The 115343-nt window shown below is 43.2% G+C and carries 107 protein-coding genes and 1 pseudogene (2 of these 108 only partly in view); 75 read left to right on the forward strand and 33 right to left on the reverse strand.

What is annotated here, in order from left to right; all coding sequences use genetic code 11:
* On the reverse strand, positions 1-1084 hold the 5' portion of the coding sequence (locus tag A391_RS0101910) for a LysM peptidoglycan-binding domain-containing protein (RefSeq protein WP_019896943.1). It extends 86 nt beyond the left edge of the window; 1084 of the gene's 1170 nt are visible here — the first part of the coding sequence; its start codon is at positions 1082-1084; its stop codon lies off the left edge, out of view.
* Positions 1085-1267: 183 nt separating this feature from the next.
* Here A391_RS0101910 and def point away from each other — a divergent pair, with 183 nt between their 5' ends.
* From def to htpX, 3 genes are read left to right on the forward strand one after another with little or no spacing between them, the layout of a single operon-like run.
* Positions 1268-1768, forward strand: a complete 501-nt coding sequence (gene def / locus A391_RS0101915; RefSeq protein ID WP_019896944.1) for a peptide deformylase — start codon at positions 1268-1270, stop codon at positions 1766-1768.
* 20 nt (positions 1769-1788) lie between these two features.
* Complete coding sequence (gene fmt / locus A391_RS0101920) at positions 1789-2751, forward strand: methionyl-tRNA formyltransferase (RefSeq protein WP_019896945.1); 963 nt, start codon at positions 1789-1791, stop codon at positions 2749-2751.
* A 57-nt stretch (positions 2752-2808) separates the two neighbouring features.
* Complete coding sequence (gene htpX, locus A391_RS0101925) at positions 2809-3669, forward strand: zinc metalloprotease HtpX (protein ID WP_019896946.1); 861 nt, start codon at positions 2809-2811, stop codon at positions 3667-3669.
* A gap of 120 nt (positions 3670-3789) precedes the next feature.
* Here the strand turns inward: htpX and A391_RS0101935 are convergent, their stop codons facing one another.
* Positions 3790-4485, reverse strand: a complete 696-nt coding sequence (locus A391_RS0101935; protein WP_019896948.1) for a hypothetical protein — start codon at positions 4483-4485, stop codon at positions 3790-3792.
* 155 nt (positions 4486-4640) lie between these two features.
* Positions 4641-5093 carry a hypothetical protein gene (locus A391_RS0101940; RefSeq protein WP_019896949.1) on the reverse strand — a complete coding sequence of 151 codons (453 nt, stop codon included), beginning with the start codon at positions 5091-5093 and terminating at the stop codon, positions 4641-4643.
* 135 nt (positions 5094-5228) lie between these two features.
* On the opposite strand from A391_RS0101940, the gene rsmB reads away from it, so the two are divergent.
* From rsmB to A391_RS0101965, 5 genes are all read left to right on the forward strand, one after another.
* Positions 5229-6533, forward strand: a complete 1305-nt coding sequence (gene rsmB, locus A391_RS0101945) for a 16S rRNA (cytosine(967)-C(5))-methyltransferase RsmB (RefSeq protein ID WP_019896950.1) — start codon at positions 5229-5231, stop codon at positions 6531-6533.
* The gene (locus A391_RS0101950) at positions 6511-7080 is read left to right on the forward strand and encodes a DUF4390 domain-containing protein (RefSeq protein ID WP_019896951.1); all 570 of its coding nucleotides are present in this window, start codon (positions 6511-6513) and stop codon (positions 7078-7080) included. The genes rsmB and A391_RS0101950 overlap by 23 nt, the downstream gene beginning before the upstream one ends.
* Complete coding sequence (locus tag A391_RS0101955; protein WP_019896952.1) at positions 7077-9218, forward strand: sensor histidine kinase; 2142 nt, start codon at positions 7077-7079, stop codon at positions 9216-9218. Before A391_RS0101950 ends, A391_RS0101955 begins: the two co-directional genes overlap by 4 nt.
* 28 nt (positions 9219-9246) lie before the next feature.
* Positions 9247-10563 carry a sigma-54-dependent transcriptional regulator gene (locus A391_RS0101960; protein WP_019896953.1) on the forward strand — a complete coding sequence of 439 codons (1317 nt, stop codon included), beginning with the start codon at positions 9247-9249 and terminating at the stop codon, positions 10561-10563.
* Positions 10564-10691: 128 nt separating this feature from the next.
* Complete coding sequence (locus tag A391_RS0101965) at positions 10692-11318, forward strand: hypothetical protein (protein ID WP_029143926.1); 627 nt, start codon at positions 10692-10694, stop codon at positions 11316-11318.
* Positions 11319-11384: 66 nt separating this feature from the next.
* Here A391_RS0101965 and hemB read toward each other — a convergent pair whose 3' ends face one another.
* The 7 genes from hemB to A391_RS0102000 all read right to left on the reverse strand — a co-directional run bounded on the left by hemB (position 11385) and on the right by A391_RS0102000 (position 18649).
* The gene (gene hemB, locus A391_RS0101970; RefSeq protein WP_019896955.1) at positions 11385-12374 is read right to left on the reverse strand and encodes a porphobilinogen synthase; all 990 of its coding nucleotides are present in this window, start codon (positions 12372-12374) and stop codon (positions 11385-11387) included.
* A gap of 85 nt (positions 12375-12459) precedes the next feature.
* The gene (gene trpC / locus A391_RS0101975) at positions 12460-13248 is read right to left on the reverse strand and encodes an indole-3-glycerol phosphate synthase TrpC (RefSeq protein ID WP_019896956.1); all 789 of its coding nucleotides are present in this window, start codon (positions 13246-13248) and stop codon (positions 12460-12462) included.
* Positions 13249-13336: 88 nt separating this feature from the next.
* Entirely contained in the window at positions 13337-13795 is a 459-nt protein-coding gene (locus tag A391_RS0101980) for a DUF3465 domain-containing protein (RefSeq protein WP_019896957.1), read from the reverse strand.
* Entirely contained in the window at positions 13792-14808 is a 1017-nt protein-coding gene (trpD, locus tag A391_RS0101985) for an anthranilate phosphoribosyltransferase (protein ID WP_019896958.1), read from the reverse strand. The genes A391_RS0101980 and trpD overlap by 4 nt, the downstream gene beginning before the upstream one ends.
* A gap of 4 nt (positions 14809-14812) precedes the next feature.
* Positions 14813-15376 carry an anthranilate synthase component II gene (locus A391_RS0101990; protein WP_019896959.1) on the reverse strand — a complete coding sequence of 188 codons (564 nt, stop codon included), beginning with the start codon at positions 15374-15376 and terminating at the stop codon, positions 14813-14815.
* 179 nt (positions 15377-15555) lie between these two features.
* Positions 15556-16641 (reverse strand): NAD(P)/FAD-dependent oxidoreductase, encoded by a 1086-nt coding sequence (locus A391_RS0101995; RefSeq protein ID WP_019896960.1) that lies wholly within the window; start codon positions 16639-16641, stop codon positions 15556-15558.
* Between the two features lie 22 nt (positions 16642-16663).
* Positions 16664-18649, reverse strand: a complete 1986-nt coding sequence (locus A391_RS0102000; protein ID WP_019896961.1) for a cation:proton antiporter — start codon at positions 18647-18649, stop codon at positions 16664-16666.
* 310 nt (positions 18650-18959) lie between these two features.
* Here A391_RS0102000 and A391_RS0102005 point away from each other — a divergent pair, with 310 nt between their 5' ends.
* The 15 genes from A391_RS0102005 (at position 18960) to tmpT (ending at position 32736) form a co-directional block, all read left to right on the forward strand.
* Positions 18960-19985 carry a KpsF/GutQ family sugar-phosphate isomerase gene (locus A391_RS0102005; protein ID WP_019896962.1) on the forward strand — a complete coding sequence of 342 codons (1026 nt, stop codon included), beginning with the start codon at positions 18960-18962 and terminating at the stop codon, positions 19983-19985.
* Entirely contained in the window at positions 19986-20546 is a 561-nt protein-coding gene (locus tag A391_RS0102010) for a KdsC family phosphatase (RefSeq protein ID WP_019896963.1), read from the forward strand.
* A 68-nt stretch (positions 20547-20614) separates the two neighbouring features.
* Positions 20615-21322, forward strand: coding sequence for an LPS export ABC transporter periplasmic protein LptC (gene lptC, locus A391_RS0102015; RefSeq protein WP_019896964.1), 708 nt, complete (start codon positions 20615-20617; stop codon positions 21320-21322).
* Positions 21323-21332: 10 nt separating this feature from the next.
* The gene (gene lptA / locus A391_RS0102020) at positions 21333-22001 is read left to right on the forward strand and encodes a lipopolysaccharide transport periplasmic protein LptA (protein ID WP_036316921.1); all 669 of its coding nucleotides are present in this window, start codon (positions 21333-21335) and stop codon (positions 21999-22001) included.
* A 37-nt stretch (positions 22002-22038) separates the two neighbouring features.
* Positions 22039-22761, forward strand: a complete 723-nt coding sequence (lptB, locus tag A391_RS0102025; RefSeq protein ID WP_019896966.1) for an LPS export ABC transporter ATP-binding protein — start codon at positions 22039-22041, stop codon at positions 22759-22761.
* Positions 22758-24341 carry an RNA polymerase factor sigma-54 gene (locus A391_RS0102030; protein ID WP_019896967.1) on the forward strand — a complete coding sequence of 528 codons (1584 nt, stop codon included), beginning with the start codon at positions 22758-22760 and terminating at the stop codon, positions 24339-24341. Before lptB ends, A391_RS0102030 begins: the two co-directional genes overlap by 4 nt.
* Positions 24342-24486: 145 nt before the next feature.
* Positions 24487-24813, forward strand: a complete 327-nt coding sequence (gene hpf, locus A391_RS0102035; protein ID WP_019896968.1) for a ribosome hibernation-promoting factor, HPF/YfiA family — start codon at positions 24487-24489, stop codon at positions 24811-24813.
* A 35-nt stretch (positions 24814-24848) separates the two neighbouring features.
* A complete protein-coding gene (gene hprK, locus A391_RS0102040; RefSeq protein WP_019896969.1) occupies positions 24849-25790 on the forward strand; it encodes an HPr(Ser) kinase/phosphatase in 942 nt (313 codons plus the stop codon).
* A gap of 24 nt (positions 25791-25814) precedes the next feature.
* Entirely contained in the window at positions 25815-26666 is an 852-nt protein-coding gene (gene rapZ / locus A391_RS0102045; RefSeq protein ID WP_019896970.1) for an RNase adapter RapZ, read from the forward strand.
* Positions 26667-26703: 37 nt separating this feature from the next.
* Positions 26704-27126 (forward strand): PTS sugar transporter subunit IIA, encoded by a 423-nt coding sequence (locus tag A391_RS0102050; protein WP_019896971.1) that lies wholly within the window; start codon positions 26704-26706, stop codon positions 27124-27126.
* A gap of 30 nt (positions 27127-27156) precedes the next feature.
* Positions 27157-27426 (forward strand): HPr family phosphocarrier protein, encoded by a 270-nt coding sequence (locus A391_RS0102055; RefSeq protein WP_019896972.1) that lies wholly within the window; start codon positions 27157-27159, stop codon positions 27424-27426.
* Positions 27423-29189, forward strand: coding sequence for a phosphoenolpyruvate--protein phosphotransferase (gene ptsP / locus A391_RS0102060; protein ID WP_019896973.1), 1767 nt, complete (start codon positions 27423-27425; stop codon positions 29187-29189). Before A391_RS0102055 ends, ptsP begins: the two co-directional genes overlap by 4 nt.
* A 15-nt stretch (positions 29190-29204) precedes the next feature.
* Positions 29205-29546 (forward strand): DUF4870 domain-containing protein, encoded by a 342-nt coding sequence (locus tag A391_RS0102065; protein WP_019896974.1) that lies wholly within the window; start codon positions 29205-29207, stop codon positions 29544-29546.
* A gap of 36 nt (positions 29547-29582) precedes the next feature.
* Complete coding sequence (locus tag A391_RS0102070; RefSeq protein WP_019896975.1) at positions 29583-31607, forward strand: M3 family metallopeptidase; 2025 nt, start codon at positions 29583-29585, stop codon at positions 31605-31607.
* Between the two features lie 481 nt (positions 31608-32088).
* Positions 32089-32736: a thiopurine S-methyltransferase gene (tmpT, locus tag A391_RS0102080; protein WP_019896977.1), complete on the forward strand. Its 648-nt coding sequence runs from the start codon at positions 32089-32091 to the stop codon at positions 32734-32736.
* Here tmpT and A391_RS0102085 read toward each other — a convergent pair.
* Complete coding sequence (locus A391_RS0102085) at positions 32722-33357, reverse strand: HAD family hydrolase (RefSeq protein WP_019896978.1); 636 nt, start codon at positions 33355-33357, stop codon at positions 32722-32724. The two genes, tmpT and A391_RS0102085, sit on opposite strands and share 15 nt — an antisense overlap.
* Positions 33358-33576: 219 nt before the next feature.
* On the opposite strand from A391_RS0102085, the gene xth reads away from it, so the two are divergent.
* A complete protein-coding gene (gene xth, locus A391_RS0102090; protein ID WP_019896979.1) occupies positions 33577-34347 on the forward strand; it encodes an exodeoxyribonuclease III in 771 nt (256 codons plus the stop codon).
* Here the strand turns inward: xth and A391_RS0102095 are convergent.
* Positions 34334-36913 carry a penicillin-binding protein 1A gene (locus A391_RS0102095; protein WP_019896980.1) on the reverse strand — a complete coding sequence of 860 codons (2580 nt, stop codon included), beginning with the start codon at positions 36911-36913 and terminating at the stop codon, positions 34334-34336. The two genes, xth and A391_RS0102095, sit on opposite strands and share 14 nt — an antisense overlap.
* A gap of 198 nt (positions 36914-37111) precedes the next feature.
* On the opposite strand from A391_RS0102095, the gene A391_RS0102100 reads away from it, so the two are divergent.
* From A391_RS0102100 to A391_RS0102140, 9 genes are all read left to right on the forward strand, one after another.
* Positions 37112-38185 (forward strand): pilus assembly protein PilM, encoded by a 1074-nt coding sequence (locus tag A391_RS0102100; RefSeq protein WP_019896981.1) that lies wholly within the window; start codon positions 37112-37114, stop codon positions 38183-38185.
* The gene (locus tag A391_RS0102105) at positions 38182-38781 is read left to right on the forward strand and encodes a PilN domain-containing protein (RefSeq protein ID WP_019896982.1); all 600 of its coding nucleotides are present in this window, start codon (positions 38182-38184) and stop codon (positions 38779-38781) included. Before A391_RS0102100 ends, A391_RS0102105 begins: the two co-directional genes overlap by 4 nt.
* Positions 38778-39461 (forward strand): type 4a pilus biogenesis protein PilO, encoded by a 684-nt coding sequence (locus tag A391_RS0102110; RefSeq protein ID WP_019896983.1) that lies wholly within the window; start codon positions 38778-38780, stop codon positions 39459-39461. Before A391_RS0102105 ends, A391_RS0102110 begins: the two co-directional genes overlap by 4 nt.
* Positions 39461-40012, forward strand: coding sequence for a pilus assembly protein PilP (locus A391_RS0102115; protein WP_019896984.1), 552 nt, complete (start codon positions 39461-39463; stop codon positions 40010-40012). The genes A391_RS0102110 and A391_RS0102115 overlap by 1 nt, the downstream gene beginning before the upstream one ends.
* A 158-nt stretch (positions 40013-40170) precedes the next feature.
* Positions 40171-42369 carry a type IV pilus secretin PilQ gene (gene pilQ, locus A391_RS0102120; protein WP_019896985.1) on the forward strand — a complete coding sequence of 733 codons (2199 nt, stop codon included), beginning with the start codon at positions 40171-40173 and terminating at the stop codon, positions 42367-42369.
* Positions 42370-42504: 135 nt separating this feature from the next.
* On the forward strand, positions 42505-43041 hold the full coding sequence (locus A391_RS0102125; protein ID WP_019896986.1) for a shikimate kinase: 537 nt from the start codon (positions 42505-42507) through the stop codon (positions 43039-43041).
* 21 nt (positions 43042-43062) lie between these two features.
* Entirely contained in the window at positions 43063-44148 is a 1086-nt protein-coding gene (gene aroB, locus A391_RS0102130) for a 3-dehydroquinate synthase (RefSeq protein ID WP_029143931.1), read from the forward strand.
* 146 nt (positions 44149-44294) lie between these two features.
* Positions 44295-45419, forward strand: coding sequence for a deoxyguanosinetriphosphate triphosphohydrolase (locus A391_RS0102135; protein WP_019896988.1), 1125 nt, complete (start codon positions 44295-44297; stop codon positions 45417-45419).
* 355 nt (positions 45420-45774) lie between these two features.
* Positions 45775-46998 carry a porin gene (locus A391_RS0102140; protein WP_019896989.1) on the forward strand — a complete coding sequence of 408 codons (1224 nt, stop codon included), beginning with the start codon at positions 45775-45777 and terminating at the stop codon, positions 46996-46998.
* Positions 46999-47273: 275 nt separating this feature from the next.
* On the opposite strand, the gene ntrC is transcribed toward A391_RS0102140, so the two are convergent.
* The 4 genes from ntrC to glnA all read right to left on the reverse strand — a co-directional run bounded on the left by ntrC (position 47274) and on the right by glnA (position 52300).
* Positions 47274-48671: a nitrogen regulation protein NR(I) gene (gene ntrC / locus A391_RS0102145; protein ID WP_019896990.1), complete on the reverse strand. Its 1398-nt coding sequence runs from the start codon at positions 48669-48671 to the stop codon at positions 47274-47276.
* Positions 48672-48778: 107 nt separating this feature from the next.
* Positions 48779-49870 carry a nitrogen regulation protein NR(II) gene (glnL, locus tag A391_RS0102150; RefSeq protein WP_019896991.1) on the reverse strand — a complete coding sequence of 364 codons (1092 nt, stop codon included), beginning with the start codon at positions 49868-49870 and terminating at the stop codon, positions 48779-48781.
* 303 nt (positions 49871-50173) lie between these two features.
* Entirely contained in the window at positions 50174-50674 is a 501-nt protein-coding gene (locus tag A391_RS0102155) for a DUF4124 domain-containing protein (protein WP_019896992.1), read from the reverse strand.
* A gap of 216 nt (positions 50675-50890) precedes the next feature.
* Positions 50891-52300, reverse strand: coding sequence for a type I glutamate--ammonia ligase (gene glnA / locus A391_RS0102160; RefSeq protein WP_019896993.1), 1410 nt, complete (start codon positions 52298-52300; stop codon positions 50891-50893).
* 326 nt (positions 52301-52626) lie between these two features.
* On the opposite strand from glnA, the gene A391_RS0102165 reads away from it, so the two are divergent.
* The 4 genes from A391_RS0102165 to A391_RS0102180 are packed head-to-tail and all read left to right on the forward strand — an operon-like array spanning position 52627 to position 55592.
* Positions 52627-53091: a rhodanese-like domain-containing protein gene (locus A391_RS0102165; protein ID WP_019896994.1), complete on the forward strand. Its 465-nt coding sequence runs from the start codon at positions 52627-52629 to the stop codon at positions 53089-53091.
* Positions 53092-53094: 3 nt separating this feature from the next.
* Positions 53095-53976, forward strand: a complete 882-nt coding sequence (gene aroE, locus A391_RS0102170; RefSeq protein ID WP_019896995.1) for a shikimate dehydrogenase — start codon at positions 53095-53097, stop codon at positions 53974-53976.
* Positions 53973-54707, forward strand: a complete 735-nt coding sequence (gene mtgA / locus A391_RS0102175; RefSeq protein WP_019896996.1) for a monofunctional biosynthetic peptidoglycan transglycosylase — start codon at positions 53973-53975, stop codon at positions 54705-54707. Before aroE ends, mtgA begins: the two co-directional genes overlap by 4 nt.
* A 57-nt stretch (positions 54708-54764) precedes the next feature.
* Positions 54765-55592 (forward strand): HDOD domain-containing protein, encoded by an 828-nt coding sequence (locus tag A391_RS0102180; protein ID WP_019896997.1) that lies wholly within the window; start codon positions 54765-54767, stop codon positions 55590-55592.
* 118 nt (positions 55593-55710) lie between these two features.
* On the opposite strand, the gene uvrA is transcribed toward A391_RS0102180, so the two are convergent.
* On the reverse strand, positions 55711-58524 hold the full coding sequence (gene uvrA / locus A391_RS0102185) for an excinuclease ABC subunit UvrA (protein ID WP_019896998.1): 2814 nt from the start codon (positions 58522-58524) through the stop codon (positions 55711-55713).
* Positions 58525-58783: 259 nt separating this feature from the next.
* Here uvrA and A391_RS0102190 point away from each other — a divergent pair, with 259 nt between their 5' ends.
* The 5 genes from A391_RS0102190 to A391_RS0102210 all read left to right on the forward strand — a co-directional run bounded on the left by A391_RS0102190 (position 58784) and on the right by A391_RS0102210 (position 63502).
* Positions 58784-60187: an MFS transporter gene (locus A391_RS0102190; protein WP_019896999.1), complete on the forward strand. Its 1404-nt coding sequence runs from the start codon at positions 58784-58786 to the stop codon at positions 60185-60187.
* A 2-nt stretch (positions 60188-60189) separates the two neighbouring features.
* Complete coding sequence (locus A391_RS0102195) at positions 60190-60687, forward strand: single-stranded DNA-binding protein (RefSeq protein ID WP_019897000.1); 498 nt, start codon at positions 60190-60192, stop codon at positions 60685-60687.
* Positions 60688-60927: 240 nt separating this feature from the next.
* Entirely contained in the window at positions 60928-61395 is a 468-nt protein-coding gene (locus A391_RS0102200) for a DUF2269 family protein (protein ID WP_029143932.1), read from the forward strand.
* The gene (locus A391_RS14095) at positions 61392-62399 is read left to right on the forward strand and encodes a DUF4166 domain-containing protein (protein WP_019897002.1); all 1008 of its coding nucleotides are present in this window, start codon (positions 61392-61394) and stop codon (positions 62397-62399) included. The genes A391_RS0102200 and A391_RS14095 overlap by 4 nt, the downstream gene beginning before the upstream one ends.
* A complete protein-coding gene (locus A391_RS0102210; protein WP_019897003.1) occupies positions 62399-63502 on the forward strand; it encodes a saccharopine dehydrogenase family protein in 1104 nt (367 codons plus the stop codon). Before A391_RS14095 ends, A391_RS0102210 begins: the two co-directional genes overlap by 1 nt.
* 157 nt (positions 63503-63659) lie before the next feature.
* On the opposite strand, the gene katG (A391_RS0102215) is transcribed toward A391_RS0102210, so the two are convergent.
* Complete coding sequence (gene katG / locus A391_RS0102215; protein WP_019897004.1) at positions 63660-65849, reverse strand: catalase/peroxidase HPI; 2190 nt, start codon at positions 65847-65849, stop codon at positions 63660-63662.
* Between the two features lie 153 nt (positions 65850-66002).
* Entirely contained in the window at positions 66003-66611 is a 609-nt protein-coding gene (locus tag A391_RS0102220) for a sigma-70 family RNA polymerase sigma factor (RefSeq protein WP_019897005.1), read from the reverse strand.
* A gap of 638 nt (positions 66612-67249) precedes the next feature.
* On the opposite strand from A391_RS0102220, the gene A391_RS0102225 reads away from it, so the two are divergent.
* From A391_RS0102225 to yegQ, 10 genes are all read left to right on the forward strand, one after another.
* On the forward strand, positions 67250-71005 hold the full coding sequence (locus A391_RS0102225) for an EAL domain-containing protein (RefSeq protein ID WP_232416127.1): 3756 nt from the start codon (positions 67250-67252) through the stop codon (positions 71003-71005).
* A gap of 536 nt (positions 71006-71541) precedes the next feature.
* Positions 71542-72636: a 3-deoxy-7-phosphoheptulonate synthase gene (locus A391_RS0102230; protein WP_019897007.1), complete on the forward strand. Its 1095-nt coding sequence runs from the start codon at positions 71542-71544 to the stop codon at positions 72634-72636.
* A 109-nt stretch (positions 72637-72745) separates the two neighbouring features.
* On the forward strand, positions 72746-73030 hold the full coding sequence (locus tag A391_RS0102235; RefSeq protein ID WP_019897008.1) for an FmdB family zinc ribbon protein: 285 nt from the start codon (positions 72746-72748) through the stop codon (positions 73028-73030).
* Between the two features lie 24 nt (positions 73031-73054).
* A complete protein-coding gene (locus tag A391_RS0102240; protein WP_019897009.1) occupies positions 73055-73681 on the forward strand; it encodes a DUF502 domain-containing protein in 627 nt (208 codons plus the stop codon).
* A 3-nt stretch (positions 73682-73684) separates the two neighbouring features.
* Positions 73685-75472, forward strand: coding sequence for an aspartate--tRNA ligase (gene aspS, locus A391_RS0102245; protein ID WP_019897010.1), 1788 nt, complete (start codon positions 73685-73687; stop codon positions 75470-75472).
* A 191-nt stretch (positions 75473-75663) separates the two neighbouring features.
* Positions 75664-76191 carry an adenine phosphoribosyltransferase gene (locus A391_RS0102250; protein WP_019897011.1) on the forward strand — a complete coding sequence of 176 codons (528 nt, stop codon included), beginning with the start codon at positions 75664-75666 and terminating at the stop codon, positions 76189-76191.
* 117 nt (positions 76192-76308) lie between these two features.
* On the forward strand, positions 76309-76704 hold the full coding sequence (locus A391_RS0102255; protein ID WP_019897012.1) for a VOC family protein: 396 nt from the start codon (positions 76309-76311) through the stop codon (positions 76702-76704).
* Positions 76705-76809: 105 nt separating this feature from the next.
* On the forward strand, positions 76810-77619 hold the full coding sequence (locus A391_RS0102260; RefSeq protein WP_019897013.1) for a quinoprotein dehydrogenase-associated SoxYZ-like carrier: 810 nt from the start codon (positions 76810-76812) through the stop codon (positions 77617-77619).
* A gap of 150 nt (positions 77620-77769) precedes the next feature.
* Positions 77770-78189 carry a secondary thiamine-phosphate synthase enzyme YjbQ gene (locus tag A391_RS0102265; RefSeq protein ID WP_019897014.1) on the forward strand — a complete coding sequence of 140 codons (420 nt, stop codon included), beginning with the start codon at positions 77770-77772 and terminating at the stop codon, positions 78187-78189.
* Positions 78190-78333: 144 nt separating this feature from the next.
* Complete coding sequence (gene yegQ / locus A391_RS0102270; protein ID WP_029143937.1) at positions 78334-79680, forward strand: tRNA 5-hydroxyuridine modification protein YegQ; 1347 nt, start codon at positions 78334-78336, stop codon at positions 79678-79680.
* A gap of 111 nt (positions 79681-79791) precedes the next feature.
* On the opposite strand, the gene pqqA is transcribed toward yegQ, so the two are convergent.
* Entirely contained in the window at positions 79792-79863 is a 72-nt protein-coding gene (pqqA, locus tag A391_RS14665; protein ID WP_135278826.1) for a pyrroloquinoline quinone precursor peptide PqqA, read from the reverse strand.
* Positions 79864-80201: 338 nt separating this feature from the next.
* Between pqqA and A391_RS0102275 the strand changes: the two genes are divergently transcribed.
* The 11 genes from A391_RS0102275 (at position 80202) to A391_RS14100 (ending at position 87545) form a co-directional block, all read left to right on the forward strand.
* Entirely contained in the window at positions 80202-80411 is a 210-nt protein-coding gene (locus tag A391_RS0102275) for a hypothetical protein (protein WP_019897017.1), read from the forward strand.
* A 28-nt stretch (positions 80412-80439) separates the two neighbouring features.
* A complete protein-coding gene (locus tag A391_RS0102280; protein ID WP_019897018.1) occupies positions 80440-80739 on the forward strand; it encodes a hypothetical protein in 300 nt (99 codons plus the stop codon).
* 29 nt (positions 80740-80768) lie between these two features.
* Complete coding sequence (gene rpsD / locus A391_RS0102285; RefSeq protein ID WP_019897019.1) at positions 80769-81386, forward strand: 30S ribosomal protein S4; 618 nt, start codon at positions 80769-80771, stop codon at positions 81384-81386.
* 204 nt (positions 81387-81590) lie between these two features.
* Positions 81591-81776, forward strand: a complete 186-nt coding sequence (locus A391_RS14670) for a hemin uptake protein HemP (protein ID WP_272912508.1) — start codon at positions 81591-81593, stop codon at positions 81774-81776.
* A 7-nt stretch (positions 81777-81783) separates the two neighbouring features.
* Complete coding sequence (locus A391_RS0102295) at positions 81784-82056, forward strand: DUF6686 family protein (protein WP_019897021.1); 273 nt, start codon at positions 81784-81786, stop codon at positions 82054-82056.
* Positions 82057-82202: 146 nt separating this feature from the next.
* A complete protein-coding gene (gene hemP / locus A391_RS14675) occupies positions 82203-82373 on the forward strand; it encodes a hemin uptake protein HemP (RefSeq protein ID WP_019897022.1) in 171 nt (56 codons plus the stop codon).
* A 48-nt stretch (positions 82374-82421) separates the two neighbouring features.
* Complete coding sequence (locus tag A391_RS0102305; RefSeq protein WP_019897023.1) at positions 82422-83255, forward strand: energy transducer TonB; 834 nt, start codon at positions 82422-82424, stop codon at positions 83253-83255.
* Positions 83256-83341: 86 nt separating this feature from the next.
* Positions 83342-84088: a MotA/TolQ/ExbB proton channel family protein gene (locus tag A391_RS0102310; protein WP_036316928.1), complete on the forward strand. Its 747-nt coding sequence runs from the start codon at positions 83342-83344 to the stop codon at positions 84086-84088.
* On the forward strand, positions 84085-84504 hold the full coding sequence (locus tag A391_RS0102315; protein WP_019897025.1) for an ExbD/TolR family protein: 420 nt from the start codon (positions 84085-84087) through the stop codon (positions 84502-84504). The genes A391_RS0102310 and A391_RS0102315 overlap by 4 nt, the downstream gene beginning before the upstream one ends.
* 140 nt (positions 84505-84644) lie before the next feature.
* Positions 84645-86816 (forward strand): TonB-dependent siderophore receptor, encoded by a 2172-nt coding sequence (locus A391_RS0102320; protein ID WP_019897026.1) that lies wholly within the window; start codon positions 84645-84647, stop codon positions 86814-86816.
* A 63-nt stretch (positions 86817-86879) separates the two neighbouring features.
* Positions 86880-87545 (forward strand): DUF4198 domain-containing protein, encoded by a 666-nt coding sequence (locus tag A391_RS14100; protein WP_019897027.1) that lies wholly within the window; start codon positions 86880-86882, stop codon positions 87543-87545.
* Between the two features lie 229 nt (positions 87546-87774).
* Here the strand turns inward: A391_RS14100 and A391_RS0102330 are convergent, their stop codons facing one another.
* From A391_RS0102330 to A391_RS0102350, 5 genes are all read right to left on the reverse strand, one after another.
* Positions 87775-88392 carry a cation transporter gene (locus A391_RS0102330; protein ID WP_019897028.1) on the reverse strand — a complete coding sequence of 206 codons (618 nt, stop codon included), beginning with the start codon at positions 88390-88392 and terminating at the stop codon, positions 87775-87777.
* Positions 88393-88640: 248 nt separating this feature from the next.
* Positions 88641-89864, reverse strand: coding sequence for an ABC transporter permease (locus A391_RS0102335; RefSeq protein WP_019897029.1), 1224 nt, complete (start codon positions 89862-89864; stop codon positions 88641-88643).
* On the reverse strand, positions 89864-90613 hold the full coding sequence (locus A391_RS0102340) for an ABC transporter ATP-binding protein (protein ID WP_036316933.1): 750 nt from the start codon (positions 90611-90613) through the stop codon (positions 89864-89866). The genes A391_RS0102335 and A391_RS0102340 overlap by 1 nt, the downstream gene beginning before the upstream one ends.
* 15 nt (positions 90614-90628) lie before the next feature.
* On the reverse strand, positions 90629-91846 hold the full coding sequence (locus A391_RS0102345; protein WP_019897031.1) for an efflux RND transporter periplasmic adaptor subunit: 1218 nt from the start codon (positions 91844-91846) through the stop codon (positions 90629-90631).
* An 11-nt stretch (positions 91847-91857) separates the two neighbouring features.
* Positions 91858-93324: a TolC family protein gene (locus tag A391_RS0102350; protein WP_019897032.1), complete on the reverse strand. Its 1467-nt coding sequence runs from the start codon at positions 93322-93324 to the stop codon at positions 91858-91860.
* Positions 93325-93827: 503 nt separating this feature from the next.
* On the opposite strand from A391_RS0102350, the gene A391_RS0102355 reads away from it, so the two are divergent.
* From A391_RS0102355 to A391_RS0102370, 4 genes are all read left to right on the forward strand, one after another.
* Positions 93828-96119: a catecholate siderophore receptor Fiu gene (locus A391_RS0102355; protein WP_019897033.1), complete on the forward strand. Its 2292-nt coding sequence runs from the start codon at positions 93828-93830 to the stop codon at positions 96117-96119.
* A gap of 66 nt (positions 96120-96185) precedes the next feature.
* On the forward strand, positions 96186-96863 hold the full coding sequence (locus A391_RS0102360; RefSeq protein ID WP_019897034.1) for a Fe2+-dependent dioxygenase: 678 nt from the start codon (positions 96186-96188) through the stop codon (positions 96861-96863).
* A complete protein-coding gene (locus A391_RS0102365; RefSeq protein ID WP_019897035.1) occupies positions 96863-97948 on the forward strand; it encodes an alpha-hydroxy acid oxidase in 1086 nt (361 codons plus the stop codon). Before A391_RS0102360 ends, A391_RS0102365 begins: the two co-directional genes overlap by 1 nt.
* Positions 97949-98083: 135 nt before the next feature.
* Positions 98084-98866 (forward strand): PepSY-associated TM helix domain-containing protein, encoded by a 783-nt coding sequence (locus A391_RS0102370; protein ID WP_019897036.1) that lies wholly within the window; start codon positions 98084-98086, stop codon positions 98864-98866.
* A gap of 52 nt (positions 98867-98918) precedes the next feature.
* Here the strand turns inward: A391_RS0102370 and A391_RS0102375 are convergent, their stop codons facing one another.
* Positions 98919-99350, reverse strand: coding sequence for a CBS domain-containing protein (locus A391_RS0102375; RefSeq protein ID WP_019897037.1), 432 nt, complete (start codon positions 99348-99350; stop codon positions 98919-98921).
* A 293-nt stretch (positions 99351-99643) separates the two neighbouring features.
* Between A391_RS0102375 and chrA the strand changes: the two genes are divergently transcribed.
* Positions 99644-101002 (forward strand): chromate efflux transporter, encoded by a 1359-nt coding sequence (gene chrA / locus A391_RS0102380; RefSeq protein WP_019897038.1) that lies wholly within the window; start codon positions 99644-99646, stop codon positions 101000-101002.
* 374 nt (positions 101003-101376) lie between these two features.
* Here chrA and A391_RS0102385 read toward each other — a convergent pair whose 3' ends face one another.
* The 4 genes from A391_RS0102385 to A391_RS0102400 form a co-directional block, all read right to left on the reverse strand.
* A complete protein-coding gene (locus A391_RS0102385) occupies positions 101377-101904 on the reverse strand; it encodes a DUF3617 domain-containing protein (RefSeq protein WP_019897039.1) in 528 nt (175 codons plus the stop codon).
* 201 nt (positions 101905-102105) lie between these two features.
* On the reverse strand, positions 102106-104955 hold the full coding sequence (locus A391_RS14255; RefSeq protein WP_019897040.1) for an EAL domain-containing protein: 2850 nt from the start codon (positions 104953-104955) through the stop codon (positions 102106-102108).
* 18 nt (positions 104956-104973) lie between these two features.
* On the reverse strand, positions 104974-106161 hold the full coding sequence (locus tag A391_RS0102395) for a hypothetical protein (protein ID WP_019897041.1): 1188 nt from the start codon (positions 106159-106161) through the stop codon (positions 104974-104976).
* 1 nt (position 106162) lies between these two features.
* Positions 106163-106594, reverse strand: a complete 432-nt coding sequence (locus tag A391_RS0102400) for a hypothetical protein (protein ID WP_019897042.1) — start codon at positions 106592-106594, stop codon at positions 106163-106165.
* A gap of 479 nt (positions 106595-107073) precedes the next feature.
* On the opposite strand from A391_RS0102400, the gene A391_RS0102405 reads away from it, so the two are divergent.
* The 3 genes and pseudogenes from A391_RS0102405 to A391_RS14745 all read left to right on the forward strand — a co-directional run.
* Complete coding sequence (locus A391_RS0102405; protein WP_019897043.1) at positions 107074-107565, forward strand: toll/interleukin-1 receptor domain-containing protein; 492 nt, start codon at positions 107074-107076, stop codon at positions 107563-107565.
* 490 nt (positions 107566-108055) lie between these two features.
* Complete coding sequence (locus tag A391_RS13605; RefSeq protein WP_019897045.1) at positions 108056-108343, forward strand: hypothetical protein; 288 nt, start codon at positions 108056-108058, stop codon at positions 108341-108343.
* A 298-nt stretch (positions 108344-108641) separates the two neighbouring features.
* A pseudogene (locus A391_RS14745) lies at positions 108642-108920 on the forward strand (transposase); the annotation flags it as partial.
* Between the two features lie 275 nt (positions 108921-109195).
* Here the strand turns inward: A391_RS14745 and A391_RS0102420 are convergent.
* The 3 genes from A391_RS0102420 to A391_RS0102430 form a co-directional block, all read right to left on the reverse strand.
* Positions 109196-109774 carry a cytochrome P460 family protein gene (locus tag A391_RS0102420; RefSeq protein WP_019897046.1) on the reverse strand — a complete coding sequence of 193 codons (579 nt, stop codon included), beginning with the start codon at positions 109772-109774 and terminating at the stop codon, positions 109196-109198.
* A 57-nt stretch (positions 109775-109831) separates the two neighbouring features.
* On the reverse strand, positions 109832-110371 hold the full coding sequence (locus tag A391_RS0102425; protein WP_019897047.1) for a carboxymuconolactone decarboxylase family protein: 540 nt from the start codon (positions 110369-110371) through the stop codon (positions 109832-109834).
* Between the two features lie 281 nt (positions 110372-110652).
* On the reverse strand, positions 110653-111006 hold the full coding sequence (locus A391_RS0102430) for a hypothetical protein (protein ID WP_019897048.1): 354 nt from the start codon (positions 111004-111006) through the stop codon (positions 110653-110655).
* Positions 111007-111103: 97 nt separating this feature from the next.
* Between A391_RS0102430 and A391_RS0102435 the strand changes: the two genes are divergently transcribed.
* The 4 genes from A391_RS0102435 to katG (A391_RS0102455) form a co-directional block, all read left to right on the forward strand.
* Positions 111104-111931: an AraC family transcriptional regulator gene (locus A391_RS0102435; RefSeq protein ID WP_019897049.1), complete on the forward strand. Its 828-nt coding sequence runs from the start codon at positions 111104-111106 to the stop codon at positions 111929-111931.
* A gap of 239 nt (positions 111932-112170) precedes the next feature.
* A complete protein-coding gene (locus tag A391_RS0102445) occupies positions 112171-112557 on the forward strand; it encodes a VOC family protein (protein ID WP_019897051.1) in 387 nt (128 codons plus the stop codon).
* 580 nt (positions 112558-113137) lie between these two features.
* Positions 113138-113443 carry a hypothetical protein gene (locus tag A391_RS0102450; RefSeq protein WP_019897052.1) on the forward strand — a complete coding sequence of 102 codons (306 nt, stop codon included), beginning with the start codon at positions 113138-113140 and terminating at the stop codon, positions 113441-113443.
* 279 nt (positions 113444-113722) lie between these two features.
* Positions 113723-115343: the 5' portion of a catalase/peroxidase HPI gene (katG, locus tag A391_RS0102455; RefSeq protein ID WP_019897053.1), read on the forward strand. The gene runs 584 nt beyond the window's last position; only the first 1621 of its 2205 coding nucleotides appear in the window; its start codon is at positions 113723-113725; the stop codon falls past the right edge of the window.

The raw sequence follows: 115343 nt of genomic DNA on the forward strand, positions 1-115343 counted from the left end.
AAACCATCATCAAGCCTACACGTTCATCTGGAAGTTTAATGTAGCCAGGTTCGAGTGCTATTGGTGCACTTTCTTTTTTCTCTTTTTCAAAGTTGACAATAGTTTTGCCATCTTCTCCGCTTGAGACGTCAAAGTTAAGTTCTTTAAGTTTTGGTTTAGCATTTGCCTCGGCCTTAGATGCTTTTTCTTTATCAGCTTTTGTTGGCTCAGGGTCTTTAATGATTCTGCCATAACGGCTGATTGCCAATACGTGCCCGACTTCTACGCCATCTTGTGAGCCACGGTTAATCGATACGATGCTTTCTGGACCAGCCTCAGCTAAGCCACCATAAATTTTAAGTAAACGACCATTAATCTGAGTCTCAGGCGCGCGCGGCGTGAAGTTGGTAATCACTTCGTCGCCGCTTGGTACCAGTCTATCTTTGACGAAAATTTCTTCTTTAGCTTTCACGACTTCTGCCGTGGCTGGTTTTCCAAACTTTTTAACTCTTAGGTCGCCTAAGTAAGTTGCTTCAACGCCTAACACTTCTTTACTATCTGGGTCAATTAACGAGTCACCTGGGCGATAAATGAACCAGTTAAGGTCAGCGTCCTCTTCAATCTCATTAATGTAGACGCGCGTGCCTGTGCTTAACACAACACGATTGTCTGGTCCGGCAATGATTCTTGGCGATTCTGCAAGCTGGTCTTTTTCAATAATCAGTGGTTGACTTAGAAACGGTGTGATGACATTGAGCGGTATAGTGGAAATAGCTGCCTGATCGAGTGGTTCAACAACAACGCCGGGTTCTAATGTGATGGTTTGGCGTAACAGTTTGAGTTGCGGTTGCCCACTGCTTAAATCTAGTACGATGACATCGCCAGGATAAATTAAATGCGGATTTTTAATTTGGCTACGGTTTAATTGCCAAACTTTTGGCCATAACCATGGGTCTTTAAGAAAGCGGGCAGATATCCACCATAAGGTATCGCCTTTGACAACAACATGGCGGTCTGGATGACCTTCTTTTAGTGCAATTACTTGTGCATTTAGATTGAAGCTTAAGCAACAAAACATGAGCAGCGTTATAATATTGCGAAACATATGTTGATGACCTCGGTCAAAAGTGCTTTTAAAGACATGCGATAGTGTGCAAAACGCACTGGGCACACCGTGAATTTACGTTAAATTTATCACGTAATTCATTAAAGAATCAAGCTTTTATAGAAAAAGCTGGTGATTCGAGTTTTTTTGAATTTTTGAACACGAAATATTAAAGAGTTTTTTATGGCAATTTTAGATATCCTTAATTATCCTGATCCGCGTTTACATACGGTGGCTAAGCCGGTTAAAGAGGTGAATGCGACTGTGCGCCGATTAATCGATGACATGGCTGAAACGATGTATGCAGCGCCTGGTATAGGGTTGGCTGCAACACAGGTTAATCAGCATATCCAGTTGCTGTTAGTTGACACGAGTGAAACCAAAGACCAGTTACAAGTGTTTATTAACCCCAAAATACTGGAGCGAGATGGTGAGCAGGTTTATGAAGAGGGCTGCTTGTCGGTGCCTGGCATCTATGAGAGTGTTACCCGTGCGGAAAAAATCTTAGTAGAGGCTTTAGATAAAGATGGTAAGAAATTTACTTTAGAGGCGCATGGTTTGTTAAGCGTGTGTATTCAGCATGAGATGGACCATCTGCTTGGTAAAGTGTTTGTTGAGTACTTGTCTCCGCTGAAACGTAACAGAATTAAAAATAAAATGCTCAAGCAACATCGCGGCAAATAGATAAATCAAAGGTTAATGCATTGAAAATTATTTTTGCGGGAACTCCCGAATTTGCAGTGCCCGCCTTGGCTGCCTTAATTGCGGCAGGGCATGAGGTTGTGATGGTGTTAACACAGCCAGACCGTCCAGCTGGTCGTGGCATGAAGCTCAAGGCCAGTCCCGTTAAGGTGCTTGCAGAGCAGCATCAGTTGTTTGTGTTTCAGCCAGAAACATTAAAGGATGAGGCTGTTCAAGCGAGAATTGCGCAGACGAATGCGGATGTGATGATTGTCGCAGCCTATGGATTAATTATTCCAACGGTTGTGTTGCATATGCCAAAACATGGCTGTTATAACATTCATGCTTCATTGTTGCCGCGTTGGCGCGGTGCTGCACCAATACATCGATCTATATTGGCTGGCGACGCCCAGACTGGCGTGACGATCATGGAGGTTGTGCCTGCGTTAGACGCTGGGGCCATGGTGAGCAAAGGGGTTGTGCCGATTACTGAAAGTGATACAACACAGGGCTTGCATGATGCATTGGCTGCTATCGGAGCTAATTTGATGGTAGAGGCGATGCATGTATTAACCCAAACGGGGCATTTAGACAGTACGCCACAAGATGAGACTTTAGTGACCTATGCACATAAGTTAGAGAAAGCAGAGTCTGCAATTGACTGGCGAAAAAGTGCTGTTGAAATATCAAGACAAGTGCGTGCGTTTAATCCATTTCCTGTGGCACAAAGTGTTTTGCGTGGAGAAGTTTGCCGTATTTGGATGGCAACAGTTGCTCCTGAAGTCATCAGTGATGAGCGTTTACTTGATGCTGCGCCTGGCGAGGTGCTAGGCGTGCATGATGGGATTTTAGTTGCATGCGGCGAAGGTGTGTTGCGCGTTGCTGAGCTTCAGGCGCCTGGCGGTAAACGATTGAGTGCTCAAGCATTTATACAAGGGCATGCCTTAAAAGCTGGGGATCGATTTACCTCTAGTCTAGACGGTTGATTTTTGTAAAATTGTCACCAGTTTATGTAACAAGAGTACATAAATGAGGATGAAAACATGCTTGGAAATTGGTTAAAAACAGCGGTCTTAATGGCAGCTATCGTTGCCTTATTCGGTATGGTAGGTGCCGCCATAGGTGGCGCAGGCGGCATGATGGTTGCGTTGCTGCTTGCGGGTGCCATGAATATCTATGCTTACTGGTTCTCAGATAAGGCTGTATTGAAGATGTATGGGGCGCAAGAGGTGACTGCGGACAATCTGCAGTTCCGAAGTTACTATCAAATGGTGCGTCAGTTAGCAGAAAATGCGCAGTTGCCGATGCCTAAAGTCTATATCATCAACGAATCTCAACCCAATGCTTTTGCTACTGGACGTAATCCAGAAAATGCTGCTGTGGCTGCAACAGCCGGCATCATGCGTATTTTAAGCGAGAGAGAGTTGCGTGGCGTGATGGCACATGAGCTTGCGCATGTGAAGAACCGAGATACTTTAATTTCAACCATCTCAGCAACTGTCGCTGGTGCAATTGCTTCTATCGCCCAGTTCGGCATGTTATTAGGTGGAGGCCGCGATAACAATGGAGAGCGTAGTTTGAATCCAGTCGTAGGAATATTATTGATGCTACTAGCACCATTGGCCGCATCGTTGATTCAGATGGCTATTTCGCGCGCACGTGAGTTTGAGGCAGATAAAGCCGGTGCAGAGATTAGTGGCGACCCAAAAGCACTGGCTAGTGCATTAGAGAAAATTCATCATTATGCACATCAGGTGACAAACAAAACGGCAGAGGCTCACCCAGAAACTGCGCAGATGATGATTATTAATCCATTATCTGGTATCTCATTTGATCGTTTATTTAGTACGCATCCTAGCACTGAAGAGCGAGTGACAAGGCTGATGGGAATGGCAACGCACTAGTAACTAGTTTTATATTTTTCAGTTTTAAATAGGCGGAAGCTTTTGATATCGCCTCTAATTTTAAGTTCTACGGTGTTGTGCTGTTCTGCGGCTTGGTTTTTCATAAAAGGACTAAGTCTATCATCTCAAATAATGGCCCAACAGAATTGCAGATTTAGCTAGCGGGATAACCGTGAATAAAATAATTGAACCTCTTACAAGGTAGCGCCAAGTTATGCTGGGTGTGTTAGTGGAACAGCGCCATACGACAATTGCAGCTCCCAAAAAAATTACCAACACAGCCGAGTAGGCCAATGGTGTAAGAATTAGGTCAGCTACCTTGGTTGGTTCAATAACATGAGTGCGCCTAAGGATTGCTAGTATTTGATAAACAGTGAGAGATGCAACTGCTGGAAGCGCTATATAGAACACCCAAAAAGCTTTCCAAAGTTCAAGTTTTCCAGTTAGTGCTAAATCTAGGATTGTTTCTTTTGAGCACTGCTCTTCAGTAGGGTTAGTCTTAGTCAGTTGGCGATATAAAAGCATAGTGGTAACGCCAAAGATGGCGGACCACGTTGCTACGAACCAAAGTCCCCAAGAGGCTATCAACCATCCAGTTTCTTTTTGAGTGGTTACTGATTCCGCTAAGAGTAAGGAAATCTTCTTAAGTACAACGAAGTCCTGAATGTTGTTGATATCATTCGTGAGATTCGGCAAAGATGTGGGTAACGCTGAAATATAAACAATTTTGAAGATAAGCAGAGATGCAATTGCTGAAACGAAAGCCCAAGCTGACAACGCTATGAGTATTTGAGATGCTCGTTTGGTAGGTGGCAAGTTCAAAGTGGATTGTAGTAGGCTGGACTAGGTGACGCCATAAGTGGTTTAGAATATATCAAGCATAAATTGAATTGTGTGAGGGCGCAAGCCTCGGAATGGTATGGATATGCGCCTCACTTGAGAGTGCGCGAAACGCACTCTCAACGATAGTCTTAGTGCTTATCTTTACCTTTTCCGTGACCATTGCCACGTTTGTGGTCATGATTGTCTCTACCGTGGTCATCATAGTCTCCACGATGATTGTCACTATGACGTTCGCGATAACGCGGTGCGAAGTCGTCGCGATACCAGCCGTCTTGAACGAAGTAAACTTGGCGACCGCAGGCGTTGTATCGGTTGCAGTAACGCTTCCAGTTTTTATAATGGCCTGGTGGAACCCTTAGATACATAGGCTCATAGACTTCTACGTGGCGATGCACAATGATAGGTTCTCTGTAGATTACCCGCGGTTGTGGATATGGATAGTCGCCAATATCAATCTGTCCATAAAATCCTGGTTGTCCTACACTAATTGATACCCCTACGTCAGCTGCAAAGACTGTGCTTGTCGAGGCAAGCATCAATCCAGCAATAAGGATGCGCTTTAAAATGTTAGTTCTGTTCATGAATAACTCCTTGTGAATCGAAATCATACAACGCACTGGCGTGGCTGTAAGATGACAACATCTTAACAGCTTAACCCTAATTGAGTGGATATCAAGTAAAATCAGTGTTTTAGCAATTATGAATAGAAACTAATTTTGTATATTTCTCAACAAATCGCTGCCGATGCTGTTCATCAAGTATTTTCAGGGCGAAATCTCACTACAGCGCTGCCTGCGTCACTGTCTAACTTCCCGAATGCTACGCCGCAACAAAAAGGCGCAGCGGCTGATTTAAGTTACGGTACGTTGCGCTTCTATGGTGAAATAGATGCTTATTTGAGGGCGTTACTTGAGAAGCCGTTAGACGATGAGCGTATTCATGCCTTATTGTTGGTGGCAATTTATCAGTTGACGCATGATAAAGCGGATGCGTTTACGGTAGTCAATCAAGCTGTACATGCGGTTAGTCAGCTAAAGAAACCTCCTGTCAAGACTTGGGCAAAGGGTTTGGTGAATGCAATCTTACGTAACTTTTTACGACAAAAAGAGCAATTAGCTGCCAAGTCGAAGAATAATGAAGTCGCGAGTTATTCCTACCCTCAGTGGTGGATTAGTAAATTGAAAACTCAATATCCAAATGATTGGCAAGGGATGTTAACGGTAGGTAATCAGCATCCACCGATGAGTTTGCGTGTGAATGTACAAAAAATTAGTGCCGTAGATTATTTGCAATTGTTAGTACGCAGTGAAATTGATGCTGTGCAAGTTGGTGCGCAGGCAGTGGTTTTGACTAAACCAATTGCCGTTGAAAAGATACCTGGGTTCACTGATGGAGTCGTGTCTGTGCAAGACTACGGCGCGCAATTAGCTGCGCATTTAATTGATGCTCAAGCTGGAATGCGTGTGTTGGATGCTTGCTGTGCACCAGGTGGTAAGACAGGGCACATTTTAGAGTTAGCTAATGTACAGATGACGGCTTTAGATAGTGATGAGGTGCGTTTGCAACGGGTGCAGGGTAATTTGGCGCGGCTAAATTTAAAGGCGAATCTGTTGGTTGGCGATGCCTCTGCAACTGATTGGTATGATGGGTCGCCTTTTGATAGAATTCTTGCAGATGTGCCGTGTACTGCCTCGGGTATTGTCAGGCGTCACGTTGATATCAAATGGTTAAGGCGAGAGGCTGACATTGCATCTTTTGCCGCTCAACAAGCTAAAATTTTACCAACGTTATGGCAGATGCTGGCAAAGGGTGGTAAATTGCTTTACGTCACGTGCTCTGTTTTTAAAGAAGAAAATCAAGATCAAATTGATCAGTTTTTGCAGAAGCATTCAGATGCAGTCCAGTTACCAATTAATCACATGCTCGATACTACGCACCAAAATATTACCCATATGCAAGGTCAGCTTATTCCTTCTAACTCACATGACGGTTTCTTTTATGCGCTACTGCAAAAAAATTAAGGTCATTTTTTGTGTAGTCGCGTTGGTATTGTTTTCAAGTTCGGTGTTTGCTGAAGGCAGTAGTTTACGTCTTAGAAGTGCAAATCTAACGGTTTATGAAGATGATTATTTGCTGAATGCTGATGCGGAAATCAACTTTGGCTCTGAAATAGAGAAGGCGATTCTTAAAGGGTTCGTGTTTAATTTTTTGATTGAGTTTCAGTTAGTCACACCTAGCAAGTATTGGTTTGATAATGAGGTCGTCACGACCGTGCAGCAAGTGAGCTTAAGTTATCATGCGCTTACACGACAATATATTGTGATGCGTAATGATCAGCAACGTGCCTATGCCACCCTAGATGAGGCCGTTGAAGATTTGTCGATAATTCAGGATATGAAGGTGTTCCAAGAGGTAGATATTGAGAGGGGCGAACGGTATCAAGCAGCTTTGTTAATGCGTTTGGATCAAAAGAAATTACCTAAAGCCCTACAGATAGAAGGAATGACTTCAAGCGAGTGGAAAATTAGTTCGCAACGTTTTGAGTGGACGCCTAATTTATTCAAATGAAATACATTGTATTTACAAGTGCACTACTAGGAGGCTTGCTGCTGTACTTGCTATCAAATGCAAGTGCTAATACTGCGGCATCTGGTGAACACTATACGCTTTTGGTTGCATTAAACATTGCCTTGGCTGTATTGCTGGTCTTGTTGATTGGTGTTCAGCTGTTTAGTTTGTATCGTAATATCCGTCAGCGTGTGATGGGGAGTCGCTTCACGCTTCGTTTGCTTGGCTCGTTTGCACTAATGGCGATTATTCCTGGCTTGATTGTGTATCTAGTGTCTGTTAATTTTTTAACACGATCGATAGAGTCATGGTTTAACGTCAAGGTGGAGTCTGCGTTAGAAGGTGGATTAAATCTTGGCCAGACTGCGCTTGAGATTATGTTAGCTGATGTGAAGGAAAAAGGCGAAAGCATGGCGACGAGCTTGGCATTTCAGCCTGCCAATACCCACTTCTCCATGCTCAACGATTTGCGCGAGAAGAGTGGGGTTCAGGACGCAACGCTTTTTACGCCACAAGGTGGAATTTTGGCGGTATCCAGTGGCGACGCCAGCAGTTTTCTGCCTGACCTGCCGAGTGTGACGCAACTTAGACAGGCGCGCCAGCGAATTTATGGCAACATTGAGCCGATTAACGGTAAAGGTTTGTATTTGCGTGTATTGATTCCTGTCAGTGTGCAGGATATTTCAGGTGAGATGCGTATTTTGCAGTTGCTACAGCCCGTCCCTAAGTCGCTAGCAACAACTGCAGAAGCAGTACAGGACGTGTATCAAGATTATCAGCAGCTGTCATATAGCCGAACGGCATTAAGAGAAGTGTTTGCACTGACGTTGACGTTAGTGATGATGCTGGCTATGTTTACTGCGGTGGCGATTGCGTTTGTGTTGAGCCGCCGATTATCGGCACCGCTTACCGTGCTGGCAGAAGGCACTAAGGCAATTGCTAGTGGGGATTACAGTACAATGTTACCTGCACACGGTAAAGATGAGTTAGGCGTGTTGGTGCAGTCATTTAACAGCATGACACAGCAGTTGGGTGATGCAACGAAAGCGGCTGATAGAAACCGCGCCCGTGTTGAGGCGGCTCGTGGCTATTTAGAAACTATCTTGGCACATTTGTCTTCAGGTGTTTTGGCACTCAATGAGCGGAGTGAGTTACGTACCTTTAATGAAGCTACTGTTAACATACTAGGCGTTTCTCTTGAGAGCTATGTTGGGTTCACGCCGGAAAAAATTATAGAAAAACAGCCTAATCTTTCTAGTTTTTTTCAGACGATTGCAGACAGTATTCAGCAGGAAAATCCACAGAAGAGTACACAAAAGGAAGAGGTGCAAGTGCAGATAGAATTAGCCACTGCGCACGGTAAGAAAATTATTACATTACGTGGAACGCGCCTGCCGGATGGGGGCTATGTTGCTGTGTTTGATGATGCAACTGCGATGGTGCAGGCGCAGCGCGATGCTGCATGGGGTGAGGTGGCGCGACGATTGGCGCATGAAATCAAGAATCCGCTTACGCCCATTCAGTTGTCAGCAGAGCGTATGGCGCATAAATTACATAACAAATTAGAAGAAGCTGATGCTGAAATTCTACAGCGTTCAACTGAAACTATTGTGAATCAAGTGGATGCGCTGAAAAAAATGGTGAATGAGTTTAGTGAGTATGCGCGCTCTCCAACCCCTCATTTGGAAAGTTTAGATCTCAATGCGTTAATTAGAGAGATTGTTTCTTTTTATGATGTACCCAAAATAAATGTTAAGTTAGCACTCACAAACACAGCTTGCCTAATAAAAGGTGATAGCACGATGCTAAGGCAGGTCCTGCATAATCTCATGCAGAATGCGCAGGATGCATTAGCATCGACTTTAATGCCAATGATTCAGATTGCAACCTCTGTTGATGACGGTATGCTGATACTCACTGTACAAGATAATGGTGGCGGCTTCCCCGATGAGATGATGTTGCATGTGTTTGAGCCTTATATGACGACCAAGCCGCACGGTACTGGTTTAGGCTTGGCGATTGTTAAAAAAATCATCGAGGAACATAAGGGGAATATTAAAATTGAAAATGTATTATCCAATGAAGCAAATGGATCGGGTGCTATCATTACAATCAGCATTCCACTGTTACTCAATTAAACAACACACTTATTGATACAAAAATCGTATGGCATCAAAACATATTTTAGTGATTGACGATGAAATAGGAATACGCGAACTGTTGCGTGATATCTTGCAAGATGAAGGTTATCAGGTGCAGTTGGCGGAAAACGCCGCCACTGCGCGTGCTATGCGTTTGCATGAGCGTCCCGATGTGGTGTTGCTCGATATCTGGATGCCTGATTGTGACGGCATTAGTTTGCTGAAAGAGTGGGCGAATAGTGGTTTGTTGACTATGCCGGTGGTGATGATGTCTGGACATGGCACGATTGATACCGCGGTGGAGGCGACCCGTATTGGTGCCTTTGATTTTCTAGAGAAGCCTATTGCGCTACAAAAACTGCTTAAAACAGTGGCTACTGCATTGAAGCATAGCGAGCAACTACCCAAGTCAGAGATGAATTTGATTAGTTTGGGTAAAAGCCCTATTGTTGTTGCCCTAAATGAGCGTTTGGACAAAATTGCTTCTAGCTCGAGTGATGCGCCTAGCCCAGTTTTGTTGATCGGGCCTGTTGGATGTGGGGCTGAATTGTGCGCGCGCTTTTTGCATAATACCAATACGCCATGGCTAGAGTTGGTTGAATATAGTCAGCTTGTGACGGCGCCGCTAGATGTACTAGCCTCTGCCAATGATGGGGTGGTCTATCTACCGGAAATTGCAGAGCTTAATAAAACCGAACAAAAAGGTTTGCTGCTTTTGATTACAAAAGCTGAGAAATATAATGTGCGTGTCATCTGTGGAACTAGCCACAACTTGCAGAAATTACAAGCCGAAGGCCTTTTTGACCATAATCTGTTACAAATTCTATCCGCTGTCTCATTGCGGGTGCCAGCATTAGAAGAGCATAAGGAAGATATTCCTGATTTAGTGGTGACAATTGCTAACTTGCAGTTTGAGCTTGCTAATGTGCCTTACCGTGAGTTTGACATTGCTGCATTAAATGCTTTACGTAATGCTAATTGGCCCGGCGATATCGCACAATTGGATGCTGTGGTGCGTAATCTGATTCAAACCAGTTTGGGTGATAAGATCACTTTAGATGATGTTAACAGGGTGATGCATCAGTTTGATGGTGGGTTGCAACCTGAAACTAAGACGACTGTTGTGGCTACATTGAATGGTGCTAGACATTCAAGTCTAGACATAGAGACTAATCTCAATCAGCCCTTGCGTGAAGCGCGAGATGATTTTGAGCGACTGTATTTTAATTACCATATTAAGTCGGTTGCTGGGAATATGAACAAGCTGGCTGAGGTTTCAGGGCTAGAGCGTACACACTTGTACCGTAAACTTAAGCAACTCGACGTGAAAATCAAAGGGTAAGCTTCTATTTTTAGCATTGCATGCTACGCAAGCAATCGCATGATGATGCTACCTAGTCCTCTAGAATGCATGACACCATTGCGATGGCTTCAATGATGGGGCATGCTTACGATAGCGTTTATAAAATAATGGCAAAAGAAAACTTACAACATATTCGTCAGTTAGTGGCACAGCAGGCCGCGCGCATGATGGCAGAAGATGGCATATCAGATTATGCCTATGCTAAAAAGAAAGCTGGGCGGCAATTAGGTGCATTGGAGAGTAGCAGCCTGCCATCTAATGCCGAGGTGGAGGAAGAGCTTAAGCTTTATAACGCATTGTATTTAAGTGAAGAGCAGCCAGAGAACTTACGTGACTTACGCAAGAATGCGTTATTTACAATGCAGATGTTAGAAAGGTTTAACCCGTATCTCACTGGGCCAGTATTGGATGGTACAGCAGGCTTGCTATCAGAAACCCATATTCATTTATTTGCGGACAGCATAAAAGAAGTTGAGATGTTTCTACTTAACCAGCAGATTCCCTTTGATGTAAACGAGAAATCTTATCGCATTATGAATGATGGTAAGCGTGATAAAAGAGGTGATGGTCGTAAAACCGTGCCTGTGTTTACATTGGAAATGGATACGGGGCTGATTAAGTTGAGTGTATTTGAGGTAGATGATATTCGTGTGCCGACCAAGCGTGCAACAGATGGCAGTAACGCTGATCGGGTAGGTATCGACGAATTAAAGGCTTTGATTGCTGCAAGTTAAGTAAGCGCTCACCTATGTGGCGTTTACTCAACTTGAATGACTGAAATCATTAACTTTTGAGAATTGCTAGTCCTTGAGCCAGCGAGCAACATCCATCGCAAAGTAAGTTAAAATGCCATCAGCCCCCGCGCGTTTAAATGCTAGCAAACTTTCTAGCACGCATGCTTTTTCATCCAGCCAGCCATTTTGGGCTGCTGCTTTTAGCATTGCGTATTCGCCGCTAACTTGGTATGCAAATGTAGGTACGCCAAACTCATCTTTAACACGGCGTACAATATCTAAATATGGCATGCCAGGTTTAACCATCACCATATCTGCACCTTCTGAAATATCCAAAGCAACTTCTTGCATGGCTTCGTCGCTATTAGCAGGGTCCATTTGATAAGTGTATTTATTTCCTTTGCCTAAGTTAGCAGCAGAGCCAACCGCATCACGAAACGGGCCATAAAACGCAGAGGCGTATTTAGCAGAGTAAGCCAGAATTTTGGTATGGATATTTAGCGTGCTTTCTAATGATTCACGAATCTGGCCAATGCGCCCATCCATCATATCGCTAGGCGCAACTACATCCGCACCTGCATTGGCATGAGAGATGGCTTGTTTGACTAAGACTTCAATGGTTTCGTCATTAAGCACGTAGCCTGAGTCATCAATGAGTCCATCTTGTCCGTGCGTCGTGTATGGATCTAAAGCAACATCTGTAATTACTCCCAGTTCAGGGTAGGCTGCTTTCAGTGCAATCACGGTACGTTGTACCAAACCTTCTGGGTTATAGGCTTCTGCTGCATCTAAGCTTTTAAATTGTGCATCAACCACTGGAAATAAGGCGATGGCTGGAATCCCCAATGCGACACATTCGCCAGCTGTTTTAAGTAATACATCAATACTTTGGCGCTTTACGCCTGGCATAGATGCTACTTCTTCAATGCGGTTTTCACCGTCTAACACAAACACTGGATAAATTAAGTCGTTGCTCGTCAGTACATTTTCACGCATCAAGCGGCGTGAAAAATCATCTTTACGCATGCGACGTGGACGAGAATAAGGGTAGCTCATGTTTAAACCTCAGTAAAAAAGTAACTTTGCCATCAGTGTGTTCGGGGCAGCGTTCTTTGTTGTATATGTATTCTAAATAATTGTCTTAAGCGAACACTTTTGCAAGCTCGGCGCCTGGGTCTGGTTGTCGCATAAATGCTTCCCCCACCAAGAAAGTGTGTACATTATTTTTACGCATAAGCGCGACATTTTCTTGGGTGAAAATACCCGATTCAGTGACGACGATTTTTCCTTCTGGAATGCGTGCCAATAGGCCTAGGGTCGTATCTAAAGTGACATCAAACGTACGCAAATTACGGTTGTTGATGCCAAGTAGAGGGGTATTGAGTTGCAACGCAAGGTCTAATTCCTCACCGTTATGGACTTCTACTAAAACCGCCATACCTAAGCTGTGGGCAATTGATTCTAGTTCACGCATTTTGGCTAAATCAATGGCTGCAGCAATCAGTAAAATACAATCAGCACCCATCGCCCGTGCTTCGTAAACTTGATACGGATCTATCATAAAGTCTTTGCGTAGCACTGGTAACTGACATGCGGCACGGGCTTGTTTTAAATACTCTGGTGAACCTTGAAAATACTCTACGTCAGTAAGTACTGACAAGCATGCTGCGCCGCCTTGCTCATAGCTTGTTGCAATCTCGGCTGGTTTAAAATCTGCACGTATCACACCTTTTGATGGGCTGGCTTTTTTGATCTCAGCAATCACTGCAGCTTGTTTGTTCGCAATTTTTGTGCGGATGCTACCAACAAAGTCTCTTACTGCAATGGCAGACGCGGCTTCTGCCTGTACGGCCTCAAATGGTTTTTTGATTTTCGCGGCAGCAACCTCAAGCGTTTTAGTTGCAATGATTTTATTTAGAATATCTGACATATGCTTTCGCTATTACATTAATAAGTGAATTGGTAATAAATGTACTGGTAGTAAATGTATTGGTTTAGGAGCAAAGCTCCTAGCGTCTTTATTGGTATTTCTGGTTGTTGTGCATTACCCATCCGCCTTCATGGTCGCCTTTAGGCGCATGGTGGGTCCAGTGCATCACCCCACCTTTTGGATTATATACATACTCACCATTAAACGAAATTGTATCGCCTACTTGTAAAGGTATCCTTGGTGCTAGGTCTATATTGTGTGCAAATAACAAGGTTTGCTTAGTGTTGATTTTAACTAGAAACTTTTGGTGTTTTGCACCTTTGTTATCATCGGGTAACAGTTTGATGACAACACCAGTGCCAGTGACTTGCACATCGCTTAGTTTTGAGGCAAAAGCTTGTTCAATACTAGCATTGCTGGCCGCAGCTAGGTCTGTATGTTCTGCAATTGGAAGTTGCTGGGTATCGCTGGCGCTTGGCTGATTGCAGCCAAATAAAGTAAATGCTAAGCCAAGTGCGATGAGCCAGTATTTAGCATCAACTCTCATGCGTTTGACGTACTGATGAGCGCCTGTAGTTTTTGCATTGCCTTTCCACTATCTAACATGGCTGCAGCAGTTTTAATGCCATCTGCTAACGTAGATGCGATGCCTGAAACATAAATTGCAGCCCCTGCATTAAGCAATACAATGTCTCTGGCTGGGCCTGTTTTCCCAGCGAGTAAATCTAGAATCATGTCCTTAGATTTTTGCGCATCATTCACTTTAATACTGCTTAGGTCGTGTAAATCTAAGCCAAATTGGGTTGGATTCACTGTGTATTCATGCACTTCACCATTTTTAAGTTCAGCCACATGGGTGTCGCCTGTGAAAGAGATTTCATCCATGCCGTCAGCACCGCATACCACCATCACATGCTCGCTACCCAGTTGCTTGAGCACATGCGCTAATTTAGCGGTTAAGTCTGGTGAAAATACACCCATGACCTGGCGTTTAGCGTTGGCTGGGTTGGTGAGAGGGCCAAGCAAGTTGAACAGCGTACGAATGCCAAGCTCGCGACGTATTGGCGCGGCGTGTTTCATTGCGCTATGGTGATTGGGTGCGAACATAAACCCTAAACCCACTTGATTAACTGAATTTGCCACTTGCTCAGGACTTAAGTTCACGTTAACGCCCAGCGCCTCTAATACATCTGCGCTACCGCAAGTGGATGAGACTGAGCGACCACCATGTTTAGCTACTTTTGCGCCAGCGGCTGCCGCAACAAAGGCACTCACAGTAGAGATGTTAAAGGTTTGTATGCCATCACCGCCTGTGCCACAGGTGTCTACTAGATGATTCGCATCTTGAATATTCACTTTGGTTGAAAGTGCGCGCATGACGCTAGCGGCAGCTGCAATTTCATCTACCGTTTCACCTTTAATCCGTAACGCGACCAATACACCAGCAATCTGTGCTGGCGTCAGTTCGCCAGCCATGACTTGATGCATTAAGCTTTGCATTGTCTCAAAGCTTAAGTGTTCGCCCTTGATTAATAGGTTTAGCGTTTGCGCATAACTCATTGGGTTAAGCTTTCAAGAAGTTATTTAAAAGCGCGTGACCATGTTCGGTAAGAATAGACTCAGGGTGAAACTGTACCCCCTCAACAGCAAGCGTCTTATGGCGAACGCCCATGATTTCGCCATCATCTGTCCATGCTGTAATTTCCAAGCAATCTGGCAAGGTTTCTTTTTCAATGACTAATGAATGGTAGCGTGTAGCCGTGTACGGGTTAGGGAGCCCCTTAAATACACCAATATCTTTATGATTGATGAGCGAGGTTTTGCCATGCATCAATTGCTTGGCATGGATGATGTTGCCACCAAACGCTTGACCAATACTTTGATGGCCTAAGCAAACACCTAGCAAAGGTATCTTGCCTGCAAACTCTTTGATGAGTGGTACGCTAATGCCAGCTTCGTTAGGTGTGCAAGGGCCTGGTGAAATCACAATATGGTCAGGCTTAAGTTCTGCAACCTTGGCTAAATCAATTTCATCATTACGGTAAACCAATACCTCTTCACCAAGCTCACCTAGATATTGCACCAAGTTGTAGGTGAATGAGTCATAGTTGTCGATCATTAGCAGCATGTTCTGTCCTAATTTACTTGCTGGCTTTCCATCCGTGAAAAGCCTTGTATTATCAGCACTATTTTACCAACGCTTAAAATTTACGTATAGGTAAATACGCTAAATTACTGAAAAGATATTATATATACTTGCTTGCTGATTCTACGTCGCCGCACCAATAAGGCTTGGGCATGCTTGAATTAGTAAGCGCAGGCGTAGGGCGTTGCATCTATGCTTGGTTTTTCTTCTGATATGATGGCTGCAATTAACTTCGCACTGGCTGGCGCCATGGTAAGCCCGTATCTAAAATGCCCAGTGTTTAAAAACAGATTTTTGATAGTCGGATGCGCGCCTATGGTTGGAAGGTTCTCAGGGGTGCCTGGACGTAAGCCGCTCCAGTGTTTGATAATGGGCTGGCCTTTTAATTCTGGCATAATGGTTTCAGCTTTTATCCGTAACTCTTCACGCACATCTTCTGTCACCCCGTTATCAAAACCAACATCTTCAAGTGTACTTCCTGCCAACAAATAGCCATCTAAGCGAGGAATCATGTAGAAGCCTTCTCTGTACACCATTTGCTCTAGATTCTTAATGGGCTTGTAAAGCAATATTTGTCCACGCATTGGCTTGATGTTGAGCTTTGCGCTGGTTTCTTTCAGTAAATCGAAACTCCATGCACCAGAGGTGACCACAAATTGATCTGCGCTGAGTTTCTCACCGCTTGTCGTTTGCCACTCATTCAGTTCTTGCATCTCTTCTAGAGGCATAAGTTGAGTATGTTCAAGCATCGTTACATTGTGTTGCTCTAACCATTTACGCATGCCCTGCATCAAGTAAGGTGGGCGTATTTGGCATACGGTAGGCAACCATAGTCCATCTTCGCCGCTTGGTGATTGCACACCAAAAGCGGCAGCTTTTACTGGCTGGAAGCTAAGCTGGTTTTGCTGGCACCATGTTTTAGCCGCCTCGAGGTCAAACTTAGGGAGCAATAAAAAACCTGACTGTGCAAAATCGGATGGAAAGCCTGTTTCGTGTTCTAGTTGCTGAGATAATGAACGGTAAAAGTCAGCGCTGTTGTGCGTTAAGGTATTGACCGCTTCTGAATACAGCCATGGCAGTAATGGAAAAATAATGCCGCCGCCGGCCCAAGAAGACTCACCTGAAGTTTGGCTGGCAATTTGATTTCGCTCAACAATCGTGACGCGATGGCCTTTGTTAATTAACTCCATTGCGGTCATGCAGCCGACAATGCCACCGCCGATAATCATGGTGTGTTGTTTAGACATTTAATCCTCAACTTTTAAAGCTTTATTTGTTAGCGACACGACCCATTAATAATGCATTCTCTGCATTGGTTAAACCTGCTGGCTGTCCTAGTAGTACAACTACATCACCTTCAGCGAGCAAGCTCTCATTAGACATAGGTGCGCCTTTGGCATTGGGGCGGCGGATATTTTTAATGCTGACATCAAAGCTATCCAATTGCATATCGTCTAGGCATCTGCCAATCGCGTATGCACCTGCTGTAATGATGACCGAGTGAAGTCTAACCTCTTGTTTAGTGAGGCCTTCATTTTCTGTGTCTGAGATACCATGAAAGTAGCCCTTAAACATACTGTAACGCTCTTCACGAAACATTCTGATGCGTTTAACCACGCGATTTAATGGTACGCCAAGTAGCATCAGTGCATGCGAAGCTAGCATGAGGCTGCCTTCTAAAATCTCAGGCACTACCTCTGTTGCACCGGCCTGACGTAAGATTTCCATATTAGAGTCATCCACAGTACGAACGATGACTGGTAGTTGCGGGTAGCTTTCCTGTGCAATATGCAAAATCTTCATCGCCGCGCGGTTGTCTGCATAACTAATGATGAGAGCTTTAGCTCTTGCAGCCCCTGCCGCTTCTAGTACGACACGTCTTGCAGCATCACCAAACATCACGTTTTCACCTGCTGCGGCTGCGTCCAACACTCTAGAGGGATCAATGTCTAAGGCTACGTAAGGGATGTTTTCTTCTTTCAAGAAGCGGCCGAGGTATTGACCGCTGCGGCCGTAGCCGCAAATCACTACGTGGTTATGCAAGTGTTTGCTGCCTTCGTCAATTTCTTCAATAATTTGGCCGCTGTTGCGGGTGTAGCTGCGTGCCAAGCGGCGAGCAATGCGGCCATTATACTGAATCAGGAACGGTGCAATTACCATAGAAAGCAATGCCGCAGCCAAGGTGACTTGTAGTGCGGGGCCCTCAATCAGTTTTTGCTCAGCGCCTAACGCTAAAATCACAAAGCCAAACTCACCAGCTTGCGCAAGAATAATACCAGTACGTATCGCCACGCCGATTTCGTATTTAACAAACCGAACCACGGCGGTCACAATCACGGCTTTGAATAAAATGAATCCGAATAGGGTGAGTAGTATTACGCCAATATGATGAATAATTTCTGTAATGTTCAGCAGCATGCCCACGCTAATAAAAAATAGCCCTAACAATATGTCGCGGAATGGTCCGATATCAGACTCCACTTGGTAGCGATATTTAGTTTCAGAAATTAACATGCCAGCAACAAACGCACCTAACGCGTAAGATAGTCCAGCTGTTTTAGTGGCAAAAGCCACTAATAAAGTCACCATTAATACATTCATCACAAATAATTCACGTGAGCGTTGGCTGGCAACCAGATTAAACAAGGGGTTGATCAGCCATTTGCCTACGGTAAACAGGAATAGCAACATGCCAATCGCTTTGAGTGTGGCCAATCCGAGTACATCAAATAGATTGGCGTTTGCGGCGCCAAGTGCTGGAATTAATACCAAAACGGGAACAACAATAATGTCCTGAAATAACAGTACGCCAATACTTAAGCGACCGTGTCTTGAGTTGAGGTCTATGCGCTCAGCGAGAATTTTTGAAACAATTGCGGTGGATGACATGGTCAGTGCGGCACCAATCACAAACGCGGCAGGCCAGCTGACACCTATTAGTTTGGCAATGCACATGGTGAGCGCAAGGGTAATAAACACTTGCGCTCCGCCAAGCCCTAATACTTTTGTCCGCATTGCATAAAGCTGAGGTAGGCTGAATTCTAGGCCGATGCTGAACATCAGGAACACAATACCGAACTCTGCAAATTCACGACTCGCTTCGTCATCTGGAAGCACGCCAAACGTGTGTGGCCCTAGTGCCAGACCCACTAGGAAGTAAGCCAGCATGGCGGGTAGCTGTAGCTTGCGGAAAAGCGCAACAGCAAGCACTGAGCTGATGAGCAGCGTTATAATTAAAGGAAGTGTGCCTGACATATTGTCTTTATTGGGAGCGGATTTTTATTGTTGAATTATTAGGTTGTCTATTGTTTCACAAAGCACATCGAAACGATAAATATCTTAGTCGATTTTACGTAATTTTTTGTAAATATTGTGAGCCAATAGCAAAAACTATGCCTATGGGTAATTATTTTTAGTTATTTTTGGCAATATTCCCATATTAGACATGCTTTAGGCTTTATCACTAAAGCATTCCCTTTTATACTAGTTGCTTAAATCTTTAATTGTTACAAAGTGATTACGTAAATGATTAAAGTGTAGATAAAATTTGAGTGTAGATAAATTTATGGCGCAGTCATCACAGATTAAAACCTCACAATTGTCACGCGAGCTGAAATCGGTAGATCAAACACAAACGCTAGCATTGGCAAAAGAGATTCTGCAACTAGAGTCAAGCGAGATTGATGCATTGGCGCACCGTTTAGATCATCGCTTCAGTGAAGCAGTTTCCCTGATTTTGCAATGCAAAGGGCGTGTAGTCGTCAGCGGTATGGGTAAGTCCGGACATATTGGCGGTAAAATCGCTTCTACACTGGCGAGTACAGGTACGCCGGCTTTTTTTATGCACCCGGCAGAAGCGAGTCATGGTGATTTAGGAATGATTACAGCTGGGGATGTGGTCATTGCGCTTTCCAACTCAGGTGAAAGCGATGAGATTTTAGCCATTATTCCTCCATTAAAGCGCTTGGGTGCGAGCATTATTGGTATTACTGGAAATGATGCGTCAAGCTTGGCAAAAGCGGCAGATGTTCATTTGAGTGCGCATGTGAGTAAAGAAGCTTGCCCGCTTGGATTGGCACCAACTTCAAGTACAACCGTTGCATTAGCCCTCGGCGATGCCTTGGCGCTGTGTGTGTTGGATTTACGTGATTTCACTGCTGAGGATTTTGCGAGGTCTCACCCTGGCGGTAGTTTGGGACGCCGTTTGTTGGTAAGAGTCAGTGATTTAATGCGCACGGGTAGTGATGTACCTCATGTGCCGGCTCAGGCAAGCTTGGCTGAGGCTTTGCTCGAAATGTCACGCAAGGGCTTGGGATTGACTGCGGTGATCGATGCTGAAAATAAGCCGATTGGTATCTTTACCGATGGTGATTTAAGGCGTGCTTTTGAGCAAAATGTAAATGTGATGACTTCTAAGATTCTTGATGTGATGCACCCAAATCCCAGTACGATTCATCAAGATCAGCTTGCGATTTCTGGGGTTGAGGTCATGGAGCAACGTAAGATTAATGGGTTGCTAGTCGTGGATGATGGTGGTTATTTGGTCGGTGCATTGAATATGCATGACCTGTTATTGGCAAAGGTGGTCTAGGTGAGTGTGTTGCAAAATAATGCAGCCCTAACCGAGCGTTTGAAAAACATTCGGTTATTGGTGTTGGATGTCGATGGGGTAATGACTGATGGTGGGCTCACTATTGGTGACGATGGCCAAGAGTATAAAACCTTTCATGCGCATGATGGCTTAGGTATGAAACTATTGAAAGCAACAGGCGTTAACTTGGCTATTATCACTGGGCGTACTTCAGAGGTCGTTAAAAAGCGTGCTGAAAGCACGGGCGTGGCGCATTTTTATCAGGGTGCGGAAGATAAGTTGGCTGCGTTGCAAGATTTAATGAAGTTGAGTGGTTTAGAAGCTACTCAATGTGCCTTTATGGGGGATGATGTTGTAGATTTGCCGCCAATGCTGAAATGTGGCCTAGCGATTGCCGTGCCTGATTCGCCAGATTTGCTACTCAAGCATGCGCATTATGTGACAAAAAAACAAGGTGGCAGAGGGGCTGTGCGTGAAGTGTGTGAGTTGATTATGCAGGCGCAAGGCACTTTTGATGGACAAATGGCACGCTTTTTAACACAAGCTAGTATTTCTAATTAGGTGGAGAGTAGCATCTGCATGGTTAAACAGTTAATGCAATCTAGTCTCAACGGGGTGGGTGTTTAGGTATGCAACTAGGCACGAAATCTGCGATTGTTTTCCCTTTAGCGTTATTGCTATTGTTAGCATTGCTCACATTTTGGATAGATAAGTCGGTTCAGCCTCAGTTACCTAAGTTGGATGGCAGTAGTCGTCACGATCCAGACTATATGATGAGTAACTTTGAGACGACAAAGACTGATATCAATGGAGCGCTGCGATACAAATTAGCGGCAGCTGAGATGAAGCATTTTCCTGACGTGGATACCACAGATTTGATTAAGCCACGTTTTACACAGTTTGCTAAGGATAAACCTTATACTAAGTTACAAGGTGACACTGGTAATATTTCCAGCGATGGTGAGCAAGTTGAAGTGTTTGGTAATGTGCTGGTCATGCGGGAAGCTTTTGGTGATAAGGGGGAAATGACGGTAGAAACAGATTACCTTAAAATTTTACCAAATGAAGAGTATGCGACGACAGACCGCCCTGTGGTCATTAAACAAGCGCCTGGCACAGTTGTGTATGCGACAGGATTAATTTACGAAAAAAACCAGCAAACCGTCACTTTATTGCACAAAGTGCGTGCACATTATGAGCGGCCAGTAGCGAAAGCGAAAAAAACATTGACATCAGATCAAAAGAACATTCAGCAGCCTAAGGTGGGTAAGCCCGCTGTGACGGTTCAATCAGACAAACCAAATAACAATGCGCGCATTCGGAGACGCTATGAATAGGCAGCTTTTCATGATTAAAATTAATAGATTATTGACTCTTTTGTTATCTGGTATCTTGATGTTAGGCCTTAGTGGTCGTGCGTGGGCGGAGGCAGCAGACCGTGATAAGCCGATTGACCTTGAGGCAGATACCATGAAAGTGGATGATGCTAAACAAATTAGCACATATGCGGGCAATGTGATTTTAACGCAAGGTACGTTGGAAATTCATGCAGACAAGCTGGTTGTGCGCGAGGATAAAGAAGGGTTTCAACACAGTACTTCTTTAGGTAACCCTACTACTTTCAGACAAAAGCTGGAGGGTAAGAATGAATACATTCAAGGTAGTGCACAGCGTATTGAGTACGATGGACGTATGGATAAAGTGCAGTTATATACGAAAGCATGGGTGAAGCGCGGTGAAGACGTTGTACATGGTGATTACATTATGTACGATGCAAACGCAGAGTACGCTGAGGTGATTGGCGGTAGTTCTCAGAACGCCACCGCTGGTACAGGTCGTGTCCGTGCGGTGATTCAGCCTAAAAACAAAAAGGCGCCTGTTGAGATTAAGCCAGTTGCTCCACCTAGTAAAGCGAAGCCTGATAGCTCTAATGGTAGTGGCACTATTCCAACAGTAAAAGACTCAAGGTTCAGCCGTACTTTAGAAGTCAGTAAAAGTGCGGGCAATGCTCAATGATTATTCAAAATAATAACTGCATGATAAGTGAACAATAATGAGCGAATTAATTGTAGAAAATCTACGTAAATCTTACGGTGCGCGCACGGTTGTGCAAGATATCTCTTTATCGATTAAAAGCGGTGAGGTGGTTGGCTTGTTGGGCCCGAACGGTGCGGGTAAAACTACTAGCTTTTATATGATTGTTGGTTTGGTCTCCCTAGATGCAGGCAGAATCGGCTTGGATGGGGCAGATTTGAGCCGTATGCCAATTCATATGCGCGCAAGAATGGGCTTGTCGTATTTGCCACAAGAGGCATCGATCTTTCGCAAATTAACGGTGTCCGAAAATATTTTAGCAATTTTACAATTGCAGGATATTTCAGAAGAGGAAATGTCTGAGCGTCTAGAGTCTTTGCTTGAAGAGTTACATATTACGCATATACGTGACAGTGCTGCGGTTAGTTTGTCTGGTGGTGAGAGACGTCGTGTAGAGATTGCTCGTTGTTTGGCATCTGATCCCAGCTTTATTTTATTAGATGAACCATTTGCAGGTATTGATCCAATTGCGGTGATTGATATTCAACAAATTATCCGTTTTTTAAGCTCTCGTAATATTGGCGTGTTAATTACTGATCATAACGTGCGTGAAACATTAGGGATATGTGACCGCGCTTATATTGTGAACCAAGGACATGTGTTTGCATCGGGTGTTCCAAGTGAAATCGTTGCGAACGAAAGCGTAAGAGAAGTATATTTAGGTAAAGATTTCCGCCTATGAAGCAAGGTTTACAACTTAAATTTTCACAGAATCTATCACTGACCCCGCAGTTACAGCAGGCGATTCGTCTATTGCAGCTTTCAACGTTGGAGCTCAATCAAGAAATTGATGTGTTGATGCAAACCAATCCATTGCTAGAGCGAGGTGATGACACTGAAGATGAGTATGGCAATGAAGTTGAGTCGGTGGTTGAGGGCGCCGATTCAAATGCGCAAAGTGCAGAAGCTGTTAGCGATACTGATAAATTAGAGTCTGACGCGTTTGATGCAGAGTATCAAGAAGCTGGGCATGAGTTTAGTGGCTCAGAGCCTTCCTTATCTAGTACTACAGAGCAGACAGAGTCTGCAGAGTTTGAAGTCACAAGCAACGAGTACGCGGATACCTTCTCTGCTGAGTTTGGTGATGAATTCGATGAGTTTTCAAATGGCAGTCGCTGGGATGAAAATACCATGCCAGCGGATGATGATAGCGATTTTAAACCGCAAGAAACGTTGCAAACGAGCTTGCGTGAGCATTTGCTTTCTCAGTTAAAACTGATGCCACTATCAGAGCGCGATCAGTCACTTGCCTTAATGTTGGTAGATAGTATCAACGATGATGGTTATTTAGAACAGTCGCTAGAAGAAATTGCTGAGCTGATGCCTGAAGAGTTGGAGATTGATACGATTGAGCTACAAACTGCGTTGCGTCACGTTCAACACTTAGATCCAGCAGGTGTAGGTGCGCGTAGTCTAAGTGAGTGTTTACTTTTGCAACTTGAGGTGTTGCCTAAATTTACGCCACATTTAACCTTGGCTAATTTAGTGGCAAAGCATTATCTGCCGGTATTAGCGTCGCGTGATTTTGTGAAGCTACGTAAAGAGTTAGGCTGTGATGAATCCACCTTAAAGCAGGTGCAGCAATTAATTACCAGTTTAAACCCGCGTCCTGGCAGTGCTTTTAGTCATATAGGTTCAGAGCACTATATACAGCATGAAGTGATTGTAAAAAAAGTAAAGGGTATATGGATTGCAAGTTTGAATGACAGTGTGATTCCTAAACTTAAAATCAATCAGCTGTATGCCGGAATTTTGAAGCGTAACCGTGATAGCTCTAGTCAGTATTTACAAAGCCAAATGCAAGAGGCCAAATGGATGATTAAAAACATCCAGCAACGGTTTTCTACCATTTTGCGAGTATCGCAAGCGATTGTGGATAGACAGCGTAATTTTTTAGAGTATGGTGAAGTCGCCATGCGGCCACTAGTGTTAAGAGAAATTGCGGATGAGCTTGATTTGCATGAGTCAACAATCTCGCGTGTGACGACTAATAAATATATGCTAACGCCTCGTGGGATTTTTGAGCTCAAATACTTTTTTGGCAGTTCAGTTGCGACAGATACTGGCGGTACTTGTTCTGCAACCGCAATTCGTGCGTTGATTAAACAGTTGGTAGACCAAGAAAATCCTAAGAAGCCATATTCAGATAATCAGATTACTGACTTACTGGCAAAGCAGGGGATTGTTGTCGCAAGGCGCACGATTGCAAAGTATCGTGAGTCAATGAACATTGCACCAGCAAGCTTAAGAAAAACGTTATAGCTTGATTGTTGAAATCTGCGCAAAAAATTGTTGTATTCCTTGCCACAGACCTAATGAAAAGTTGTAAACTGAAACTGTTCTGTAAGTCTTAATCACGAATCTCTAAGAATTAATATTTGCGGAATATTTTCAAAAGGAGCAAGTCATGAATTTACAATTAACAGGTCATCATTTAGAAATAACGCCCGCTTTGCGTGACTATGTCACAAGCAAACTAACTAAAATCAGCAATCACTTTGATCATGTGATCGATGTCAAAGTGACCATGAGTGTCGAAAAGCTGGCTCAAAAGGTTGAAGCTACACTGCATGTGCCTGGTAATGATTTACACGCAGAATGCCAAGATGAGAATATGTATAGCGCAATCGATATGTTGACCGACAAGCTGGATCGTCAAGTGGTGAAACATAAAGAAAAAAATGCGGATCATCACAAAGCGAATGGTGCAGTTAAGCATCAAAACATTGACTGAGTTTTTAGTATTTAATTCTTTTTGTTACCTTAAATATGGCTCAATTCAACGTCGCTGAGCTATTCAAAGAAACCCGCCGTAAACTCAAATTAAGTTGGGTTGCAGGACTCAACGGCGGGGCAAATACTCTCACTAGCGAAACAGTTACTAAACCATCCCTAGCACTGATAGGCCATCTTAACTTTGTACATCCAAATCGGGTGCAAGTGTTAGGTTGTGCTGAGATGGATTACCTGACCAAGTTGCCGACTGCTGACGCAGAGCGCGCAATTAACAATCTGTTTTCTACCGACTTGGCGGCAGTCATTGTTGCTAACGGTGAGAACGTAATCGATATATTATTAGCAGCGGCCAATCTTCACAACGTCCCATTATTTACCTCTACACTTCGTAGCCCCGAGCTCATGGATATTTTGAGCCACTTTTTGGCGCAAGCAATGGCTGAGACTATCAGCGTGCATGGCGTATTTATGGAGGTTCAGGGTTTTGGTGTGCTGATTAAAGGTGAGGCAGCTATTGGTAAGAGTGAGCTTGCATTAGAGTTGATTTCACGCGGGCATCGCCTGATTGCTGATGATATTGTTGATTTCTTCAGAATATCGCCTGAGCGTATTGAAGGACGTTGCCCTGCTTTGCTGCAGGACTTTCTCGAGGTTCGTGGCCTGGGGATTTTAAATATACGCGCCTTATTTGGTGATAACGCAGTTAAGCCTACCAAGCCGTTGGATTTAATTATTCAACTAGAGAAAGCAGATTTGCAAACTTTGCAGATGCTGGACCGACTAAGTATTAAAACGCAGCATGAAGAAGTGTTGGGGTTAAAAGTAACCAAGGTACATATTCCGATTGCGGCCGGGCGAAATATTGCTGTGTTAGTCGAAGTTGCCGTGCGTAATCACATGCTATTGTTGCGAGGTATCAATGCAACGAAGCAATTGATGCAACGTCAACAGCGTGCAATGAAGCAACACAAGTAATTCTCTATTAGGGCTTATCAATACATGAAACAATTGATTATTGTCACAGGTCTTTCTGGGTCAGGAAAGAGTATTGCGTTACGTGCGCTTGAAGATAGCGGGTATTACTGTATTGATAACTTACCTGCAACCATGTTGGCCACGATTGCTGATCATTTAGATGCTGACCATAAACGCATTGCCATCAGTATTGATAGCCGTAGTATTGCCATTGAAACCCTGCCAGTGCATATCAATCAGCTGAAGTCAAAAAACATAGATGTGCAGGTGTTGTTTTTGGAGTCAAATGTTGAAACCTTGGTTAAAAGGTTTAGTGAAACAAGACGTAAGCATCCGCTTAGTAAAGACGCCATTACTTTGGCGGAAAGTATCGCACTAGAGCGTGACTTACTGGGTGGTTTGGGTAGTCTTGGGCATGTGATTGATACTAGCTATTTGAGTGCCAATACATTGCGCGGCTGGGTGAAAGAGGTGGTGTCGATAGAGCATGCAGGGTTAACATTGTTGTTTACCTCGTTTGGGTTTAAACATGGCATACCATTGGATGCTGATTTTGTGTTTGATGTGCGTTGCTTACCTAATCCACATTACGACCCTGCTTTGCGCGACTTGACCGGGCGTGATGAGAAGGTGCAAGACTTTCTAAAAGATCATGCAACGGTGACGGATATGATGCATGATATTAGAAATTATGTCGAGAAATGGTTACCATGTTTTGTGTTGGATAACCGTAGCTATTTGACTGTGGCAATTGGCTGTACTGGTGGTCAGCATCGCTCTGTGTTTTTGGTGGAACAACTAAGTCAATATTTTAAAGATAAGCAGAAGGTGTTAACACGGCACCGCGAGTTAAAGTTAGACCAAGAGTTAAAATAAAACCAGGAATTAAAATAAACAGGATTGATAGTAAACGATGATAGGTATTTTGATTGTGACGCATGGCACATTGGGTGAGAGCCTGATCTCGTGCGCAAGCCATGTGTTGGGTGGTGAACCTGCACAAATTGCATCATTAGCAGTCGGTGGGAAAGATGACCCAAGTGTTGTCTTGCCCAAAGCACTTAATATGGTTGAGCGGTTAAACAGCGGCGACGGTGTGTTGGTTCTGTCAGATATGTACGGCGCAACACCATGTAATATCGTGGTTAAGCTTTTGCAGCCAGATGTAGTTGCTGGTGTTGCTGGCGTTAGCTTGCCTATGTTAGTGCGAGCAATGACTTATCGGCATGAGCCGCTGAGCGTTGTTGTAGAAAAAGCCATTAGTGGCGGCCGTGAAGGTGTAGTGCAGTTTACTAGCCAAGAATGTAAGCGTTATGAGCAAGATTCTTCCAATTAATAGAAATTAAAAATAACTAGGTCCATTAGCATGATTAGTAAAGAGCTGGAAATTATTAATAAATTAGGCTTGCACGCGCGTGCATCTACCAAACTCACGCAAGCCGCTGGCAAGTTTGCGAGTGAGGTGTGGATTACGCGAAATGGTCGCCGCGTGAATGCCAAAAGCATTATGGGGGTAATGATGCTGGCTGCTGCAAAGGGTTCCATCGTAACGTTGGAAGCGAATGGTACTGATGAAATTGTTGCAATCGATACATTGGTGTCGCTTATTAATAGCCGTTTCGGTGAGGATGAATGAGTAGTTTGACGAACCCTAGCTTCAGTATTCATGGCGTTGCTGTATCTAGCGGCATTGCTATTGGACAGGCGCATCTAGTTTCTAATGCGTTGTTAGAGGTCGTCCATTATCAGTTACCTAAACATTTAATTGAAACTGAAATTGATAGATTCAGCGAGGCGATCGCAACTGTTAAGACTGAGTTAGAGCAAATTAATCATAGTTTACGTAAAAATGCACCAGCAGAGTTAAGTGCGTTTGTAGGTACGCACTTGATGATGTTAGAAGATAAATCTTTAACAGAAATTCCTAAGGATATTATCCGAAACGAGCAGTGTAATGCTGAGTGGGCAATCAAGCTGCAAATGGATGATATCGTTGAGCAGTTTGAGCAAATTGAAGATGTGTATTTTAGAGAACGTAAACAGGATGTTGTACAAGTCGTAGAGCGCATTATTAAAGCCTTATTGGGACATCCTAGCCAGCTAAGTACAGAGCAGCAAATGAGTGCAGTGAGTCAGGAAAGAAAACTGATTTTAGTCGCACACGATATTTCACCAGCAGATGCTATCCAGTTTAAGCAGCATAATTTTGCAGCATTTATTACGGATGTTGGTGGGGTGACTTCACACACCGCTATTTTGGCGCGCAGTCTTAATATTCCATCGATTGTTGCTTTACAGCGCGCACGTGATTTAATCAATGATGGCGAACTGATTATTGTTGATGGTCATTTGGGCATTGTGATTGTCAGTCCGTCAAAAGAGATTTTGGCTGAGTATAAATTACGTCAAGACCAGTGGGAGTTAGAGCAGCAAAAACTTAAGCGCATCAAGAGCACGAAGGCAGTCACTATTGATGGCGTCAGTATTGATTTATTAGCGAATATTGAGGTGCCAGAGGATGTGGCGGCAGTGAAGCTTGCGGGTGCGACTGGCATTGGCCTATATCGAACAGAGTTTCTTTTCATGAATCGGCACGATACACCGGATGAAGAGGAACAGTTTGTTGCATACAAGGCTGTGGCTGAGGCGATGAAAGGTGCGCCGGTTACTATTCGTACCTTGGACTTAGGTGCAGATAAGCAGGCTAATTCTGACACCGCTGTAAATTGCGCAAATCCAGCCTTAGGCTTACGTGCAATACGTTTATGCTTATCAGAGCCGCAAATATTTCATACACAATTGAGAGCGCTGTTACGTGCCTCTCATTTCGGCAATATTAAGATTTTAATTCCTATGCTTTGCACGCTATCTGAGTTGCGCCAAACTAAGCTGTTGCTAGAGCGTGCAAAACAAAGTTTACGTAAAGAGAGTCTTCCATTTGATGAAAATATTGCACTAGGTGGCATGATAGAAATTCCAGCAGCAGCCATTAATGCAGAAGCGTTTGCCAATGAGTTGGACTTTTTATCCATAGGTACTAACGATTTAATTCAATACACATTGGCAATTGATCGGACTGATGATTCTGTTGCGCATTTATACAATCCTTTGCATCCATCCATATTGAAATTGATTTCAATGACGATAAAAGCAGGTGCTAAGCTTGGTAAACAAGTGTCTGTGTGCGGCGAAATGGCGGGTGACCCAAGATTTACTAAGTTGCTTTTAGGGATGGGGTTGCAGCAATTATCTATGCATCCGTCACATATTCTTAGCATTAAACAGCAAGTGCTACATAGCCAGCTCGCGGAGTTGAAGATGCAAGCACGTAAAGTGTTAGGCCTCACCGATATAGAAAAAATTGAACTCAGCTTGATTAAATTTAATCAGATTCATTAATGAAAGGATGCTGACATGAGTAACGTGATATTAGTACCAAGTAATGACGATAAGAACATCGCCACTATTACACACTTGAGCGGCATTTTATTTTCGTTTATTCCTTCTTTGATCGTCTGGTTGCTCAAAAAAGATGACAACGAGTATTTGTCGGCGCAGGCCAAAGAGGCATTGAATTTTCAGCTTACTATTTTGTTGGCGCAATTTGTAGCGGGAATTCTGATTGCAATACTAGTAGGTTTTTTATTGTTAGGCATTATTTGGCTATTTAATGTTGTTTTATGTATCGTTGCCGCCATCTCAACTAGCAATGGAGAAACCTATCGTTACCCATTGTGTCTACGTCTTATCAATTAATGTTGTACTAAATTAACGCTGTGCTAAGGATTTTTTGTGTCAAACCCATTATTACATTTTGCAGGCTTACCCAAATTTAACGAAATCAAGCCGGAGCATGTTGGGCCTGCTGTTGATGCTCTAATTGCTGAAGGGCGTGCTTTAGTTGAGGAACTTGCTACTAGCAAAGAGGCTCCCACATGGTATAACTTTGCTGTCAAACTAGAAGATCATAGTGAAAAATTGGGTCGCTCATGGAGCCAGGTTGGTCATATGAATGCGGTGGTGAATAGTCCTGCATTGCGCGAAGCGTATAACGACAACTTGGCAAAACTCACTGATTTTTACAGTGACTTGTCACAAGATGAGCGTTTATATGCGAAGTTTAAAGCGATTCAGGCCAGTGCGGAATTTGCAAACCTCACCCCTACGCAACAAAAAATTATCAATAACGAAGTACGTGACTTTAAATTAGGCGGCGCTGAGTTACCTGCTGAGCAAAAAGCCCGTTTTAAAGAAGTCAGCGAAGCCTTGTCTAAGTTGAGTAGTCGGTTTGAAGAAAACATCATGGACAATACCAACGATTTTAAACATCTCGTTGAAAATGTTGCTGATTTAGCTGGCTTGCCAGAAGACGCAATCGAAGCCGCCAAAGAAGCCGCAACAGCTGATGGTAAAGAAGGTTATCAGTTTAGTCTGCACTTTCCATCTTATATGCCAGTGTTGCAATATGCAGATAATCGCGCGCTACGTGAAACCATGTACCGTGCTTATGCCACACGCGCTTCAGAATTGAGCAAGCCAGAGTGGGATAACACAAGCTTAATTGGCGATATTCTCAAACTCAAGCGCGAAGAAGCGCAAATGCTCGGCTTTAGCAATTTTGCAGAGCTTTCACTCGCCACCAAGATGGCAGATAGTCCTAAACACGTGACAGAGTTTCTCAACACGTTAGCAAAGCGCGCCAAGCCGTATGCGCAAAAAGATATGCACGAACTAATAGAATATGCCGCTAAACTGGGCATTGCCGACATGCAAGCTTGGGATGTTGCCTATGTGAGTGAGAAGCTACGTGTTGAAAAATACGCGTTCTCAGATCAAGAAGTTAAACAATACTTCCCAGAAAATAAAGTGCTGGCTGGTTTGTTTAAAGTCACCGAAACCATTTTTGGCGTACAAGTGCGCAAAGTTGATGCCCCTGTATGGCATGCGGATGCAAGTTTTTATGAAATTACGGACAGTGATAATCAGCCTGTTGCTTATTTCTACTTAGACCTCTATGCGCGCAACCATAAACGCGGTGGTGCATGGATGGATGAATGCATTAGCCGTCGCCAGAAAGAAAGTGGTGTTGAGTTGCCAGTGGCGTATCTGACCTGCAATTTCTCAGCACCTGTTGGCGGCAAGCCGGCCTTATTCACGCATGATGACGTCATCACCATGTTCCATGAGTTTGGTCATGGCCTGCACCATATGCTAACGCAAGTGGATGAATACGGTGTATCTGGGATTAAAGGCGTGGAGTGGGATGCAGTAGAACTGCCAAGCCAGTTTATGGAAAACTTCTGCTGGGAATGGGATGTTTTACGCCATATGACGGCTCATGTAGAAACTGGCGCGCAATTGCCGCGCGAATTGTTCGACAAAATGGTGGCGGCTAAAAATTTCCAAGCCGGTATGCAAACCGTTCGTCAAATAGAGTTTTCACTGTTCGATATGCGCCTACATGGCGAGTTTGACCCAAACGGTAAACAGACTGCTTTAGATTTAATCGAACAAGTGCGTGATGAAGTCGCTGTAGTTCGCCCACCTAAATGGAACCGATTCCCCAATAGCTTTAGCCATATCTTTGCAGGCGGCTATGCTGCTGGGTATTACAGCTATAAATGGGCAGAAGTGCTATCAGCCGATGCTTATAGCCTATTTGAAGAGATGGGTGTACTTTCAGGTGAAGCAGGTAAACGCTTTAAAAATGAAGTGCTGTCAAAAGGCGGTTCGCGCCCAGCGATGGAGTCATTTGTGGCGTTTAGAGGTAGGGAGCCGAGTATGGATGCACTTTTGCGTCATAATGGCATGGCTTAAACCATCGTCTTCGTCGCTATAAGTTGTTGCTTCGGCCATTTTTCCGCGTTTCTATATAATATTATATGTAGTACTTGAAAAATGGCCTTGCGCCTAGTCTAGCTTAGAGGCTGATTGTCTAAAATTGATGGGCCGCGAAGGTGTATTCCTCCGCGGCATTTCACTTATATTACTTGTCCAAATAAGCCAAGTAGCGTGCGCAACTTGTTGCCCACGCGCACGTGCTCTCCGCAAGTGTATTTTGTTGTACCTAATCCTGACAAACCTACAAAAACATTTACAAAAATTATCTTTTTCATCAATTGTGTCACGTAATGTTTTGGGTCATTGTCATTGCGCAAAAATAGTTCGCTTGTGTAATTGTGTATGATGAATAAGTTGTGCTTCAGGTTGGCATGACCAGCGATGATGCGCTGTCTTGTAATTTATGTAGCTATAAACATTGTGGGCAAAGAAGTTGCTCACCCTAAGAGAATTTAATATGCAACACGACTTCTGGCACCAAAAATGGCAAAAAAACGAAATAGGCTTTCACTTACCTGAAGCTAATCCGTTATTGGTCGCACACCTCTTCAGCCTTAATTTGAAACATGGTTCCCGGGTATTTTTACCTCTCTGTGGCAAAACATTGGATATTGCTTGGTTACTTGCACAAGGCTATCGCGTTGTCGGTGCCGAGCTAAGCGAAATTGCCATCCAAGAGCTATTTAAAAATATTGGTTTAATACCAACAATTAGTCAGTTAGGTGAAGTCACACATTACAGCACCCTCAATCTTGATATGTTTGTTGGCGATATTTTTCATGTATCGCCCGATATGTTGGGGCGTGTAGATGCTGTGTATGACCGAGCAGCCTTGGTGGCGCTGCCCGCGGAGATGCGTAAAGATTATGCTACACATTTAATGGCGCTTACCTACCCAGCGCCTCAGTTGTTGGTTTGTTTTGAGTATGACCAAGCCTTGCAGGCTGGCCCGCCGTTTTCTATAGGGGCAGATGAAGTTAAGCAGTATTACCAAACCAGCTACGATTTAACTTTGCTAGCCAGCGTAGGTGTTGCGGGTGGGTTAAAGGGTAAATGTGCCGCTACAGAGCATGTTTGGCATATGAAGCCTTTACATTCGGTCTAAGAAATCTAACAAGCTATCAACCACTTGATGGCTGTGTTTGCTGACAAAGTCACTTGGCTGTATTAAGTCTGGCACGACAACCACTTTCAGTCCTGCGGCAATCGCCGCACGCGCCCCAGCCTCACTATCTTCAAAAGCAATGCATTGTTCTCCTTTCAAGCCTAATCTTTCAATCGCTAGTAGGTAAATGTCTGGGTTGGGTTTGCCTCGCGCTACTTCTTGTCCGCTGGTGATGTGGCTAAAATAATCAATGACTCCAACTTGGCTTAAGCGATGAATAATGTGGTGCGTGGCGGATGATGAGGCAACGCTACATATAATTTGATTGTCTTGGTAATGTTGGAGTAGCTTAAGGGCGCCTTGTTTGAGCGGGAAAGTATGGTTTAGCTTTGCTAGTTCTGCATCTAAACCTACCATGACTTGATTGAATCGTTCAGTACCACCCAATTGTGCTGTCATTACACGTGTGGAGTCTGGCCCCGCTAGGCCAATGAGCTCAATATATTCAGCTTGTGTGTAAGTGATGCCAACTTGTTGTGCGGCAGTCATACAAGCTTGCATGATGATACGTTCTGAATCAATCAGCAAGCCGTCCATATCAAATATTGCGGCTTTAATCATAGGCTTGTTTTTCTAAAAAACGGACTTTACCATACTCAGTTAAACTGAATACGTGTGACCTATATTTTTCTAATGATTGTGGCATGAGAGAGTACATTTAAAATTTTTAGGTGCATGGTTTTCAGCATAGTCTGGTTTTTGACCCATGTGATGATGCGTGTTAGAGTTGCGCACCGCTATATGCAAACCTTTTTCGTACTTTTTTAATATCATAGGCCTATGAAACTAGCTAGCTGGAATGTCAATTCTCTTAATGTGCGCTTGCCTCACGTGGTTGACTGGTTAACGGCTAATCAGCCAGATGTACTTTGTTTGCAAGAAACAAAGCAAGAGGATAGCAAGTTTCCTTACGAGGCGTTGCGTGAACTAGGCTACCATGCCGTGCATATTGGTCAAAAAACTTATAACGGCGTGGCAATTATTAGTCGTCATCCTATTCTTAACGTACAGCATAATATTCCTAATTTTGATGACGACCAGCAGCGAGTCATTGCCGCAGATGTTAATGGAATACGTATTGTGTGCGCTTATATTCCTAATGGGCAGGCAGTTGATTCAGATAAGTATCAATATAAAATGCGCTGGTTATCTGCGTTAAACAGCTGGCTTAAAACAGAGCTGGTACAGCATCCGAAGCTAGCGTTGCTAGGTGACTACAACATTGCACCTGAAGACCGTGATTGTCATGACCCAGTGGCTTGGGAAGGGCAGATATTGGTTTCTCCGCAAGAGCGAGAGGCATTTAGTCGTTTAACTAATCTTGGCTTGCATGATAGTTTTAGGTTGTTTGATCAGCCTGAAAAGAGTTTTAGCTGGTGGGATTATCGTATGATGGGTTTTAGACGAAATCTTGGGATGCGCATTGACCATATACTAGTAAGTGACTCGCTTAAGCCGCTATGTAATGCAGCGTACATAGACAAAGCGCCACGTAAGCTGGAGCGCCCTTCTGATCATACACCAGTAGTGCTTGAGCTTAATGTGGATTAAATAACTGTTGAACCTGCTCACTAGCAGTGCTTGTATTACTAGGATCAGGTTTTTTAGCTTTTGTTGGCTCAGCGGCTTTGTTTGCGGTCAAATCTTTGTTATTGGCAACATCAGCAGGCTTAATTGTTTTTGCCGTACTAGGGTCTTTAAATCTTGATAGTTGCTCAGGTGTTTTTGGCGCTAAGTTCTTCGGCTGCAAAGTGATTTCAGGTTGTAGTATTTGCTGCGGCTGGTTCAATGGTGTATCGGTACCGCTGTCAAACAGATCTGGCAGAGAAAACTCCGCTTCTGGAGGAGGGTTCTCATGATAGAAGTACTCGTAAATGCCATTCTCATCATTGTCAGCTCTAACTCCTGTCACTGGGTCTACGCGTAGCGCCATCACTCCATCGGGTACTGGCATGTCAGTTTCTGGTACATTTCTTAGGGCGGTTGCCATATATTTAATCCAAATCGGCAATGCAGTTGAGCCGCCTGTTTCGTTGCGACCTAGACGTTTAGGTTTATCAAACCCAACCCATGTCACTGCAACTTGTTTTGGGCTATAACCAGTAAACCATGCGTCAAAATGGTCGTTTGTCGTCCCTGTTTTGCCAGCAATGTCGCCACGTCCGAGCTGTAGAGCCTTGGTTGCAGTGCCGTATCTCACAACGTCCTGCATCATTGAGTTCATGATGAACGCATTGCGGGCGTCGATAACACGCGGTGCATCTTGTTTTGCTGTAACAAACTTATTTTTAGAAATTAGTTTGCCATTATGATCCACAATTTTGGAAATTAAATATGGATTAACTCGATAACCACCATTTGCAAATACAGCATAAGCACTTGCCATTTGCATCGGTGTTGCTGAGCCCGCACCTAGCGCCATTGTCATATAAGCAGGGTGATTCTTAGCAGAAAATCCAAACCGAGTAATGTAATCTTGAGCATAACCCTTACCAATATTCTCTAACACGCGAATCGCCACCATGTTCTTAGACTTTGCTAAGGCTTGTCTCAGGCGGATTGGGCCATCAAACGTCGCATCGTAATTTTGTGGAGTCCACTCTGTATTACCTGTCTCTTCAGATGAAAAACTTAATGGTTCATCTTCAACAATGGTTGCTGGCGTGTAGCCCTTTTCTAAGGCTGCTGAGTAAATAAAAGGCTTAAAGCTAGAGCCTGGTTGGCGCCATGCTTGGGTGACATGGTTGAATTTGTTACGATTAAAATCAAAGCCACCTACCAACGCGCGAATTGCACCAGTTTCAGGGTCTATGGAAATGAGCGCAGACTCAACTTGGGGTAATTGAACCACTCGCCATTGACCTGATTGGGTAGATGGAGATGCGTTTAGAACGCGAATCACAGCGCCCACTTTTAATAGGCGCTTCTCGTGGTTTTTCTCATTAAGCGTCCTGTCAATTAATGCTAGACCCTTGCCACTAATTTCAACGTCATCACCATATTTTGTATGTACGCTAATTGATTTTTCTGCAATTTTTGTAATCACTGCTGGCATGAGACCGTTTGATATTTCAATATCACTGAGCGCTTCAGTCATTAGTTCTTTGTCTGCATCCGTGGTTGGCTGATTTAATTTAAGCAGTTTCTCTGGTCCACGATAACCTTGGCGCGCGTCATAATCTAAGATTCCATCTCTGAGCGCATTATTTGCTGCTTCCTGATTCGCTTTTCGGATGGTTGTGTAAACTTTTAGGCCACTACTATAAATCTCGTCTTGATAGGTTGCATATAAGCTTTCCCTTACCATTTCAGCAACATAATCTGCTGATAAATCACGGGATTGTCTAGATGCTTTAAATCGAAGCGGTTGGTTAAGCGCTTTTTTATACACGGATTCTTCAATGAATCCATAACGATACATATCGCGTAGCACCTCGTTCTGACGAGCGATTGCGCGCTTAGGATGCGTGTAAGGGTTATAGCCGGATGGTGCTTTAGGTAACCCAGCCAGCAATGCTGTTTCCGCTAGATTTAACTTTTCCAACGGCTTGCCAAAGTAAACTTGTGACGCTGCTGCAAAACCGTAAGAACGTTGACCAAGATAGATTTGATTGATGTACAACTCAAGAATTTTATCCTTGCTTAAATTATTCTCGATTTTGATGGCGAGTAAAGCTTCATTGATTTTTGTGCCAAGAGTACGTTTGCCGTTAGGTTTGGTAAAAAAATTCTTGGCCACCTGCATGGTAATAGTGCTTGCCCCCTCGTGGCTAACGCCGGTGAGATTATTTTTGATGGCGCGAAGAATGCCTTTAGTATCAATGCCGCCATGCTGATAAAAGCGGCGATCTTCAATCGCCAATACTGCATCTTTCATGCTTTTGGGTACGTCAGTGATTTTCACGTAGGCGCGTCGTTCTTCACCAAATTCCTCGATTAAAAAGCCATCCTCAGAATAAACTCGTAATGGTAGCTTAGGCCGATAGTCCGTGAGCGTTTCAAGGGATGGTAAGCTTGGGTAAACGACTGCAACAGCAATCCCGACAAAAGCAATGGCAGAAAGCCCGCTAACAACGATAGTTAACAAAAGATAGTGCCACCATTTGTTTGGAGTCATGGGTGATTGGTTTCTTTAAACATAAAAATGTAACGCTATTATAAATTGCTATGCAAGTTGACGCGAATTATCTGATAGATAAACTTAAATATTTGAATAAATGAAAAATTGCTTTACAGGGTTTAAAGTTGTTGCTAGGATTTAATGTAAATTATTAGAAATGTTCGTAACTAACGAAATCAGAAAAGGAATTTCAATTTGAAATTCAGCTTTTTTACAGAATCGGTACCCCCGCTAGTAGGAATAGATATAAGCTCAACTTCAGTGAAAATGGTTGAGCTTATTAGTGATGGGCGTGGTGGTTACAAACTCGAGAACTATTCAATCTCCCCGCTTGCAAAAGACGCGATTTCTGATGGCAATGTTGGCGACCTTGAAAAGGTTGCTGATGCTGTGAAGCTAGGCTGGAAGCTGCTTGGCTCGCGTGAGAAGCGTGTGGCCTTGGCTTTGCCGTCTTCTGCTGTCATTGCTAAAAAAGTCATCATGTCTGCAGATCTCCGTGAAGAGGACATGGAAGTGCAAGTTGAAGCGGAGGCTAATCAGTACATCCCCTTTTCACTCGAAGAGGTGAATCTCGACTTTCAGGTGCTCGGGCCTGCACCTAATAATCCAGATGAAGTTGAAGTGCTCATCGCTGCCGCTCGTAAAGAAAAAATCGAAGATCGTGTCGCTGCCGCTGAGGGCGCAGGTCTAAAGGTGATAGTGATGGATGTTGAGTCCTACGCTACTGAAGCTGCATACACATTGGTCGCAGGGCAACTGCCTAATGCTGGACGTGAGCAAACTGTCATGATTGTTGATATCGGTGCGACCATGATGCACATTAACGTGTTGCACGATAATGTTCCCATTTATGCACGCGAGCAAAGTTTTGGTGGCGCGCAATTAACGCAAGAAATACAGCGACGCTTTGGCTTGTCGCAAGAGGAAGCGGAAATCGCCAAGCGTAAGGGAGGCTTGCCCGATAGTTATGAAAGTGAAGTATTGCAGCCTTTTGTTCAACTGCTTGCGATGGAGGTTGCTAGAGCGTTGCAGTTCTTCACCAGTTCAACGCAATATAACCGCGTTGATCATATCGTGCTTGCAGGTGGCTGTGCTTCTATTCCTGAGATTGACTTAACAGTTCAAGATCGCACACAGGTAAATACCATTGTTGCAAATCCATTCCACAGTATGGCGCTTAGTGCGAAGGTCAGGCCGCAGCAGGCTGCTACCGATGCCCCTGCATTATTAATTGCTTGTGGGCTTGCAATGCGAGGGTTCGCAATATGATACGCGTCAATCTATTACCACATCGTCAAATTAGGCGTGAAGCAAGGCAACGAGAGTTTGGTTTGATGGCCTTGTTCAGTGCTGTTACTGCATGTGCAATTCTGTTCATGGCCTATACTATTATCAATAGTAAGGTTGACTCACAGCTTGAGCGTAATCAGCGTCTTAATAATGCGATTACAAAGTTAGACAAAGAAATCGCTGACATTAAAGATTTGAGAGAGCAGATTAGTGCAATGCTTGAGCGTAAGCAGGTTGTTGAGAATTTGCAGACTAATCGAAGTCAGTCGGTTATCGTTTTTGATGAAATTAGTCGTCAACTGCCAGAAGGCATGTACATCAAAAGTATCAAGCAGGAAGGTAAAGTTATTACCCTTGAGGGCGTTGCAGATACCAACGCCAGAGTGGCGACATTGGTGCGTAACTTTAATCAATCTGAGTGGATGGAATCTCCCATTTTGATAGAAATTAAGGCTATCACCGTAGGAGTGCAGAAACAAAACTTATTTACGCTCAAGGTGAGCTTAAAAACGCCGATAACAGAAACAGATGATGCAGGTGCTAAAGCGACAGCTGGAAGTGCGAGAAAATCATGAAGTTAGAAGATTTTAATAATATCGACATCAATAACGCAGGTAATTTGCCAGCACCTGTTAAAGCAGTGTTATTGGGGGTGGTATTTTTCGTACTATTGGTACTTGGGTATTATTTGGTGCTCAGTCCGACTCTAGAAACACTCGATACAGAAAAAGCAAAAGAAGAAGAACTTAGAAAAGTATATTTTGAGAAAAAAAGTCAGGCGATTAATTTAGAAGCATATCAGGCGCAAATGGTTGAAATTGAAAAGACTTTTGGTGCCTTACTAAAACAACTGCCAGACCGCTCACAAATTGATGGATTGTTAACAGATATTAATCAGGCTGGACTTGCTCGTGGACTGGAGTTTGAGTTATTTAAGCCTGGTCAAGAAACGCAGGCGGAGTTTTATGCAGAAATGCCGATCTCAATTAAGGTCACAGGTGCGTATCACGATCTAGGCGCGTTCGCGACTGATATATCAAAACTGTCTCGAATCGTGACGTTGGGTGAAGTTTTTGTCACTAACAAAGACGCTGCCAATAAAAGTAAGGATGTAAAAGCAAAACCAAACTCAAGTGATAGCACCTTGGTAATGGAAGCGGTAGCTAAAACGTACCGGTATTTAGACGCGGCAGAGATTGCGGAAAAACGTAAAGCTGAAAGTGAAAAAGCTAAATCTCGTAAGAAAGGTAAATAGTGGCCGTAACTCATTTTATCAAAAGAATATTTTCTCTTCTTGCTGTCACGCCTATTTTATTTTTTGGCTTACTCACTGCTGGATTGAGTGGGTGTAGCTTTGAAGACGGTGATGACCTTGACCAGTACATGCGCGATGCTACTAAAGGAGTAAAGCCAAGAGTTAAACCTTTACCAGAAGTTCAGCCATATATGGTTTTGCAATACAACGCAGATGGCACGCTGGTTGATCCGTTCCGTGCACGTAAGGCTGTTAACAAGTCTAGTGTTTTGCAACCTAATTTGAATCGTCCTAGAGAGCCAATGGAGGCTTATCCTCTTGAAAGTCTAAAGTATGTTGGTCTGCTGTCTAAAAGTAAGTTGACGTATGCTTTACTTAAAACGCCGGATGAGTCTGTTCAGCAAGTTAAATTAGGTAGTTATGTGGGGCAAAACTTCGGCAGAGTTACACAAATTATGGATGGAGAAGTTGTCTTAACTGAGATTGTGCAAGATGATCTGACTGGCGACTGGGTGGAACGTACATCCAGTCTCGTTTTACAAGAGGAATAACTCTAACAATGGCTGTAAAAACCCCACTAACACGTAATTTTAAAAGGTATTACAAAGTATTTCGTAGTGCTTAGTTTGAATGCGGTCAATTTATTGTGACATAGCATTAGGTCCTGAAAGTTCTCATGTTTTTAGGAAGTAAGATTTAAGGTGAAATAATGAAAATGAATAATTGGATATCGAGTTTTTTGCAAGCAACTATGTTGTTTTCCTTGATGCTAGGCACGACAACGCTTCTTGCTGAAGATCAGTCGGGGTTGACGAATAAAATTGAGAGTGTCGATTATTCAACCTTACCTGGTGGAAGAGTGAGTATTCGTGTAAAGACTACGCAGCCCTTAGCAAACCCACCAGCTGGGTTTACATTAACGAGTCCAGCTCGCATTGCATTAGATTTTCCTAAAGTGGGTAATGGGTTAGCGAAGAACAGTATCGCAGCTGATGCGGGAGCGCTAAAAAGTGTGACGCTGGCGCAGGGTAAAGATCGTACCCGAATGGTACTCAATCTAACAAAAAATGTTGGTTATAGCGCATCAGCAAGTGGCAACGAAGTAACTATTTTGTTACAGGCGAATGAAGTTACTAGTGCTGTGAACGTGGAAACTAAGTTTTCCGAACCTGTTCGCGGTGTAAATTCCGTTTCAATTAACAATGTAGATTTTGCACGAGGTAAAAACGGTGAGGGGCGCATTATTGTTGACTTGTCAGATCCGTCTGCTGGTATCAATATCAAGCAAAAAGGTAAAGTGATTGAAGTGGACTTTATCAATACTGATGTGCCTGTTAATTTGCAACGTCGCTTGAATGTCACGAACTTTAATACGCCAGTGCTTTTTGTAGATACGATGAAGCAGGGTAAAAATGGACGTATGGTGATTGAACCTAAAGGCAATTGGGAACAGTCAGCATATCAGGCCGATAAAAAATTCATTATTGATGTGCGTCAGGTTGTTGAGGATCCAAACAAGTTGGTCCGGGGCTCAAAACCAGGATATGCTGGTGAAAAACTATCTTTAAATTTCCAAAATATTGAAGTCCGGTCAGTCTTGCAAGTGATTGCAGACTTTACAGGGTTAAATATTATTAGCAGCGATACAGTGACAGGAAATATTACATTACGTCTGAAAGACGTGCCTTGGGATCAGGCGCTTGAGATTATCATGCAAAGTAAGGGTTTGGATAAGCGAAAAAATGGCAATGTTATTCTTATTGCGCCAGCAGATGAGTTGGCCGCAAAAGAAAAGGCTGAGTTGACTGCACAGCAAGAAAAAGAAAGCTTAGAGTCAATAAAAACAGAGTCATTTACACTAAAATATCAAAAAGCAGAGGATTTTAAAACGATATTGAATGGTGGATCAAGCACCGCTGGAGGTGCTGCAGGTGCTGGCAGGATGCGTAATAGAATTTTATCTGAGCGAGGTAGTGTCAATCACGATGCTAGAACTAATACATTGTTTGTGCAGGATACAGCTAAGAAACTGGAGGAAATACAGGCAATAATCAATAGGGTGGATGTTCCCGTTAAGCAGGTCATGATTGAATCTCGATTGGTGCTTGCTGATGATAAGTACAGTAAAGCGCTGGGAGCAAGGCTGGGCGTTACTCAGACTGGTAAGCCAGGTAGCAATACTAATGCAACCCTAAGTGGCTCGATAGGTAATAGGCCTACAGCAACAACCGCAACTACAATTACACAAGGTACGCATAATGGTTCTGTCCAGACGGCATTAACCGATGGCAATGTGTTTACGAGCTCTGATGGCCAACCTGATTTAATGTCAAATTTGGCGGTAGCAAATGCGGCAGGCTCCATTGCATACAGTATTTATAATGTAGCTGCAGGGCTTTTATTGAATCTAGAGTTAACTGCAATGGAGTCGGACCAACGTGGCAAAATTGTTTCTAGTCCTCGGGTCATTACAGCTAACCAAAGTAAAGCTAAAATTGCATCGGGTACTGAAATTCCTTACCTGCAAGCGTCTAGCAGTGGAGCCACTAACGTTGCATTTAAACCAGCAGTGTTAAGTTTAGAAGTCACACCACAAATTACCCCGGATGAGAAAATCATCATGGAGCTTGATATTAAGAAAGATAAAGTAGGTCAAATATTTAACGGCGTCCCTTCTATTGATACTCAAAATATCAATACGCAAGTGCTTGTTGGTAATGGTGAAACAGCTGTGCTTGGCGGTATTTTTGAGCAAATTGAACGTAATGATGTAGATAAAGTACCATTCTTTGGTGATTTGCCTTTATTCGGTCATTTGTTTAAGAAGACAACTCGCCAAAATGACAAAACAGAATTGTTGATATTCATTACACCAAGAATCGTAGATGAGCGCTTAACCCTGCAGTAGTCATGTAAGTGTTATGTAATAGCTACTAAGTTAATAGTTTTGATAAAATGCCCATCAAGAACAGATGGGCATTTTATTTTCAGGATTTATCTGTAGTACCGCGTTGGCGAAAGCTGCATGCACCACATAATAAAAATGTTGCTAAGCAATAGGGGTGGTTTTAAATTGAATAATATCTACTTTATAGGCCTAATGGGTGCCGGTAAAACTACAATCGGTCGCATGTTATCTAAGCAGTTGGATAAAGAGTTTTATGATTCTGATGTTGAGATTGAACGTAAAACAGGGGTGAAAATTCCACTGATTTTTGAGTTAGAGGGCCAGGATGGTTTTCGTAAGCGGGAAAATTTAGTGATAGAAGAGTTGTGCCAGTTGAATGATATTATTATGGCAACTGGTGGTGGTGCTGTATTAATGCCTGAAAATCGGACATTGTTAAAAAATAGCGGAAAAATTATCTATCTACGCGGCAAAGTAAATGATTTGTATCAGCGCACACGACACGATAAAACGAGACCTTTGCTCCAAGGTGGAAACATGAAGCAGAAGTTAGAACGCTTATATATAGAGCGTGATCCAATTTACACTGGACTAGCTGATTATATTGTAGATACTGGGGCACAATCTGCACTAGAAATAACTAGTTATATTGAAGACTTGTTGAAAAAATAAATGGTAAAAAAGTAAACTGTGATGCAAACATTAAAAGTAGAATTAGCGAATAGAAGTTACCCAATTCATATTGGGCGCGGACTTGTTTCAAATGCAGATCTGATCTTGCCGCATCTAAAGCGAAAACATGTGGCAATTGTGACGAATACAACGGTTGCGCCGCTTTATCTTGAGCAATTAAGCGCTTCATTACAAGCTGCTGGCGTTTCTTTTATTTCAATTATATTGCCAGATGGTGAAGCCTACAAAAATAGTGAAACGCTAAATCTTATCTATGACGCGCTACTCCAAAATAGATGCGAGCGTGGCACCACGCTCATTGCGCTTGGCGGCGGAGTCATTGGAGATTTGACGGGGTATGCGGCCGCTACTTATCTACGTGGTGTGCCATTTATACAAATTCCTACGACCTTGCTTTCTCAGGTTGACTCTTCCGTTGGTGGTAAAACGGGCATTAATCATCCGCTTGGCAAAAATATGATTGGTGCCTTTTATCAGCCGCAATTAGTGCTGGCAGATATCGATACATTACAAACTTTACCATCACGTGAGTTTTCTGCTGGGATGGCTGAGGTCATTAAATATGGGTTGATAAGAGATCCTGATTTTTTTGATTGGCTGGAAATGCATATCGATCAGCTAATGGCATTAGATGAGTCTTCTATTACTGAGGCTATTTATCGTTCATGCCAAAATAAAGCAGATGTGGTCGCGCGTGATGAACATGAAACTGGTGAGCGAGCATTGTTGAACCTAGGTCATACATTTGGACATGCGATTGAAAATGCAATGGGCTACGGTGTTTGGTTGCATGGAGAGGCGGTTGCTGCCGGTACGATGATGGCGGCAGGCTTGTCTGCCCGCATGGGCTGGCTGAAGCCCGAGGATGTTAAGCGCATTTATGCTCTATTAACTGCGGCAAATTTACCTTTAGAAGCGCCAAAATTAGGCGTGGAAAAGTATTTGGACTTGATGCAACTTGATAAAAAAGTCGCAGATGGAAAAATTAGATTGGTGTTGCAACAGGGAATAGGAAAATCTGTGATTACCAGTGACTACGATGAGAAAAAGCTTAAAGAGACTTTATCACTTTCTCCAGTCCAGTAATTGTTAAGCGATTGTGACAAAGGGTTGTTGATTAAACATTTGTCAATTGTGCTGATTGTTTAAATGGCTTTAATGATAGATGTTAGTCTATTGGGATAACTGATGTATCTGGCTATAAACTCTTTGCCTAAAATTAAAGTAAAAACATGAACACACTTGCCCCCTACGCAGCTAACCCAGAACAATCAATAGGTCGACACTTTGATGAGCCTGCCTCATCTACAAGGAATGCATTTCAGCGCGACCGCGACCGCATTATTCACTCTACCGCTTTTCGTCGACTAGAATATAAAACACAGGTGTTTGTTAATCATGAGGGAGATTTATTCCGCACTCGGTTAACGCATAGTATTGAAGTTGCACAAATGGCACGAGGGATTGCACGCACACTTCATTTGCATGAGGATCTGACAGAAGCGATTGCATTGGCGCATGATCTTGGGCACACCCCATTTGGACATGCAGGACAGGATGCGCTCAATGAGTGTATGCGTGAATTTGGTGGGTTTGAGCATAACCTTCAATCGCTTCGGGTTGTTGATCAATTAGAACAACGCTACGCGGATTTTGATGGATTAAATCTTACGTTTGAAGTGCGTGAAGGGATACTGAAGCACTGCTCAATTAAAAACGCTAAGCAGCTTGGTGATGTTGGCCAACGTTTTATTGATAAGACCAGCCCAAGCTTAGAGGCGCAATTAACTAACTATGCAGATGAAATTGCTTATAACAATCATGATATTGACGACGGATTACGTTCTGGTTTAATCAGCGTAGAGCAGTTGTCAAAAGTCGAGTTGTTCGCACAAAATTTAGCCGAGGTAAGGACCCGATATCCAAAGCTAGAGCAAAAAAGGCTGATACACGAAACGATCCGCCGAATGATTAATACCTTGGTTGTCGATTTGTGCACACAAAGTGCGCATAATATAGGCCAACATCAACCTGCCAGCATTGAAGATATTCGACAATTACCTCAACTGGTGGGATTTAGTCCTGATATTGCTGAGCAAAACCTAAAACTTAAGCAATTTTTACGTAAAAACCTATACCAGCACTACAAAGTGAATCGCATGAGTGCAAAGGCAGTAAGGATTGTTCGAGAGCTGTTCTCATGCTTTTTTGAAAATGTCGGGCTGTTACCTAATGAGTTTCAAATATATGCAGAAGTAGATAAAGCACGTGCTGTGGCCGACTATATAGCAGGGATGACAGATCGATTTGCCATTAGAGAGCATCGTAAACTATTTACAGTAGAAGAGTATTTGTAATTTCAATCATGAGGTTGTTAGTGCTTGCTAGTAACTTGAGTGCTAATTCCTTAATTGGATTCTTGCTTATTTTATGTACTAGTAAAGTATCAAACACTGACTATCTGATATAGGTACAAATCACCAATGTTGCAAATTTACAACAAATGTAAGTAATTGTGACAAAAAACCCAACTTTTAGTTGTAACGGTAAATATCTTTGTGCATACTACGCTCTACCTTCTTAGTGAATGCTACTTAAGTAGTAAACGTTGAGAGAGTTTGCAAACTTTCTCTTTGGTTTGGTTGCTGTCATGGCGACAAACTGATGAGGTAATCGAGTAATAAAAATAGTAATATTTTTTAGGAGATTTATATGAAAACAACAATTAAATTAGCAGTTGCATCAGCTCTAGTAGCTGCAGCTTCAAGCGCACAAGCTGGTATCACAATCCCAGCTGGCGATTGGACATTAGACATCGGTGGCGTTGTAAACGCTTACTACACTACTACATCTTACAGCGGTGATGCAGGTGCTGGCACTGCTGCTTTAGGTTTAGGTAATGGTAACGGTTCTTCACAAAACAACATTACTACAGGTTTGTTACCAAACTACCTATCAGTTTCTGGTAAAACTCGTCAAAATGATTTAGATGTTGGTTTCACAATCAGCATGAACCCAGGTGCATCATCAAACAACGCAGGTAATCAGAATAATGATCTTGCTAATGGTGGCCGTGCTGAAAACCGTCAAGCATTCTTGACATTCGGTGACAAATCATGGGGTTCTATCAAGTTAGGTAAAGATTTAGGTATCTACGCTTCTGACGCTATCTTGAACGATATGACATTGTTAGGTGTTGGTGCTGGTGCTGGTAACTTGTCAGGTAACACAACGACACTAGGTCGTATCGGTTCAGGTTTCATGTACGCTGACTGGAAATCACAAGTTGCTTACTCATCACCAAACTGGAATGGCTTCAGCTTCACAGCTGGTGTAACACAAGGTTGGAACTTAACAGCCGGTGGTTTCGGTGGTGTTACAAGTAATGACCGTAGTGGTGCACAATCAGCATACGAAGCTAAAGCTTCATACGAATGGGCTGGCGATGTATCAGGTAAAGTATGGACATCTGGTATTTCACAAAAAGTAGCTGGCTTGTCAGGTGCTGCTGGTTCTGACCGTGCAACTGCAATGGACATCGGTGCTAACGTAAACGTAGCTGGCTTTGGTTTAACTGGTTACTACGGTCAAGGTGACGGTATCGGTCAAACATTCCAATTGAACGGTGGTTATGATGCTGCTGGTAAATCACGTGATTCAGACCAATGGTACTTGCAAGGTACATATACACTTCCAGGTGTAGGTACTAAATTAGGTGTTTCATACGGTGAATCTACACTTGACGGTAACTCAGGTGACACATTCAGCGAAGTACAAGATTCAATGGTAACAGTTGGTGCTTACCACCCATTGACAAAACACTTGAATCTAGTTGCTGAGTACTCAGAATCAGAGCGTGAAGTAAGCAATCGCGCAGCTGCTGATGCAGATGGTAAAGCAAAAACTATCTCTTTAGGCGCAATCTTATTCTTCTAGGATAAGGCTGACGTAAGTCAGTGCAATTAAAGTAATAGCTAAAAACGGCAACCTAGGTTGCCGTTTTTTTATTTGTGTGAGTAGAAATTTTTAATATTATGTTGCCTCACCTCTCAATATAGCTAGTTGAGTTGATATGAAGGTCTAATGTCTACTATTAAATCTAGCTGATCTTCGCTGACATAAAAACTTGAAGGCCAATTCCTTGATGCTAATTTATTCAGAAATCACCTAAATAGTTAAAGATGTGATTAATAGTGGTGTGGACTCACTTTTTACTCCTCTATTCCCAGCTCTTGAATTTTTCTTGTTAGCGTATTACGCCCCATCCCTAATTGGTTAGCGGCTTCGATTCTTCGGCCATGCGTATGTTCTAGCGCTTTTTCAATTAATATTCGCTCAAATATTTGAGTGCGAGTTTCTAGCACATTTTGTTCGCCACGGTTGAGTGCATCGGTCACTTCTGCGGCAAGTGCTTCTTGCCAAGAGTCGTTAGTGCTGGATTTATTGCCATCTTGTTTTAGTTCAGGCGGTAAGTCCGCAATGTCAATGTTCTGCCCTGGCGCCATGACAGTGAGCCAGTGACATACGTTCTCGAGTTGACGAACGTTACCGCTCCAGTTCACGGCACTTAAATATTTAAGTGCTGCAACTGACGGCTGTTTTGCTTCAACACCAAGTTCGGTAGCGCTATGTTGTAGGAAATGTTTGATGAGCAGCGGGATGTCTTCACGGCGTTCACGCAGTGCTGGTAAACGCAGGCGGATAACATTCAGGCGGTGAAATAAGTCTTCACGGAATAAACCATTTTTAACGCGCTCTTCCAAGTCTTGGTGAGTGGCGGCAATAATACGCACATTCACTTTAATCGGTTGGTGGCCGCCTACACGATAAAATTGACCGTCGCTAAGAACGCGTAATAAACGGGTTTGTAGATCTGCTGGCATGTCGCCAATTTCATCTAGAAATAAAGTGCCAGTATCTGCTTGTTCAAAGCGGCCACGTCTTCCGGCAGCTGCTCCAGTAAATGCGCCGCGCTCGTGTCCAAATAATTCTGACTCTAATAAGTCTTTCGGAATTGCTGCAGTGTTAATCGCAATGAACGGCTTGTCTGCACGTGGGCTATGGCGATGCAGTGCGCGCGCGACTAACTCTTTGCCGCTACCAGACTCGCCGTTGATTAATACCGTGGCGTGCGAGCGGCTTAGACGTCCGATTGCTCTAAACACCTCTTGCATAGAAGGGGCTTGGCCAATGATTTCAGGTGTATCTTCAGCAACCGAGCTAAATCCATTTTCTGAGGCTTGTCTGGTGCTTTCCTCTACAGCGCGTTTGATAATGTCGATGGCTTGGTCAACATCAAATGGTTTGGCAAGATATTCAAATGCACCACCTTGAAACGCAGCCACTGCACTTTCAAGGTCAGAGTAAGCTGTCATGATAATGACTGGTATATCGGGGTGTCTGCGCTTCATTTCACTTAAGAGATCTAACCCAGAGCCATTTGGCATGCGAATGTCACTTACCACTACTTGTGGTTGCTCATGATCCAGTGCGTTCAGCGCATCAACTACAGAAGGGAATGTCTTGAACTCGAGATCTGTACGGGCTAGTGCTTTTTCAAAGACCCAGCGAATTGATTTGTCGTCGTCAATAATCCAAATTGGTTTCATATGCTTCTCATTTACCTATCATGCTTACGTATTATGCAAGTTGCTGTTTAATTCTTAAATTATTAGTACTACTGATACATTGGAGGTTTGTGTCGCCCCAAGAAAGTTTATTGTGTTTTTGATGCTGGCTTGATTGCTGTTGTTTCAATTGGTAACAAGATTGTAAAGCGTGTATTTCCCGGTACGCTTTCGCATTCAATCATGCCATGATGTTGTGTCACAAACGTTTGTGCCAACGTTAAACCTAAGCCTGTACCACCTTCGCTACCTGAAACTAATGGGTAAAAGATTCGGTCGCGAATGTCGGCTGGAATGCCCGGGCCATTGTCGATAATTTCTAGTTTAATCGCGACACGATAGCGTTTTCTCGCGAGTGTCACTTGTCGTTCTGCACGCGTCTTAAACGTAATTTGGCTGTTAGGTGTTTTGCTAGACTGCATAGCCTGAACTGCATTGCGTGCAATGTTTAATACAGCCTGAATTAGCTTTTCACGGTCACCTATTAGCTCTGGCAAACTTAAATCGTAGTCACGTTTGATCAGTATGCTGCGAGGTGACTCTGCTAATAGTAGGCTACGGACGCGTTCTAGAACTTCGTGTATGTTCGTTGGTTGGTACTTTGGTACACGATGTGGGATTAAAAGCCTATCCATCAGCGCTTGTAATCGATCAGCCTCTTTAATAATGACTTGAGTATATTCGCGTAAGCTCGGCGATGGTAGCTCATGTTCTAGTAGTTGAGCCGCGCCACGGAGGCCGCCAAGCGGGTTGCGTATTTCATGTGCTAAGTTACGTAGCAACTCCGCATTCGCTTGCTGTTGTATTAGCATGCGCTCTTCACGGGCTATCCTTAACTGAGCATCCATAGGTTGGAACTCTAGTATTAGGTTTGCTACAGCAGACTCTATTGGTGTGACCGTGCATGTGACAGCAAATGAGTTGTGTCTGTGAGTGCTGATGGTGAACTCATGTTCTCGAAATGGGCTTTGCTCTTTAATCGCATTGTTGATTGCGAGCATTAATATTTCACAATCCGGAAATACTTCATTGATGTGCTGACCAATAATTTGAGTTGCACTAAAGGCAAATATAATTTCTGCGCCTGGATTAACATAGGCAACGCGATAGTCATCCAGCAGGATGATGGCCGTAGCTAAATGCTCTAGTCCAGCAAAGTGGTCTGGCGTTGGTTGAACCATAATAGTGCTTCACTCGTCATTTCATTGATTGCCATATCATAAGCAAGAGATAGACCAGATTCTGTGTGTCTCATCAATAACTTAATAAAACATGGCTTAATTCTAAGTGGCGAAACATAACTGATTGAATATCAATAATAAAATATTTTTTATGATTAGCATGTACTCAATCCACCATGGATTAATTTTAATCAATCATCTATTTTTAATGTATTAAGTATAACAGTATTAGAAAACAAAAAAGCCGACACTGCACCTAAATGGTGCGGTGTCGGCTATCGAGCCTACTTTATGCTTAATGATTTAGTGTAGGGAGTCTAATTCTTTCTGCAACAGCTCAATATTTTTCTTATGATTGTCTACAGTTGCCTGCAAGTCTTTCATTTTTTCTTCAAATTTTGGAACGTTTCTGAACGTTTTACCGGATGCGGTTTTGTAAACTTCAGGGTTGGACTCGCCCTCTGCATAGGCTTTTTTTGCCTCGTCTAAGGCTAGTTTCTCAGCTTCAAGTTCGTTTTGTAGAATCTCTCTGCGCTTGCCATCACGTTGATTTTGAGTGTTGGCATCGACTCTTGGAAAACTCTCTGGTGTTGGTGCACGCTTAGCACTAGATGGGCTTGTGGCTTTGGGGCGGTCATTTGAGATGGTGTTGGCATCAGGGTCTAGCTCTAGGCGAGTGGCGCCTTTGCTTTTGATGTTGGAGTAAGTGACTCGACCATCTGCATCTACACGCTTATAAATTTCAGCAAATGCATGGCTTGAGAGCGTAATGGCAATCAGTGATAAGAATAAGTGTTTTTTCATGAGGTGAGTTTATTAGAGTTAGTTAAATAAGGCAACATTGATTATGCTTGGCGTTGTTGTTAGCAAGTGATCGTTTAACGAATGCATATCGTATTAGGTTGACGCTGATATAGATGCGGCACTAATGTTTGCAATGATTACTGCTGCTGTATATGCGCAGGCAAATAAAAAGGGCGAGTAGATCGCCCTTTTTATTTAGATCAAACTAACAACACATTAGCAAGAGTAGTACAAGCCAAACTCAGCTGGGTGTGGTGTCATGCGTACTTTGTTTACTTCTTCCATTTTCAATGCAATGTAAGCATCGATCCAGTCGTTAGTAAATACGCCACCTTTAGTTAAGAACTCACGGTCAGCATCAAGTGCTTCCAACGCTTGCTCTAGTGATGCGCAAACTGTTGGGATCTTAGCATCTTCTTCTGGTGGAAGATGGTACAAGTCTTTAGTTGCAGCTTCACCTGGGTGAATCTTGTTTTGTACGCCATCTAAACCAGCCATTAGCAATGCTGAGAATGCCAAGTATGGGTTAGCGATTGGATCTGGGAAGCGTGCTTCAACACGGCGACCTTTGTCAGAATGCACAAATGGGATGCGGATAGAAGCTGAACGGTTTTTAGCTGAGTAAGCTAATTTAACTGGTGCTTCGAAGTGTGGTACTAAACGTTTGTATGAGTTAGTACCTGGGTTTGTAATCGCGTTTAATGCACGAGCGTGTTTGATGATACCGCCGATGTAGTAAAGTGCGAACTCGCTCAAACCTGCGTAGCCGTTACCAGCGAACAAGTTTTTGCCATCTTTCCAAACTGATTGGTGAACGTGCATACCAGAGCCGTTATCGCCAGCGAATGGTTTTGGCATGAATGTAGCAGTTTTGCCGTAAGCGTGAGCTGTGTTCAAGATGACGTATTTTTGGATTTGAGTCCAGTCAGCACGTTGTGTCAATGTGCTGAATTTTGTACCAATTTCACATTGGCCAGCAGTTGCAACTTCGTGGTGGTGTACTTCAACTGGCACGCCTAGTTGTTCTAATGTTGTACACATTGCTGAACGGATGTCGTGTAATGAATCGACTGGTGGCACTGGGAAGTAGCCGCCTTTAACGCCCGGACGGTGACCTGTGTTGCCGCCTTCAAATTTCTCGTTTGATGACCATGCGCCCTCTTCAGAGTTGATGCGCACTGAGCTACCGTTCATTGAAACATCCCATTGGATGCTGTCAAAAATGAAGAACTCTGGTTCTGGGCCAAAGTAAGCTGTGTCGCCTAAGCCACTTGATTTTAAGTATGCTTCAGCACGTTTTGCCAAGCTACGTGGGTCACGGTCATAGCCTTTACCATCAGTAGGATCTACCACGTCACAAGTCAATACTAATGTTGGCTCGTCGAAGAATGGGTCGATAAATGCGGTGCTTGGGTCTGGCATTAATTGCATGTCAGATGCTTGAATGCCTTTCCAGCCAGCGATAGAAGAGCCGTCAAAAGCGTGGCCTTCTGTAAATTTGTCTTCATTAAAGTGCGATACTGGCACTGTTACGTGTTGCTCTTTGCCGCGTGTATCGGTAAAACGAAAATCAACAAATTTAATGTCGTTATCGATTACCAATTTCATTACATTTTCCACTGACATTAGAATCTCCTATGGTGGTGTGGGTTAAAATAAAACAAGTAAAAATTCAACTCAGAAGATTAGCAGGAAACGTGCCAATCTGGATAGCGTTAAACGCTTGAATTTTAGAGGGTAAATAAAAATCGCCTTAAATTAATGCACCAATTTAATGCCTTTTATTATTTTTCGCACAAAAATGGTGCAAATGTGCATTGGTGACGAGGTTTGTATCAACAGGTATAAGTATAATCTGAAAGATAGTTTATTATAATTCGAACAGCCGTAATGGTGTAAGAAAAAGGTGTTAACAGATTGTTTTTGGTCATGTAATTAAGGGTGAATACATCATGAGAGATATACAAGAAATTTTTGCGCTTGCAGAAAAGCGAGCAATTGAAAAACGATTGCCATATGCTGGCGCGTTGACGCCACAAGAGGCGTATGAGATTTTGACAGCCAGTGCAGGGGCGCAGTTGATTGATGTGCGCACCAAGGCGGAGCTGGAACTGGTGGGGCGTGTGCCATCTGCCTTGCATGTTGAGTGGGCATTTTATCCGGGTATGGTGGCTAACCCAGATTTTGCAGCGCAATTACAGGCACAGCTTAACCAAAAGAATGTAGATAATAATGCGGTACTGATGTTTTTATGCCGTACTGGAGGGCGTTCTCATAACGCTGCTTTAGTTGCTGAGTCTTTAGGGTATCAGCATGCATATAACGTACTAGAGGGCTTTGAAGGGGATGCGAATGAGCAAAAGCAACGCACGCTTATTAATGGTTGGAAACATGCTGGCTTGCCTTGGACTAACTAATCAATGACCAATCATTATGTTGAGCCGTTAAATAGTGTTGACCGTTACGCGGTAGTGGGTAACCCGATTGCGCATAGTAAATCTCCCTTAATTCATGAGGCTTTTGCTCAACAGACTGGGCAGGCCATGACTTATGAGCGTATTCTTGCACCAGTGGATGGTGGTTTTGCTACAGTCATTCATGATCTTATAGCAAAAGGCTACAAAGGTGTAAATGTAACTGTGCCTTTCAAATTTGAGGCTTTGAAATTTGCACTTATCAATGGCACAGTTAATCCTTTTGCCAATAGAGCTCGGGCATCCAACACCCTGTTATTTAAGGAAAATGGGGCTGTTGTTGCTGATAATACTGATGGGTTAGGACTGGTTAACGATATCACCAAGAACTTAAAGTTTGATATTAGAAACAAAAGAGTGCTTTTGCTTGGTAGTGGGGGGGCCGCTTTTGGAGTACTACAACCCTTAGTCGAAGCAAAGCCAAGTCTTATAGTCATTTCAAATCGTACTTTTGCTAAAGCTGAAGATGCTGTAAAAATTCTTTCAGAGATTGTTGATTTAAGTAGAAGTGATACTGTATGTGTGGCTAAGCGTTTTGATCAGCTAGATGAGCTGACGTTTGATTTGATCATTAATAGCACGTCAACAGGTTTAACTGATTCTGTTTTGCCAATTCCTGACACAGTATATGCTGAAAATTGTCTTGCGTATGACATGATGTATGGTCGTGAAACACCTTTCATGGCACAAGCGCGCCGTAATGGTGCGCAAGTCGCAGATGGTTTAGGTATGTTGGTTGAGCAGGCTGCTGAGGCTTTTTATTTGTGGCGTGGTGTGCATCCTGACACTAAGCCTGTGATGGATAAGATTAGGGCGCTAGCAAAATGATAGATTGGTTGATGAATAACAAACCTAATGCATCGTCTTTGAGTGTAGGTGGATATCTTGCACGAGCGGCTGTGCTTTTGGTGAGTTTTGTTTTGTTGTATCAGGTTTGGATATTTCTGCATATTTGCTGGTGGATTAAATTTAATCCTTCTTCTAGCGCTTTTATGGAAGATCGATTAGAGGTTATTCAAGAAAAGCGACCAGAGGCTGAGCTTAAACATAAATGGGTAGATTATGAAAAGATATCTAACAACCTAAAGCGCGCAGTCATTGCTTCAGAGGATGCAAAGTTTCTTAATCATGAGGGCTTTGATTGGGACGGTATCCAAAAAGCCTATGAGAAAAACTTGAAAAAAGGCAAGATTGTGGCAGGAGGTTCGACCATTAGTCAGCAATTAGCAAAGAACTTGTTTTTATCTACAAAAAGAACACCTTGGCGTAAAGCGCAAGAAGCAATTATTACTGTGATGCTGGAAAAGACGATGTCTAAGCGCCGTATTTTAGAAACTTATCTCAACGTGATTGAGTGGGGTAATGGTGTGTTTGGCGCAGAGGCCGCTGCACGACATTATTACAAAACGAGTGCAGCTCGCCTAAGCAAGGGGCAGGCTGCAAGGTTGGCAGCGATGATTCCTAATCCACGTTTTTACGATAAGCATCAGTATACACGTTACCTTAATAGGCGTACGGGAACGATACAGGCACGGATGCATATGGTACCAGTGCCATAAATAATTTAATGACGCTTTTAATTCACATGGCGAGTTGCTAATGGTGAGAGAGGTTGTATGAAGCCAATAGAGGATTTTTTTAATTCGATTGTTAGCTTACCTAGCTTGCCTAAGGTGGTGCAGGAAGTGATGCGTATGCTCAATAGCGAGGATGTCGATATTAATATATTGGCTAATACGATTGAGCAAGATGCTGTGATTGCTGCCAAAGTGCTGAAAATGGCCAACTCATCTTTTTATGGCGTCACCCGTGCCGTTAAAAATATAGACGATGCAGTTGCGATTTTAGGATTAGCTAAGATTCGTTCTTTGGTGGTTGCTTGCGGTGTTACTGGCACTATTGCTGAGGTGCCTGGCTTGGATTTAAAACGATTTTGGCGCCATAGTTTGGTGGCTGCGAGCATTAGTCGTGAAATCGCAAAGCAATTAGGTAAAGAATCTGAAGTTCCATATATCGCTGGATTGTTACATAACATTGGCGATTTGCTGATTCACCTGGTGTTTCCAGTGACCTCTTCTGAAGTAGATGATTTGTGTATTGGTATCAGTGCAGAGAAGCGACAGGCTGTTGAGCGTGAAGTGATAGGACTAGACCATTGTCAGATTGGCGAGGAGCTTGCGATTCGATGGAGTTTTCCGCAGGAAATCGCGCGTGCGCTACGTTATTATGCAACGCCTATGGACAAAAATGCATGTGAGGTGTCACTCATTGTTTATGCGGCAGTACATGTTGCGCATGGGCTGGAGCGAGGTGATGCTGCGGACAGCATTGTTGATAGCCTCAATCCAGATGTTTCGACCTACTTAAATGTTCGGCGTGATGAGTGGGTTGCACAGATAGCGCGTTATCGTGACCTGATAGACGAGGCAAGTGCGATGATTTAGTGGCTGAGACGTAACTTGTAGATGTTAAGTTTCAAGTGTTAGGTTTGTTACCCAGTGTTAAATAACAAACCCTGATTTAGCATGCTTATTGGGCATGCCGAATCATGGGTTTTGTGAACTAAAGCATTAACTTTAGGTATTTGGCTGTATAGCTAACATTACTTTTTGCGACCTCTTCCGGCGTGCCCTCTGCGATCACCATGCCGCCGCCATCACCACCTTCTGGCCCCATGTCTACAATCCAGTCTGCAGTTTTAATTACGTCTAGATTATGTTCAATAATCACAATGGTGTTCCCTGCATCGCGCAAGCGGTGGATAACATCTAGTAATAGTTGAATATCCGCAAAGTGTAGACCCGTGGTTGGTTCATCTAGGATGTAAAGCGTACGGCCTGTGTCGCGTTTACTTAGCTCTAGCGCAAGCTTAACGCGTTGCGCTTCACCGCCAGATAGCGTTGTCGCACTTTGCCCCAACGTAATGTAGCCTAAGCCAACATCTAGCAAGGTTTGCAGTTTTCTAGAAATGACAGGCTGCGCACTGAAAAAGGCGTGCGCTTGTTCTACGGTCATCCCTAAAATTTCATGGATATTTTTACCTTTGAACTGAATTTCTAGTGTTTCACGGTTATAACGTTGGCCTTTACATACGTCACATGGGACATAAACGTCAGGCAAGAAATGCATTTCAACACGTAATACACCGTCACCTTGGCATGCTTCACAGCGTCCGCCTTTCACATTAAAGGAGTAGCGACCTGGGCCGTAACCGCGCGCACGACTTTCTGGTACACCTGCGAATAAGTCGCGAATCGGTGTAAATAAGCCCGTATAGGTGGCAGGGTTAGAGCGAGGCGTGCGGCCAATTGGGCTTTGGTCTACATCGACCACTTTGTCAAAGAATGCTAAGCCGTCTATTTCTCCGTAAGGTGCTGGTTCTGTGCTACTGCCGTATAAATGCTGTGCAACGATACGATAAAGCGTATCGTTAATGAGGGTAGATTTTCCGCTACCAGAAACGCCTGTAATGCAGCTTAGTAAGCCAACAGGTAGTTTTAGGGTTACGTCCTTCAAGTTGTTGCCAGTTGCGTTGCTCATTTTGAGCCAGCGTTCTGGGTCTGGTGCTGTACGTTTTTTGTTATAGGTGATTTGGCGTTTACCACTTAAATATTCACCTGTAAGAGAGTTTACATTCTCTTTAATTTCCGTTGGTGTACCTTCTGCCACAATGCGTCCGCCGTGCTCGCCAGCGCCAGGGCCAATATCAACGACATAATCTGCCGCCATAATTGCATCTTGATCATGCTCCACTACAATGACGCTGTTGCCGATGTCACGTAGACGTTTGAGCGTGTCGAGTAAGCGGTCGTTATCACGTTGATGCAAGCCAATTGATGGTTCATCTAACACGTACATGACGCCAGTTAAGCCGCTACCGATTTGTGATGCTAACCTGATGCGTTGTGCTTCACCGCCTGAAAGGGTTTCAGCTGAGCGTGATAATGATAAATACTCAAGCCCAACGTTGGTGAGAAATTTTAGACGGTTGCTAATCTCTTTAACAATTTTATCTGCAATTGCTAGTTTTGCGCCAGTTAGTTCAAGTGTGTCAAAGAAAGTAAGCGCTAACTTTAGCGGCACTTGGCATACTTCATGGATGTTCTTATTGCCAACTTTTACGTGGCGCGCTTCTTTGCGTAAGCGTGTGCCTGCGCAATCTGGGCAGCTTTGTGAGTTGAGGTATTTAGCGAGCTCTTCGCGTACGGTTTGTGAGTCCGTTTCGTGATAGCGACGTTGCAAGTTATTTAAAATACCCTCAAACGTATGGTTCTTTTGATAAAACACACCGCGTTCATTCAGATATTTAAACGCAACTTCTTCTTTGCCACTACCGTTAAGTAATATTTTTTGAATTGGCTCTGGCAGTTTTTCAAACGTCGTGTCTAAATCAAACTGATAATGAGCGGCCAGACTTGCCAGCATCTGGAAGTAGAATTGGTTGCGTTTATCCCAGCCTTTAATTGCACCTGCCGCTAACGATAAATGTGGGAAAGCAACCACACGTTTAGGGTCAAAGAAGTTGATGTTACCTAAGCCATCACAAGTTGGACATGCGCCCATTGGATTGTTGAAAGAGAATAGACGTGGCTCTAGTTCTGCAAGTGAGTAATCACATAATGGACATGAAAACTTAGCAGAGAACAAGTGCTCTTTCTCTGTGTCCATTTCTACCGCAATCGCCTTGCCTTCGGCTAAACGTAATGCAGTTTCAAAAGATTCAGCAATCCGTTGCTTCATATCCGCTTTGACTTTGATACGGTCAACCACGACATCCACATTATGCTTAGTGGTTTTGGCTAGTTGCGGTAACGCATCCACTTCATAGATTTTTCCGTCTACACGTAACCTTACAAACCCTTGTGCTTTTAGTTCTTCAAATAGATCAATTTGCTCCCCTTTGCGGTTAGACACTACTGGCGCTAATATCATTAGTTTAGTGTCTTCAGGCAGGGCAAGTACGCTATCCACCATTTGGCTGACAGTTTGTGCTTCTAGCTTGTTGCCGTGCTCTGGGCATTCTGGATCGCCAGCACGTGCGTATAAAAGGCGCAGGTAATCATGGATTTCAGTAACGGTGCCAACGGTGGAGCGCGGGTTGTGTGAGGTTGATTTTTGTTCAATAGAAATTGCGGGTGATAAGCCTTCAATCAAATCGACATCGGGTTTATCCATGCGCGCCAAAAACTGGCGGGCGTAAGCGGAAAGTGATTCAACATAACGGCGCTGACCCTCTGCATATAACGTATCAAAAGCTAGCGAAGATTTGCCAGAGCCAGATAAGCCGGTAATCACAACCAGTTGATTGCGTGGAATATCCAGTGAAATATTCTTTAAATTGTGCGTGCGCGCACCGCGAATACGAATTAAATCCATATAGCTAAATCCATTGTACTTTTGCTTACCTATTGAGTCTGATAAAACGCCGTCAGATGACGTAATATTTTAAGTTGCAGGTAATATTTGTGAAAGAGGCGTGTCGTGGTTCTTTTACCCATGTTATCAATATTGTGTCCAAATAATGTATCTGGGCAAAAAGTCGATTGATCATATGCAATTTTGTGAAACATTCGAGTTAACATGAAGGCAACCTGCTAATATACCTACTTTTACGCATTTAGCTTAATTATTTTTCATGTCTTCATCGCAACACTCCTCATCAGACAATATGACACCAGCAGAAAGGCGCGCTACTCTTAGCTTAGCGTCCATTTATGGCTTGCGCATGTTTGGTATGTTCTTGATTTTACCGATTTTTGCTATTTACGCATCCACCTTGCCTGATAAGCCTAGTAGCTTTATGGTGGGATTGGCGCTAGGTGCGTATGGTTTAACTCAAGCCTTATTGCAGTTACCATTCGGCATGGCTTCTGACAAGTATGGACGTAAACCAATGATTTATTTAGGCTTGGCTATTTTTGCAGTTGGTAGCTTAGTTGCTGCGCTTGCCACGAGCATTGAAGGTATTATTATTGGCCGTGCTTTACAGGGGGCGGGCGCCGTTTCTGCTGTGGTAACTGCTTTGGTGGCTGATTTAACGCGCGATGAGCACCGCACCAAAGCAATGGCGACCATTGGGGTAACTATCGGCATTGCTTTCTCATTATCTTTGGTTGGTGGCCCGATTCTAAATCAATGGATAGGCGTGCCAGGGATATTTGCCCTAACTGGTGTCCTAACCTTAGCTGCTATTGCTGTGGTGCGCTTCATTGTACCAAACCCTGTGCATAGTCATTATCATTCAGATGCCAGCGCCACACCCGCCAGATTAAAGGACGTGCTGAAGAATAAACAGTTGTTGCGATTGAATTACGGCATTTTTGCCCTGCATGCGGCACAAATGGCCATGTTTGTCGTGGTGCCGTTCGCCATTGTGAGTGCAAGCGGCTTGCATGAGAATCAGCATTGGCAAATCTACCTACCTATTGTGCTGGCTTCTTTTGTATTGATGGTGCCAGCGATTATTTATGCTGAAAAACAATCGCAAATGAAACGAGTGTTCGTTGCTGCTGTGCTGATGATGTTGGTGGCACAATTGATGTTCTCAGTTTCTATTCATTACTTCTGGGGTATTGTTGCTTCACTCACCGTGTATTTTGTGGCTTTTAATGTGCTGGAGGCGTCGCTGCCGTCATTGATTAGTAAAATTGCACCAGCTGCCGCAAAAGGAACTGCCATGGGTGTTTATAATACAGCGCAGTCTTTGGGGATTTTTGTTGGCGGTGCATTGGGTGGGTATCTCTCCCATGTTTACGGCTTTGCAAGCGTGTTCATATTTTGTGGCGTGATGATGTTTTTATGGCTATTATTAGCATTTTCAATGCAAGCGCCACTCGCGGTGAGAACCAAAATGTACACCATGGAAGATTCAGCTGAGCAGATGACTGCAGAGATGGTCGTGAGTGTGAAAAGTAAGCTCACCAAGCTGGCTGGCGTAATCGAGGCGGCAGTGCTGCCACAAGAACGTACTGTCATATTGAAAATAGATAAATCGTATGATTGGGATGACTCCCAAGTGTATCAATTGTTGAGGGGGTAAGCATGGCATCAGTAAATAAAGTGATATTGGTTGGGAATCTTGGTCGCGATCCAGAAGTGCGCTATATGCCAAACGGCGAGGCCGTATGTAACTTCAGTATCGCAACAACCGATAATTGGAAAGATAAATCAGGCGCTAAACAAGAGCGTACTGAATGGCACAATATTGTCATGTATCGTAAATTGGCTGAAATTGCGGGCGAATACCTTAAGAAAGGTCGTCCTGTCTATGTGGAAGGTCGTTTGCAAACACGTAAATGGCAAACTAAAGAAGGCCAAGATCGTTACACGACTGAAATTATTGCAGACCAAATGCAAATGCTAGGCGGCCGTGATGGTGGCGGTTCAAATGCTAGTTATGACGGCGGTATGGATCAGGGCGGTGATAGTGATTACAACCAAGCACCTCCTAGTCAAGGTCAAGCAAGACAAGCGCCCGCCGCAAAACCTGCGCCAGCTGGGTCAGGCTTTGATGATTTTGAGGATGATATTCCGTTCTGAGGTCTACCTACTTTAAAAGTGTAAACAAACCCCATTAACCTGATAAGTTAATGGGGTTTTTCTTTTGTTTACATATTATTTGTCTTGGGATTGGGGTAGGTGATGCGTTGGCAGAGCAGGCTGGTGGGTGACAATAATCAGCACAGTTATCAACACTGGTTTTTCTGATTTATGACCAGGTTCATATAGTAGAAGATGGATATATACCATACCTTGCTTTTACATGATAATGACGTTTCAATGAACATATATCTTATCGTTAAAACCATTCATATCATTAGTTCTACAGTGCTATTCGGCACTGGACTTGGCATTGCTTTTTTTATGTTTCGTAGCTACTTTACTGATAATCTTCAAGAGAAGCTATATGCCGCAAAAGGTACAGTCATTGCAGACTATGTATTTACTTTCCCAGCGGTCATCACACAACTTGTCACTGGCGTATGGTTGGTTTGGAAAAGTGGTTATCATTGGACAGAGTTTTGGCTAACTGTCACTTATGCAATTTTCATTGCAGCTGGATTTTGCTGGTTACCCGTCGTTTGGATACAAGTTAGATTAAGAAATATTTTGCTTGAATGTGTAGAGAATAAAACAACTATTCCTAATCAATACGTTAAGCTTTTTAGAATATGGTTTCTACTTGGTTGGCCTGCATTTATAGGGTTAATCGTGGTATTTTTTATGATGGTGACGAAACCAATATGAATAAAGAAACTGTTGATAATGCTATCTGGTTTGTATATGACGGTAAGTGTCCATTATGTACGAACGCAGCGCTAGCCCTAAGAGTTCAGAAAAAGTATGGAAGTCTGCATCTTATAAATGCGCGTGAGGAAAAACCTCATTTCGTCTTACAAGAAATAAAAAAACGGAAATTGGACCTAGACGAAGGCATGATTATTTATGATGGTAGGCAGTTTTACCATGGGAAAACTGCGTTGTCTTTTATGGCCAAGTTCGGTGAAAACCAAGGTTTTTTTAATCTGATTAATAAAGCTTTATTTTGGTCTGAAAGCATTGCAAAAATCACCTACCCTTGGATGCGTGGATTAAGAAATCTATTACTTAATCGACTTCACATTCCCAAGATCGACAATCTAAATCTAAAGTCAGAACCGATATTTAAGGAAATTTTTGGGGATAGTTGGAGTGAGTTACCACCTGTCATGCAAAAGCACTATTTAAATCGACCTTATAGTGATGATATTAATGTTGTTAATGGACATCTAGATTTAATGTGCGCTGGTCCAGTTAAACTTCTAGCCCCCTTACTTTGGTTGACGGGTGGAATACCACCTATAAATGCACAGAATGTCCCTGTAACGGTACATTTTGAAAGCCATAAAAACTCAAAGGCTTTTACGTTCAACCGCATTTTCTACTTTGCAAATAGAAAACCTTATCGCTTTCAATCTCGTATGTTGCAACTAGACGGAAATAAGGTTGTAGAGTTGATGAAATTTGGCATAGGCTGGAAAACCAGTTTTCATTGGGAGGATGGTTGCGTTAAATTAAAGCATCAGGGCTACATTTTAAAACTTTTTGGCCATTACATCCCTATACCACTTACTCTGCTGATTGGTGAGGGCAATGCCTTGGAAAAACCTGTGGATGACAATACGTTTGACATGCAGGTTGATATAACTCATCCATGGTGGGGAAAAGTGTACGGATATGAAGGACGCTTTTACCTAAAGGGTGAGGATTGATGCAACGTGTCCTGGTTATTGGTGGCTATGGAAACTTTGGCAGTGTGATCTCAAAAACATTAGCCAAAGAGTCTGATATTCAAATTATTGTCGCAGGACGGTCTTTGCAAAAAGCCGAGTCCTTTATACAAACATTAGAGGCTAAAAACAAAGCAGAAGCGACTTTCATCGATATCAATAAAAACATTGCATCAGTGCTAAATGACATCAAACCTAATATTCTGATTCATACTTCAGGGCCATTTCAAGGCCAAAGTTATGATGTTGCAAAAGCCTGTATTCAAGCTGGCATTCACTACATAGATTTAGCTGATGGGCGTGACTTTGTTGAGGGAATTAGTAGTCTTCACTCGCTCGCAAAAGAGGCAAATATTTTGTTGATCAGTGGTGCAAGTTCAGTCCCCTGTTTAACTTCTGCATTAATAGACCACTATCATGATGAGTTTAAGTCGCTCGATGGTCTTGATTATGGAATTACGACAGCTCAAAAAACCACGCGCGGCTTAGCCACTACTGCTGCCATTTTAGGGTACACAGGCAAGAGCTTTCAAACAATTATCAATGGCGTACAAACAAAAATTTATGGGTGGCAGGGTCTGACAGTCAGAAAATACAAAAATCTTGGATGGAGGCTATTAGGTTATTGTGATGTGCCTGATTTAGCATTATTTCCAAAGCGCTATCCTTCATTAAAAAGTATTGGCTTTTATGCTGGCCTAGAACTTCCTTTCATTCATGTGACTCTTTGGGGTTTATCATGGTTGGTGCGTTTAGGCATTATTAAGCATTTAGAAAAATTCGCGCCTTTAATGCTGCGACTGTCATTTATGTTTGATTGGATAGGTTCTTCTAATAGCGCCTTTCACATGTCCTTATCAGGTAAGGGCCTCAACGGAGTCACCAATAAAACCATCACTTTTGAACTGCTTGCTAGATCAGGAGATGGCCCTAACATACCTTGTATGCCTGCCATCATCATGACTAAAAAACTGGCGAAGAATGATATCAATCAGCGTGGTGCTTTTCCATGTATCGGATTTATTAGTCGCGACGAATATTTGGATGAATTAAAGAACTTCGATATAAGTTGGCAGGAAAGTTAGATTTACCTAACCGCATTTAGTTACTTGAAACCGCGTGATTCGAATCCACTGTTTTCTGTATTTATCGCGAATGCTTAACATTAATAATGTTTGAGATAGATAAAACCTAGCCATGTACAACTCTGGCTAGGTCTTATCTTTAGCGATTAAATAGTGATTAACTCAAGTCAAAACGATCTGCATTCATCACTTTCGTCCATGCTTTAACAAAGTCTTGTACGAACTTCTCTTTTGCATCGTCTTGTGCATAAACTTCAGCATAAGAGCGAAGGATCGAGTTTGAGCCAAACACTAAATCTACTCTGGTTGCTGTCCATTTAATTGCGCCGGTTTTGCGATCACGAACTTCATAAAGGTTTTTACTAGCAGGCCTCCATAAGTAACTCATGTCAGTTAAGTTAACAAAGAAGTCGTTGCTTAATACACCTTCACGATCAGTGAATACGCCATGTTTAGAGCCGCCATGATTAGTGCCAAGTACGCGCATGCCTCCAATTAAAGCGGTCATTTCATAAGCGGTTAAGCCCATTAATTGCGTACGGTCCAGTAACATTTCTTCGGCAGACACAAGGTAATCATCTTTCAGCCAGTTGCGATAGCCGTCATGCAGTGGTTCGAGCACCGCAAATGATTCAGCATCTGTCATTTCGTCTGTAGCATCACCACGACCAGGCACAAATGGTACCGTGATATTCACGCCCGCATCTCGTGCAGCTTTTTCCACAGCAGCAGTGCCGCCTAGTACGATTAAATCGGCAATGCTTACTTTTTTGCTAAGATTTGCTTGTATGTCCTCTAATACACTTAGTACTTTTTGTAATCTAGCTGGCTCATTACCCACCCAGTCTTTTTGCGGTGTTAATCGAATGCGTCCACCATTGGCGCCACCGCGATAATCTGAACCACGGAATGTACGTGCACTATCCCAAGCGGTAGATACAAGCTCTGATGTGCTCAATCCACTGTTTAAGAGTTTGGCTTTGAGCTCCGCAACTTCCGCATCACTTAATGTGTAATCCACAGTAGGTACTGGATCTTGCCAAATCAGATCTTCTTTTGGCACATCTGAACCTAAATAACGGCTCTTCGGACCTAAGTCACGGTGTGTTAACTTAAACCACGCGCGTGCAAAAACTTCTGAGAAGTACGCCTGATTTTTATGGAAACGCTCAGAAATCTCTCTGTAGATTGGGTCTTTAATCATCGCCATGTCAGCATCTGTCATGATGGGGTTATAGCGAATAGATGGGTCTTCCACATCGACAGGTTTATCCTCTTCCTTAATGCTAACGGGTTCCCACTGCCATGCACCTGCAGGGCTTTTTTTGAGTTCCCACTCATGGTTAAGCAACATGTCAAAATAACCGTTGTCCCACTTGGTTGGGTGTGTCGTCCATGCTCCCTCAATGCCACTTGTCACAGTGTCACGACCCACGCCGCGTCTAGTGTGATTGTTCCAGCCGAAACCTTGCTCGTGTAACTCTGCGTCTTCTGGACTAGGCCCTAAATTAGCAGCAGTCCCGTTGCCATGCGCTTTACCCACAGTGTGTCCGCCAGCAGTCAATGCAACGGTTTCTTCATCATCCATGGCCATGCGTGCAAAGGTTACGCGGATGTCTTGCGCTGTTTTTAATGGGTCTGGATTACCATCGACCCCTTCAGGGTTCACATAAATCAGGCCCATCATCACAGCTGCTAAAGGGTTTTGTAAATCGCGCTCACCAGAATAGCGGCTACCTTCAGATCCTGTTTTGGCTAGCCACTCTTTTTCAGAGCCCCAGTAGATGTCTTTTTCTGGATGCCAAATATCAGCACGACCACCTGCAAACCCATAGCTTTTTAAGCCCATAGACTCGTATGCCATCGTCCCTGCCAATACAATTAAATCTGCCCATGACAATTTATTGCCATATTTCTTTTTGATTGGCCAGAGTAAACGGCGTGCTTTATCTAAGTTAACATTGTCTGGCCAACTGTTTAATGGTGCGAAACGTTGGCTTCCCGTGCCTGCGCCTCCGCGACCGTCTGCAATACGATAAGTGCCAGCAGCGTGCCAAGCCATACGAATCATCAGGCCACCATAGTGGCCCCAGTCCGCTGGCCACCAATCTTGGCTGTTTGTCATGAGTGCTTTCAAGTCATTTTTAACAGCACCCAAATCTAATTTTTTAAATTCTTCAGCGTAATTAAAGTGTTCGCCCATCGGATTAGTTTTAGTATCGTGCTGGTGCAAAATGTCCAGATTCAGTGCTTTAGGCCACCAATCTGTACTTGATAAACCAGTTGCCTTGTTGCCGCCATGCATTACTGGACATTTTCCTGATGTAGAAGATGGTTTGTTATCCATGATAAAACTCCTTTTCATTTTGGTGAATAATAGGCATTTTAATTAGTGGTGATCATATTACTCTGATTTTTAATTCCACTAAATTCGATGCGATGTTGCGAGTAAAGTTGCTAATTTATAAAGAGTGCTACAGCATAAGAACAATGGATGGTGTTACCAACGTTGTCCTTGTTTTACGTTTAATAAAGGTTTAATTTTTTCTGAAATAATATTTCTCGCTCTGAATATTCTGGATCGCGTAGTGCCTATGGGACAATCCATTGTGAGTGAAATTTGCTCATAAGATAGTCCATCGATTTCTCTTAAAGTGATTGCTAACTTTAACTCTGATGGCAATGCTTCAATCGAATCGTTGACTGTCTTTGCAATTTGCTTGTTACTCAACTCACTTTCTGGCGTCTCGGGGCTATACAAATTTGATGCTGTACTTAAATTATCTAAATCTTCAGACTCAATTGAGCAGTCAATTTGAGGGCTATGCTTTTTATCATAGAGATAGCTTCTTGCTGTATTTAAGCCAATTTTATAGAGCCAAGTGTAGAACGCACTGTCACCTCTAAAATTAGCGATTGAGCGATAAGCTTTAATGAATGATTCTTGTACAAGATCTTCAACAATCGATTGGTTTTTGATGATACGTAGAATAACTCGATACAACTTATTCTGGTATTTCTCTACGAGCAAGCCAAAAGCATGTGCGTCACCTAATTGGCTAAGCATCACCAATTGTTCATCTATTAATTTTCCGTTAGCAATATTCACGTTATCCCCTATGCCCCAACATTGAATTTTCTTCAAAACCTTTTTTACTTACTTTTTGCCTTAGGTGCTCTTATAAAAATTACACGATCACAATAAGAGGTTGAGTTCATTATAGAGTGATGCTTTTATTTGTGAAGTTAATGTTTCTGATTGTTTTGATAAGTAAAATAAATCAATGTGCTTATGTAGCATTTCCTCATGAGGCTTGATTAATATGAATTGTGCTAGGTGATTGGTGATATATGTTTTTGTTGGCTTTTGGATTGCGGCAGATGATGATTAAGTATGGTGGGTGTTATTGCTGTAATGAGAGGTCTTTAATGTATCAATAGCCCTGAAGTTTTTATTGATAAACGTAACTAAGTTTGTTAAATTAGGTACATCGTTTGAACGGATGTTCAAAGCAGAATTATCAAAGTAGCATGCTAGGTGAGTGGGGTCTCGAAGCCGCCTCCAAGGGTTTTGTTATTGTTTCAATCAATGATAAAACAAGAATTCCTTATAAGGGGCTGTTTTTATGTACCGCGCGCTTCATGAAGTCATCAATACGCATGCTCAGCATCAGCAACTTTTAGTTGCCCTGTCTTTGCAAGTTTTTATTCTATCTACCTTGGCATTAAGCCTCTTTAGGTAATATTTTGAAATTCGATTTCAAAAAAATCTTAGCAACTCTCCATCAAAGGACATGGATGTCGGTGTTGGTGCTGACCTCTGTATTCTCCGTTTTTGGCTACTATGTTTATACCGAAAAGCAGTTGGATGATGCCTACGAGGCACGCTATGTTTCTTATCAGTTAGTCGGTCAGTTGAGGCAGACTTCGGATGACCTTACTAGGATGGTTCGCTCATATGTCTTAACAGGTGATGAGCGATATAAAGTTTACTTCCAGAACATTTTAGATATTCGTAATGGCGATATCCCCCTTCCTGATGGTTACTTCAACTCATACTGGGATATGGTGATTGTAGGTAAGCTACCAGCACCCTCTCAAGATGGGAAAGGGGTCGCCCTTTTGGAGATGATGCATGCGGCTGGTTTTACGAAGGAAGAGTTAGATAAGCTTGGTTCAGCCAAAAAGCACTCAGATGAGTTAACCGCGCTAGAGTTTGAGGCAATGCGTCTTGTAGAGTCAGCGACGACAGATATCGATGCGAATAGATTAAAAGCAGCTCAGATGCTGCTGGTTAATCAATATCATCAGGCAAAGTCTGAAATTATGAAGCCGATTAATGAGACTTTCTTAATGATGGATCGTCGCACCTTAAATGCGGTGAATCATGCTAAAACGGTATCTTCTATTTTTCGCGCTATATTTGTTTTTGTTTCGTTGTGGGCCCTATTTTTTATGTGGCGAGCTTACCGAGCACTACGCTTAACATTGGGTGCCAGTGCAGGTGAGATTCATCAGCATATTTCCAGAATTGGTGGCGGTGATTTCTCTATGCCAATAAAAATCACACCGGAACAGAGTAAAAGTGTCATTGCTGAGTTGGCGAAAATGCAAGATTTACTTCACTCGCACGATGTAGAGCGTACCCTCGCTGAACAAAATTTACGGTTGAATAAAAAGCTTTTGGTAGAAGCGCAACACATTGCCCAAGTTGGGAGTTGGTCATTAGATTGGCAGGCGGGTGACTTGGTCTGGAGCGATGAGATTTTCCATCTCTTTGAGATTGATGAGCATCAGTTTTCTGCCAACTATGAAGCGTTTTTGAGTGTCGTGCATCCGTTGGATCGTGCAGAGGTAGAGCGTATATTTAAAGCATCGTTGGCTAACCATGAGTCCTATGATATTACACACCGATTACTTTTAGCCGACGGTTCAATTAAGTGGGTACATGAGCGAGGCACTTCAGATTATGATGCTGAAGGTAATCCTGTCTACTCTCGGGGTACTGTGCAAGATGTGACTGGCCGTCATTACACTGAAGCGCTGATGCGTAAAACCGAGAGTTACCTGACTAATATTCTTAACTCAGTAGAAGAAGTCATTTGGACAGCTAGTGCGCCAGATTTTAAAATAAACCATGTGAATGCAGCGATAGTAAAGCTTTGTGGTTTGTCCCAACAGGATTTGATTGAGGATGACAGCTCGTGGATGAATCTGATTCATACTGATGATCGTGTTAAAGCTCGGCTAGCGATGAGTTCTGTTTTTGGCATAGGAAGAGTCGAGATTGAATATCGTATTGTGCTAGCGGATGGATCTGTTCGTTGGGTATCGGATCGTCGGCATTTGATTTATGGCGAGCAGGGAGATCCTGCAGAGCTGGTCTGTGTTATTCGTGATGAAACCGATAAAAGGCTAGCTGCTAATGCAGACCGGGAGAGTAAAGAGCGCGTTATTCAAATGTTGGAGACCAGTCCAATTGCTGTCCGTATCGCTACTTCCGCAGGAGATAAGGTGCTGTTTGCGAATAAGCGTTATACCGAGTTGATTAATTGCTCTCCAGACACTGTGATGGGACGAAATCCTAAGCTTTATTATGCTGACCCGCTACAGTACGAAGCACTTTTAGCGCAGGTAAATAGCGGTCATTCTGTTAATGATAAATTGATTCAATTAATTGTTGAGAATAAAGGCCCTGTATGGGTAATCGCCTCTTATCGGCCGGTACACTACGAAGGCAGTCCTGCCATGTTGGGTTGGTTTTACGACGTCACAGATTTAAGGCAGGCACAAGATGCTTTGTTGCTCAGTGAAACGCTCGCTAAGCAGTCGCTTGAAGAATTAAAGTATCAGAAATATGCATTAGATAAGCACGCAATAGTTGCGGTGACCGACGTCAAAGGACGTATTACTTACGCTAATGATAAGTTCAGTGAGATTAGCGGTTACTCTGTAGAGGAGCTTATTGGTCAAGACCATGCAATCCTCAATTCAGGCTATCACCCTAAAGGCTATTTTAAAGAGATGTATCGGGTAGTGGCAAATGGCCAAGTTTGGCATGATGAAGTATGCAACCGCGCTAAAGATGGTCACTTGTACTGGGTAGACACAACCATCGCACCTTTTATTGGTGAAGATGGTAAGCCGCAAAGCTATATCTCTATTCGCACTGACATTACCCAGCGTAAGGCCGCAGAAGATAAAAGTAATTATTTAGCACTTTATGACACGCTGACCAACCTCCCTAACAGGCGGTTATTGTTAGATCGTTTAAATCAAGCGTTGGCTTCTGCTGCGCGAAGTGTGCGAAACGGTGCGTTACTGTTTTTAGATCTAGATCATTTTAAAACACTAAATGATACCCTAGGGCATGATGTGGGCGACTTGTTATTGCAACAGGTTGCAGAACGTCTAACGGCTTGTGTGAGAGAGGGTGATACCGTTGCTCGCCTAGGAGGGGATGAGTTTGTTGTAATTCTTGAGGCCCTAAGTGAGCATGACGTTGAAGCTGCCACTCAAGCTGAAACAATAGGTGAAAAAATCATTGGGAAGTTTATTCAGCCATATCAGTTTAAAGGGTATGAGTATCACATCACTTCCAGCATAGGTATCACGTTATTTGGTAAAAACAACCTGAAGTCTGATGAGTTGTTGAAGCAGGCAGATATTGCTATGTATCAGGCCAAGAAGCTGGGACGAAATGCGCTGAGCTTTTTTGACCCAAAAATGCAGGAAGGTATTCAGGCGCGCGTTGATATGGAGCATGAACTACGCAAAGCGCTGGATAAAAATGAATTCCAATTGTTTTATCAAATGCAGGTAGATGTTGCTGATCGACCAGTAGGTGCAGAAGCCTTAATTCGTTGGATACATCCAGAGCGGGGATTGATTCCGCCGAATGAATTTATCCTGGTTGCTGAGGAAACTGGGATGATTTTGGCCATCGGCGAGTGGGTGATTGATGCTGCTTGCGCACAACTTAAATGTTGGGAAACTGATGAAAAAGCACGTAACTTGACACTTTCAGTAAATGTGAGTGCTAAGCAGTTTCATCAGGTGGATTTTGTTGAGCAAATTAAGGCGGCAGTCTCACGTCATGCAGTAAACCCAATGTTGCTAAAACTGGAGTTGACTGAAAGCGCGCTTTTGGATCATGTTGAAGATACCATCGCAATCATGAATGCATTAAAAGATGTTGGTGTTAGATTCTCGCTTGATGACTTTGGTACTGGGTATTCGTCGCTTCAATATCTCAGGCTGTTGCCTCTTTATCAACTGAAGATAGACCGTTCATTTGTACAAGATATTGCAGGCAAGGGGAGCGACCAAGCGATTGTACGCACCATTATTGCGATGGCACATACTTTAAACTTAAATGTGATTGCAGAAGGGGTTGAAACCCAAGTGCAGCAAGGCATACTGTTAGATAGCGGCTGCGTGCATTATCAAGGCTATTTGTTCAGTAAACCTTTGCCTGTTGATGTATTTGAGCGATTGCTTTAAAGCTCATAATCTTGCTGTGCTTGATTGGTGGAGATTGATTTGCTTCACTTGAGTTTTGCTGGGCTCAAGTTGATTGCGCCTGAGTGATGCCTAACAGCGATGTAAAACAGAGCCGCGCTGTAAAGTCAGCGTCGCTGTCTTGACATTTTTAATCTCCACGACTTTGTCTTCAGAAAGTACCGTAAATACCACTAAGTTGTATCAACTGAGCTTTAAAGTGTTAAAATTGCACAAGACGATTGGTTTTAAAGACAAAAAAGCAAAAAATTGTTTAAAATTTTGCTCAATATTCATCAGTGCCTACTGATTGTTACGTAGTGCATATGAATTTTTATTTTTGCTAGATGCTTGTGTTGGATTGGCTATTTAGCTAGTTTAGTAGTTGCGCTAAATGGCTGATAAAGTTTGGCGAGTGCCTTGATCGGCAGCTGCCTCAATCGTTTTATTGTTGATAAGCCCGCGATATACGGGCTTTGTTGTTTCTGATTTTTGATTTTTGTTGCACCAAATCTTGTTGCAGCAAATGAGTTATCTAAATGAGCCCTATCCAAAAAATTATTACTGATGATGTGCGCATCATCGAAATCAAAGAGCTGACGCTACCGTCTGTGCTGTTGGATAAACTTGAGCCCAGTACTGCCACGACAGATAGAATCGTTAAAACACGTACGGATATTCATCGTATCTTACATAGTGCAAATGACCGTCTGTTAGTGGTGATTGGGCCGTGTTCTATTCATGATTATGATGCAGGGATTGAATACGCAAAGCGCCTGTTAACGCAATATCACAAACATATTAATGAGTTGTTGATTGTGATGCGTGTGTATTTTGAAAAGCCACGCACCACGGTTGGTTGGAAAGGCTTAATTAACGATCCGCATTTGGATGGTAGCTTCAATATCAATGCCGGTTTAGAGTTGGCTAGACGGTTTTTGCTGGAAGTGAATGAGCTGGGTTTGCCAGCAGCGACTGAGTTCTTAGATACGATTACGCCACAATATACGGCAGACTTAGTGAGTTGGGGTGCGATCGGTGCGCGCACGACTGAGTCGCAGATTCATCGGGAGTTAGCGTCTGGCTTATCTTGCCCGGTTGGTTTTAAAAATGGCACAGATGGCAATATTCGTATTGCTGTCGATGCAATTAAAGCTGCCGCAAGTCCTCATCACTTTTTATCTGTGACTAAAGAAGGCCGTTCAGCCATTATTTCTACGACAGGTAATGAAGACTGTCATGTGATTTTGCGCGGTGGTAAAACGCCTAATTATGATGCAGCAAGCGTAGACGCTGCCGCGGTTGAGTTGGCGCAGTCGGGCCTAAATGCCAAAGTAATGATTGATTGCTCACATGCTAACAGTCAGCGCCAATATCAGTTGCAAGCACAAGTGGCGGCAAACGTAGCCGAGCAGTTAAATGCTGGCGATGACCGTATCATGGGCTTAATGATTGAATCGCATCTACATGCTGGGCGTCAGGACCATGCGCCAGGTTGCGAATTGACTTATGGCCAGTCGATTACTGATGCTTGCTTGGGATGGGAAGAGACATTGCCCTTACTGGATATGCTCGCTGAAAGTGTGAAGGCTCGTCGCCTTAGAAATCAGCAAGATGACGACGCGGATGAGTAAATATTCATCTGCTTGATTGGTTAAATCTGGGTGGCGTGGCCTCAATAAAATTGAGACAGATTCAGGTATAATCGCGGGTTATTTAACGTATTGAGAGAGGTGATTTTATATGCCTATTTACGATTATCAATGTAGTAGCTGCGGACACAAAGCAGAGGTGATGCGCAAAGTGAGTGCTGCAAGTGTAGAAGCTTGCCCACAGTGCGCTAAAGAGACTTTTGCTAAGCAAGTGTCTGCACCGAGTTTTCAGTTAACTGGCAGTGGCTGGTATGCGACTGACTTCAAAGGTGGTGCGAGTAAGACAGCTAAACCAGCTGACTCAGCCACCTCTGAATCGGCTAGTGAGTCAAGCGCTGCACCAACTGCTTGCGCTACGGGTTGTGCGTGCCACTAGGCGCGGTTGAATGACTCAACGTTAATGAAAAAATACTTTATTACAGGCTTGTTAGTGTTAGTGCCATTGGTGATTACCATCTGGGTGCTAAAGTCATTCATCGGTGTGATGGATCAAAGCCTGTTGCTGTTACCAGAAGCTTGGCATCCACATACCTTTTTAGGTCGTGATATTCCGGGCATTGGTGCGATTTTAACGGTGCTGATCGTGTTGACCACAGGGTTGATTGCGACCAATTTTTTTGGCATGCAGCTCATCATTCTCTGGGAAAAGCTGCTTAATCACCTACCTGTGGTGAAGTCGATTTACTCTAGCGTCAAGCAGGTGTCTGATACTTTATTTTCAGATTCTGGTAATGCGTTTCGTCAGGCTGTACTAGTGCAGTTTCCGCGAGAGGGTGCGTGGACAATTGCTTTTGTGACGGGCACACCAGGCGGCGATGTGGCGAATCATCTGCAAGGCGATTACGTTAGCGTGTTTGTGCCAACCACACCAAACCCGACGGGCGGTTATTTTTTGATGATGCCTAAAGCTGACGTGATAGCGCTCGAAATGACGGTAGATGAAGCACTGAAGTATATTATTTCTATGGGTGTGGTTGCGCCTGTAAACAAGATTCCAAAACTTTTAACTCAATATCCAAACAATTAAATTATGATGCGTACACATTACTGCGGCCATTTAAACCGCGAACACATTGGTCAAACTGTCACATTATGTGGTTGGGCGCATCGTCGCCGTGACCACGGTGGTGTTATTTTTATTGATTTGCGTGACCGTGAAGGTTTGGCGCAAATCGTGATTGACCCTGATACCAAAGACGCATTTGCGATTGCGGAAACTGTACGCAGTGAGTTTGTACTAAAAGTGGTGTGTAAAGTGCGTGCGCGCCCAGAAGGCACAGTTAACCCAAACTTACCTACGGGTGAAGTGGAAATGCTAGCGACTGAGATTGAGGTATTAAACCCATCACTCACGCCACCGTTCATGTTGGATGATGAAAACCTGACTGAAACCGTGCGTTTAGAGCACCGCTATATTGATTTGCGCCGCCCTGCGATGCAAAAAAACATGATGTTGCGTTATCGCGTGGCTAAAACCTTGCGTGACTACTTGGATGTGAACGGCTTCATTGAAGTTGAAACACCAATGCTGACACGTAGCACACCAGAAGGCGCGCGTGATTACCTAGTACCTAGCCGTGTGCATCATGGTCAGTTCTTTGCGCTGCCACAATCACCACAATTGTTTAAACAATTGTTGATGGTGTCTGGCTTTGACCGCTACTTCCAAATTACTAAATGTTTCCGTGATGAAGACTTGCGTGCTGATCGTCAGCCAGAATTCACACAAGTGGATATTGAAACATCGTTTATGGAAGAAAACGATATTATGGATTTGGTGGAAGAAATGATTCGCCAAATGCTGAAAAAAGTCCAAAACGTAGAGTTACCAGCTCAATTCCCACGTATGCCATTTGCTGAAGCAATGAGCCGCTACGGTTCAGATAAGCCAGATATGCGCGTGACCTTAGAAATCACTGAGCTTTCAGATGTGATGAAAGATGTAGATTTTAAAGTATTTGCGGGTGCTGCCAATATGGCAGGTGGGCGTGTGGCAGCCTTACGCGTGCCTAACGGCGCGGCAATTAGCCGTTCTGAAATTGATGCCTACACAGAGTTCGTAAAAATCTACGGTGCTAAAGGTTTGGCTTACATCAAGATTAACGACATCACTAAATTGAACGAAGAAGGCTTGCAAAGCCCGATTGTTAAAAATATTCATGTCACAGCGTTACAAGCGATTATTGACCGCACTGGCGCACAAAATGGCGATATCGTGTTCTTTGGTGCAGATAAAACTAAAGTAGTGAATGAAGCTTTAGGTGCGTTGCGCCTTAAAGTTGGTCACGATAAAGGCCATGTAGATGGCCGCGCATGGGCGCCATTGTGGGTAGTTGATTTCCCAATGTTCGAACATGATGAAGAAGCTGATCGTTGGGTGGCATTACACCATCCGTTCACTGCACCAAAAGATGGTCACGAAGACTTGTTAGCCACTAACCCAGGTGCGTGTTTATCAAAAGCTTATGACATGGTCTTAAACGGATGGGAAGTAGGTGGCGGTTCTGTGCGTATCCATCAGCAAGAAGTGCAATCTAAAGTGTTCGATGCTCTAAAAATAAGCCGTGAAGAAGCGCAAGAGAAGTTTGGTTTCTTGTTAGACGCATTGCAATACGGTGCGCCTCCGCACGGTGGTTTGGCATTCGGTTTAGACCGTTTGGTCACATTGATGGCAGGTGCAGAATCTATTCGTGATGTCATCGCATTCCCGAAAACACAACGTGCTCAGTGCTTGATGACCAATGCGCCGAATGAAGTGGATGAGAAGCAGTTGCGTGAATTACATATTCGCGTTCGCTCACAAACGCCAGCGGCGTAAAATGCACTCGCTTTACGATAACGTCGTTACATCCGCTTGCCGTACTTTCGTACTGTCTACGCGTATGTGCCTAGTGCTCGTATCGCGAGTTGCACTTTAAAATGATTGAAGTGTAGTTTCTAAACTCAGATGGTTAGTCTTAACTCCTCTAAGACTAACCACTCAATTTGACCAATATGGTGTAAGTGCTTATGCCTATCAAATCCCTAATCCGCACTATCCCACATTACCCAAAACAGGGTATCCAGTTCCGTGATATCACCACTTTACTCAAAGACCCCATTGGCTTTCGGATGGTGGTAGATGCACTTGCACAGCATTATGCTAGCCAGCACATCGACAAAATCGCAGGGATTGAGGCACGCGGATTTATTATAGGAGCAGCATTGGCGTATAAGCTCGGTGTGGGCTTTGTGCCGATTCGTAAATCTGGCAAGTTGCCTGCTGAGACAATTGGGCATGATTACGCCTTAGAGTACGGTGCTGATCGTGTTGAGATTCATACTGATGCAATTGCTCAAGGTGAGCAGGTATTGTTGGTGGATGATCTAATTGCGACAGGCGGTACAGCTGAAGCTGCTGCCGCGTTAATACAAAAATTAGGTGGTGTAGTCATGGGTTGTGCGTTTGTGATTAACTTGCCTGATTTAGGTGGCTCAGAGCGTCTAGCTGAAAGTGATCTCAAGCCTTTTTCACTTTGCGAGTTTGAAGGCGATTAATCTCTGCTTTCATCGAGTTGCGCTAGTTACTCGTCGCGTCAAAGGTGTTAAAGTATCTAGATTATTGTTGCCGATTATTTATCGCACTTACCTACACCAATTTATTGAAACCATACTATGCCGGTCACCCAACTTAATCATTACAACCTACGCACGCCTTATGAGACGATGCTTAAACTCAAGGATTTTTATTGTGATGTATTGGGTTTAAAAGTCGGCCCACGTGAGGGGTTTACTAGCAGAGGCTTTTGGCTATATATTGGTGATACACACGTGTTGCACTTAGCGGAGTATCGGGGCGAAGGTGAGCCGTTAACCAATGTACTGACAACGATTGATCATGTGTCATTTACTTGTACTGACATGCCAGCAATGGAAGCGCATCTGAAGCATCACAATATTCACTATACAACGCGCGATTTACCAGTGTTAAACGTGAAGCAGATTAACTTTAAAGATCCTGTCGGTAATGGTATAGAGTTGTTTTTCTATATGGAAAACGAAAGCGTTTAATCGGCAATCTTGCTAAGCATGGTCCCATGAGAACTATCTAGCAATATAGTTTGTCATAGGCGTATGAAAACAAAAAATCATAAATATTAATTTGGAGCGTATGGTATGGCTATGCAATTTCAAAGGTGGTTTAGTAAGGTAGTAGTAGCTACTGGCTTGTCTTTAGCTTTTATTGCTAACACGTATGCAGAGGCTGACCCAAAACTGTGGCCAGTGATGAAAGAGGCTTTCTTTGCTAAAAGAGAGATGAAGGAAGTTGACTTCATTAAGATTGAAGCGCCTAAACGTGCAGAGAGCGGTGCGCAAGTGCCAGTATCTTATAGCATTGATAATGCGGCAGCGAACGGTGTGGTAATTAAAAAGCTATATGCTTTTGTTGATGCAAATCCGATTCCACTCACAGCGACTTATCATTTAACAGATGCGCTAGGTAACTTTCAGTTATCGACACGTATTCGTTTTGAGACAGATGCTTATGTGCGTTTAGTGGGTGAAACGGCGGATGGTCAGTTATATTTGGCTTCACGCGTAATTCGTGCTGCAGGCGGCTGTGGTGGCATGGTGGAGAACAATGAAGCTGAAATCCGTGCCGCGGCAGGGCGAATTAAAATGAATGTAGAAACGCCGGTTAAAGTGGGTACACCAACGACAGCAACATTCAATATTAAGCACATTATGCGGACTGGCTTACAGCGTGACTTGGTTTCTCAGGGTTATGTGCCAGCTTTTTATATCAACAAAGTTGATTTTGTTTACGGCGGAAAACCTTTAATGACGGTGGATGTTGGGGTTGGCACTGCAGAAGACCCATATTTCAAATTTAGTTTTATTCCAGCTACGGCTGGCAAGCTAGAGGCGGTAGCAACCGATAATGAAGGTAAAACATTTAGCCAACAATATGAAGTGAAGATATAGCGCTTAAGTTCATCTTTAATTAACGGTTAACAATGAAAAGGCCTCCGATGTGAGGTCTTTTTTTTAACCATTTTTATATAGTGGAAATTTTCTAGGTGGGATATATAATGCGATGTTAAAATTAGGCTGTTGAAAATTAAGGACTATTTGATGAAAAGCTATCGTAAAGAACTTTGGTTTAACCCACCGACACGCGTTGCATTTATTCGCATTACCGAGCAAATTCGTGAATGTTTGCGTGAAAGTGGCGTGCGTGAGGGCTTGGTGTTGGTGAATGCGATGCATATTACAGCGAGTGTATTTATTAACGATGATGAGCGCGGCTTGCATCATGACTATACTCAGTGGTTGGAGCGTCTTGCACCACATGAGCCTGTGAGTAGCTATCGCCACAATGATACGGGTGAAGATAATGCGGATGCGCATATGAAGCGTCAAATCATGGGACGTGAGGTTGTGGTGGCCGTCACTAATGGTGACCTTGATTTTGGCCCCTGGGAACAGATATTTTACGGTGAGTTTGATGGCAGACGTAAGAAGCGTGTGCTTGTGAAAATTATTGGTGAATAAAACCAAAACAACATCTCCATACGGTGTTGCAAATTTAAAAAGAGCACCTTACATATGATTGATATGCCGCGGCGCTCTTTTCTAATTTGCGCCTTATCTGGCTTCGTTCTTTTGATTTTATAGAGATTAAGTGAAGTAATAGTGATGAAAATACCTGAACTTTTAGCCCCAGCGGGCGATTTAGATCGTATGCGTACTGCATTTGATTATGGAGCAGATGCGATTTATGCAGGACAGCCGCGTTATAGTTTACGTGCACGCAATAATGATTTTACGATGGCCAACCTTGAGATCGGTATTAACGAGGCACATGCGCGTGGTAAAAAGTTTTTTGTGGCCAGTAACATTGCGCCACATAACGCTAAAGTTAAAACTTACATGGCAGATATGGCGCCTGTGATTGCAATGCGTCCAGATGCTTTGATTATGTCTGATCCTGGCTTGATTATGATGGTGCGTGAGAAGTGGCCTGAAATGCCAGTGCATCTTTCTGTACAGGCGAACACGGTGAACTTTGCGACGGTGAAGTTTTGGCAAAGTTTAGGGTTGTCGCGTGTGATTCTGTCACGTGAGTTGTCTTTAGATGAAATTGAAGATATCCGTCAGCAATGCCCTGAAATGGAATTAGAAGTTTTTGTGCATGGTGCTTTATGTATTGCTTATTCTGGTCGTTGTTTGCTTTCAGGTTACTTTAACCAGCGCGATCCGAATCAAGGTACTTGTACCAATAGCTGCCGTTGGGATTATAAAGTGCATGATGCGGCAGAAGACGCTGCCGGTGTGATACGTCTTGATGAGTTTGACTTTAAAGCAGAGATGGAAAAATCAAGCTTGTCTGGCTGTGGCAGTTTGCCGCGCCACCCGTTAGCTGACAAAGTTTATCTGATTGAGGAAAAAGGGCGTCCAGGCGAGTTGCTCCCTATTGAAGAAGATGAGCATGGTACTTACATCATGAACAGTAAAGATTTGCGAGCGATTGAGCACGTGGAGCGCTTGATTAAAATGGGGGTGGATTCGCTTAAGATTGAGGGGCGGACTAAATCACGTTACTACGTCGCACGTACTTGCCAAAACTATCGTCAGGCGATTGATGATGCGCTAGCAGGGCGACCATTTGACTGGAACTTGCTAGGTGATTTAGAAAACTTGGCTAACCGTGGCTATACCGATGGGTTTTACCAGCGTCATCACACCGCAGAGCACCAAAACTACAAGCAAGGTTATTCAAGCTCTAACCGCAGTTTATATGTGGGTGATGTAGTGGCTTATGATGCTGAGAAAGGCTTGGCAGATATTGAAGCGCGCAACAAGTTTGCCGTGGGCGACCGTTTACAGGTGATACACCCGACTGGTAATCAAGATATTGTGGTTGAAACCATGTTCAATAAAAAAGGTGATCCGATACAAGAGGCCTCCGGTAGCGGTTACTACGTGAAACTACCCATTGTTGCAGCTGATTTGAATAATGCGATGGTAGTGAAGTATTTATAAGGTTGGTGTGTAAAGTTTGGCTGTCATGGCTATACGTATATAGTGTGGTAAAACTATGAGTTTAATAAAAAGGGGAGCGATTGCTCCCCTTTTTTATTGCAGAAAAACGGATTACTTGTTCATTACATACATCGTTACTTCAAAGCCAAAACGCATTTCAGTTGCTGATGGTGATGTCCACATGATTATTCTCCACATTAAGTTAAAGATAGAACTAGTATTTTTGGGCTTGCAGTATTGCTAGTTCGTTAAAAACATTGTGCGCTTATCTGCATATTGATGAGCTATTAGTATTCATGAATGCCACTTAAGAAAAATCATGAGATGGCACCAGTGACTTGGCGTATATCAACTTGTTAAGTTTTTCAGCCTGACTAGTCGATCTTTGTGTATCTAAGAATGTGATCAGCGTTGGAGTAATAAGGGTAAATAATAGTTTACTAATTTAGTCACCAATTATGTGTTGACATATTAAATGAGAATGATTATCATTTATTTAAATTCCTAGATTGGAGTACGTCATGAGTAAGCAGTTAATTATTAGCCAAGCCAAACTGACAGGTAATGAAGATTGCAAAGTGCTTTATAACAAAGCAAAAGACATTGTTGAGCTTGAAATTGGAGACACTTCATTGCGGCTAGAGGTGCGTAATTTTTTCATGATGAATGAAATGATGCGCAAGGCAGTGGCAAGGTTGGTGATGCAAACTGAGTTGCATCAAGTGCAGTAATTTAGCGAATAAAACAAATGAGGTAATTATGCAAAAACAAGTATCAGCATTGAAAGCACCCAGCGAGCTATTTGACCCTGAGTTGCCAACGTCTAGAGAGCTAATGGCGGCCATATGTTGTGTAGCTACGCAGTATGCGCTTAAGCCGTCACATGAGTTGGCGGTGTTGGCGAGTGAGTTGGCTCATAAGTTAACAGCACCTGAGTATGCAGATACCAAGCTGATTGAAGATATTGCTGAGCGTTTGGTGAAGCAATGGCAGGTAATCGTTAGTGAGTATGGTGCTGAAGACAATTGGTTGATGGCAACACATAACACATTGCAATAAGTTATATATTAATTAGATAAGGAAACAAGATGTCTCGATTTATTGGCCCACGATTAAAAGTGATGCGTGCTTTAGGGGTGGATTTACCTGGATTGTCACGTAAAACCATTGAAGCACGCCCAACACCACCAGGCCAGCACGGTAATAAAGCATCGCGCAAGCGCCGCTCTGATTTTGGTGTGAAATTACAGGAAAAACAAAAAATTCGCTTCAATTACGGGTTGACCGAGACGCAGATGCGTAGATTGATACTGGATGCGCGTAAAGGTAAAGAGCCAACAGGCGAGCGTTTGTTGCAATTGCTGGAGCGCAGAATGGATAACGTAGTTTTCCGTGCTGGATTTGCACCTACGGTAATTGCTGCAAGGCAGTTAGTGAGCCATGGTCACCTCATGTTAAACGGTAAGCCAGCGAACATCCCGTCGATTAGATTGAATGTCGGTGATGAAATCGCTGTTAAGGCCAAAAGTAAGCATATCCCAATGGTGGTGGAAACTGTTAAGCAGCCGTCTTTAGAGCGACCAGAGTGGCTAAGTTGGGATGCGAGCACACAAGTGGTCAAGGTAGCACATTTGCCGGCGGTGAGCGATGTGCCCTTCCCTGTGGATGTGCAGTTGGTGGTTGAATATTATGCTAACCGCGTGTAGCGGCTGGCAACAGAATTTGAGTTGCCCCTAACAGCGGCTCAAATGTAGTACTGCATGGCAACATGCGTCTCCTTGATCTTAACCGATCATTTTATGGTTGCATTAAGTTTAATTGCTTATGTAAGTCGGCCATCTTTTTAATTTTAGTGACTCAATTGGGCTGCCATCATGAAAATTATTACTAATTTAACCTCTAAAGAACATATGAGTTTTGATATAGCAATTGTGACAGACAGTACACGCACGCAAGATGACATAAAGATTTCTAGAATAAAAAGATTGAACAGCGACAAGCTGTTTACGAATGTGAAGGAAGTAATGATCGATCACGAGGATGAAACTTATTTTTTACGGATTACTAAACAAAATAAATTGATACTCACTAAATAGGTGTGACATGAAAATTAACAAAGCATTGGAAAGCGTGACAAATAATCAAGCCTCGTGCTTGCGTGTTTTATTGTCTAAGAATGAAAGTGGCCAAATTATATTTTGTGAGAATTGCAATGTCGCTGAGTTGGAGCTGGGTGCAATTAGCTTGCGTATCGATGCTAGCACTTTGCATACATTAAAAACTTTATTAGCGGATGCTGATACTAGGCTGGCATTGTATCAACAAGAAAAAGCTATTTATGCGCAACAGTCTGCTATTAACTGTAGCGTTCATTAGTAAGGCAATTAAATAAAATCAAATACATAGATAGTAAATGGCGAATAAAGTCATTGACAAATCTAAATGATAACAATTATCATTAGCCTTTCTGCTTTGAGTGATTGATAGAGTAGAAATCGACAACAAAATAATGAGCCTGATAAATGATGCTTGATGAAAAGAAACATGAAACCAAAGTTGCAGAGCCTTCTGCTGCTAGGGTGACAACAAGTGAGCTGTTGTTTTCTGGCGCGCGTGAGTTGGTGATTAAGCACGTTGGTGAAGATTATCGTTTAAGGCTTACCAATCAGGGTAAGTTAATTCTTACAAAGTAGTACTGCTTCAACGGTGTTGCAGTTGATACGAAAAGGTTAGGAGGAAGTATGATGACAAATTCAGAGCTTGCAGTGAATACTCACTTCTCTTCGGAGCCTTTTTCGAACAGGGTGGAAGCTGCGATTAAATCTAACGTTAAACATCTGCCAATAAACACGCATATTGGTGCAACACGGGTGGACAAAAAAACAATCTCTTACAAAATGCTGGCAGCAGTGACCTTGATGCACATGGTGGCTCTGGCGGGCGCGTTGAATGCTAAACCAGAAGCAGCGGCGATTAATAAGTTAGAAACGCCAATGATGGTGAGCTTGGTGAGCCAAGTGGCAGATGTCCCAAAAGAAATAGCTAAACCGCCAGTAGAGCAAGTCCAGCCTATTAAGAAACCTGTTGCTCAAAAACCAAAAGTCGTAGAGAAAAAACTGGTAGTGAATGAAGAGGCTGTCAGAAAAATAGAGCAAGTAGAGCCAGCAGTCGTAGAGAAAAACGAAACTGCTGTGGTTGCTGAAGCTTCCCCGGCGGAGCAGCAACCATTAGCAAAAGCAACAGAAGTGACGGAGAAAGTAGCCACTGAGCAAGTAGTGGCAGAGCCCGTAATTGAGCCGCCTAGATTTGGAGCAGCCTATTTAAATAACCCTGCACCTGCTTATCCCATGCAAGCAAGACGCATGGGTGAGCAAGGTAAAGTGCTGCTTAAAGTGTTAGTGTCTCAAGACGGCAAGGCTGAAACAGTTAAAGTGGATACAAGTAGCGGCCATCATAAATTGGATCAGGCAGCGATTGAAGCTGTTAAAAAATGGAGCTTTGTACCGGCAAAGCGTAGTAACCAGCCAATTAGTGCTTATGTATTGGTACCTGTAAATTTCACATTGAATGGATAAATAGTAAAACTAATGAATATGCAGTTAATGCATGGACTAGTCGATAAATTAAGAGTGAACAGATTAAGAATCAAGCGAGGGTAATGATGCAAAACGGGTATGAGTTTAATAGTTGGGAATTTATCACGGCGGGTGGGCCAGTTTCTATGTTGGTTGCCTTGATCTTATTAGCAATGTCGGTGGCGAGTTGGTATTTAATCGTGACAAGAAGCGTTAGTGCATGGCGTATGCGTCGTGCTTATCAGATATTTTTACAGGCATTTTGGCAAGCGCCAAGTGTGGCCGTGGCAATTAAGCAAAGCCAGACTTATGCTAATACAGGGCTGGCTAGATTGGCAGAAAAAGCGATACTGGCGGCTGAGCACCACAAGATGTGTGCAATAAAAGGATTTGAGATTGTTGCACAAGATGAGTTTGTAGCACGTGCCATGAACCGTAGCATTGCAGAAGAAAACGCAAATATGGAAGGCGGCTTAACTGTATTGGCTTCTGTGGGTAGCGTATCGCCATTTGTAGGTTTGTTTGGCACGGTGTGGGGGATTTATCATGCACTTGCCAGCATCAGCTTAAGTGGTCAGGCGACTCTAGATAAAGTAGCTGGGCCAGTAGGTGAAGCTTTGATTATGACGGCATTAGGTTTGGCTGTGGCGATTCCTGCAGTGTTAGCTTATAACGCAATTGTACGTAGTAACCGTGCGTTATCTGTAGCACTTGAAAAATTTGGCTATGACTTGCATACCTTGATTACAACTGGCGCGGTCATTGGTGCTAAACGAGCACATAAGCAGGGTGCTGCTGACCAAACGATGCATGTTGCAGGTGCCGTCGCATGATAGGGTCAGGAAGCAATGTAGGCGGTGCACCACATTCAGCACCTATGTCTGAGATTAACACTACCCCGCTAGTGGATGTGATGTTGGTGTTATTGGTAATTTTTATTATTACCGCACCATTACTGACGCATGCTGTAAAAATTGATTTGCCGCAAACAAGTAGCCAGCCTGTTCCTGAAAAGCCAGAAGTGATTTCTGTGTCTATTGATGCATCAGGCAAAATGTACTGGAATGATATGCCGCTGGTGCAAGGTGAGCTGAAATTGAAGTTAAAAGAAATTGCCCAGAAAAAACCACAGCCAGAATTAAATATACGCGCTGATAAGGAAACCCGTTATCAGGTATTGGCTGAAGTGATGGCTGATGCACAAAATTCAGGTGTCAGTAAAATGGGTTTTGTAAGCGAAAGTAAGTAGTTATTTGTTGAACAAAAAGTCGTTACGTACGTATAAAAAATAAACATAAATAGTCATTAAAAAATAGCCAGCCAGTAAGTGTTGCTTGCAACCCCTTAGATAGCCAGCCAAATAGACAATCACAATCTAAGGGGAAGCTGATGAGGAATCATCAAAACGTGCTTATGCTGGCAGTCATGGTTGCATTAGCATCTATGACTGCGGTGGCAGAAGAGCAAACAGCACATTCAAAATTGGCAGATGAACTGCCTGAGGTTAATGTTCAGGCGGACGCGCCAAACGAAATCCGATATAAACCCAAACGTGCCTCAACAGCAACCAAGACTGATGCTGATATCATGGATATTCCGCAAGTAGTCAATGTGGTGCCACAGCAGGTACTGATTGATCAGCAGGCACGATCACTTGATGATGCAATCAAAAATGTGAGCGGTATTACCATGGGTAATAACTTTGGACATACAGCAGACAGTTTGTTTGTTCGTGGTTTCGGCGGTAGTTTTTTTGGCGCAAGTTCTGGCATTTTGCGCGATGGTTTAAGATCACAAACTTCACGTAATTTCAGTATTACCACTGAGCGTGTAGAGGTTTTAAAAGGACCTTCTTCATTGCTATATGGTATTCAAGATCCTGGTGGCGTGGTGAATGTGATTAGCAAAAAACCATTATCCGAACAAAGGACAGAAATCAATTTGTTAGCCAATAGTTTCGGCGGTGGTTCAGGTTGGGTTGATTTTTCAACACCACTGAACGATGAGGCTGGCTTTCGAATTCTGGCAGAGCATGAAGGGTCTGATTATTGGCGTAACTTTGGGCAGACTAAGCGCACACTAGTCGCACCATCATTTGCTTGGGCTGGTGATAAGCTGCGGGTAAATGTGAACTATGAGTATCTGGATTTTGAAGTGCCATTTGATCGCGGTACCGTGTTTCTTAACGGCAAGCCACTGGATGTGCCTGACTCACGGCGTTTTGGTGAACGATTTGAAGTCATGGAAGGCATTTCACAATATGCTCAAGGGAAAGTGGAGTACGATTTAACTCAGAAGGTGACGTTGCGCGGATCAGTGGCTTGGAGCAATGAAATCAATAGCGACAGGCGAGTAATGATTGCCTCACTGGCAGCGAATGGTGATGCAACCCGAACAGTGCAAGGTGTTGATGACCGTGAGCGTGATAATTTGTATGCATCATTTGATGTGTTGAGCAAATTTGATATTGCCTCAACAAAGCATGAGGTGCTGGCTGGTTTTGACTTTGAAAAGTTAGATGCTAAAGACCCAAGTTTCTTTAGATTAAATACAGTGGGTGGCTTTAATGTATACAACCCTCAGTATGGTGTAATACAAGAGCCGACCACCATCACAGCTGCTAATACTTTTGCTTGGCAGAGGTCAGATACTGATGTTGAGAATAAATCGGTATTTCTACAAGATACGATTCATTTTGGTGAGCAGTGGATAGCGCTCTTGGGTGGCCGTTATCAAGAGAGTGAGCAATTTGCTTCACAACGTGATTTGCGCTTAGCTAATCCAGTTAAGGTCATTACTAATGACTCTAAGAGTGACGTTTTTCTTCCACGAGTTGGCCTAGTGTATCGGCCACAGACATGGCTATCGCTCTTTACTAATTACAGTGAGTCATTCAAGCCTAATATCTCCGTAGACGGCGCGGCACAAGGCCCATTTGACCCAGAAGAGGGGGTTATTTATGAGGCTGGGGCTAAGCTTGATTTAGCGAATGGGGTGAGTGCTACTGCAGCAGTATTCAACATTATTAAAGAAAATGTTTTGGTGACAGAAGGTGGCGTTAGTCGCACGGCTGGTGAAGTGCGCTCACGCGGGCTAGAAATCGATGTCGCAGGAAAACTATCAGATCATTGGGATGTAATTAGCACCTACGCTTACACCGACACCGAAACTTTAAAGGATGCTGCAACGGCGAATACGGTGGGTAAACGCCTTGTTAACTCGCCCAAGAATATGGCAAGCCTTTATCTGAACTATCGCACGGGAACCCCATCTGTTGGCGGACGGTGGACGTTAGGGGGCGGCGCACGCTATGTTGGTGAGCGTCCTGTCGATAGCGTCAATAGATACTTTCTTGATGCTTATACAGTTGCTGATGCATACGCCGCTTATCAATGGCTGGCGGGCAGTCATCTTGCAACTGTGCGCCTGAATGTCAAAAACCTTTTTGATAAAACCTACTATCCAGGAGCCAATGGCGGTGTAATCAACAGCACAGGTGGTGGCAGCATCTTTTTAGGTGAGCCGCGTCAAGTACTACTACAGGCTGGTGTTGAGTTTTAAAGCGTACTTTTTACCTTTACAAATTCGAATTAATGGGCATTCATTATTTTTAGGAAATTCATCATGAAAACAAAAAAATTATCATCTATTTTAGTTTTGGGGCTCTTTGCACTATTCCAGGCGACTATGGCTCAAGCGCATTTTATTTGGCTAGAGCAAGCAGATGGTCAAACAAAGTTATATTTTGGCGAATACGAAGGTGGCTTACGTGAAAAAACAGGAGGTAAGCTAGATACGATTGCTACCCCTGCGGCCACGACATTAGATAATAAAGTACTGCAAGTAGCCGCTAAACGTGCAGAAAATTATATTGCTATCGAGGGTGCAAATAATCAAGCTGTGCTTGCACATGAGTTGGGTATGAAAGTAAAAGATTTAACTAAATATTATTATGGCATCGTTAAGCCTATGTACTACGCGCGACATGGAAATGGCAATGCAGAAGCGGCCTCTAGCCATGCTTTAGATATTCAACCGATAGGTAATAATAAAGTGCGTGTTCACCTCAACGGTAAGCCCCTCGCAAAAGCGAAGCTAAAAGTGATGGCACCTAATCAATGGTTACAAGAATTAGATGCTGATGAGAATGGTGAAGCTACCTACAATATGCCGTGGGCAGGGCTATATGTGTTAGAGGCTATTTATTTGGAAGCTAAGCCAGGCGAGTTTCAGGGGGATAAATATGAAAATATCCGCCATGTGAGTACATTATCTGTGATGAAGAAATAATTGAATAACAAAAACTCAAATACCTAGATCTTAGATGTTAGGGGATTGGATGAAGGTGACGTGAGTAATGCACGGCACCTTCATTAAGTGTACTACGCCTTCATTAAAGGCATTTTTCTTGACTCAACCTAAACGTCACTGACCACACAGCTTAGCACTTATAGCCTCGCAAGATGTGCTAACGCATATATCAGATAGCACGAGTTGCGGCGTCTATATGTATGCCAAACTAGAGGTGGTGCAACTCTGATCTTGCTTTTTTTATTACTTGCATCGCCGCTGAAACGCCTAGGCTTGCCATGATTACCGCTACCACCAGATCAGGCCATGCACTGTTGCTTCCCCATACGCCTAATGCGGCTATCATGACGGCAATATTGCCGATGGCATCATTTCTGCTGCATAGCCAAACCGATTGCATATTGGCGTCTCCATCACGATAGGCATAGAGCATCATGGCAACGCTTAAATTTGCAAGCAGGGCGATCAAGCCGATTAGTCCCATTGTGTATGCTTCTGGTATGCCACCGTGCATGATAGACCATAGGGTGGAAGCCAGTACCAGTAATCCAAAAATGCCCATCGTTAGCCCTTTAAACAGCGCGGCACGTGCACGCCATGCAAGGCTCATAGATAGCACTGCTAAAGATATCCCATAGTTCATGGCATCGCCGAAGAAGTCGATGGCATCTGCCATCAATGACACTGATTGGGCATTGATACCACTGAGAATCTCTACCATAAACATGGTGGCATTGATGACTAACGCGATCCAAAGTATCTTCTGATATTTAGGGGTTAGCAGCTTGGGGTTGCTGCATTCGTGATTACAACAATCTTTAGCCATAGGTTTCGTTCCTAGCAATGATCTTTCAAGCGGTATGATGGGGTGATGCTGATGAAGATATTTTATATTGGCATCCAACTAGCTGTCAGCATATTCTGAAATGATTAGATAACGGCTGGTATTCGTTAGAGAATAGACAAGGATTGTTTTGCAATGTTTAGCCGAATGCTTGAGTGATGCTAGGCATTCGGCACATCAATAGATGTAAGCTTGAGACCGCCAGTTGATTAGCGACCTCATGAGCGTGATTATTGATAGCGTAGCGCTTCAATAGGGTTGAGCATTGCGGCTTTGCGGGCAGGGTAAAAGCCAAAGAACACACCAATGCTTGCAGCTACGCCAAAAGCAATGGCGACAGAGTTTACCGAAATAATGATTTCTGCTTTTGTGATGATGTTCACCATGATGGCGCCACCAACGCCAATGGCAATGCCAATCAGGCAGCCCACAATCGAGATGACGATCGCTTCCAATAAAAACTGCAATAAAATATCGCGCTGACGTGCACCAATCGCCATCCGAATGCCAATTTCACGTGTGCGCTCGGTCACTGAAACTAGCATGATGTTCATGATGCCGATGCCGCCTACTAGCAAAGAGACAGAGGCAATTGCACCCAGCAGCAGAGACATTGTACGCGTGGTTTCAGCCGCGGAGTTTGCAATCGCAGTGAGGTTACGGACAGAAAAATCGCTATCTGAGCCTTCTCTAATGTTGTGGCGTTGGTTAAGTAGGCTGTTTAAGCCTTGTTCAACCATTGGCATCGTATTATCAGACTCAGCTTGCACCATAATTTGACGAACACTACCTGGCAACTGGTTACCAAAGAGTTTACGTTGCGCGGTGGTGAGTGGCACGATAATCGTATCGTCCTGATCGCGGCCGTCAAGCGTTTGGCCTTTGCTGTCGAGTACACCCAAAATGACAAAAGGGCTTTGTTTGATGCGGATGGTTTTACCAATAGGGTCGATATTGTCACCAAAGATATTTTGGACGATGGTTTTCCCAACCAAGGCAACGCGGGTGGCTGAGCGAATGTCTGATTCAGAGAACGCATAGCCGTCACTGAGATTCCATCCGCGAATGTCCAGATAGCTTGGTGTAGTGCCAATGATGTCAGTGTTCCAGTTGTTACTGCCAAATACGATTTGTGCTTTACCCATCGTGACTGGTGCAACACCCACTACACCATCTAAATCTGAGATTGCGTTGGCATCTTTGACATTGAGTGAGGGGGCATTGCCAGTCGCGGATCTGGCCCCGCCAGCAGAGGGAGGGCCAGATAACACAACAAATAAATTGCTACCCATCGCGCTGATTGAGCGTTTGACGGCAGCTTCAGCCCCTTGTCCAATCGCCATCATTAATACAACAGCACTCACGCCTATCACCATGCCCAGCATGGTGAGAAATGTGCGTAAACGGTTGGCACCCATGGCATGCCATGCTTCGCCTAGCATTGCAGTAAACATTAAATAGCCTCACTTATTATATTGTTTGTAGGTGTGCCGAATGTCTCAGTCGTTCCAATTTCTCTAGTCCGCGTGTCCTGCACAATTCTCCCATCTAAAAAACGCACTTGGCGGCTGGCGTGTTCGGCAATATCAGTTTCGTGGGTGACTAATACAATCGTGATACCTTCTTGGTTGAGCTCAGAAAATAGCGTCATGATTTCTTCGCTAGTGACGCTATCCAAGTTACCAGTTGGCTCATCTGCTAAGATTAGGCTTGGTTTGTTCACCAAGGCGCGCGCAATCGCAACGCGCTGTTGTTGTCCGCCAGAAATTTGATTGGGGCGTGAATTCAGGTACTTTGCTAAGCCTACTTTTTCTAACAGGAGTTTGGCTCGAGCATGGCGTTCAGTTTTATCTACGCCAGCATATACTAGAGGCAAAGCAACGTTATCTAGCAAGCTTGAGCGTGCTAATAAATTAAAGCCTTGAAACACAAAGCCTATGGTTCTGTTACGCACTTGTGCTATGGCGTTTTGTTCCATATTAGCAACTGGGTGGCCATCTAACACGTACTGACCTTTGCTTGGTTTATCCAAGCAACCAAGAATATTCATAAAGGTAGATTTGCCAGAGCCAGATGGACCCATGATGGCGACATAGTCACCATTTTCGATGCGTAGATTCACATCCTTTAGTACGGGAAATGGCCCGGCAGCTGTTTGGTAGTCTTTATATAAGCCACTGACTTCAATAACGCTTTTTTGCATGGTTTCAGCTTCCACCTAGAACATTCTTGGGCCGCGCGCGTTGTTACCGCCTACTTGTGCTGAACCATTGCTTTGTAATTCAGAGACAATCAGTTGGGTGCCGACATTGACACCTTTGGCTTGTAAGTCTCTGCCAGTAACCTCTGTAAAGCGGCCATCTGTGATGCCTAATCGAACCTTGATAGGGGATGGTTTATTATCTTTCAGGATATAAATGGTGCCCGTGTTCAGATCATCACCTTTATTTCTTTTCTTACGAGCTCCTCCATTTTTAGCCATCTCACCTTTGGGGCTATCTGCGCTGTTTTCGTCTAACTTGGGTTTATAACGTAGCGCTGCGTTTGGCACTAGCAAGGCTTGCTCACTTTTGGCGACACCAATGTTGACATACGCTGTCATGCCCGGAAGTAGCAGTTGGTCTTGATTGTCTACTGAAATCACTACGTCGTAAGTAACCACATTTGAGGTGTTAACTGGGTTTAAACGCACTTGTTTAACCACACCTTCAAAATTTCTATTCGGAAAAGCATCCACATTGAACTTGGTCATTTGCCCAACTTTAATGTTACCGATATCAGCCTCAGCAAAGCTGGAGTTAATTTGCATTTTAGATAAATCTTGTGCGATCTTAATCAGGGTTGGCGTTTGAAAGCTTGCTGCAACGGTTTGCCCAACATCTACCACGCGGTCTACCACCACACCAGAGACTGGTGAGCGGATAATCGTGAAGTTTAAATTGGTTTGGTCGCGTGCTAATAGGCCGCGTGCACTATCTAATTGTGCCTTTGCAGACTTTAATACTTGTACGGCAGTATCGAGCTCTTGTTTAGATACAAACTCTTGTGCATATAGCTCACGGATACGTTTTTCATTTGCTTGCGCTAGCTCAACGGATGCTTGATTATTGCGCACGCTTGCTTGAGATTGGCTGATTTGCGCCATGAATAAAGCGTTATCCAGCTCTAGCAATACCTGATCTTTTTTCACCTCATCATTAAAGTCTACATATAGCTTTTTAACGATACCTGAAATTTGTGTACCTACACTAACGAGCGTTACTGGGTTCAATGTACCGTTAGCTGATACCGTTTGTTCGATATCACCCTGTGTGATTTCAGCTAATCTGTATAAATCAGCAGGATTGATGTTGCGTGTGCTTTGATAGTAATAATAGGCGCCCGTAGCGAGTGCGATTAACACAATGATGAGGATTATTTTATTGAGTGATTTCATGGTGAATATCGTTAGTTGGTGTTGGTAGTAGTAGGCATTGAGTCGAGTGTTGCACTAGGTAATGATTGAATCATGGCATGGTCTAAAGAGCCCATGGCTTGTGCTAGTGTTGCACGCGTAATGTTGGCATTTAGCACAGCCTGAATTTGTTGTTGCCTAGCGCTAGCAAGTGCACTTTGCGCATTTAGGGTGTCGATAATATTGCCTACCCCTGCTTTGTAGCGCCCTAATGCCACGCGGTAAGACTCCTCCGCGCTGGCAACTAATATTTCAGTTGCTGAGACAGACTCAAGTGCGGTGCGCAAATTCTGATAGGCGCTCCACACATCCAGTGAAATTTGCAAACGTAAACGGTCGCGCTGTGCTGCGCGTAAGTCTGCAGTAGCTTCAGCGGCACGTATTCTGTAGGTAGGCGCATAACCATTAAAGAGTGGAATTGCGACGGTAAAACCTAAGGTGGAGTTGTTGCTGGTGGCTAACTGAGAGCCATCTTGCAGGCTGTTAGACATAGAGATTGAAATGGTTGGTTTTGCCGCAGCCTTGCTGGCGTCAATGCTGGCTTGTGCAGCTTTCAGTTGTGCCTCGCTAGCAATCAGATCTGGGCGACGTGTACTTGCTTGTTCAATGAGTGAGTTAACGTCATTGAGTATGGTGGCCGATGGCATTGCAGTATTGCTGACTAATGATATTTTTTGATTAGCTGGTAAGCCCATCACGTTGGCTAAATTACCATAGGCAGTTTGTAAGTTGCCTTCACTCGTAATACGCGTCAAGGTCAGTTGTGCATAGGCAGTTTGCGCTTGTAGTTTATCAGCGGGGGTGGATACGCCTGATTGATAGCGTGCTTCTGCTGCTTTAAAGCTCTCGCTGCTCGCACGCTCAGCTTCTAATGCTGCATCCACTGCGGCCAAGCTAGCTTGTACTTGATAAAACGCTACTGTGGCAGAGAGTAAGACACTTTGCACTGTGCTGCTTTGGCTGGCACTAGCGGATAAAAGCAATTGGCGTGCGTTTTCTAGATTTGCATGACGGTTACCAAAATCATACAGCAGGTAGCTTGCCACCAAACTATTGCTCAAGTTTAGGTTGGGATTACTACGTGTAGTTGATGCTGGGTTGAGCACACTGTTGTTGACCGAAATATTATCGGTGAGCGATGGCAGATAGGCAGACTTTGCAATGCCTAACTGTGCTGCTTGTACACGAGCACTTGCCCACACCTCCCGTGTTTGCGGATTGTTGCATAGGCTTGCATCTGCAACCTCTGCCAATGTCAGTGGTTTTTCAAGTCTTTCTCCACTCATCAACCCATCACAAGGCGACCCTTGGTACTCGTCAGCTATTTGTGGCAGCGAGAATAGATTAGTTTGCAAAGGGTCATTGCGTGTAGAGTTTTTATCGGTATACCAAACGCCACCTTCGGCGAATGCATGGTGAGTGAGTAGCATTAAACTAAGCACAAAAAAGCGTTTTTTCATTTGATGTTTAGGCACAATTTTTATATAGGCTGATTTCTAGAACGATTAAGATTCACAATCGAGACTTTAAGTGACTGACCTGAAAATTACACCTAAGAGACTAGCATTATTTAGGGGCTTCAAGTCATTGAAAAGTTCGTATTGCGTAATGGTTGCAATTGTAAATGAGAACAGTTATCATTAGCAAATGAATTGGGGTTGAATGCAAGGACTTTTACACAGTTTTACATTCAGTTCGTGCATTCCTTATTTTTAGCCAGTCAACGGTCAGTTCTCTAGCCAACCACTGAGTTATTTTATAGGAGATTTATCTTGAGTATTCAGGCTTAAGTTGACGGCAATTCGAAAGGCAGCAATAGGATGCCTTTCGGCAAATCTGTAGTTTTAAGTATTACAAAATAAGTAAGTGAAACATGTAAAAAAATAATTTAATAAGCACGTCAAGCCAGCCAACGGTATTTTCCTCTAGCCAGCCAGATATTTTGAATCAAGAGGAAAGTACCATGAGTTATATTCGTAGTCGTAAACACAACCCCGCCCGTATCGCTGCGCTAGTTGCTGCAACATTGTCCTTTGGTGCAAACGCTGCTAGCGAAACTAATGAGGCCGCAGATCAACTTCCAGAAGTGAATGTGACGGCAACGCCAGAGGTGCCTTTTAAGGCTAATACGTCAGCTAGCTCTAAATTTACAAAGCCGTTAATCGATACCACACAAACTGTGCAAGTGATTAAAAAAGAAGTGCTACGTGAGCAAGGCGTCATTTCATTAACAGATGCTTTACGTAATACGCCAGGTATCACCATGCAATTGGGTGAGAATGGCAACACTTCAGCAGGTGATACTTTCTCGATGCGCGGTTTTGCAACACAAAACTCATTGTTTGTAGATGGCATTCGTGACCTAGGTGCAGTAACGCGTGACGTGTATAACTTAGAGCAGATTGAGGTGGTGAAAGGCCCAGCAGGTGCAGATATCGGTCGCGGTGCGGCGTCTGGATACGTTAACTTAATCAGCAAATTGCCAAGTTTGGATAGTGTGAACATGGCGACCATTAGCTATGGTACCGCGGATAAAAAACGTGCAACGATTGATTTAGGCGAAAAGCTAGGAGACACAGTAGCCGTTCGTTTGAATGCAGTAGGTTTTGATGGCAATGTTGATAAGCGTGATGAAGTAGAGAACCAGAACTTCTCAATCGCACCTTCTATTGCTTTTGGTTTAGGAACACCAACTCGTCTGTATTTGTACTCACAACACGTGCGTCAGGATAATGTCCCTGACGGCGGTATTCCAACCATTGGTATGAGTGGCTTTTATAACGCATCTACCTCTTTAAACGGCGGTAGAAAAGTAGACCGTGAGAACTTCTACGGTAGCGACAATGATTATGAAAAAGTAGATGCAGATATGTTTACTGCTAAATTTGAACATGATCTTAATGACAAAACGACAGTACGTAATATTTCACGCTACGGCAAAACCAATATGGACCGTGTTGCTACAGGTATTAACACCGGCGCAACGGGCTTGGTTGCAGTCACTGCAGATCCAGCGACTTGGACAGTGAATCGCTCACGTCAGCGTATTGATCGTGATGATGAAATTTTAGTAAATCAAACTAGCCTGAATACTATGTTTGATCTTGCTGGGTTCAAAAACACATTCACGGGTGGTCTTGAGTTTATGTATGAAAGCCAAAAAAGCAAAGGCTTTGGTACTACGGCACAGACGGTGAATGGTGTCACTTATGCCGCAATTAGCAACCCAGCAGCTAATTTGTATAACCCTAACTCAAATGATTTGTTAGGTATTCCATATGCGATTCCTGGAACCGACACTGATGGCAGAACAATCACCGCTGCAATGTATGCTTTCGATACAGTAGATATCACAGACAAATGGCAAGTGAACGCAGGTTTACGTTACGAGCACTACAATACTAAAACTAATGGTGGCACGATTGTCACTGCCACTAACCAAGCTCAGTTTCCGGGGTATGCGGTTGGATCAATTGCGCCAACAAAAGGCAGTAACTCTGATAACTTGTTAAGTTGGAAAGTGGGAGGGCTGTATAAGCCAGCGCCTAATGGCAGTATTTATGCGTCATATGCAACTTCATACACGCCACCAGGAAGTGCAAACTTTGCACTCTCTGCAACAGCCAACAATCAAAACAATGGCGCGATGGACCCACAAAAAACTGATAACGTTGAGTTGGGTACTAAGTGGGACATACTCAATAATCAACTTAACTTAACTGCGGCAGTATTCAGCACAGAAAATAGCAAACAAGCTTCATTTGACGATCAGGGACAGGCTGTACAAAATGGTCGTACCCGTGTGAACGGGATTGAGTTAATGGCGGTAGGGCAGTTAACCAAAGCTTGGCAGTTGTCTGCGGGCATTACTGAAATGCGTGCAAAAGCACTAGACCAGCAAAATGATACAGGTGTTGTAACTGATGGCGTGCGCTGGACACCAGAGACAAGTGCAACGGTATGGAGCCAATATAGTTTTGGTGATTTTACACTTGGTGGTGGCGCACGTTATATGGGCGAGCAAAAACGCCTAGTGACGAAAGTCGATGCTTCCACACAAAATATGCCGGAAATTCCATCTTATTGGGCAGCTGATGCAATGGCATCTTATAAGGTGAACAAGCAACTTAATTTACGTCTCAATGTGTACAACATTTTTGATAAAGAATACATTGAAACGTTGAACAACGGCGGCGGTCGGGTGCGTCTAGGTCAGCCACGATCAGCCTTGTTAACAGCTGAATTCATGTTCTAGTCATGTAAGTCTTCAAGCCCGCCAGTTAAATGCTGGTGGGCATTTTTATTTTGGTAGGTTTCAATCATGATGTTACATATTCCCGAAGTATTATCTAAAGCAGATGTACTTGCCATGCGCAACTTACTTGATGCAGGTGCATGGGTAGACGGCTCATCTACGGCAGGCGTTTTAGCGGCAGCGGTGAAATGTAACTCGCAGTTCTCGTCAGAGTCTGCGCAATATCTTGGTTTATCTCAAGCCATCGCTACTGCACTTGAGCGGCAGCCTTTATTTGTATCCGCCGCACTGCCTGATCGGATATTGCCTCCCATGTTCAATCGTTATGCTGGTGGTGGTACGTATGGTAACCATATTGATAATGCCATCCAGCGTGATCGACTCACTGGTGACCGCTTACGTACAGATGTGTCGGTCACGGTGTTTTTATCAGAGCCAGAAGATTACGAAGGTGGTGAGCTCATTGTAGAAGATACCTATGGCAGCCATGAGGTTAAGTTACCGGCAGGCGATGCGATTGTGTATCCATCAACAAGTTTGCATCGTGTCGAGCCTGTGACATCCGGTGCGCGCGTTGCTTCATTTTTATGGGTGCAGAGCTTGGTAGCAGATGCTTGGCAACGCAATATGTTATTTGATTTAGATATGGCTTTGCTTAAATTGCGAGCTCAGGTTGGAAATACCTCAGAAATCGTCACGTTAACTGGGCACTACCATAATCTATTAAGACAATGGAGCAAATGATGGCACAGTTACCATTAACTGCTATTCCTCCAGATATTGTGAGTGCCGCAGATTACGAGCGATATGCGCAACATTACATTGAAGCCGCTGCATGGGCCTACTTACAAGGCGGTGCTGCTGACGAACTCACGTTGGCGGCTAACTGTGAGTCGTGGTCAAGTTTAAAGCTTTGGCCGCGTGTGCTATCAGATGTTGCGCATGGTCATACGCGCTGTACTTTGTTTGGTGATGCGTTGGCACATCCAATTATTCTTGCGCCAGTGGCAACACAGCGGCTGTTTCATCCTGAAGGTGAAGTGGCTAGTGTGCTTGCTGCAGGCGTGATGGGAGGTGTAGCTGTTGTTTCTACGCAAGCGTCTTTCACTTTAGAGGATGTGGCGACGCAAGCACATGGCCCGTTGTGGTTTCAATTATATTGGCAAGGTGGACGGACAGAGACACTGGAACTGATAAAGAGAGCAGAGGCTGCGGGTTACAGAGCGCTGGTGTTCACTGTAGATGCTCCAGTTTCTGGGGTGCGAAATCGTGAGCAACGAGCTGCGTTTAGCGTGCCAAGTAGTGCTGCACAGGTCAATGTTAAAACACTCACATTGCCAACATTAGCGCAAGGCATGAGTGCAGTATTTGATGGATTCATGTCGTTAGCGCCAACATGGGATGATATTGAGTGGCTGATTCAGCAAACTCATCTTCCGATTATTCTCAAAGGCGTGCTTCATCCCAAGGATGCCAAATTAGCCGTTGCAGTTGGCGCTGCAGGTGTGGTTGTCTCCAATCATGGTGGTCGTGTGTTAGACAGTGCATTAGCAACATTCGATGTATTGGCTGGCGTTGTGTCAGTCGTAGATGGCGCAGTGCCAGTGTTGATTGATGGTGGCATTCGGCGTGGTACTGACATCGTTAAGGCACTGGCACTGGGTGCGTCTGCCGTCATGATAGGACGCCCATATATTCACGCACTGGCAACTGCGGGCGCACTGGGAGTGGCTCATCTTATTCGGCTGTTGCGGGAGGAATTGGAAATCTCTATGGCACTCACTGGCTGCAAAACCTTAGATGACATCAATGTAGATGTTTTATATTGAGGTGATGCTTTAGTGGCACATGTTGTATCGCAACAACCAGAGGATTTAGGGACTTTAATAAGTATTTCGTAGTGTTGTAATTGAGTGATTTAGTAAGATTTTTAACAATATTTTGTATTAGAGAACGATTTAAATATGGAAAAAACATTAGCACAAAAAAATAGTCAACGCGGTAAAACACTTAGACTTTTAAGAAAGATTCATGGCTGGTTAGGCCTATGGGGCGCTTTACTTGGCCTGCTGTTTGGTATTAGCGGATTTCTGCTTAATCATCGCTCTGTCATGAAAATTCCTGCTGCAAAAATGGAAGAAACTGAAATTCAGTTAGCGATGGCAATGCCATTACCAGATAACCAGAAAGCGTTTGTAAAGGCCATTCAAACTGCATTGGAGATTAAACAAGACCCGATGAAACCGAGACCTAACCGAGGCGGTAACGCGGAGGGGGCAGGTAAACAGGAGCGTGGTAGCATGCAAATGCGAGAAGGTAATGCGAGACGTGAGGGTAGACCTGAGCGTGAAAGTGATCAAGATCCCGAGACGAAAGCAGATCGTGGTGGTCACTCAGAGCGCGAGGCGAGATTTATGGATAAATCAATTAAACAGCCTGAAACGTTTAAAGTTGGTTTTCAACTACCGAATGCTTCAATTCAGGCAGAGTATGTTGTTGGCAATCGCTTTGCCACGGTAAAACGTGAAGATGCCAACATCTGGGCCTTTATCTCACGTATGCATAAAGGTGTGGGTGCCAATACTGCTTGGGTGTTGCTTGCAGACTCAATCGCTGGCGCTATGTTAATTCTATCTATTACCGGCGTTTTATTGTGGACCAAAATGCGTGGCTCACGCCTAGCGATGCTTGGATTGGTTGGAGGTTCCACATTACTGACGGTATGGATTACCATGTCCATGATGTAAGTGACATGACTCGGTAGTTTCCATTAAGTGGCGCTGGCTAGTTGTTAAGTAATTACAGGTTGATGTAATTCTGTAGCTGTTTAATCAATTCTTGTTGGTAAGTAATGGTTTCTTTTACCAAGTCGCCAATAGAAAGTACGCCAAGTACTTTATCATTCTCAACCACAGGTAAATGTCGAATGCGATGTTCTGTCATCAAGGACATCGCATGTTCTACTGTATCAGTAGGTTTGGCAGACAATACCTTGCTGGTCATCACCTCGCTAATCGCCGTAGTTTTAGATGATTTACCTTTCAGAATTACTTCCCGTGCATAGTCTCGTTCAGAAAAAATGCCTACCAGGTTTTCTCCATCAAGCACGATTAAAGCGCCAATTTTGTATTCAGCTAATATCACTAATGCATCAAATACAGGGCGGTGAGGTGCGATTGAAATGACTTCTTTATATTTTTTACCATCTAGTAATTGTTGTAGCGTCTTCATGCTAATCTCCTTTTGTGATGCGCAAAAAAGTGTCGTCCAAAAAGTGTCGTGCAAAAACTATAGTAAAAGACTAAATATACACCAATAATTATTTTTACCAATAAGGGCAATCAACTATTGAGACATGTGATGTGTCCTAACTTAATGTATTGGCTCGACTTTATCAGATTGTTTAGCGCTACCTCTGAGGTAGACTAAGGTTTGATTAGTACATGGTTCCCGTAAATTGATTAGCCACAATTTAAGATAAAATAGCGTTAAATTAAATAAGGCCACCAATAACAAGGGAGTTTATGGACGTTACCAATAAAATTACACCATCGATTTCTCCCACCTCTACACCAGTCTCTTTCGGACAAGCATTTATTTACTGGCTTAAGTTAGGGTTTATTAGCTTTGGTGGTCCAGCCGGTCAAATTTCTATCATGCATCACGACTTGGTTGAGAAGAGGCGTTGGATATCTGAGACACGCTTTTTGCATGCACTCAATTATTGCATGGTGTTGCCGGGCCCAGAAGCGCAGCAGTTAGCAACCTATATCGGTTGGCTAATGCATCGAACTTGGGGTGGCATTGTTGCTGGGGTATTGTTTGTACTACCATCATTCTTTATTCTGACTGGTCTCGCATGGGTATACATGGCTTACGGATCAGTCCCCGCCGTCGCTGGGGCACTATATGGCATTAAACCTGCCGTGGTTGCCATTGTCCTACTTGCCGCTTATCGAATAGGGTCACGCGCATTAAAGAATCAAGTGCTGTGGGCGATTGCGGCGTTAGCTTTCATTGCAATTTTTGTATTAAACCTACCATTCCCTCTCATTGTGGCTGTTGCTGCTTTCATTGGCCATGTTGGAGGTCGTTTAATTCCGCAGTATTTCAAAGTCGGCGGTGGTCATGGCGCATCTAAAAAAGATGATGGCGCTGCACTTATCGATGACGATACACCAACGCCAGCGCATGCAAGGTTCAGTTTAGCAAAAATGGTACGTATTGCTGCGGTTGGCATCGGCATTTGGCTAGGTGCAATGACGGTGTTGATAGCGCTTTATGGGTGGGATGCTGCATTTACCCAAATGGCTTGGTTTTTTACTAAAGCCGCATTGCTGACCTTTGGTGGCGCTTATGCAGTGTTGCCATACGTGTATCAAGGCGCGGTAGAGCACTATCATTGGCTTACACCAGTGCAAATGATCGATGGTCTTGCACTGGGTGAAACAACGCCTGGCCCACTTATTATGGTGGTGACTTTTGTGGGTTTTGTTGGTGGTTGGGTTTCTCAGGTATTTGGCGCTGATGCAGTTTTTGCATCTGCTTTTGTAGCGGCATCAATCGTAACGTTTTTTACATTCTTGCCAAGTTTTATCTTTATCTTCATGGGCGCACCATTTATTGAAACTACGCATGGCAATTTAAAGTTCACTGCACCATTGAGCGCGATTACGGCAGCAGTGGTAGGCGTGATTCTAAATTTAGCATTGTTCTTTGCATATCATGTATTTTGGCCTATTGGACTAGCTGGTGCGATTGATTGGTTTTCTATTGCGCTAACAGGGTTAGCCATGCTTGCCGTTTTTCGCTTCAAAGCGAATGTTATTTCCGTGATATTGGCATGTGGTATTTTGGGGATGCTATTTAAACTTTTGGCTTAACCTAATCGCTTGTGTTCCAGCAGGTAGTTTTGGACATTACAACATGCTGGAATACAAGCTCATGATGGATGTTATGGGGCAGACTGTTCAAGAACTTCCACAGCATCGCATGCCTACAACAATTTTTTTGCAGCTGGTGTGCAGAGTAAGCGCCAACTAACTTGTGACACATTTCTTTCATATTTCTAACATATCAGTTTAATAATTCGACATTAAACTCACTCACAGTTAAACGTATTAAATAAAGTGAGGTTTGAAATGAGTAGAATATTGTGGAATATGCTAATTGAGTGCTTAAACTGGGGTCTAGTGGCCGTGTTGATTGGGTTTTATATCACAGGTATCTTTGCTTAGCGCCTAAATTGGCTTTGCGACTACTTTGCTGGTTTAGTGTTGTCACAGCTGTTTGCTAGCCATTTGCCATCAACATTTGCTTGCTCGTTGATTGGGTTGTTTTGGATAGAACCAGCAAATTTAGTCACCCCAGTAAAGGTTTCTGCATTTGTAAAATTTCCTTCAGCAGTACCGTGACCATTTAGTTCTGCGTTCACGCATGTGAATGCCATATGGTAGTAATGACCATTTTGCGTTACTTTATTAACCGTGCATCCCGCTTGGTTTTGAACAGCACCGGGCAAGATCTTTTGCTTTGCCATTTCTTCAGTCATGCAGGTTGTGGACTTTGCTGCACCATTTTTAATTTCTGGCACATCAAACCCATATTCCTTAGCCAACGCATTTAAGTTGTCCATTTGCGCTGCTGGGATTTGCGATGCAAAATTTAATAGGTCAGAAGTAGTAGTCACTTCCCATAGTCCAGGTTTAATAGAAACATCTGCTGCGTTGACAGAAGCGGTAAATGACGTGAAAACAAGCGTTAGTGCATATAAACTGCGGTGCATTCAATATCCTAAATTAAGCGTTACTATATTGAGAAAGCGTAATGCTCAGTTAGTTCAGCAAGGTAATCAATCATGTTATTTGTTTTAACAAATAACATTGCAAATTCACGATCATTTATTAATGATCTACTCAAGATTATTTATTCAATGTCCTTCAGTGTATGGAGTAACAGCGATATACAGTCATTGCGATAGCGCTAGTCATTCCTTAAGCCGTGCTTCAAACGCGTCAATCGGTATAGGTTTGCCAAACAAATAGCCTTGATAACAATAGCAGCCGTTATCGAGTAGTATCTGTCTCTGTTCTTCTGTTTCCACACCTTCAGCAATGACGTTCAGGTTTAATGTGTGTGTCATGGCGATAATGGTCCGCACAATCGCTTGGTCACTAACGTTGTTAGTAATTTCGTGCACAAAAGATTGGTCAATTTTTAATTGATCAATCGGTAGGCGTTTTAAGTATTGTAAAGAAGAGTAACCAGTGCCAAAGTCATCTAAAGAAAACTTAATACCAATCTTTTGTAAGGCATGCATGGTCGCAATTGTTTTGTCCAACTCATTCACTAACATGCTTTCTGTTAGCTCTAGCTTCAGTAGCTCAGGGTCAATCCCATTTTTCTTAATAGCAGATGCGACCTGTGCCACAAAGTTATCTTGCAAGAATTGTTGAGCAGTAACATTCACAGATAAAGTTAAATAGTTAGTTTGTGCTGATTTTTTCCAGGCTTTAAGTTGCGCGCAAGCACTGTCTAATACCCATTTCCCTATTGGGACAATCAGCCCAGTTTCTTCTGCGATAGGTATAAATTCATAGGGTGACACCATGCCACGTTTTGGATGTTGCCAGCGGATGAGTACTTCTGCACCCAAAGGTTTGCCATCAGTATCAACCTGAATCTGGTAATACAGCACGAACTCTTTAGCGCTAATGGCCTGATTAAGTTCACGTTCAAGCGTGACATAAGCGTTTAGGCTTTCCTGCATTTTAGGGTCGTAAAAGCAAATGCTGTTACTACCATTTCGTTTCGCCTGGTTGACCGCAATATCGACTTGTTTGAGCAACTCCTCTGCATCATGATTCATGTCATGGAACAAGCAAATGCCCACACTGATTGTGTTTTGGTATAAATGTGTTTGCAATTGAAATGGCTGATTAAGATTTTGTTGAATCTTTGAGACGATACGTTCGACTTGTCCAGCTGATTCAACCGCCTTAGCACTTAGATTCTCTAATAACACAATAAACTCATCGCTCCCAATTCGAGAGACGGTGTCACCTTCGCGCGTGCAAGAGATTAACCTTTTAGACACCTCTTGCAGCAATACATCACCTACTTTGTGCCCCAATGTGTCGTTGATTGATTTAAAGTTATCAAGATCGATAAAAAGTAGCGCGCCATGCTGACCACTTCGGTTGCTGGCACTTAATGCATGTTTCAGTCGGTCTATCAGTAAGCGTCTGTTGGGTAGGTTAGTCAGCACATCATAGTTTGCAAGCTGATGAATCACTTCCTGGGATTTTGTCTGTTCGGTGATATCCATCCCTACCGACAGTAGAATAGCTTCACCTTTGTTATCGTCGTGCAGGCAGGTATGCCTCCAAGAAATGTTACGACGGGTTTTATTAGCGGCAATGAACACTGATTTATGTGCATAACTATATAGCTTGCTATTGGCTACCTCTGATAGCTTAGCTTTTAACGCAATCAACTCGCTTTCAGGTAAATCACTGTACATTTGATCGTCTTTATTCTTACCTGACAGTGTAACCCCAAACTGGTTGATCGATAAAATACGGCCATCTACGTTAGTCGTGGCAATAATAGCCTCAGCGTGATTGAGTAATTTAGTGGCAAACTCTTTTTCTTTTGATACTTCGTTAAAAAGATTTTTCAGAGAAAGGTTTTTTTCAACTACTTCATGCTCTAGCGACTCAAGCTTATAAGATAAGTCGATAGCTGACTGGTCAAGAATATCAACTTCATCTTTTAAAAGATGCGGGTGCAGTTTTATATTGGCGCGTAACGCTTGAAAAGCTCCTTGTCCAAGAAGTGGAATAGAAGACGCAATTCTGCGTAGTCGTTTTAGCGGGATACTAAGTAGTATGTAAAGTAGTGCAAGTATTAGCACAGTAGCAACCATGGCAAATACCATCACCTGCTTGCTATTTTTTTCTACTGTTGCCAAATCATCAGCAATATTTTCAATCACAATCAACTGCATTTCATCAGCCGAGTGAGATGTTTCAAGCTTAACCAAACTTATCTCATAAACATCTTCTGCATCAACATAACGCACAGGCTTCTTTGATAATTCTGCAAAAGAGTAAACACTAGCTACCTTAGCGATTAACGGAATCAATAGTTTAGGACTGGACGCTGCTGCAAAGTGCATTCCCCACAGCGGTTGCTTAATGCTGCTTGAGTCTGACGAAAAAATAATCGCTAAATCGGCGTTTGACGTTTTTTTGAAGGATAAAACTGTATCAGCTAGCGATGCCCCAATTGAAAATGCACCTGCCATTTCACCTTTCTGTAGGATGGGGGCGAATGCATAAATGTTACATGTGTCAGCACATGCAATTAACCCGTTTGAAACCTCTTTGTTAAGAACGGTTTCCCAGTTTTTTTCCCATGATTTTGACTGGACTGATCGATTGGTTTTTGGCTCGTTACCCCATGTTGCAATCACATGCCCATCTGGTGCATATAGCTTGGCATTTTCAACCCCCATGTCAATCTGAAAGCTTGACCAAAAGCTCTCAAAATAATGGTAAAAGGCTGGGCTGTCATATTTCATAAGCCCGTTATTCATATTAATAAAAGTAGGCAACGTGGCAGCTAATTGCCTAATTCGCTCCACATCCATACTAATCAAGCCATTAATTTGCTTCGCATGTTTTATCTGTGCTTCTTTTCTGGTTTGTTCAAATTGTAGTAGGAGCTGGTGTTGAAAATAATATGAGCTAGCAATGCTAAGAATTGCAGAAACGCTAAACAGAATTAACAGTAGCTTCCAGCGTAAGCTAAGAAAATGCGTAGGTTGTGTCACTTGATTCTGCACGGGAGATTAAAACCGCCAAGAGCCCATTAACATCAACATGTCCCACTTACGCTCCATTTCTCGTGGGTTTGTATTGTCTAGTGATGATAGCCAACCCGTTCCATCGAGATGATGCCACTCCCCTCTTAGCATAAATGTTGGCGTTACATCGTAACGTAACCCTAGCATCCAGTCTTTTGCGAAAAACATGTGAGCAGGCAAACCTGTTGCTGCTGAGAGCTTTTTCCCATCGCGGTCACTTTTGTTATTAAAGCTGGCATCATAGCGTGCGACTGCTTGCAAAGAGGGGGTGAGTTGATAGCTACCCTGAACATAATAGCCCTCGATGACATTGCTAAAGTTCGGTGCAAAGTTTCTTGTAATAGATGACTTCATTTGGGAATACTCTGCTGTAAGCTCCCATTTTTCGTGACTGTACTGTGCTGAAATAATCTTGGGGTCTAAATGCACAAATAAATGTGGGTCAACTTCATGTGAGGCTTCCTGATAGTTAAGGTCTATATTGGCCGCAGTAAAAGCTAGGCGTAAGCGGTCATCCGGTGTTGTGTAGATGATGCGCATTAAACGTGAGGCTTTGTCAGACTCCATCTCCCCAGGTTCGTCTTTTCTGATAAATGTTGCTTCACTACCTCGGTCAACGTTTGCTTTTCCCACTACCATGTCAACATTGATTGCCCCCAAACTTCCTTCTCGATTAAAGTAAATTCCAGCACCATCGGATGAAAGCGCAATACTGCGCGCTTTGTCAAAGTAAATAGATTGCGGCAATATAATGCTGGGACGGGTAAATGCAACGTCACGCGTTGTTGTATAAAGCCCAAATGGATTTTTGACGCGACCAAGCCTAACCCCAAATTGGGTAGCTTCATTTGAGTAAACCGTATAGTCAACCAACGCGTAATCTAGTAGTAAGCCATTTTCGTTCACGTTTCCAGCATCAAGTTGGATGACCTGAGCAGAAAATTGCAAATCTGGTCTAGGGCGGTATGAAGCATTAATGCCAATTTCACGAAAGTTAAAACTAATACTATTGTCACTGTCACCATAAAACTTATTATCTGTACTTGATACGATGCCCTGGCTTGCAAAGCCATGAATTTGCACCTTCCCATCGTTAAACTCCACTGCTAATAGGGCTGTTGAGCATGTCGAGCTAAACAAAAACACTATCCAAGTAGCATAGATTCGTAACATATTAGTGCACCTCAACCATACGAATTTTAATTCCATCAATTTTTGATCTTGGAAGATAGCCAATTGCACCGGGGGTGTTGGCAATATTGGTCATCATTTGATCTATATTTGCCACTTCTCGAGGTGCTTGCCCCGTGCCTGAGTAAACCTGACGATCCCACGCAGAGCGAAGTTTATAAGGGAATGTTTCTAAAATTTCTTTTGCGAAAATGAGGTGGTGTGCATTTCGATCAGGCAATACAAACACAACAACAGGGCTGCCATTCGCCCATTGCCTTGCCTTCATGCTAAATATTTGCCGAGAAAAACTACGTGAAATATGACTTTCAACAATATTTTGATTAACAGCCAATACGATTTCTTCGTCGCTAGCTGCAACGCTACCGTTAAGCAGTAACAAAATACATAAGATAAGAGCTTTATTAAAGATCATTGCTGAATTTAAGTACGCAAATGATGCATATAACTCTTAATTAATACCAGGATTCTGATTTTGATTCTGAATAAACATCATCGAAATTAACCTTTGTTATTATTTGGCAAGTCTTATATAAGTCCAATATATCTGATACTGACATATTTTGTCTATAAATGATGTTAGCTAATAAAGTCTGTCGAACAGTGTTACGCTAAAGTATTAATTTAACTTAAATTTATAAATTAGAAAATATAAGTTCGAAGCTGTCGGGCTCGGCAAAAAAATGCTAAAAATTTATCCCCTTTGTAATAAAGGCTGTAGAGCATTTAATATTATCAATATTTAATCAAGCAACTGCTAAGGGGCATAGCGGTCATTTGAAATTAAACAACTTCAAATGAATCGACCAATCACTTGTGTCCTTAATTGCTATTTATTACTATACGTACGCACACGACCGCTTAATATCTGTTAGAGGCTTAGGAAAGGCCAAAATGGAATTCCGTATCTTTGTAAGTTACTCAACACTGGATCTTGCACAAGTTGAATTATTGCGCTCTCAGTTGAGCAACACACCTATCAACCTATTTATTGCGGAGCACTCTGTAACTCCAGGAGAGAATCTCTCTGAGAAGATCAAGGATGGCATATCTGGCTGCGACCTATTTGTCGTTGTCTGGAGCAAAAATGCCAAAGAGTCAGGCTGGGTATCTCAGGAAATAGGTCAAGCACTAGCTCTAAGCAAGCCGATCCTTCCATTGGTCCTTGACAAAGAACACCCCCCATCCGGGTTTGTTTCAAACGTAAAGTACATACCCATGTTTGAGGATGTGCCCCAAGCTCTGTATAAGGCAGAAGAAATCATTACGCGTGAATACACCAAGAAGCATGAGCGCTTACAGGCTGAGAAAAAGAGAAAAGAATCTGACGACATGGCGAAACTAGGAATCGCAGCCTTTCTTCTTTGGCTAGGCACAAGAAGTTGAAATCCTCTTACCACGCGCTTATGGGGACCTCCGAAAGGAGCCGCTGATTAGCTTCACATTAACCACCAGAGATTCGCTCTATGACTGACCAATCACCGTGACTCAAGCGGGAAAATCCGTAAGGTTGGAACAGATCAGTACAAGAATCGGCTTCTTGCATACATTGATTCGCGACATAAAGGCGATGGGAGTGTGGCCATAGATGAGTCGGAACTAGAGTTTCTAGCAGCACGTCTAGACGCAATCTATGAGATGACGTGCAAAGGAGTTTACGTTGATGTTTCGCTCGATGAAGCCCGTCTTGTTGTTATTCACACATACTTGTTCATTGGCGAAATAGCTCGTTTTCCTCGCCATTTTGTTGTTGGCTAACCCTGTAATCTACTGGGCGCTCCGCGTTAAGGCCTCGCAGCATCGATGATTTTCCACGTTGACAGAATCTTTGTGCGTGCATGGTCCTTTGTTTCGAATTTAAAGAATGGAAACTGTTATGACAAAGGGTCTTAAAAAAGAATTTATCACAGTCACTTTTGGATCGGTCACCATTAGAACTGAACAACCTAGTCCTGAAGTCATCAGAAAAAATATTATTGATGGACAAAGGGCTTTTGCTCGAGCAATTGAAGCATTCAAAACCAAGGGCGTAAAACTGAATGTATCCAAAGGAACAGCACTTTACCAAGCAAATCCTAATAATCCCGCGTTATTGATTCGTAATATTGACGGAAAGATAGATCAAGGTGTTTTTGAAAACGGTCAGTTTCGAGTGATTCAGTAGATGTGTGGATTACACTTGAGCATTTCTAATAAAAAACATCCATGATTAATGAAAACAGCTAGTTGTCTACCGAACCGTGGCTAGTCCATTTCGTCATGCCATACGTCTTTCAATGGGCTTACATATATATCTTCAGCTTGAAAAACGTCCTCTATGCCGGACAAAGCTGCCTTTCAATATTGAGGCAAAAAAGCCTCACTGGTCAAGCATAATGGTATCTCCATCAGTCACACCGACCACTCTTCCAGTGATTAGGTCTGCATAGGCTATAGTTTAATTAAACTAAAAGGAGGTAGTTATGGCAAAGGAACGATTTGCTGAGGAGTTTAAATCTGAAGCAGTAAGTCAGGCAGTTGAGCGTGGCTATATATCTTGCAGATGTTACTAAGCGATTGAGTGTTTCTGCGCAAAGTCTTTACAAATGGGTGCGAGCATCAAGCCCATCTGATCAGGAGAAGTAGAAACTGAGTTGGTTGAAGTTCTACTTGAGAACCGTAGATTACTTGCGCAGAAAGAGCGGGATATCTTAAAAAAGGCCGTCGCATACTATGGAGTAAAGTATGCGTTCATAGAATCTTGGAAGGAATAGCATGGTGTTGCTGTATTCTTTAGATTGATGGGTAAGTTGATCTCATCAAATAATTTTCGTAATTTGATGAGATCATCTAATCTTCCCTAGTTGTGGACGTGTTCACTAATAACCATTGGTTAATAAATCAAATTGATGCGGACTTAATCAAAAAAACTTATTATCTAAATGCTTTTCTAATATAGTAAGCATATAGACTATACTCCAAATTGGCGTCCTAGGACGCCCTGTCAAACAGGCAAGGCGTCTATAACTACCCAATGTCATCGTTTCAGTGTCGGGTAACCATTAATGAATACCCAGTCCGTGCGTTTGGCTGGGGTATGACAACCCATACAGGTTTCCTTGAAACTTTTTGAAACATTTCTGGAAGGATCCTTAGCATCATAGAGCGCCCAGCCCCAGCCCTCCTGCCAGTGTGCGTTCCCAGGGAAGCGACCCTTGTTGTCCTTTACCATCACAAACCAAATATTGGTCGACCCGGCCCAATGAGCCTTGCCAGTAGTCTGCTCCCCTGATTCAACCTTGCGGACTTCTTTAACCAATATGCTACCGTCGGGGAATTTTCCAGTTTTACGATAGGCATTTACTGCTTCTTTCTGGGCATATACATCATGAAAACCATGGCCAGGGGCCCCGGCGTCTAAAACAACCCAGGAGCCCATGTGATTCCAGTTTAATCTATAGTCCTTGGGAAGACTAATGTTACCTTTCTGGTCCACTATAGTGCCGAACGTGTTATTAAGCAGATCAATATCCGTAGAGGAAATCTTGTCTGCGGCCATGACATTATTACCTACCAGCCAGAGCGTAGCTGCTGCGATTACTTTAATGTGTTTCATTTGATGTTTCTCCTTGATAATATGTGCTGACAAACCAATGCTGTCGCCACAATCTGGTTAAAGCTCAACTTCAACCAGAGGGAAGTCCACGTCCGTGTTTGCGAGGTTGTTGGTGTAGTTGGTTAGGATATTAAGTGCGACGTTCGCAATGATTTCTATTACAGTACCGTCGTCAATCCCTGCGCGGCGAACTTCTTCCAAGTCCTCAGCACTCAGATGCCCCCGTTTTTGCACTACCTTACGGGAAAACGACACAATGGCATTACTCTTTGAAGCAGCGCCTGTTCCGAAACGTGCGCTTAGTATCTCCGCATCGCTCAGACCTGCTCCTTTACTTATCGCGGTATGTGCACTAAGGCAATACTGGCAGCCATTCTCCTGTGCTACGACTAAGGCTACTATTTCACGCTGACGTGTGTTTAGGAATCCTGACCCTAAGGATTCAGAAAGCCGTAGGTAACCATGCAAGGCTGCCGGAGAATTTGCTAACGTTAGAAACAGATTAGGGATCATTCCGATCTTTGACTTGACCGCAATTAGGGTTTGTGACGTATTGGAATCGGTCGCACTTAGTGCGATGGGTGAAATTGTTGGCATGTAATACTCCTAAATATTTAAGTGCAATCGCACAGGGGATATAATATTTGCATTATTAATATTAATGGAATCAATTAGTCTAAATAAGTAGACAATAAGTATCATTAATGAGTGCTTTACGAAGGCAAGGTTTTACAATTACTGCCTAGTAGTGACAATCTGCAGTATGTGATTGCAACCGAAGCCATTTTTAGTGCATATTTACTGATAATTTGCAAAGGAGATTCAACTATTTTGCGCTATGAAGAATCCCACTATGTGCACATGATGCTTACAAGTCATTACAGACTTGGTTTTAGAACATTCGCAGCTTGTGTTTGCGGATCAGGGAATTTAATTGGTAAGTCCTGATTGCCATGTACAACTCCAGTAGTAAACTGCGCGAATTGATGCAGCGGCTGCAGTACGTGTCTGGCTTGCACCTGAGGCTCCAAGGAATAGTGATTTCCACTTATGCCTCGCTGTGTGATTTTTGTATCTTGGTTTTGGGCTTTTGAGGGTTGCAATACGTTAGCCGCCTGAATCAATGGGTCCTTAGAAGTCGTGGCAGCATGCAAGTTGCTGCTTCCGAAGGAAATTAGTAGCAATGCGCTTGCCGCGATCGATAAAGAATGATTTTTAATTTGCTTGGGCATGTTAGTGTCCTATAAATGATTAAAGAAGCAGAATTATTCACTAATAATATAAACTAATGGTATCATTGAGTATTAATTAATATACTGAAAGTTCCAAATGACCGATAGGCTTGCTGGTTTTTTCCGGCATTACACATTCAGCGCAAGAACTTTTTATACTGGTAATCTATGTAGTCAAGAGACCTTCGACAAGAAAGGAGGCACTGGACATCTGCATCTACTGCGTAAAGGTCGGTTGAAGGTGAAATCCCCAGAGCACGAAACGGTGCTTGTGGAAGAGCCGGCTCTAATCTTCTATCCTCGACCAACAGTGCATAGCTTCCTGATAGATGATAGAGAAGGGGTGGATTTAGTGTGTGCTTTCATAGAGCTTGGGGGGGCAGCCGGCAACCCGTTGGCGCGCGCACTACCTGGTTTCATATTGATGCCTTTTCGAGAGTTTCCCAGCCTTGCAGGAACCCTGGATTTATTGTTTGCAGAAGCATTCGATTCTCATTGCGGAAGGCAGACCGCGATTGATTGCTTAACAGAATATTTGCTGATTCAGGTGCTTCGCCATGTGATGGATGATGGCTCTAACCAAATTGGACTGTTGTCGGGGCTAGCGGATAAACGCCTCGCCAAGGCGTTGGCAGCCATGCATGAAAGTCCGGCACATCAGTGGTCGCTGGAATTGTTGGCAAGCACTGCAGGAATGTCACGTGCACGTTTTGCTGTGCATTTTCGCGAAACTATAGGCATGACGCCAGGTGATTACCTTGTCCAGTGGAGGGTTGGCATGGTACAGGAGATGCTAAGACGTGGGCTTCCTATCAATCTGATTGCTCACAAAGTTGGCTATGGGAGCTCAAGCGCATTGTCCAGGGCATTTCGCGCTCAGACTGGCCTGTCTCCAAGTGACTGGAGTAAGCAAGCAGCGGATTGAGATTAAAGAAGTTATCTCAGCATCATTTTTGGGCAATCCGAGTTATATGTGTGAATAAAGCAATTTAAATGAGACGGCTACATTTAACTATGGGACTATCTATAATAATATTTCTCATAGAGGCCGATAAATATAAGACCTATAACAAAATGGCTTATGCCATGTATGATATTACTAAAATATATCAATAAGTAGACCTAAAGATCTCTATAATTACAGTTAGGAATTAAAGCCCTCCCATGAAAATTGACGGCCTTGATCATTTAGTTCTTACTGTCAAAGATATCGAAACATCAATTGCTTTCTATTCAATAGTATTGGGCATGGAGGTCATTACCTTCATCGGCGGGCGAAAAGCACTATCTTTTGGAACACAGAAAATTAACCTGCATCAACATAAAAAAGAGTTTGAGCCCAAAGCTCAACATCCAACACCAGGTTCGGCAGATTTGTGCTTTATCACGTCTGTTCCAATCCCTGAAGTCGTAAACCATCTTTCATTTTGTAATGTGGCTGTAATTGATGGCCCTGTCCAGCGTACAGGAGCTACTGGTCCAATTCTTTCGGTATATTTTCGCGATCCTGACATGAACCTAATCGAGGTTTCAAATCGCGTCCAGACTTGACAAACTTTTCGTGTGAAACGCTAGTTTTTAATAGTACTCAGTGCATAGAAAAGGAAGTAAGAATACCAAACATGCGATGGCGACTATGCAAGTAAAGAGCAAATATCACCTAAAATTTTAGAAAAAATTACTGGGCACTTTAGTCTAGATACATGACCAATTTTCTATTGAATCATTGAAAAAATTTTTAATGCCTGGCAAGCAGATCATTATCTGCTGATTATCCGTAAAAATTTTTGCCTTACAAAGCGAGTTAACACCAGCCCACTTCAAACATAATTTCACTGGATTTACTCGAGAGGCCGCACGGGCTGGGATTCAAACTTTGACGGCTGCTACTATTTTTCAAAAATAGGAGTCCAGTTTCAACTATAAAACTCCTAAAGCTGAAGGCTCAAAAGAAATCATTACATATTCAATGCTTATCTAATACAAACACCCCCTAAGAGTAAAGTTTCCAGCGCGTTGTATTCAACTTGTTAATACCTCCATTCAAAATAGCAATTTCATTTTAGCCTGACAAAAGTTTTAAATAGTCACATAGCTGATTGCTATTGATTTTTAACAAAGGAAGCTAAATATGAAAAACATCGTAACAGTAATTTTGACAACATCTATTATATCTGTATCTGCGAATGCTGCTGAAGTAACAGCAGATACTAATCTAGCTATAGGCGCAAATACAATTCTTGCTAATTTTAAGCGATTGACTGAAGTGCCTGTCGCTGAAACACCTAGCGTTGATAAATCATTAGCCATTGGAGTCAATAATATTCTTGGCAATTTTAAAAGATTGACTCAAGTTGAATTAGATCGTCAAGCGATTAATAGTGCGCCAGAAAATGAGTATATGAAAGCATTATTGAAGCAAGTGCCATCTAAGTAAGATTTTACACCAGCATTACAAGCTAATGCAGAAAAAGCTGCATACATCAAATAACCTAATGAATTTCATTACTACTTGCTGTAAGAAACGTGAGGTTTGATTCATATTATCAACGTATCTTCAGCTGGTTGTAATCACGAGAGTGATTAGTTTGTGTTTCATTAATATCTCAGAATGCTTCGTTTTATGTCTATTAATGCCATTGAGCATACGACATTTGTAAATTCGAAACATATAAAAATTTAAAATATATTGTTTGTGAAAAGGAGATGACCTAGCATGAAAAAAACATTTTTATTATCAGCAATGACTCTAGCAGTTGTTGCTGCCCTCTCTTCAAGCCCAAGCTACGCTATGACCAATACAGATAATAAGTTTTGGTGGCCAGAGCAACTTGATTTGCGACCTTTACGTCAAAATGGCATTGAATCGAATCCGTTAGACAAAAATTTTAATTATGCACAGGAATTTAAAAGGTTAGATATCAAAGCTGTAAAAGCGGATATTGAGAAGGTAATGAAAACTTCTCAACCCTGGTGGCCAGCTGACTATGGTACCTATGCTCCATTTTTTATTCGCATGGCTTGGCATAGCGCAGGTGTTTATCGCGTCTTTGATGGTCGTGGAGGTGCGGCTGGTGGTCAACAACGATTTGAAGCCCTCAATAGCTGGCCTGACAATACAAGTCTTGATAAAGCACGTCGATTATTATGGCCTGTCAAGCAAAAATACGGAAATCAGATTTCCTGGGGCGATTTGATGGTGTTAACTGGTAACGTTGCCTTGGAATCTATGGGTTTTAAAACTTTTGGTTTCGCAGGTGGCCGTGTCGATGATTGGGAAGCTGAGATCGTCAATTGGGGGCCAGAGAAAAAATTCTTAGATGACAAACGTTACTCTGGAAAACGTGATTTAGTTCAACCTCTAGCAGCAGTTCAAATGGGTCTTATTTATGTTAACCCCGAAGGTCCTAACGGCAATCCTGACCCATTATTGGCTGCTCAAGATATTCGCGAAACATTTGGTAGAATGGCAATGAATGACGAGGAGACTGTTGCTCTTATTGCTGGTGGACATACTTTTGGTAAAGCACATGGAGCACACAAGCCAGAAGAGTGCTTGGGTAAAGAGCCTGCAACTGCTGGCATTGAAGAGCAAGGCTTGGGTTGGAAGAACAAGTGTGGCAAAGGCTATAGTGAAGACACTGTAACAAGTGGTTTAGAAGGTGCATGGTCAGTTAACCCGACCCAATGGACCACACAGTATCTTGATAACTTGTTTAATTTTGAGTGGGTACAAACCAAGAGTCCTGCAGGTGGAATTCAATGGGAGCCAGCGAATGCAGATAATACCAAGTTTGTTCCTGATGCACACATTCCTAACAAACGTCATGCACCTATCATGTTTACTACGGATCTATCCCTGAAGTTTGATCCAAGTTACAGCAAGATTGCTAAACGATTTAAAGATCACCCAGAGGAGTATCAATTAGCATTTGCTAAAGCATGGTTTAAACTCACACATCGTGACATGGGACCTCGTACACGTTATTTGGGGGCTGAAGTTCCAAAGGAGGTCTTGATATGGCAGGATCCTATCCCAGCTCTTAATCATGCTCTGATTGATACACAAGACATCGCTATACTTAAATCAGTTATTCTTTCATCAGGTGTATCCAGCTCTGCTTTGATACGAACTGCATGGGCATCAGCCTCCACATTTCGTGGTACAGACATGCGTGGCGGTGCCAATGGTGCGCGAATTCGTTTGGCACCTCAAAAAGATTGGGAAGCAAACAATCCAATAGAGCTGCAATCAGTAATTACTAAGCTTGAATCTGTGCAAAAGGCTTTTAACAAAACACTCAAAGGGGATAAGCAAGTTTCTCTTGCAGATGTAA

It is taken from the genome of Methylotenera mobilis 13, from assembly GCF_000384255.1.
In the GTDB taxonomy this organism is placed as follows: domain Bacteria; phylum Pseudomonadota; class Gammaproteobacteria; order Burkholderiales; family Methylophilaceae; genus Methylotenera; species Methylotenera mobilis_B.

Excerpts from the sequence above, each read along its gene's own strand:
- def (WP_019896944.1), top strand. The coding sequence starts at position 1,268 with ATGGCAATTTTAGATATCCTTAATTATCCTGATCCGCGTTTACATACG.
- htpX (WP_019896946.1), top strand. The coding sequence starts at position 2,809 with ATGCTTGGAAATTGGTTAAAAACAGCGGTCTTAATGGCAGCTATCGTT.
- A391_RS0101940 (WP_019896949.1), bottom strand. The coding sequence starts at position 5,093 with ATGAACAGAACTAACATTTTAAAGCGCATCCTTATTGCTGGATTGATG.
- A391_RS0101950 (WP_019896951.1), top strand. The coding sequence starts at position 6,511 with ATGCGCTACTGCAAAAAAATTAAGGTCATTTTTTGTGTAGTCGCGTTG.
- A391_RS0101955 (WP_019896952.1), top strand. The coding sequence starts at position 7,077 with ATGAAATACATTGTATTTACAAGTGCACTACTAGGAGGCTTGCTGCTG.
- A391_RS0101960 (WP_019896953.1), top strand. The coding sequence starts at position 9,247 with ATGGCATCAAAACATATTTTAGTGATTGACGATGAAATAGGAATACGC.
- A391_RS0101965 (WP_029143926.1), top strand. The coding sequence starts at position 10,692 with ATGGCAAAAGAAAACTTACAACATATTCGTCAGTTAGTGGCACAGCAG.
- hemB (WP_019896955.1), bottom strand. The coding sequence starts at position 12,374 with ATGAGCTACCCTTATTCTCGTCCACGTCGCATGCGTAAAGATGATTTT.
- trpC (WP_019896956.1), bottom strand. The coding sequence starts at position 13,248 with ATGTCAGATATTCTAAATAAAATCATTGCAACTAAAACGCTTGAGGTT.
- A391_RS0101980 (WP_019896957.1), bottom strand. The coding sequence starts at position 13,795 with ATGAGAGTTGATGCTAAATACTGGCTCATCGCACTTGGCTTAGCATTT.
- trpD (WP_019896958.1), bottom strand. The coding sequence starts at position 14,808 with ATGAGTTATGCGCAAACGCTAAACCTATTAATCAAGGGCGAACACTTA.
- A391_RS0101990 (WP_019896959.1), bottom strand. The coding sequence starts at position 15,376 with ATGCTGCTAATGATCGACAACTATGACTCATTCACCTACAACTTGGTG.
- A391_RS0101995 (WP_019896960.1), bottom strand. The coding sequence starts at position 16,641 with ATGTCTAAACAACACACCATGATTATCGGCGGTGGCATTGTCGGCTGC.
- A391_RS0102000 (WP_019896961.1), bottom strand. The coding sequence starts at position 18,649 with ATGTCAGGCACACTTCCTTTAATTATAACGCTGCTCATCAGCTCAGTG.
- A391_RS0102005 (WP_019896962.1), top strand. The coding sequence starts at position 18,960 with ATGGCGCAGTCATCACAGATTAAAACCTCACAATTGTCACGCGAGCTG.
- lptC (WP_019896964.1), top strand. The coding sequence starts at position 20,615 with ATGCAACTAGGCACGAAATCTGCGATTGTTTTCCCTTTAGCGTTATTG.
- lptA (WP_036316921.1), top strand. The coding sequence starts at position 21,333 with ATGATTAAAATTAATAGATTATTGACTCTTTTGTTATCTGGTATCTTG.
- lptB (WP_019896966.1), top strand. The coding sequence starts at position 22,039 with ATGAGCGAATTAATTGTAGAAAATCTACGTAAATCTTACGGTGCGCGC.
- A391_RS0102030 (WP_019896967.1), top strand. The coding sequence starts at position 22,758 with ATGAAGCAAGGTTTACAACTTAAATTTTCACAGAATCTATCACTGACC.
- hpf (WP_019896968.1), top strand. The coding sequence starts at position 24,487 with ATGAATTTACAATTAACAGGTCATCATTTAGAAATAACGCCCGCTTTG.
- hprK (WP_019896969.1), top strand. The coding sequence starts at position 24,849 with ATGGCTCAATTCAACGTCGCTGAGCTATTCAAAGAAACCCGCCGTAAA.
- rapZ (WP_019896970.1), top strand. The coding sequence starts at position 25,815 with ATGAAACAATTGATTATTGTCACAGGTCTTTCTGGGTCAGGAAAGAGT.
- A391_RS0102050 (WP_019896971.1), top strand. The coding sequence starts at position 26,704 with ATGATAGGTATTTTGATTGTGACGCATGGCACATTGGGTGAGAGCCTG.
- A391_RS0102055 (WP_019896972.1), top strand. The coding sequence starts at position 27,157 with ATGATTAGTAAAGAGCTGGAAATTATTAATAAATTAGGCTTGCACGCG.
- ptsP (WP_019896973.1), top strand. The coding sequence starts at position 27,423 with ATGAGTAGTTTGACGAACCCTAGCTTCAGTATTCATGGCGTTGCTGTA.
- A391_RS0102065 (WP_019896974.1), top strand. The coding sequence starts at position 29,205 with ATGAGTAACGTGATATTAGTACCAAGTAATGACGATAAGAACATCGCC.
- tmpT (WP_019896977.1), top strand. The coding sequence starts at position 32,089 with ATGCAACACGACTTCTGGCACCAAAAATGGCAAAAAAACGAAATAGGC.
- A391_RS0102085 (WP_019896978.1), bottom strand. The coding sequence starts at position 33,357 with ATGATTAAAGCCGCAATATTTGATATGGACGGCTTGCTGATTGATTCA.
- xth (WP_019896979.1), top strand. The coding sequence starts at position 33,577 with ATGAAACTAGCTAGCTGGAATGTCAATTCTCTTAATGTGCGCTTGCCT.
- A391_RS0102095 (WP_019896980.1), bottom strand. The coding sequence starts at position 36,913 with ATGACTCCAAACAAATGGTGGCACTATCTTTTGTTAACTATCGTTGTT.
- A391_RS0102105 (WP_019896982.1), top strand. The coding sequence starts at position 38,182 with ATGATACGCGTCAATCTATTACCACATCGTCAAATTAGGCGTGAAGCA.
- A391_RS0102110 (WP_019896983.1), top strand. The coding sequence starts at position 38,778 with ATGAAGTTAGAAGATTTTAATAATATCGACATCAATAACGCAGGTAAT.
- pilQ (WP_019896985.1), top strand. The coding sequence starts at position 40,171 with ATGAAAATGAATAATTGGATATCGAGTTTTTTGCAAGCAACTATGTTG.
- A391_RS0102125 (WP_019896986.1), top strand. The coding sequence starts at position 42,505 with ATGTTGCTAAGCAATAGGGGTGGTTTTAAATTGAATAATATCTACTTT.
- aroB (WP_029143931.1), top strand. The coding sequence starts at position 43,063 with ATGCAAACATTAAAAGTAGAATTAGCGAATAGAAGTTACCCAATTCAT.
- A391_RS0102135 (WP_019896988.1), top strand. The coding sequence starts at position 44,295 with ATGAACACACTTGCCCCCTACGCAGCTAACCCAGAACAATCAATAGGT.
- A391_RS0102140 (WP_019896989.1), top strand. The coding sequence starts at position 45,775 with ATGAAAACAACAATTAAATTAGCAGTTGCATCAGCTCTAGTAGCTGCA.
- ntrC (WP_019896990.1), bottom strand. The coding sequence starts at position 48,671 with ATGAAACCAATTTGGATTATTGACGACGACAAATCAATTCGCTGGGTC.
- glnL (WP_019896991.1), bottom strand. The coding sequence starts at position 49,870 with ATGGTTCAACCAACGCCAGACCACTTTGCTGGACTAGAGCATTTAGCT.
- A391_RS0102155 (WP_019896992.1), bottom strand. The coding sequence starts at position 50,674 with ATGAAAAAACACTTATTCTTATCACTGATTGCCATTACGCTCTCAAGC.
- glnA (WP_019896993.1), bottom strand. The coding sequence starts at position 52,300 with ATGTCAGTGGAAAATGTAATGAAATTGGTAATCGATAACGACATTAAA.
- A391_RS0102165 (WP_019896994.1), top strand. The coding sequence starts at position 52,627 with ATGAGAGATATACAAGAAATTTTTGCGCTTGCAGAAAAGCGAGCAATT.
- aroE (WP_019896995.1), top strand. The coding sequence starts at position 53,095 with ATGACCAATCATTATGTTGAGCCGTTAAATAGTGTTGACCGTTACGCG.
- mtgA (WP_019896996.1), top strand. The coding sequence starts at position 53,973 with ATGATAGATTGGTTGATGAATAACAAACCTAATGCATCGTCTTTGAGT.
- A391_RS0102180 (WP_019896997.1), top strand. The coding sequence starts at position 54,765 with ATGAAGCCAATAGAGGATTTTTTTAATTCGATTGTTAGCTTACCTAGC.
- uvrA (WP_019896998.1), bottom strand. The coding sequence starts at position 58,524 with ATGGATTTAATTCGTATTCGCGGTGCGCGCACGCACAATTTAAAGAAT.
- A391_RS0102190 (WP_019896999.1), top strand. The coding sequence starts at position 58,784 with ATGTCTTCATCGCAACACTCCTCATCAGACAATATGACACCAGCAGAA.
- A391_RS0102195 (WP_019897000.1), top strand. The coding sequence starts at position 60,190 with ATGGCATCAGTAAATAAAGTGATATTGGTTGGGAATCTTGGTCGCGAT.
- A391_RS0102200 (WP_029143932.1), top strand. The coding sequence starts at position 60,928 with ATGAACATATATCTTATCGTTAAAACCATTCATATCATTAGTTCTACA.
- A391_RS14095 (WP_019897002.1), top strand. The coding sequence starts at position 61,392 with ATGAATAAAGAAACTGTTGATAATGCTATCTGGTTTGTATATGACGGT.
- A391_RS0102210 (WP_019897003.1), top strand. The coding sequence starts at position 62,399 with ATGCAACGTGTCCTGGTTATTGGTGGCTATGGAAACTTTGGCAGTGTG.
- katG (WP_019897004.1), bottom strand. The coding sequence starts at position 65,849 with ATGGATAACAAACCATCTTCTACATCAGGAAAATGTCCAGTAATGCAT.
- A391_RS0102230 (WP_019897007.1), top strand. The coding sequence starts at position 71,542 with ATGAGCCCTATCCAAAAAATTATTACTGATGATGTGCGCATCATCGAA.
- A391_RS0102235 (WP_019897008.1), top strand. The coding sequence starts at position 72,746 with ATGCCTATTTACGATTATCAATGTAGTAGCTGCGGACACAAAGCAGAG.
- A391_RS0102240 (WP_019897009.1), top strand. The coding sequence starts at position 73,055 with ATGAAAAAATACTTTATTACAGGCTTGTTAGTGTTAGTGCCATTGGTG.
- aspS (WP_019897010.1), top strand. The coding sequence starts at position 73,685 with ATGATGCGTACACATTACTGCGGCCATTTAAACCGCGAACACATTGGT.
- A391_RS0102250 (WP_019897011.1), top strand. The coding sequence starts at position 75,664 with ATGCCTATCAAATCCCTAATCCGCACTATCCCACATTACCCAAAACAG.
- A391_RS0102255 (WP_019897012.1), top strand. The coding sequence starts at position 76,309 with ATGCCGGTCACCCAACTTAATCATTACAACCTACGCACGCCTTATGAG.
- A391_RS0102260 (WP_019897013.1), top strand. The coding sequence starts at position 76,810 with ATGGCTATGCAATTTCAAAGGTGGTTTAGTAAGGTAGTAGTAGCTACT.
- A391_RS0102265 (WP_019897014.1), top strand. The coding sequence starts at position 77,770 with ATGAAAAGCTATCGTAAAGAACTTTGGTTTAACCCACCGACACGCGTT.
- yegQ (WP_029143937.1), top strand. The coding sequence starts at position 78,334 with ATGAAAATACCTGAACTTTTAGCCCCAGCGGGCGATTTAGATCGTATG.
- A391_RS0102275 (WP_019897017.1), top strand. The coding sequence starts at position 80,202 with ATGAGTAAGCAGTTAATTATTAGCCAAGCCAAACTGACAGGTAATGAA.
- A391_RS0102280 (WP_019897018.1), top strand. The coding sequence starts at position 80,440 with ATGCAAAAACAAGTATCAGCATTGAAAGCACCCAGCGAGCTATTTGAC.
- rpsD (WP_019897019.1), top strand. The coding sequence starts at position 80,769 with ATGTCTCGATTTATTGGCCCACGATTAAAAGTGATGCGTGCTTTAGGG.
- A391_RS14670 (WP_272912508.1), top strand. The coding sequence starts at position 81,591 with ATGAGTTTTGATATAGCAATTGTGACAGACAGTACACGCACGCAAGAT.
- A391_RS0102295 (WP_019897021.1), top strand. The coding sequence starts at position 81,784 with ATGAAAATTAACAAAGCATTGGAAAGCGTGACAAATAATCAAGCCTCG.
- hemP (WP_019897022.1), top strand. The coding sequence starts at position 82,203 with ATGATGCTTGATGAAAAGAAACATGAAACCAAAGTTGCAGAGCCTTCT.
- A391_RS0102305 (WP_019897023.1), top strand. The coding sequence starts at position 82,422 with ATGATGACAAATTCAGAGCTTGCAGTGAATACTCACTTCTCTTCGGAG.
- A391_RS0102310 (WP_036316928.1), top strand. The coding sequence starts at position 83,342 with ATGCAAAACGGGTATGAGTTTAATAGTTGGGAATTTATCACGGCGGGT.
- A391_RS0102315 (WP_019897025.1), top strand. The coding sequence starts at position 84,085 with ATGATAGGGTCAGGAAGCAATGTAGGCGGTGCACCACATTCAGCACCT.
- A391_RS0102320 (WP_019897026.1), top strand. The coding sequence starts at position 84,645 with ATGAGGAATCATCAAAACGTGCTTATGCTGGCAGTCATGGTTGCATTA.
- A391_RS14100 (WP_019897027.1), top strand. The coding sequence starts at position 86,880 with ATGAAAACAAAAAAATTATCATCTATTTTAGTTTTGGGGCTCTTTGCA.
- A391_RS0102330 (WP_019897028.1), bottom strand. The coding sequence starts at position 88,392 with ATGGCTAAAGATTGTTGTAATCACGAATGCAGCAACCCCAAGCTGCTA.
- A391_RS0102335 (WP_019897029.1), bottom strand. The coding sequence starts at position 89,864 with ATGTTTACTGCAATGCTAGGCGAAGCATGGCATGCCATGGGTGCCAAC.
- A391_RS0102340 (WP_036316933.1), bottom strand. The coding sequence starts at position 90,613 with ATGCAAAAAAGCGTTATTGAAGTCAGTGGCTTATATAAAGACTACCAA.
- A391_RS0102345 (WP_019897031.1), bottom strand. The coding sequence starts at position 91,846 with ATGAAATCACTCAATAAAATAATCCTCATCATTGTGTTAATCGCACTC.
- A391_RS0102350 (WP_019897032.1), bottom strand. The coding sequence starts at position 93,324 with ATGAAAAAACGCTTTTTTGTGCTTAGTTTAATGCTACTCACTCACCAT.
- A391_RS0102355 (WP_019897033.1), top strand. The coding sequence starts at position 93,828 with ATGAGTTATATTCGTAGTCGTAAACACAACCCCGCCCGTATCGCTGCG.
- A391_RS0102360 (WP_019897034.1), top strand. The coding sequence starts at position 96,186 with ATGATGTTACATATTCCCGAAGTATTATCTAAAGCAGATGTACTTGCC.
- A391_RS0102365 (WP_019897035.1), top strand. The coding sequence starts at position 96,863 with ATGGCACAGTTACCATTAACTGCTATTCCTCCAGATATTGTGAGTGCC.
- A391_RS0102370 (WP_019897036.1), top strand. The coding sequence starts at position 98,084 with ATGGAAAAAACATTAGCACAAAAAAATAGTCAACGCGGTAAAACACTT.
- A391_RS0102375 (WP_019897037.1), bottom strand. The coding sequence starts at position 99,350 with ATGAAGACGCTACAACAATTACTAGATGGTAAAAAATATAAAGAAGTC.
- chrA (WP_019897038.1), top strand. The coding sequence starts at position 99,644 with ATGGACGTTACCAATAAAATTACACCATCGATTTCTCCCACCTCTACA.
- A391_RS0102385 (WP_019897039.1), bottom strand. The coding sequence starts at position 101,904 with ATGCACCGCAGTTTATATGCACTAACGCTTGTTTTCACGTCATTTACC.
- A391_RS0102395 (WP_019897041.1), bottom strand. The coding sequence starts at position 106,161 with ATGTTACGAATCTATGCTACTTGGATAGTGTTTTTGTTTAGCTCGACA.
- A391_RS0102400 (WP_019897042.1), bottom strand. The coding sequence starts at position 106,594 with ATGATCTTTAATAAAGCTCTTATCTTATGTATTTTGTTACTGCTTAAC.
- A391_RS0102405 (WP_019897043.1), top strand. The coding sequence starts at position 107,074 with ATGGAATTCCGTATCTTTGTAAGTTACTCAACACTGGATCTTGCACAA.
- A391_RS13605 (WP_019897045.1), top strand. The coding sequence starts at position 108,056 with ATGACAAAGGGTCTTAAAAAAGAATTTATCACAGTCACTTTTGGATCG.
- A391_RS0102420 (WP_019897046.1), bottom strand. The coding sequence starts at position 109,774 with ATGAAACACATTAAAGTAATCGCAGCAGCTACGCTCTGGCTGGTAGGT.
- A391_RS0102425 (WP_019897047.1), bottom strand. The coding sequence starts at position 110,371 with ATGCCAACAATTTCACCCATCGCACTAAGTGCGACCGATTCCAATACG.
- A391_RS0102430 (WP_019897048.1), bottom strand. The coding sequence starts at position 111,006 with ATGCCCAAGCAAATTAAAAATCATTCTTTATCGATCGCGGCAAGCGCA.
- A391_RS0102435 (WP_019897049.1), top strand. The coding sequence starts at position 111,104 with ATGACCGATAGGCTTGCTGGTTTTTTCCGGCATTACACATTCAGCGCA.
- A391_RS0102445 (WP_019897051.1), top strand. The coding sequence starts at position 112,171 with ATGAAAATTGACGGCCTTGATCATTTAGTTCTTACTGTCAAAGATATC.
- A391_RS0102450 (WP_019897052.1), top strand. The coding sequence starts at position 113,138 with ATGAAAAACATCGTAACAGTAATTTTGACAACATCTATTATATCTGTA.